The organism is Neobacillus sp. PS2-9 (genome assembly GCF_030915525.1).
Lineage (GTDB): Bacteria > Bacillota > Bacilli > Bacillales > Cytobacillaceae > Neobacillus.
This window is the reverse complement of record NZ_CP133269.1, coordinates 4755001-4870343: the sequence shown is the minus strand read 5'-3', so window position 1 is coordinate 4870343 and position 115343 is coordinate 4755001. Positions and strand designations below refer to the sequence as shown.

Sequence of the window (115343 nt, the reverse complement as noted above, 5' to 3'; positions counted from 1 at the left end):
ACATTCCAAATACGCACTTGCAACCTATTACTTGCTCTCATCTTCTGAAGCATCAGCGAACCTTGCTCGATTTGATGGTGTTCGTTATGGCTATCGTGCACAGGATGCGGAAAGCTTAATCGATTTATATAAAAAGACGCGGGCAGAGGGCTTTGGGGATGAAGTCAAACGCCGGATTATGCTAGGTACGTTTGCGTTAAGCTCTGGATATTATGATGCGTATTATAAAAAGGCACAGCAGGTTCGAACACTTATCAAGAAGGATTTTGAAGATGTGTTTGCAAACTATGATGTCATTATTGGACCAACTACACCAACGCCTGCTTTTAAAATTGGTGAAAACATCGACGACCCACTAACGATGTATGTGAACGACATTTTAACCATTCCGGTAAACCTTGCGGGTGTTCCAGGAATCTCCGTTCCATGTGGATTTGATGCGGGTCTGCCATTAGGCTTACAAATCATCGGTAAGCATTTTGATGAGACGACCATTTACCGTGTTGCCCATGCATTTGAACAGGCAACCAACTTTCATAAACAGAAGCCAGAATTGTAGGGGGTGAAATGATGGAATTTGAAACAGTCATTGGACTTGAGGTCCATGTAGAGTTAAAAACGGAATCAAAAATTTTCTCGGCGAGTCCAAACCATTTTGGTGCGGAGCCAAATTCAAATACAAGTGTCATTGACTTAGGATATCCTGGAGTTCTTCCTGTCTTAAATAAAAAGGCAGTTGAATTCGGTATGAAAGCAGCTATGGCTTTGAATTGTGAAGTAGCTACTCACACGAAGTTTGACCGAAAAAACTACTTTTATCCAGACAATCCGAAAGCCTACCAAATCTCCCAATTTGACAAACCGATTGGAGAGCATGGCTGGATTGAAATTGAGGTAAACGGCTATACGAAAAAGATTGGTATTACGAGAATCCATCTGGAAGAGGATGCAGGTAAGCTAAATCATGAAAAAGGCTATTCACTTTGCGATTATAATCGTCAGGGAACGCCGCTTGTAGAAATCGTTTCCGAGCCGGATATCCGCACTCCTGATGAAGCATATGCCTATCTGGAAAAATTAAAGTCAATTATTCAATATACAGGTGTTTCTGATTGTAAAATGGAAGAAGGCTCACTCCGTTGTGATGCGAATATCTCCATTCGTCCTGTGGGCCAAGAGGAATTTGGAACAAAGGCAGAGTTAAAGAACTTAAACTCATTCAATTTTGTCCGTAAAGGGCTTGAATTTGAAGAAAAGCGTCAGCGAGAAGTGGTTTCATCAGGTGGGACAATTGATCAGGAAACACGCCGCTTTGACGAGGCGACGGGTGCAACCCTTCTCATGCGTGTAAAAGAAGGCTCAGATGATTATCGTTACTTCCCAGAGCCGGACTTACTTGATTTATATATTGACGAGGATTGGAAGGCACGAATCCGTGCTGAAATCCCTGAACTGCCAGACCAACGTCAGAAACGATATATAGAAGAACTAGGTCTGCCTGTCTACGATGCTAAGGTATTGACCGTGACGAAAGAAATGGCTGATTTCTTTGAGGCAACTGTAGCAGGTGGGGCGGATGCCAAGCTTGCGTCGAACTGGATAATGGGAGACGTTTCAGCCTACCTGAATGCAGAAGGGAAAGAACTTGATCAAGTTGCGTTAACTCCAGAAGGCTTGGCAAGTATGATTAAGCTGATTGAAAATGGTACGATTTCTTCCAAAATCGCGAAAACTGTTTTTAAAGAGTTAATTGAAAACGGTGGCGATGCGGAGCAAATCGTAAAGGACAAAGGACTTGTGCAAATTTCCGATGAGGGCACTCTTCTAAAGATTATTGCAGAAATACTAGATGCCAACCCGAAATCAGTAGAGGATTTTAAGGATGGAAAAAGTAAAGCAGTGGGCTTCCTTGTTGGTCAGTTGATGAAAGCAACAAAGGGACAGGCCAACCCACAACTGGTCAATCAATTGTTGCAGCAGGAATTGCAAAAACGATAAAACGAAGGCTGGCAGAAACTACTCTGCCAGCCTTTTTTATGCGGTTGTTGTCGAATCAGATTTCGACATTACTCGCTTCATTTCCCGGGAAAAAAGTGAGTATTTAAACGGGTTTATTGCAGTTTTAACTAAACGTTTGGTTAATAAGGAAATATCGGGGAACTTGTCGGAAAGTGGATTTTATGACGTGAAAAGACAGTATTATAAAAAAGGCGCTAGGCTACTGCCTACCGCCTTTCCATAAATTAAAACGAAATCATTGCCCCACGTTCATCGAATACAGAGGTAGGATTCCAGGCCACTTCCCAAAGATTATTTTCTGGATCGGCAAAATAGGCAGTCCGACCGCCCCAAAAGGCATCACTTGGTTCTCTTACAATTCTTGCGCCAGCTTCGTGAATTTCCTCAATCACTGAGTCAACATGCCCTGGCTCGTCCACGTTAATAGCAAAAGTTACCCCACGAAAGGCATTTGTTGAATGAGTAATTTCAACATTCGCATCCTTTGCCAACTCCTCAATTGGAAACAAGGAAAGCAGCACACCGGCTGTTTTGAAGACAGCATAGTTATCTGAACTAATACTGGTTTCTTCCCAGCCTAATGATTGATAAAAAGACCGAAGTGCTGGTAAATTAAAAGCACCAATTGTAATTAAACTTACCCTTTGTGGAACCATTATTCATTCCTCCTATTAAATGCATGTTCCATACATTCTACAAATTAGTCACCATCTCCTTCACTCTAGTAGTTTAGTTTGCTGAGAAAATGGTAAGATTTAGAGAAGAGGAAGAGAGGGAACTCACTTGACAATATATATTGCACTATTAAGAGGGATTAATGTTGGCGGTCATAACATCATAAAAATGGCTGAATTAAGACAGCTGCTTGAAAGCATGGGTTTACATAAGGTGAAGACTTATATTCAAAGCGGGAATGTTTTATTTGAATCTGAGGAGGGGGCTACACAACTCACCCAACGATTAGAGGAAGAAATCAGAACTACGTTTGGTTTTCCTGTTCCCGTTATCTTAAGGACTGCTGAAACGTTGAATCAAATCATTCAGGATTGTCCTTACTCGCCGGATTCTTTAAACGAGGGGGAAAGTATTCAACTGGCTTTTTTGGCAGATGAACCCTCTCCGGAAAAAATCGACTATTTGCAAGGTTTTAAAAGTGAACTCGATGAATGCCAAATTGTTGGGAAGGATATTTATTTATTCTTTCGTCAAAGTATCCGTGATTCAAAGCTAGCGACTCAGTTGCCAAAGCTAGGCGTTCCTGCAACCGTACGGAACTGGAAGACCGTGCTTAAGCTGGCAGCATTAGCAAAAGAGTTGGCTGAATGAAAGAAAGCCCGGATTATAGATTCTCCGGGCTTTTTTCTATAGTCTATTCTTGTTTTAGTAAGCGAACACTTTCAGTGAACTCTTTTTCGATTTCATCATTTTTCTTATAAGTGAGTAAGCTGACAATGTAAGCCACAACCAGGTTAAGTACGAAGCCTGGAACGATTTCATAAAGCGATTCGCCGAAAATGACTTTACCAAGGTCCGCATTTTTCCAAACGATAACGGTAACAGCACCGACGATCATTCCGAACAGGGCTCCCCAGTTGGTTGTCTTTTTCCAGAATAAGCTTAATAGAATGATAGGACCAAATGATGCTCCGAAACCTGCCCACGCATAGGCGACAAGGTCTAAAATTGTGTTGTTTTGTTGGAAAGCAAGTGCAGCTGCAACAACAGCAACAAGGAGCACGGCCATTCTGCCTAAGAAAACTAACTGTTTATCCTTCGCGTTTTTGTTCATTACTACTTTATATAAATCTTCAACTAGTGCACTTGAGGTTACGATCAACTGAGAAGAGATCGTGCTCATGATGGCAGCCAGAATAGCAGCCAATGCAAATCCTGCAAATAAAGGATGGAAGAAGATTTGACTTAACGAAATAAAGACAGCTTCTGGATTCTTTAATGAAAAATCAGCATTATTATGGAAGAATGCCAGGCCGATAAATCCAGTAAGAATGGTACCAACTAAAGAAATAATCATCCAGCCCATTCCGATGCGACGGGCACTTTTTGTTTCTTTGATTGTTTTAATGGCCATAAACCGAACGATAATATGTGGCTGTCCAAAGTATCCAAGGCCCCAAGCCATTGCAGATAAAATCCCAATAAAGGTAGTTCCTTTAAATAAATCAAGTAAGGTAGGATCAATCGCGCGAATCGTATCAAACGTTTCTGCTGGACCACCAGTATGGAAGATACCAATCGCAGGAACTAAAAGTAACGCAATCAGCATCATTAACCCTTGAATGAAGTCTGTATAACTTACTGCCAGGAATCCACCAAATAAAGTGTAGGCAACAACAACGCCGCCAACGATATATAGACCTGTATGGTAGCCAGTTCCAAATGAACTTTCAAAAAATACTGCTCCCGAAACCATTCCTGAAGACACATAGAAAGTAAAGAAAATAAGTATAACGATACCTGATACAATGCGGAGTAGTTTCGTTTTGTCTTTAAAGCGATTTTCTAAATAGCTTGGAATTGTAATAGAGTCATTGGCTACCTGCGTATAGGAGCGCAGACGAGGTGCTACCAATAACCAGTTTAAGTAGGCTCCAATTGTTAAACCGACAGCGATCCAAGCATCCGCTAAACCGCTTACATAAATTCCGCCAGGTAAGCCCATTAATAGCCAACCACTCATATCAGCTGCGCCAGCACTCAAGGCGGTTACTGCTGGTCCTAAAGACCTTCCCCCGAGCATGTAGTCCGTCAGATTGCTAGTTTTTCGAAAAGAATACCAACCAATGAATAACATCATGGCGATGTAGATTCCAATCGAAACTAATTGTAGTGTCTCGTTTGACATACTTTTCCCCCTTTATTATATTGGAAATTATTTATAATAATATTTCCTATATATAAAATATTCTATCAACTTATTAAACTCATTTCTAGTACTAATTTATTGCTTTATGAAAATAGTATTAAGTGCTTGTAGAATACCATGGAAATATGTTTGAATGCAGTTCAATTGTAACGTCTGACTAAAACGACTATCATAGAAGAAAATCGGAAGGGGTGTTGTAGGGATGGGTTTAAACGTTTGGTTTCAAAAAGGGATGACAGCGGATGAATATATAAATGCAATGACTAGTAATAAAGCAGAGATGCTATCGATTTATGAGCATTTCACCCTATCTGCTGAAGACACCAAGAAGCTTGAGGAATTAAGGGAGAAGCAGTTACGAGTCATCGTTATATCAGAGGATTGGTGTGGAGATGCGCTCTTGAACAATCCGATTTTACTCAAAATTGCTGAAACCAGCGGGATGGAGGTTCGGTTTGTTCTCAGAGATCAGAATCTAGAGTTAATGGACCAATACTTAACAAATGGCACATCAAGGGCCATTCCCATTTTCATTTTTATTGACCATGAGGGAAATGAAGTGGCGGTTTGGGGTCCAAGAGCACCAGAAATGCAGGCACTTGTGGAAAAGGAACGTGCAGCCCTGCCTGAAAAGGATGCAGTTGATTTTCAGGAAAGACAAATGGAAATGTATAAGCGCTTGAGAACATCTTATCAGCAGGACGCAGCCATTTGGCAAACAGTAGCAAGCAGCATAATAGCTACATTATTAAAATAAAAATGAGGCTGATTCCTGGTATTGGAATCAGCCTCCTCTTTTTAGAGTTTAAAATTGCCGCCACCCTTTGGGGGGATGCGATCTTTGCTTAAATTTTTATCATTAATCTTTGGTTCGATCCCTAGGATAAAGTTACGAATATTAGAACGGTGTAGATAAATTAAAAAGAATGAAAAGAATAAAAAGATGAGGTCTAAATCTAATTCAGGTGAATAAAAGGAATAGGCAAGCATGCTTAATCCAACAGAAATCGATCCGAAAAATACATACTTGGTTAAAAAAATAATGGCAAAAAAGGAAAGATAGGCAACAATCAACAATGGGAGATTGGAAATTAATAATGCACCAGCGGTTGTGGCAATAGCTTTGCCACCTCTAAACCCTGCAAAAATGGGAAAGCAATGGCCAACCACAGCGAGTAATCCAAAGTAGATGGGGTCTACCTCCACTTGAAAATGGATAGGCAGATAAGTTGCTAAAGCACCCTTTGCAAGGTCGATCAGAAGGACGAAAATAGCAGACTTTTTTCCAAGAACCCGTAACGTATTTGTTGCTCCCGGATTTTTACTTCCAAGTTCCCGGATATCGACACCAAAGAGTAGTCTGCCCACAATCAAAGCGGTGGGAATACTTCCGATTAAATAAGAAGCAAGAAGCAATAACCAAACCATATGCATCAGTCCCTCACATATAATTTTTAATTCTAATAGCATTCTATCATACTTAGATGGTATTATTTTGTTAATATCTCAATATTCGGAAGTAAAGGGAGAAACTAACATGAGTGGAATTGATTTTGTCCAAGTTGCTAATAGCTATGCCCGATCAAGAGAAGATATTCCCGTGACTTTAATGGAAAGCCTGCAGCTGCGCAATATATTTTTTGATGGAAAAACGATCGCTGACCTTGGTTCAGGTACAGGTGTACTTGCAAGAAAAATGGCGATGAGAAAAGCAAATGTAGTTGGTATTGAACCATCACAGGAATTGTTAAATCAGGCTGTCTTATTGAATCAAATGAAGAATTTTAATATTCCCTATCTACTGGGAACAGCGGAAGCCACAGGTTTAGAAGATTCTCAGTTTGATATTGTGACGGTATTGAGGGCGTGGCACTGGTTCGATCGTCCAAAGGCTATTCAGGAAATCAAAAGGATATTAAAAGCAAAAGGGACATTAATTATCATTGATTCTGGATTTCTCTCAGGACCGGATGTGGTGGAAAAGACCTTAAAGGTTATTGAAAAATACGTAGTGAGCGGTTTAACACCGGCTGGTTCAAAAGCGGACTCTAAAATGCGAATTAATGGCTTTCCAGTTGAGTGGTTTGAAGAGTGGAAAAAGGAAGGTTTTGAAATTAGAGACTTCTACAAGCTGAATTACACTGTTAGCTTTTCGAAAGAGGAATGGGTGGAACGAGTAGAGTCGATCTCCTGGCTAGCGGGGTTAGACGAATCGGTTCGAAAGGGAGCATTAAAGGAATTAACGGACTCTTTACCGGAAGGGGGATCTTTTGAGATTCCTCATGACTGTAATGTTTGTATCTTGCGATTAGAATAAGCAATCTTTTTAGGCGTGCGATCCGTTTCGCACGTTTTTTTATGATGGTCTTCAAGAGAGCATGATAAGATAAAAAAATATTTATATAAAAGTGTAGGGGTTTTTGATATACGTTTCGTCTATTGATATGAAAGAACAGAGAGAAAGGGGGAGAGAATCATTAGCGACACTGTAATAATAGAAAAAGTGCGGGAAGGCAATGAACATGCCTTTCGACTTTTGGTTGAGAAGTACCGCAATGACGTGTTCCGGACTGTCTTTGCTGTTCTTCGTGACCAAAAGGAAGCAGAAGATGCCGCACAAGAAGTGTTCATGAAAATCTATACCTCTCTCTCCCAATATGAAAATCAAGGGTTTAAAACGTGGATGACACGAATTGCTGTCAATCATGCGATAGATGTAAAACGAAAACAGGCAAGAAGAAGAGAGGAAGTTGTGGATGCCCTCGAACAAAAGGCATTAGGGACACCGAGGGATAGTGTAGAAACAGAAATCATTGAAAATGATCAACGCAAGCTTGTTAGGAAAAGGCTTGATGAGTTGCCAGAGAATTACCGCGAAGTCATTTATGGGTTTTACATAGCGGAAAAAAGCTATCAACAAATGGCTGAGGAACAAAAAGTACAGGTGAAGACGATTGAAACGAAGCTGTACCGAGCCCGAAGCTGGATGAAAAAGAATTGGAAGGAGGACGATTTTTCATGAAGCATTACACCTACGATGAATGGCTGCAATATGTAAGAAATGAAATCACTGGTAAGACCCGTGAAGAGTTTGAAAATCATCTATATACATGTGACCAATGCCTTGAAGTCTACTTGCAAGCAGTAACAGCAAATGAATCATCTCTCCCAATTCTTTCAAATGAGACTAGTTTTACCGATGCCGTAATGGCGGAAGTTTCCAAGAAGAAAGGCATGGTGCCTGACACCAAACTGGAAGAAAAAAAATCAAACAAGAAGACGCCGTTGTATAAGCATGCTGCGTTTCATTATTTATTGGCAGCGGCTGCGACAATCTTGTTAACTTTTACTGGAGCTTTCCAATCTCTTGCAACTTATGCCAATTCATTAGAAACCAAACAGGTTCAGGAAAAAAGGCCATCTATGACGGAAGGGATGATGAATAAAACATTCGCATGGATGGATTCAATAGAAAAGAAGGAGGCAAATAAGAAATGAAAAATCCGACAAAGGCGTTAACATTAAATCTTATTCCCGGTCTTGGTCATATTTATAACGGTAAAGTTTTTCGTGGCTTATTTTATCTTATTGTAGTCGGTATTGCAGCGTTTGCGACACTGATTGGTGCAATGAATTATGCAGGAGGGGAAGCTTTCATAGCCTTTTTAGGAGGCACTGTCTTCTACATTATTAGCTTTATAGATATGGGACTTCAGATTTCAAAACATAAGGCGGCATTAAAGGCCACCAATCCGGATGATATTCAAAATCAAGACTCCGAACGTTTTTATACAATTGTTTTGTCGTTTATCCCAGGTCTCGGTCACTTGCAGATTGGCCTGATGAATAGAGGCTTGACCCTTTTAGCAGCGTTTTTGGGTCTTGCCATCATGGTTATTTTTGTAACAGCCATGTCTAATCGGGGCGAATTTATGGTGTTCTTAGCAGGCTTACCGGTTATCTGGGTGTATGGATTTTTCGATGCCGTTCAACAGGTGAATAAAAAGCAACGCGGCGAAGAGTTAATAGATCGGAGTATTTTGGAAGACTTTGAAATGCGAAGAGAAGACGGGAAGAAGAGCAAATCTATTGCGACTTTTCTTTCTATCTTCCCTGGGGCCGGCCACCTCTATTTAGGTTTACAGCGCCGAGGGATTCAGCTAATGGCGGCATTTCTATTTTCAATTTATATTTTAGATGTTTTACGATTAGGAATCTTCTTGTTTTTAATACCGATTATTTGGTTTTACAGCTTTTTTGATGGACTGCAAAAAGCATCTAGGTACGGTGAGGAAACGATTGAAGATGTGCCAATCATTGCTTATTTCCTTAATCACCAAAAATGGGTGGGTATTGGGCTTGTGATCATGGGAGTGTACTATTTAGTGATGAACGTCTTGCTTCCAGCCTTCTCACCCGTGTTCTCAAGACTATTGGATATTGATGTGATGTACTGGGTTCAAGGTTACTTCCAGCCGTATTTCCAGACAGGTCTTGTTTGTCTGTTATTAATCGGAGGGGGAATCAAGCTATTATCTGGTAGTAAAAAGAAGCGGGAGGTAGAAAGCCATGAGTAAGTGGGGAAAAACGATAACAGGGGTGGTCCTAATCGGAGCCGGAATTGGGTTCCTTTTTAGAAAAAGAAAGGAGGAAGAGGTATGAGAACCTGGCGTGTGGGTACATTTTCAATGGGAGGATCGCTCCTGTTTCTTGGACTTTTCCTCTTTTTTTCAAGATTTCTTGGGTTTAGTATGGTTCAGGTGATGAGTGCGTGGTGGCCGATTTTATTAATCGTGTTAGGTGTCGAAATTTTACTCTATTTGTTTTTGTCACGGCAAGAAAAGCCCATGTTAAAATATGATTTTCTTAGTATTTTCTTTGTGGGACTGATGGGGACGACGGGAATAGCGTTTGCCGTTATTAGCTCGACAGGTTTGATGGACAAGGTGGAGGAATTAATTGCGAGGGAAGAACTGTCGTTTGAGCTTCCTGCCTATTCCTATCAAATGGATGATAGTATCAAACGAGTGGTAGTCAGAACTGTAGGCTATGATATGACGATTGAGGCGACAGAAGAAAAAGAGGTTTCTATGTTTGGTACGTATCGGGTTCAAACAGCTAAGAAGGATAAGCTGTTAAAAACAGCTGAAGATTTGATTTCAGCAAACAAAAGAGGCGATACGTTATATCTGAATGTGAAGACCTTGCCAAATGAGGTGGGGCCGTTTGATTTACAAGGAAATGTTGCGGCAACGCTTCTTGTACCAAGTGATGTGAAGCTTGAGGTGATCGGTAACGGGAACGAGCTTACGTTAAAGCCTAGGACGCTGGCGAATGACTGGAATATTGAGAGTGCTTCATCGGTTATGGTCGATGTTGCAAAAAATAGTGATTTGAAGGTAGCGGCAGTTGGAGTCGAAGATGTTCGCGGAAAGGATGGCGAATGGAAGGTATCGGAGGATACGGCTTCTTCTGAAGGCATAGAGAATTCATCTGTGTTGAAAAATGCGGTGTATCAAGCAGGAGAAGGAAAACACCGTATCAATATAGTTAATGCGTATAATGTAAGTCTTAATAGCAATTAGTAGGAAACATCATCATATTTTTTGCAAAAAAAAATAAAAAGATTATGATAGAAGGTGGACTCTGGAGAGAGAATAGTACTTATGGCTTCGCGTTATGTTTGTAAGCGAGGATAATAATTGGTAGAATATAGAATTGACAGAGTCGTTGTTATTTATAAAAATTAGGATGATGATGATGAAAAGAGCAAGACTAATTTATAATCCAACTTCAGGACGTGAGTTGATTAAGCGTCAGTTGCCGGAGATACTTATGAAATTAGAGGCGGCTGGCTATGAGGCCTCATGTCATGCCACAACCGGAGCAGGCGATGCAACAAATGCGGCGCGCATAGCTGTCGAGCGCAAGTATGACATAGTCATTGCTGCAGGTGGAGATGGAACCATTCATGAAGTGGTTAACGGCTTAGCTGAGCAGGAGTATCGTCCGAAATTAGGTATTATTCCAGCTGGAACAACGAATGATTTTGCCCGTGCGCTTCAAATTCCAAGGGATATTGGAGCCGCTGTCGACATAATCACAAAAGGGGAATTAATTCCCGTCGATATTGGTCGTATTAATGAAAAGTATTTTATAAATATCGCAGGTGGCGGAAGGCTTACTGAGCTTACATATGAGGTCCCTAGCAAATTAAAAACAATGCTTGGTCAGCTTGCCTACTACCTAAAAGGAATGGAAATGATTCCTTCAATTAAATCCTCGCATTTAAAGCTTGAATATGATGGGAAGCTGTTCGAAGGAGAAGCTATGATGTTTCTTGTCGGCTTGACGAATTCCATTGGAGGATTTGAAAAGCTTGCGCCTGATGCCTCTATTAATGATGGACTGTTTTCATTATTAATTTTGAAAAAGGTCAATTTAGCAGAGTTTATTCGGATATCAACTTTAGCCGTCCGCGGGGAGCATGTGAATGACCCCAATGTCATTTACACACAGGCAAATCGCATTAAAGTGTATTCCGATGACAGGGTGCAGTTAAATTTAGACGGTGAATTTGGCGGACTGCTTCCAGCAGAGTTTGAAAACCTATACCGCCATTTAGAAGTGTTTGTGCCACTTGACCATATTCGCCCGCTAGACAGACCGACAGATTGGGAGTCGGGTAAAAGATATAGCTAACAAGAAGTTCGTTCCATATGGAGCGAGCTTTTTTTCGTAACGTGGAGGTTTATATAGGAGGAAAAACCGAATTAGCTCTAGAATTAAGGTATATAATGGCTTATAGACAACAGTCAAGACAAATAAGGGGTGTGGGATATGAAGGTATTGATCAACATTGACTATACAGTTGACTTTGTTGCAGATAGTGGGGCGCTAACGTGTGGAAAACCAGGTCAGGTCATCGAGGAGAAAATCATTCAACTAACGAAGGAGTTTATTGAGAATGGTGATTACGTGGTCTTTGCTATTGATGTCCATGACCAAGGGGATGAATACCATCCGGAAACCAAATTATTCCCACCGCATAATCTTCGCGGTACATCTGGAAGAGACTTATTTGGAGCATTAAAGGATGAATATGAGAAAAATAAGGTCCATGAAAATGTTGTTTTTATGGATAAAACACGGTACTCCGCCTTCGCTGGTACAGACTTGGAAATCAAACTAAGGGAGCGTGGCATTACCGAGGTTCATTTGGTGGGGGTTTGTACGGATATTTGTGTGCTGCACACGGCGGTAGATGCGTATAATAAAGGCTTCAAAATCGTTGTTTACAAGGACGCTGTTGCCTCATTTAATCAAGCTGGACATGAATGGGCCCTCGGACATTTTGAACAATCGCTAGGTGCTATGGTGAAATAGTCTATTTAATGATATTATTGTTTGTAATAGTGAGAATCTGTAATAGTATTTCGGAGGGCGATTATGAAACACATTTATCAAGATGATAGTTATACTCTTCATACCGATCTTTACCAGATTAATATGACAGAGACATATTGGAGAGATGGTATACATAATAAACGTGCGGTCTTCGAATTATTTTTCCGCAAGCTACCGTTTGGGAATGGCTATGCTGTTTTCGCTGGTCTTGAAAAGGTCATTCAGTACATTCGAAATTTCCACTTTACGGAAGACGACCTTGAGTACTTAAAAAATGAAGTAGGTTATCAGGAAGATTTTCTTGAATATCTAAAAAATATAAGGTTTACTGGAACCATTCGTGGCATGAAAGAGGGCGAACTCGTTTTTGGCAATGAGCCGATTTTACGAGTAGAAGCGCCTTTGGCTGAAGCACAGTTAATTGAAACAGCTTTGCTCAACATTGTGAATTACCAAACATTAATTGCGACGAAAGCTACAAGAATCAAACAAGTTGTGGGCAATGAGGTTGCAATGGAATTTGGGACAAGACGTGCCCAGGAGATGGACGCAGCTATTTGGGGAACGAGAGCGGCTTACCTTGCTGGTTTCGAAGCAACAAGTAACGTGAGAGCAGGGAAATTGTTTGGGATTCCAGTCGCTGGTACCCATGCCCATTCCATGGTTCAAGCATATAAAGATGAATATACAGCATTTCGTAAGTATGCGGAGTCACATAAAGATTGTGTGTTCTTAGTTGATACGTATGATACACTCCGTCTTGGCGTGCCGAATGCGATTAAAGTGGCAAAAGAGATGGGAGACCAGATTAACTTTATTGGAATTCGCTTAGATAGCGGAGACCTTGCGTATCTTTCTAAAGAGGCACGTAAGTTATTGGATGAAGCTGGATTTAAGAATGCAAAAATTTACGCTTCCAGCGATTTAGATGAGTATACGATTATTAACTTGAAGGCACAGGGTGCAAAAATTGATAGCTGGGGAATTGGTACAAAGCTAATTACTGCCTATGATCAAGCTGCACTTGGTGCTGTTTATAAAATCGTTTGTATTGAGAATGACAAGGGGGATCTGGAGGATACGATTAAAATTTCCTCTAATCCTGAGAAAGTAACAACTCCAGGCCTGAAAAAAATCTATCGCATTATTAATAATACGAATCACCATGCAGAGGGTGATTATATTGCGATGGAGGATGAGAAGCTCCCTGAAAAGCGCTTGAGAATGTTCCACCCAACGCATACATTCATTAATAAGGTGGTTACAAACTTTACGGCGAAACCACTTCATGAAGATATTTTCGTTGATGGCGAGCTTGTGTATGAGCTTCCGTGTTTGGAAGAATCCCGTGATTACTTGAAGGCGAATTTAGATTCGTTATGGGAAGAATACAAGCGGATTATGAACCCAGAAGAATACCCAGTCGACTTAAGCCAAAAGTGTTGGGATAACAAAATGAAGAATATTGAAGAAGTCAAAGAGAAAGTAGCAGCGATGAAAGAATAAATGATTGGCGTCCTGAGAAGGGCGTCTTTTTGGTGTTTGTTAAGAAGGAAAAGCCGATGAAGGACAAAATATAAGAGAAAATGAGAAAAAATGTCCTTCATGACGTCGATGAAGGACAAAATTTCAGAGAAAATGAAAAAAATGTCTTTCATAAAGCCGATGAAGGACAAAATATAAGGAAATACGAAAAAAATGTCCTTCATAAAGCCGATGAAGGACAAAACAGAAGAGAATACGCAAAGAACTGTCCTTCATAAGGCCGATGAAGGACAAAACAGAAGAGAATACGAAAAAAATGTCCTTCATAAAGCCGATGAAGGACAAAACAGAAGAGAATATGAAAAGAACTGGAGAACGTCTATAGTTTTGTGTAAATGGTTATACTTTCCAAATAAGGAGATGATCATTTATGCAAAATTATAGGGATATGACAATTAGAGAATTGGCAGGTCAATGTGAAACAGTGGACGATATTCATGCCATGATTAGGGACCTTTTCAAGGAGACTCTTCAACAGGTTTTCGAGGCTGAAATCGAGGAGCACCTTGGGTACTCCAAACATAATTCTAAAGGTATTAATACGGGAAATAGTCGGAATGGCTATAGTAAAAAGACCATTAAATCTAAGTTAGGTGAAACCAAGTTAAATATCCCTAGAGATCGTAAAGGTGAATATGAACCGCAGATTATAAAGAAATATGAGACATCTATTAATGGATTAGAGGATCAAATAATTGCCCTTTATTCTAAAGGTATGTCCACACGGGATATTGAGGACCACATGAAGGATATTTATGGTATTAACGTCTCTTCTAGTTTAGTAAGTAAGGTTACAGACAAAGTGTTGCCTCTTGTCTATGAATGGCAGTCCCGTCTACTAGACCCTGTGTATCCTATTGTGTTTTTGGATGCAATACACTTTAAAGTTAAGCATGAAAATAGGATTGTTAGTAAGGCAGCTTACACTGTTTTAGGCGTAAATACAGATGGTATTAAGGACATTCTTGGTATTTGGATCGGCGAAGATGAGAGTGCTAGTTTTTGGTTGAACGTTTGCCAAGATTTGAAGAGTCGTGGTGTACAAGATATCCTAATTGCCTGTAAAGACGGGCTTTCTGGCTTTTCAGAGGCAATTAATGCCACGTTTCCGAAAACAGATATTCAGTCTTGTATCATTCATCAATTACGAAATAATGTAAAGTGTGTTCCTCACAAATTCCGTAAGGAACTTATGGATGATTTAAAAAAGGTATATAAAGCATATACACTTGAACAAGCAGAATTGGCATTTGATGAGTTTAAAGAAAAATGGGGAAATAAATATCCTTCTGTTATTATATCATGGGAGACCAACTGGCTAGAACTCACGACTTTCTTTTCTTACCCAGTTGAGATTAGAAAGTTAATTTACACAACCAATACTATTGAAGCATTCCATAGACAACTAAGGAAAGTCACAAAAACAAAAACTGCTTATCCAACGGATAATGCATTAAGAAAAATTGTTTACCTTGCGACTGTTGGAGTTACAGATAAATGGTCTAATCCTATTCCTGGCTGGTTAGAATGTAGACAGCAGTTTGATATCATGTTTGAGGGCCGGCTTGGGAAATAATTGACGTAGTTAAGTTAGGGCTCTGCCCTAAGGGTTTATCGCTTTCGTTCTCCCAAAAGGAAAAAGAGAGGAAAAATCCTCTCTCCTTTTGTACAGAACCCTACTAGATGCTCGGGTTGCTCCCCAGCATTGCCCTATCCCCCTAGTAGGTAAGAACACTTTAGTTTCAATATAGTCAAATCATATAGGATTTAACCATTTACACAAAATAATTTACATTCCCAAGAACTGTCCTTCATAAGGCGGATGAAGGACAAAACGTAAGAGAATATGAAAAGAACTGTCCTTCATAAGGCTGATGAAGGACAAAACATAAGAGAATACGAAAAACTGTCCTTCATAAAGCCGATGAAGGACAAAACAGAAGAGAATACGAAAAACTGTCCTTCATAAAGCCGATGAAGGACAAAACAGAAGAGAATACGCAAAGAACTGTCCTTCATAAGGCTGATGAAGGACAAAACAGAAGAGAATAGGAAAAAACTGTCCTTCATAAAGCGGATGAAGGACAAAACGTAAGAGAATATGAAAAGAACTGTCCTTCATAAAGCCGATAAAGAACCACTCTTAGGATGAAATCTTCAAAAGCGCCAAAAACTCCGGCTCGGGCTTCATTGTTTTTGTCCCCTTATCTGACCAAAGAATAATTTCCGCATCTTTTTTATAAAGGAAGTAAACATCAAAGGTTCCAAAGTCTATCCTGCCTTCATCAACTTGAGCAGGTGCTTTTTCTTTTGAATCATAAGCATTGTTAATAAAATGAATAATTGCCTTTATTTCATCCGGGTCAGTAATCTTCTCACAGTGTGACCGTAACGCATCAGCATGAATGCATAGGCTTTCAGGTGTGTGCTCAATCCAAGTGGAAGAATGTAGAATAGGAGTTTGATCAAACATGACTTCTGTTTGCTTGTCCCCTTGATTGTAGCTGGCCGATATCCATAATACACCGTCGAACCCTTCCTTTGTCCACTCAGAATACGCTCCCGACCAATCGTTTTCAGGATCCTTATCATCAAGTGCGGAACCCTTTAAATTTAACTTCCAACCGTATTTGGGAAGATTTTTTTCATAAAACGAGAAAACCTCCTGCCAAGAATCGCCTTCCATCACATAATCGCTTCTTGTTGGTTCTAATCCGGGATATAAGGGGATATCTTTATGCTCTTCAGGAATAATGGACATGCCTTCATAGGTATCGTCAGTTGCAGTTTGATAACCATACCAGCCTGCTGTAAATAATAGAACAACCAAGCAAAGGTAAAGCCAATTTCTTTTTTTCATAATGCCTCCTCTCATTCAAAATAAAGGTATAGGAAAATTTTAGCATAAATTACATCCCGCATGTGACCCTGTTTCGTATTCTTCCTCAGAATGTGATACAATTCTTCTAGTCAAAAACGGAGCAAAGGACGAAGCAAATGAGCAGAACAGTACCGGTAAATAAGAACGATTATATAGATGTCATTTTTGAGGATATAACCCATGACGGAGCAGGAGTTGCAAAGGTTGAGGGTTATCCGTTATTCATCCCCAATGGTCTGCCTGGTGAAAAAGCAAAGGTTAAGGTAATTAAGACCGGTAAAGGATACGGAATCGGCCGGTTAATCGAGCTTTATGAAAAAAGCCCGTACCGTGTTGAAATTCCCAGTGAAGAAAAACATAAATACGGCGGCTGTCAGCTTGAGCACATTAGCTATGAAGGGCAGCTGAAATATAAAGAAAATCAAGTTCGGCAAGTGCTCACTCGGATCGGAAAGTTAGAGGATGTGGTCGTACATCCGATTCTAGGGATGGAAGAACCGTTCCATTACCGCAACAAAGCACAGGTACCAGTCGGAGAGAAAGATGGTAAACTGATTGCTGGATTTTTTAAGCCAAGAAGCCATGAAATTGTGGACACCAATGAAAGCTTGATTCAGTTGCCGGAGGTTAATGAAGCGGTACAAGTAGTAAAGGAAATTTGCAACGAGCTTGGTATTCCTGCCTACCAGGAGGAAAGCCATAAAGGTGTACTTAGGCATATTATGGCGCGCTATGGTAAGCAGACGGAGGAACTGATGGTTGTGATTATCACAAGAATCACGGACCTGCCACAGAAAAACAAGCTGATTGAGGAAATGGTCGCTCGATTGCCTAAGTTAAAATCAATCGTTCACAATGTAAATTCCAAACGAACCAATGTAATCATGGGGGAGAAAACCAATGTTTTATGGGGGAATGAGGTCATCTATGATTATATTGGTGATGTAAAGTTTGCGATATCAGCTCTATCGTTTTACCAGGTAAATCCTGTTCAGACAAAGGTCTTGTATGACAAAGCATTGGAATATGCGAATCTAAGTGGAGAAGAAAATGTCATTGATGCCTATTGTGGCATTGGAACGATTTCTTTGTTTTTAGCACAAAAGGCCAAAAAAGTATTTGGTGTAGAAGTTGTTCCTGAGGCGATTGAAGATGCAAAGCGAAATGCGGCATTGAATGAGATCAAGAACGCAGAATTTGCAGCTGGGGAAGCAGAGGTTGTCATTCCAAAGTGGTACAAGGAAGGAAATTCGGCGGATGTTTTAGTAGTGGACCCGCCGCGCAAAGGCTGCGATGAAGCATTACTGCAAACGATTATTGAGATGAAGCCGAAGAAGGTTGTCTACGTATCTTGCAACCCAGGAACGTTAGCAAGGGATCTGCGGATTTTAGAAGACGGAGGCTACAGGACAGTAGAAGTGCAACCGGTTGATATGTTCCCAATGACGACGCATGTCGAGTGCTGTGCATGGCTTGTGAGAAAGTAGAAGAAGTATGGAGGTTTCTATTCTAAATGGAAAATAATGATATATTAATACGATTAAGATATGCTTTGGATATAAAAAATACGGATATGGTTGAGATCTTTAAGCTTGGTGGCGTTGAAGTTACAAAAGAGGAAGTCCTTAAAATACTTACAAAATCAAATGATGATGTAGAGTATGAGGAAGACAATGAGGAAGACGTAATAAAATGCAATAATAAGATGTTTGAGTCATTTTTAAATGGCCTTATTACCTTTAAGCGCGGCAAGATAGAACCAAAACCAGGCCAACCTGATAGACCGCAATTCTCTAAGGAAAGTGTGAATAATATCCTTTTAAAGAAATTGAAAATAGCACTAACTCTAACTAGTGAGGATATGATTGATATATTTGATAGTGCAGGGATTACGATCACAAAAGGTGAATTAAGTGCTTTATTAAGAAAAGTAGGCCATAAAAATTATAAAGAGTGCGGTGACAAATACGCTAGAAACTTCTTAAAAGGACTAGCTATACAATACCGGGATTAAGTTTGGAGGGGGAACAAAATGCTTAAATTGGGTGTCATTGGTCTAGGGGATATTGCGCAAAAAGCATATCTGCCGGTCTATAGCGGCATGAAAGAAATTGAGTTTCATTTTTATACAAGAAATCAAGAGAAGCTAAGGTCCATTGGCAGCAAGTACCGGTTTGAACATCTTCATTCTGACATGGAGTCCTTAATGAACAGTGGCATTAGCGGGGCATTTGTTCACTCCTCTACCGCTTCCCATGAGGAAATTGTGGAGGCACTCTTAACACGTGGTATTCATGTGTTTGTTGATAAGCCTATTTCCGATAACTATGATGGAGCGAAAAGGCTTGTCGAGCTGGCGGAGGAAAAGGGACTCATTCTAATGACGGGGTTTAACCGGAGATATGCACCTTCCTATACAAAATTAAAAGAAGTGGCGGAGCCAAATATGGTCGTGGTTCAGAAGAACCGCAATAGTTTACCAGGAGAACCGCGGACGTTTATTTATGATGATTTTATTCATGTAGTAGATACAATGAGATATCTATTTCCGTACCCCATTAAAGATTTGATTGTCAACGGGAGAATGGTTGGGGAGACTCTTTATCATGTAGTGGTTCAATTCATTGCTGGTGACGGCAGGTCGGCCATTGGCATCATGAATCGGGATAATGGGACGAACGAGGAAATAGCCGAGGTCATGGGGCCGCTTGAAAAAAGAACGGTCCACAATGTGTCCAAACTGACTATTTTAAAAAATATGGAAACAATTGATGTCCGGAGCAGCGACTGGGAGTCCACCTTATTAAGACGTGGGTTTGAACAGATGGTAGCAGATTTTGTCCAATCGGTACAAACAAATTCAACCCCAGGGATTTCTGCACAAGATGCGCTTAAAACACATGAAATCTGTGAAAAAATCATCCATGAGTTATTGAAAAAATCATAGCGTTAAGAAAATGTTTGCGCTTACATATTGTAATCTTGCAGAAAAATGATATGATAAGGTTATTATTAATAATGATCACATGTTACTGATACGATCAGGCATGGTGGTAAAATGAAAGGCATTTTCATGTCCTTTTATTATACCTCCATGCCTTTTTTATTTTACTCAGAAAGCATAAAACTCGACTTCGAGAATTGTCCAGTTCCAGCGCCTAGCCAGTTTTCACCCTGAATAATCTACCTTGAGTATCTTGTAACAATCATGGCTTGATAAAGCGATGATTGTTACAGCTCGGGTCAAATGTTCTTCTGCAATAAAAGTCAAAGAGCGACTTTTCTTGCAGAAGAACATTTGCCTGTCGGGGCTGACCAAGGCGCTTCCGCTTTTTTTAGTACTAGGAGTTAATACAAGACCGTAAGATAATAATAGGGTTAGATGGACATTTAACCAAGAAAAAAGGAGTAAAGAAGATGAGATTTAACATATTTAAAAAGGAGAAAGCTTCTATATATGCACCAGTAAATGGAGAAATCCTACCGCTGAGCGAGGTTCCAGATCCGGTGTTTAGTCAAAAGATGATGGGTGAGGGAATCGCTATGATCCCTGAAGAGGGAAAAGTTTATTCACCTGTAAAGGGTAGCATCATTCTCATTGCAGAGACTAAGCATGCGATTGGTATTCGTGCGGTAGATGGAACCGAAATTCTCATTCATGTCGGTCTCGAAACCGTATCTTTAAACGGGGAAGGATTTACGATAGGGGTCAATGTGGGGGATAAAGTGACTACCGGGCAGCTGTTGATGGAATTTGAGTTGGATATGATAAAAAAACGCACAAAAAGTATCATAACACCTATTGTTATTACAAATAGTAATGAAAATGGCAAACAGTACATTTTTACACAAGAAAAAAAGAGCATTAAAGGGGAAACCGTTATTATTACTGAGGCTTAAAGGAGGTGATGGTGGGGGTAGTAGACTGACAAAACGGCGGCTATTGTGCATTTTTTTTAGGGAATTATTTTATTTTTAGTTGTTCGTATTTTGTATGATTAGTTGTTTTGTTAGTAGGTCGTCATTTTAAGAGGAGGTTAGAAAATGAAGAAATATTTACAGAGAATTGGTCGTTCCTTGATGCTGCCGGTAGCTGTATTACCAGCTGCTGCGATTTTAATGGGTATCGGTTACTGGATTGACCCTACTGGCTGGGGAGCAGACAGTGCGCTCGCCGCTTTCTTAATTAAAGCAGGGGCGTCGATTATTGATAATATCCCAATCCTATTTGCAGTTGGGGTAGCACTTGGGATGGCAAAGGAAAAAGATGGGTCGGCTGCGCTGAGTGGTTTGGTCGCCTATCTAGTTGTTACTACCTTGCTTTCAACCAATACAGTGGCTTTATTACAAGGCATTGATCCAGCAAAGGTAGACCCTGCGTTTGGAAAAATTGGAAATGCGTTTGTAGGGATTCTTTCAGGTATTGTCGCGTCAACGATGTTCAATCGTTTCAGTCATGTGAAATTACCGGATGCATTGGCATTCTTTAGCGGCAAGCGATTAGTGCCAATTATGACGGCGGTTTCGATGTTAGTGGTTTCAGCTGTATTATTTTTCGTATGGCCAGTCATTTTCACTGGATTAGTTTCTTTCGGTGAAGGAATTTCAAAATTAGGTGCGCTTGGTGCCGGTCTATATGGTTTCTTCAACCGTCTATTAATACCAACAGGGTTACACCATGCGTTAAACTCGGTGTTCTGGTTTGATGTGGCTGGTATCAATGACATTGGGAACTTCTGGGCAAGTAAAGGGGAAAAAGGCGTAACAGGCATGTATCAAGCAGGATTCTTCCCTGTAATGATGTTTGGCCTTCCAGCTGCCGCGTTAGCAATGGTTCATACGGCAAAAACAAAGAAGAAAAAACAAGTAGCTTCCTTGATGTTAGCTGCGGGCTTCGCGGCCTTCTTTACAGGTGTAACGGAACCAATTGAATTTGCTTTTATGTTTGTTGCACCAATGCTTTACCTTGTACATGCGATTTTGACAGGTCTGTCATTAGCCATTGCAGCAGCGTTCCATTGGACAGCTGGTTTCGGCTTTAGTGCGGGTCTAGTCGACTTTGTGCTAAGCTTAAGAATACCAATTGCCAATCAGCCATATATGTTACTAGTTCAAGGTCTCGTATTTGCGGTGATCTACTACTTCTTATTCCGATTCATTATCGTCAAGTTCAACTTAATGACTCCTGGTCGTGAGGAAGATGATGACGAGGCTGAAGCTGGCGAAGTGGGTGTTGCTACAGGTGAAAGTAAATTTGCAGTAATGGCAGCACAGATCTATGAAGGATTGGGCGGCGACGCCAATGTGGTTTCTGTCGATAACTGTGTAACACGCTTACGATTAGAAGTGAAAGACATGGATGTTGTGGACCAAAAGAAAATTAAGGCAACCGGTGTTCCAGGGATTAATATCGTTGGAAAACAAAGCATTCAAGTCATCGTAGGAACAAATGTCCAGTTCGTAGCGGATGAAATCATGAAGATTCGCAAGAAATAAAATACATGGATATGGAAAAACGCTTAGACGTACGAATAGTCTAAGCGTTTTTTTGTCATTATAGATTTCTTAATCTTTCAATATGGATGGTAATGTATCCAAGCTCATGTTCAGGAAGGTGGATGCTGTATTGTTCTGTGAGAAGCTTCGCGACGTTTTTGGCACATTGATAGGAGACTGCGAACTTCTTTTTGATCATAGTCAGCATTTCATCGTCCATTACTGGCTGCTCAGAATGGCTGCTTCTAGAAAGTGTAAAACGGAGATGGGTCAGTAATCGTTGATACGATAGGTCATCCTCCTCAATGGATACGTGAAGACACGCTTTAATCGCATGTATCATTTCGCCAATGATCGCCGTTTGCCGCAGTGTTTGCTTCATATCTCCACCATGCAGTTTAGCTGTATGAATGTGAAGTGCCAAATAGGCTGCCTCATCAACAGGCATTTTGATAGTGGTCCTATTCTCAATATGTTTGATGGCCCACATTCCGATATCAAACTCTTTTCTATAGAGCGTTTTTATTTCATGGAACAGCTTGTTTTTCAACTGGATGCCTTGAAGCACCCTTTCAATTGCAAAGGATAAGTGATCGGTAAGGGCAATGTGGACATGGTCATTTAATTTGGACCCAAGAGCTTCCTCTGCATATGTGATGATTTCCTCAGCGAGGGCAAAATGCTCCTCAGGAATTTTAAGTAAAAGCTGCTGAAATTTCTCGTTTTCTTTCATGATGAATAGCTTTTCAATTTTATTTGGATTAATTATGTCATTTCTTTTCTTTTGAAAAGCGATGCCTGCCCCGATCGCAATTTTCTCTTCATTGTTATCAGAAACCACAACGGCATTATTATTTAAGATTTTTTTTATTTTCAAAAGGGCGTCAGCTCCATAGTGATTCGATTTATTCTACATTTCTACATGGTTCTCCTTTTTCCTTCTTTGATATGGGATAATATGAAAAGAGGTTTGATTTTAATGAGTTTTTTAATAGGTAGGAGACAGCCATGAAGGAACATTATTATGATAAATTACTAAACATAAAAACAAAAGAGGTACAGCAGGGATTTCATAAATCTTTGCACTATCATCGGTATGAACCGACACCTTATAGTGCACTTGAGGTGTTATTTGAAAAATATAAGTTAAATAACCAAGATCATATTGTGGACTTTGGCTGTGGAAAAGGACGTCTTAATTTTTATATCCACTATTTCTTCGGCGCTTCGGTGGTAGGGGTGGAAATGGATAATGAGCTCTATCAGGCTGCAGTTCAAAATCAAAAAACATATTCGAAAAAGACTAATAGGGAAAAGGTTCACTTTCTTTGCTGTTTAGCAGAAGAGTACGAAGTGCAGCAAGAAGACAATCGATTTTACTTCTTTAACCCTTTTTCTGTTCAAGTATTTAGAAAGATTATTAATAATATTTTGTGTTCCTATGAACAATCACCACGGGAAATCGAGCTGGTTTTATATTATCCAGCGGAAGATTATATTTACTTTTTAGAAAAGGAAACAGCTTTTGAATTGATCGAGGAAGTGGTTCTGCCGTATGTTTATGAAAAGAATCCGAATGAACGATTTTTAATTTATCGATTAGGATAGTAAGTGAAAGGAGTGAGGCACTTTCATGTATCACCGTATCTGGACGGTAGCCAACATTTTATTAATTGTTCTATCGGTTGTGTATATATGGTTCTTCCGCCCGCATGATAGTACATTAGTTGTAACAGGCCAAACATTAGCACAGTTGGGTGTCATCCTGTTTTTGATTAATATCAACATGTATTTCATATTTCTAGTTATCAGAAATACATCCATCCGTAAGGTGAAAATACGCCTTGCAAAGTTTTCCCGATACTTAATGAAATGGCATATTAAAATTGCTTTGTTAGCAACAACGATCATCTTGGGACACGCATGGATCAACCTATTTGAGTTTGGTCGAGTACTTGGGTTCAATCATGTGAAATTGTTAAGCGGATACCTGGCGTTGGTATTCCTGGGTATTACTCTCGCTGCCGGGTATTTGCGTCATAAAAAGGCTTCAGGGTTCAGGAGGAAATTCCACCTTATATCGGCGATGATATTCCTTGCAGCCTTTGTGTTTCATATGTTTGTATTAGTTTAAGTGAGTATATTTTATACACGGAGAAAAAGTGGGGAGGAACGTTGACTATGAATGAAAAGAAAACATTATTAGATGCATTTAAAGAGACGGAATATCAATTACCTGGTCACGGAAATCGAGACATTCAGGTCCTAAAAGAGGCTTTTGCGAATGTGGATGGGGATTTGGAAAGTGATATGTATGGGAAAGGCAAGATCATCGAGGATTTTCAAACAAAAATGGCAGAATATTTAGGGAAAGAAGCGGCTGTATTTTTCCCGAGTGGAACAATGGCGCAGCAAATTGCCTTACGGATTTGGTGTGATCAAAAGGGTGTCAAAAAGGTTGTTTATCATCCATTGAGTCATTTAGAAATCCATGAAGAAGATGGATTAAAGGAATTGCATCATATCGAGCCTGTATTGCTGGCAGATAAAAGTAGAGTAATTAGTTTGGAAGATGTCCTTGGTATGGATGAGGATATTGCTTGTTTATTGCTAGAATTACCACAGCGTGAGATTGGTGGTCAATTGCCGGATTATCGAACACTTGAGGAGATATCAGCTTACTGTCGTGAAAAAGGCATCAAATTGCATCTAGATGGGGCAAGACTCTTTGAAATTATCCCTTACTATCAAAAGTCGGCTGAGGAAATATGTGCGCTTTTTGATAGTGTGTATGTATCCTTTTATAAGGGGCTTGGAGGCATTGCTGGAGCCATTCTTGCAGGTGAAAAGGCCTTTACAGAGGAATCAAAAGTGTGGAAAAGACGCCACGGTGGGGATTTAATTAGTCTTTACCCATACATAATCAGTGCCGATTATTATTTTGATCAAAGGATTCCTAAAATGGCCCAGTATTTTGAGGAAGCGAAGGAGCTGGCAGCACTTTATAATCAATGCCATGCAGTCGAAACCAAGCCGGCCATACCGGTTTCTAATATGTTCCATGTGCATGTACATGTTTCCAAACAAGAACTGGAGCCGATTCTTTTAGTTGTATATGAGGAAACAGGGCTAGGATTGACCAGCTATTTACGAGAAACCCACGCGGAGGAATGCTACTTCGAGGTGAATATAGGCGATCGATTTGCAGCTGTTCCCAAAGAGAAACTCAGAAAGACCTTTGAAGTTCTTGATGAAAAAATAAAAGCAATTAAAAAGTAGAGTTTGGGGGAAGGAATGGATGGCTCGAAGAATTTACGTAGTCAGGCATTGTGAGGCGGAGGGGCAGCCAAGAGAGGCTCGCTTAACTAATAAAGGCGTCCAGCAGGCAGCTGAGTTAGCGGAATTTTTTTCAAAAATAAAAATCAACCGAATTGTTTCCAGTCCATTTGTACGAGCGATTCATTCCGTGAATCCGCTGGCTGAATTGAAACAGATCGAAGTGGAAACAGATGAACGGTTATCTGAGCGAATCTTAAGTACAAAGGTATTAGAGGATTGGTTGGAAAAACTGCAAGCCACCTACAATAATTTGGATTTAAAGTTTGATGGTGGTGAGTCAACCCGTGTAGCAATGGCGAGGGTTGTAAGTGTGGTTGAAGAGGTATTAAAGGGTGAAGCTGAAAATACCCTCATCGTCACACATGGGAATTTGATGTCTTTACTACTGAAAAACTATCAGTCTGATTTTGGTTTTGAACAATGGAAGAACCTTAGTAATCCAGATGTATTCCTATTAGAGTTCGAGGAAAAGGAAGTTAGGCTAAAGCGTGTATGGCAAAAGTAAATACGGTGAATCGCAAATCATTGAAATATGAAGAAAGTAAACTTGAAGCATACAAGAGTAAGGATGAATTCTATGGGATTAGATAAGAGGTTGTATGTGCTCGATTATTTGCGGGGGTTTGCTTTATTAGGGATTATTTTAGTTAATATTATTCCGTTGTTGTCTGTTAAGCTCCCTGAACCTGGCACCATGGATGCTTCTTACTGGCGATTTCTTTATTTATTTGTTGAAGGTCGCTTTTATACCATATTTACTTTTTTATTCGGTGTTGGGTTTTATATATTTATTTCACGTGCCGAGGCGAAAGGGAAAAAGGGAACCATGCTGTTTTTACGACGCATGTTTGTACTTTTTCTTTTTGGGTTGATTCATGTAAAGTTTCATCCTGGAGAAGCGTTGACCATTTATGCCGTTAGCGGCTTCATTATTTTACCTTTTTACAGGGCACCTAAATGGGTCAATCTTCTATTTGGCCTAGCTATGCTGCTCGCTTTAAGTCTTTTTTCGGCTAAAGTTTTTATGGTAGTTCCACTAATGCTCTTAGGGATTGCAGCTGGACAGTATCAAGTGTTTGAGGAGACCTCGCAACAGTGGAAGAAGGTAGCTATTTTCACAGGTATTATGTTTTTATTAAGTATGGTTGGCCTCTTATATCAATATCAACTTAGCCCGACGGTGTTTGAACAACTTGGTTACAGTCATTCCTACAACATGAGGCAGTTTATTAATTTCGGTATTACCATCGGACCAATTGTGTCTGCATTCTATGTGGGACTGTTGGTGTTACTGCTACAAATTCCGCTCGTTCAGAAAGTACTATCACCACTAAAAAGCTATGGTAGGATGGCCCTGACAAATTATATTTTACAAACGGTTTTCATGTTATTGGCTGGAAAGGTACTAAACCTATACGGGCAGTTGTCATATACTAAATCATTTTACCTTTGTTTAATTATTGTAGTCATTCAGTTGATCTTCAGTAGCATGTGGCTCTGCTTTTTTCGGTTTGGACCGCTCGAATGGCTGTGGAGAATGGCGACGTATTTCGAGCGACTGCCGATTCGGAAACGTGATTCAGTCTAGACGAAACTGATGGAGACCAATCAGTTAAAGAATAAGGCCGGTACTCCTCTTGTAAAATCAGAGGGGGAATCGGCCTACCTTGTTTCATGAAATCATCTGCTGTTATTTCTTAATTTCTACATCATGTTCTTTTGCTAGTTTATCAAGCTTATTCTGATAATCGCGAATATGCTTTCTTGCATCTGCCAGCATGTCGTTCGCTTGTTGAATGAGGGCTGGGTCCTGTTCTTCTAAAGCCTGTTTAATAGTAGTAAAGGCTTTAAATTGGATATCCGCGCCTTCGATATAAATCTCGTGAATATTCTGTAATTCCTCCGTTTCGATGTTGACAGAATCTAGCTCCTTAATAAACTCGTTGTAATTAGGGATAACGTCTTTGGTTAATGCGTCATACATCGTTTGGTCATCGGTATAATTTGCCCCAGAAACGCCTTCATAAGCAGAAACGGCGGCACTTTCCAATTTGCCTGCTTCTTTCATTTCTTTATTCACATAATTAAGCAAATCATCATGTACAGGATCCCCGCCGCATCCTGATAATAAAAAAATAAATGGTAATAAAATCAATGCCAATAGACCTTTTTTCAATTAGCCACCCCCTTAATTCAAAATTTATGAGGGAAAGGAAGTCCAATATGATAGGGGGAAAAAATTAATTATTGTAGTTTAGAAGAAAATGTCAGTGTGGAATGGATAAATCGCAAAAAGTATCTTTCTTTGGTGCCTGACACTCACCAAAAAATACTTCTTTTCTTTGTCGCAAAGTTCTGTAAAATGGAAGGTAGAGATTAATGTGTTTGGAGAGATATTTGTGGCTAAGAGTTTCCCTATTTTTGGAAAAGAGAATGAGTCTGTTGTCTATAATCCTGATGAATTAATCGATCTTTTTCTTAATTGTACGGCTGATGGAATCTGTATTGTTGATATGGAGAATCGGTTTATTCGAGTGAATGGCATGTATACGAAGATTTTCGGCTATACAGAGGAAGAGATCCTTGGGCGGAAATTTGAGGAATTCCCAAACCCTGACGTAGTGAATGGAATAATAAGCGCGGTAAAACAAGGGGAGTTTTTCCATGACATTGTGACACAACGTTATCATAAAGATGGACGGCTTCTGGATATAGCTGTGTCTTATTCTCCTTTTCGAAACGTAGCGGGGGAAATTATTGCCGTAATAGCTATCTACCGGGATATAACGGAGCATATAAATACAGAGAGAGAATTAAAAAGAACGCGTGAATTGTATCGATTAATTACCGAGAACACTACAGATATGATAAAGCTTTATTCCAAAGATAAAGAGATCATCTATGCAAGCCCTTCTCATGAAAAAGGGGTTGGTTTTAAACCAGAACAACTAATTGGTCAAAATGTATATGATCTCATCCTTCCGGAGGAAAAAGAAAACTTTAAACGAGTATACCAAAGGTTAATTGAAACAGGTGAACCTCAACTACTTCAAGTGAAATTAAAGACGGGGGATAATAAAGTAATAGATTCCGAGACTACAATTACACCCATCTTTAATGAGCAGAATGAGGTAGAATGCTATGTTACAGTTGGACGAGATGTGACGGATAGGGTAAAAAATGATGATGCTTTACGGAATTTAGACCGCCTTTCAATCATTGGCCAATTAGCAGCGGGGGTCGCGCACGAGATACGTAATCCTTTGACTTCATTAAAAGGATTTTCCAAGCTATTAAAAAGTACGCTTGATAAAGAGAAGCAGGATAATTATTTGTCCATTATAATGAATGAGCTTGACCGGATTGATATGATCGTCAATGAGTTTATGTCACTAGCAAAACCACAGGCCATTCAATTTGAAAGGAAGGGCCTACATTCCATTTTAGATAGTACGGTGAATATTTTGCACCCGCAAGCATTATTGCATAATGTTCAAATCATCAACCATGATTATAATCAAGCAAATGATATTGAACTATTATGCAGCCCTAATCAACTGAAACAAGTCTTTGTTAATTTTCTTAAAAACGCCATCGAATCCATGCCGAGTGGAGGGAATGTCCATGTTTATGTAGAAAAATTAACGGGGAAAAGAGTTCAGATTAGTTTTGCTGATGAAGGCATTGGGATTGACTCGCACGTAATGGGCTATTTAGGAACGCCATTCTATACAACCAAGGACAAGGGGATTGGGCTTGGTCTAACCGTTAGTAACAAAATCATCCAAGAACACAACGGAACCATGAAAATTGAAAGTGAACCAGGCAAAGGAACGACAGTAAAAGTTCAACTCACCTATATTTAATTAAAATGTATTTAAAAGCCTGAGCAAATAAATAAGGGTGTCAGGCACCGCTCATGGACAAAGTGTCCTTGTGTAGTGCCAGGCACCCTTATTTTGTGTATCGGTTCGCATAGCTTGAGGCGACGAAGGCGTCCGGCTTGATTTTAGGCTCGACTCCCATGGATTCCATTCTAGTGACCATTTCCCTGACAAATTCACTCGTTTTATTCCGTTTTCCGGCCCCGATATCAATATGGCCTTCCATAGTAAAAGTAGCTCCATGGTATAAATGAGGAAGGACAATAGAGATTAATTCATTTTTTCTTTCTTCCGTGAACAGAGAGACGATCTCTTCTGTTAAAGACAACTCCAGTGATATACGTTCATGGAGATGTGTCATTTTTCGGGGAACAACCACTTTTCTAATACAAGCCCATACACCTTTACCCTCATTCTGAATCACAATTCCGGTAATAAAGACCGTATTCGATTTATGGACCTGTGAGTCTGTCCCTACCATCAGGCGGTAGTTTCCGTTTGGATCGAATCGCATAAATGTAATAATCCGTTCAAATACCTGGTCAAATGTCATTCCAGTCTCTTGAAGGTTCTGAAATGAAGGGGAATGAACTGGATAGTTTTTCATAAAAAAGCACCACATCTTTCCTCTCCGTTTGAAAAGTTTAGACTCAACTCTTATTGCTATCTTATGGGAAGAGGTGTGTTGTCGTGCCATTTTTAGTGAGGTTGTGTGGAAAGGGCGGGCAGGTATCCATCTATTCTGCAGCGAATTATTGATAGGTGGTTTTTTATCAATTGAGGAGGGGGAGGGATGGAAGTTTGGCCTATTCAGAGCTATTCATCGTAGCGGAAGCCAACCGGGGTCACGTAAGTAATGTAAAGCTATTTGAGTATTTAGATGAGGGACGCAAGTGGTGGTACCGATATTGTGTCTCCCTTGGGGTTGAGGCGGTGGTTGTACATATTGGGGTCGATTATAAAAAAGAAGTATTCAATCATGATCGATTATGGGTTCGAACGTCTCTAGAGCGGATAGGAAATACAAGTTTTACACTGAAGCAAACGATGACGAATGAGCAGCAAGAGCGAATGGTAGCTGCGGAAGTAGTTCTAACAACGATTAATCGTCAAACAAGGCGGAAGGTGCCAGTACCTGACGAGATTCGTAATCTGTTAAATAGCGATTCTAATTTGTCAGAGGAATATACTGCTGGGAGGAATGAGAAGGGATAGCGATTTTCCCAGTTCGTCCGAAAGTTTTTCTTAAAAACAATTATATGCCTATCAATCTTTGTGCCAGTCCAACATTAGATAAAGAAACAAGAGATTTCTAGATAAGGATGATGGAAAATGGCAAAAAGAAATAGGGGAAAAACGATTAGTTATCTGCCTTCAAATGGTCGTGGGACATGCCCATTGTGCAGTAGAACGGGAGTAAAGCTTCTTTACACACAGAAGACAGAAACAAACCAAACCATCAAAGTCTGTAAAAACTGCCGACCAAAAAAATATTGATCAGCATGGAAAAAGGATTGAGCGGTGGAACTGCTCAATCCTTTTGTGTGTTAAGCTTTTGACTTTTTTGATACTCTGACTACATTGAGGATGCTGGCTGTTAGTCCGCCCCATAAAATGACCATCCCAACAATCATCATAGTTATTGCGCTTCCTGACATATTAAGCAACCTCCCTTTTTTCTTCTATATTGGCAGATGCTTTCCAACCTTTAAGAGATAGTAGGATACCAATAAGGATTGTCACTGCCACTACCAACAGACCTGCATACATAATAAGCTCTGTAGGATAATTTTCGTAATTTTGTTTTAAGTTTTGACGAATGTTATCAAACATCATATAACCCAAAACAAGTGGTGTAACGACACCAAGGCATACTTTCCACCAAGTACCTACACGAAGGTCAGAAATTTCATTTGTATGTGTTTGTAAACCAGTTAACCCTTTGAAGAACCAAGCAACTAAGATTACTTCAATAAGACCTGCAAACACAATTCCAAAGTTATTGATGAAATAATCAACCACATCTAGTAAATACAATCCGCCGTGTGTGGCAAAAAGAAGAGAAATAACCGTTGCTGTTAGTCCTCCAGTTAAGACTGCTTTCGTACGTGAGACATTGAATTTATCCTGAACAGCAGCCACAAATGTTTCTACAATGGAAATAAGTGACGTCATTCCAGCAAAAACCAAAGATAGGAAGAACAATACACCGAATAATCCATTTAAGCCAGGGAACTCGTTGATGATGCTTGGGAATACAACAAAGGCTAGTCCAATTCCACTGCTAACCACTTCATCAATTGGTACTCCCTGTTGTTTTGCCATAAATCCAAGTGCTGCAAACACTCCAATACCAGCTAGTAATTCAAATCCAGAGTTGGCAAAAGCTGTGATGAAGGCATTATTATTAATGTCTGATTTTTTTGGTAGATAACTAGAGTACGTAATCATGATGGCAAATCCAATAGATAAGGAGAAGAAGATTTGTCCATAAGCGGCAATCCAAACTTTTCCGTCTAAAATCATATCCCAATTTGGTTTGAAAAAGGCATTTAATCCACTAGCTGCACCATCGAGAGTTAAAGCACGAACGACGATTACTAAAAACATTACTACAAGAGTAGGAAGGAAAATCTTATTAAGCCTTTCAATTCCTTTTGAAACTCCACGAAATAAGACAAAAAGAGTGACTGCCCATACAAAAAGTAATGGAGTGACAATTCCGGAAACAAGTCCGCCAATTTCACCTGGTTTATCAGATAACTGTAGAACTTTTCCAAATAAGAACTTGCTAGGATCTGATCCCCACTGAGTACCAAATGAATAAATCGTATATTTGATAGCCCATGCGATGATAACAGAGTAGTAAGTACAAATAACAAAGGCGATTAATACCTGCCACCAACCAAGCCATTCTGCTTTTTTGTTCAACCGGAACAATGATAGTGGTGAGGAACCTCTGTATTTTTGACCAATCGTGAATTCTAAAATTAAGATAGGAATTCCTGCTGTTAAAATGGCGAATAGATAAGGTAGGAAGAAGGCTCCTCCTCCATTTTCATAGGCAACGGCTGGGAATCTCCAAATATTCCCTAGACCAACTGCCGAACCAACTGCCGCCATGATAAATCCGTATCTTGACCCCCACTGCTGACGTTTTTCCATACTATGTTTCCCCCTATGTAAATATACTTTTATAAAATTCAGATAATAATTTCGTTATCTTAATATACCTTTAAAAAGATAGTTTGTCAAAATGTTTTTTGAAAATTTTATTTTATTAAAAAAATAAAAGCTACCTAATAGCGTTTTGGAAGAAGCCATAAAATGTAATAGTTAAATAAGAGTTTTCCTTTATTAATATAGAAGCGATAAATTTTTTGTCAACCAATTTTATTATTTGGTTGACAAAAGGTTGTCTTACCATTTATTTTAAATTTAAGACATTTATATTGTAGGGTGGGAGAGAACGTAAATGAAAAATTTAAGAGCACTTGATTTAACACTATCAGCCATGTTTGTGGCATTAATGGCCATTGGTGCGAATATTAGTACCATTGCTCCATTTTTACATGTTGGCGGAGTACCTATTACGCTTCAAACTTTTTTTGCTATTCTAGCAGGAGCTATTTTGGGAAGTCGATTAGGATCTATCGCTATGACAGTTTACATGTTAGTAGGTTTGGTAGGTGTTCCTGTTTTTGCTGACTTTTCTGGTGGGTTATCAATCTTGATTAAACCTACCTTTGGCTTTATTCTTTCTTATATTTTCACTGCCTTTGTTATTGGAAAAATAGTAGAGAAGAAAAAAGGGTTAGCAACTTTTATTATAGCTGCTTTAATCGGAATGGCTGTAAACTATGTTTTCGGAACCAATTGGATGTACTTTGCTTATAAACTTTGGGCAGCTGCTCCTGAGGGATTCACCTATAAAATGGCTTGGTTCTGGATGCTTGCTCCGCTGCCAAAGGACATCGTTCTATCTATTCTAGCAGCATTCATGGCCCACCGCCTTGAAACAACCGTTCTATCAAAAGGACAATTCAAACATCTAAAGCGTGTTTCATAATTAGATATAGCATTTAAATTTGGTGTCAGGCACCGCTTGTGGACAGATGTCCATGTTTGGTGCCTGACACTTTTTTTGATTGGTTGGATTAATGGAATGGAAGTTAATTTCCAACTTTTGTAGAATTCACCCTTGAATTTGTAGAATAAATTGAAGTTTTGTAGAATTCCTTCTGAGTTTTGTAGAATATCTCTATGAGCTAATGTTTTTGAGTTATATTTGGAAGTTAATTCCCATGTTTTGTAGAATACAACCACGAATTTGTAGAATTAATTAGAATTTTGTAGAATTCCTCTTCTTTTTTGTAGAATTCCTAGTTTTAGATATAAAATTCCTTCTAAAATTGCACAAAATAGATGTCTTAGGTGTACAAATGTCTTTTTATGGTGCCTGATACCCACGCCAAAATAAAAAAGAAGCGGCCCAAACCGCTTCTTTTTTTAATGGTATGAAATTAGTTACACGACTACTGCTTTTGCTAGACCGTTAACCATGGAAGCTCTGTTCTTTCCTAGATCCTTGGAACGGAACAACAGCTGGTCAGCCATAATATAGGCTTTTTCAATAGAAATTTGGTCGTTTACCTTGTAGTAATAAAGGCCAAACGAAGCAGTATAGGATATGGAGACGTGTTCACCCTGATACTCAACATTTACTGCGTTGTTTTCAATGCCCTTCAGAATCTCATTCACTAGATTCCGTGTTTGATCATAATCTCTCTTTCTGAGACAAAGAGTAAATTCTTCTCCACCACTACGGAACAAATAATCCTCTTCATCCAGATAGCTTTTTAGCGTAGAAGCAAAGTGCTGAATGACTTTATCACCTACTGCGTGATTAAAATTGTCATTGATTCGTTTAAACTTATCGATGTCACATACAACAATACCAATTTGTTCTCCAGATTGATTAAGCTCAGCCATTTTTTTATCCATAAATGTACGGTTGTGCACGCCAGTCAGGAAGTCTGTATAGGCCATTTGCTCGAACTTGTCCCTCTCCAGCTTATGCTGAGCGCTTTGAGCCTTCGAGAAAAAGGAACGGCTTACCACATAGTTTAAAATAAATAAACTAATTAACATATCCCATTTCCCATCTTTTAAAAACAAGAAAAGCAATCCGTTGGTGATGGCTACTTTCCCATAATCAAGCAAACTTCTACTTTTAAAAACAAAGTCTACACCTTCTTTAAGGGTTTTAAAATCACCCATTATGTAAAAAGCAGTAACTAAGAAGGTTGCGGAAAGAAGGGAGGCGATACATGTTAGTAAAAACATCGAAATCCAAAAACCATAGTGATAGTGATTAAAATCAATGATCGATCCTAATTGTAGATACAAGAAGTAGGCTATTGAGTTGGTAATAACAAAGGCACCAATATTATATAAAGTGTCTGTAAACTCACTTTGGTCAGCGGTCTTTGTCCACTTTCTATAAGCATACACGGTAAAGCGGTAGAGCGTTTCAAATATGAATAAGCCAAGAGGACCAGTAAACAAAACAAATGATAAACAGTAGCTAATACCATATTCAAAATTAGTGTTGCCGTTTTTTGAAAAAACTCTAAGGTGATAATACAGACTGGAGAAAACCCAAAACACAATTAATGCCTTAATAAAGTCAGATGTGGGTATTATTATATGTTTTGAGCTAATAGCTATGGCCAGAGCAGTAAGAAAGATGGATATGTCATACAGCCTAGCTTTTAGCATATTCGGATTGTTTCCTTCCTGAATAATTGCAATTACGTTCACCCTTAAATTAGTTTTTCTTTTTAAAATTGGTAGGACCATTTTAGCCCTACTTCTATTTTACATAATTTCATTAGATATAACGACCTATTTTTTTACAATATTACGATTATCCTAAACTTTTAAAAAAGTCCCTTGGAAAAAGAGGATTTCTATCGTGTCTAGTAAACTGGAAACTTCATACATTGTCAGAGTTCTTTGAATTTGATAAATTATATCAGTATATAAAAAAACAAGGGGTAGAAGGTGATGATTAGATGAAGATGATTGAAAATTTTGTAAATGAGTCCAATACCTTACTCTGGTCTTATATTCTTATCGTGTTATTAATTGGATCAGGTCTTTATTTCACTTTACGAACAAAGTTTGTCCAATTCCGTATGGTGGGAGAGATGTTTCTCCTAATGGGTGAAGGGACCAAAGGGGATAAAAAAGGAATCTCATCTTTCCAAGCCTTTTGTATCAGTACGGCATCAAGGGTAGGAACAGGAAACCTTGCAGGAGTGGCCATTGCCATCACTACCGGTGGACCAGGAGCTGTTTTCTGGATGTGGCTAATTGCATTGATCGGTTCAGCATCTGCTTTTATAGAAGCAACCCTTGCACAAATTTATAAAGTCAAAGACGGAGACACCTTCCGAGGTGGTCCCGCTTATTATATGGAAAAAGCATTGAAAGCCCGTTGGATGGGGGTTACTTTTGCTGTTCTCATTTCCATAACTTTTGGACTTGCCTTTAACTCTGTTCAGGCGAACACAATTACAAGCTCTCTGAACAATTCATTCGGAATTAATAAAATGGTTATTGCGGTTGTCTTATCGGTTATTACTGCCGTTATTATTTTTGGCGGACTAAAGCGCATTGCCAAAGTTGCCGAGTGGATGGTTCCCGTTATGGCCGGAGCGTATATTCTCATCGCCCTGTACATCATGGTAACGAATATAGCAGAAATTCCTGGCGTGTTTGCATTAATTTTTGAAAGTGCTTTTGGTATGAAAGAAGTAGCTGGAGGAGCAATTGGTGCTGCAATGATGAATGGGATCAAACGTGGGCTGTTCTCAAACGAAGCGGGCATGGGTAGTGCACCGAATGCAGCCGCCACTGCAAATGTCAGTCATCCTGTAAAACAAGGCCTAATTCAGGCGCTGGGTGTTTTTGTGGATACACTTGTTATTTGTAGCTCCACTGCGTTTATTATTCTATTATCAGGTCTATATACTTCAAAAGAGGGCAACGGAATTATCTTAACGCAAAACGCCCTTGAAGGCTCTTTAGGATCATGGGCGGGTATTTTCCTTGCTGTTATCGTATTCTTATTTGCCTTTAGTTCTGTAGTGGGGAATTACTACTACGGTGAATCGAATATTGGATTTATTAAAAATAACAAGCTGCTGCTAAACGCGTACCGGATTGCCGTTGTCGGCATGGTTGCGTTTGGATCATTAGCAGAACTGAGCTTTGTTTGGAGTCTTGCTGACTTATTCATGGGATTAATGGCTATTATAAACCTGATCGCTATTATTCTATTAGGAAAAATTGCTTTTGCGGCCCTTGCTGACTATAAGAAGCAAAAAGCAAACGGCCAAAACCCTGTCTTCTATACTTCAAACATCGAAGGCTTACAAAACCTAGAAGCATGGGAAAGTGCACCAACAAACGCAAACCAAAAGAAAAAAATAGGCTAATAAAAAAAGGGGTGTCAGGCACCATTTGTGGACAATCGTCCGTGAGTGGTGGACACCCCTTCTTCTATTCATGGAATGTAAAGTCGCCTGAGGTTGTTTTTACGGTGATGGAGTGCATGCCATCTCCCTTCTTCCCTAAAATCTTTTCTTCGTTTTTTTCTTCGTATAGGAAGCCTGGTACGTGGACTTCACCCTCTCCTGACGTTGCTGTGAAGTCCAAAGTGAACGATGTTTCGTTTGCATCAAGAGTTATATCACCACTCGTTGCTTCTAGAGCCAGGTTAGAAAACCCTGCTACTAGCCTTCCGTTAATGTCTCCTGAAGACGTTCTAACTGTAATCTGTTGGGCGTAAATCCCATTTACTTCAATATCGCCTGAAGAAGCTTGAACAGATACTTCACTTGAAGAGATATTTTGGGCCATAATGTCTCCTGAAGTGGCTTTAAGCATAACTTGATTCCCTGATAAATCATTTACACGTATGTCACCAGAGGTGGTTTCCACATGAACCTTCTCATATAATTGCTCCGGTATCGTAACGGTCAATTCCGTTTTCTTATTCATAGCAAAAACGGTAAAGGAAGGGCGAAATTTTCTTTTTAAATCAACAAGTAAGGTTTCTTTCGCCTCAGTGACAGTTAAATCAAAGGCATTCTTCATTTTTTCACTTACTTCACCATTTAGTTCAACAGTTATCTCCTTTTGGGAACCGTGGATCACCTTTACATCAACAGAATCTGAATGGACGAAAAGGTTCTTCACTTCCGTACCAGTTATTGTTTGTTCTTCGTGCAAGGGTACCGTTTTTGTAGAGAAAGCCTCTGCGCCTTCCGTGTAATAGATAAATGCAATGCTAGATAATAAAATAATTCCTAAAAACATACCAATATAACCTAATATTTTCATTTGATACTCCTCCTATAGATTCGCGCTAATAGTTTTTCTATCCTAATACTATCGAGAAAAAGTCATATGACCGTAGTGAAATGAGTCATGACTTTTTATGACAAGGGATACTATACCGAATGGGGTTCATCAAGTAATATAAAAGTAATAGAAGTGTAGAATGGTTGTGGTGGGTTTGGAAGGTAAACGTTGGATGTGGATTGATTGGTTACTCTTCTCATTAAGATGCGGATGGTATGCAACGGGATTAACGTATTATTATGTGTACAGCGAAAGGCTTGGTCATCTCTCCTATTTGGAATTTGCAGCTTTTGTTTCCTTAGGCTTCTTCGTTCCCTTAGTTTTTTGGCGACCGGGATACAGCAATCCTACTCTTTATGCCCTTACCGAGCTGATTCTGTCAGGCGGATTTTCAATCTATATAAATATTATTTTGGGGATTAATTTAAGCACTTCCATTATTCTCATGCCCATCCTGATGATTGGCTATTTAATGACAAAAAGAACGGCACCTTGGTCTATTCCTCTATTTGTAATTCTTCTCCCTGCCAATCGTTATTGGACGATTGATAACCTTTTTAGCTTTTACCTGCAATACATTGATGTCCTCTTATTCTTCGGAATTGGGTTGGGCTTTAATCTCATTACGAAATCGCAAAAGCGGTACAAACATCTTTTATCGGAAAATATGAAACAGGTTGAACTTATTCAGCAACAAAACAAGGCACTTGAGCAATATGCGGCAGAAGTAGAAAAATTAGCCCTGTTAGAGGAGCGTAATCGGATGGCCAGAGATCTCCATGATTCCATCGGCCACCATTTTACATCTGTGACGGTTGGATTGGACGCTATTTCTTATATGATTGAAAGTCACCCTAAGCTTGCGGCTGAAAAATTAACGAGTTTAGCTGAGGTAGCTAGAGAGGGACTATCAGAGGTTAGAAGGACAATTCATCAAATTGCTCCTACCGAAGACAACTTACCGTTAACAACCCAACTGGAAAAATTAATAACAGATTTCGGAACGCATACAAACACAAAGGTAGGATTTTTTATTTTAGGGGCTGAGCCCACCGTCTCTCCCCGGATAAAATTAACCTTTGTGCGCTGTTTACAGGAGTGTATGACAAATTCCAAGCGACATGGGGAGGCTTCGTCTATTTCCGCCACGATTCATTTTTCGGAAAAAATGATGGAACTGAAAGTGACTAACAATGGAAAAAGAATGGAGTCCGATATTTGGGGTTTTGGATTAACAGCTATGAAAAATCGACTAGAGGAACTTAATGGGACGTTACGGATTGAAAATATAGTAAATGAAGGGGTTACGGTAGTTTGTACCCTTCCATTAAGGGGGTAGGAAAATGAAGACAATTAAGCTACTGGTTGTCGATGACCAGGAATTAATACGAGAAAGCTTAGCGTTTGTATTAAATACAGATAACGACATCGAAGTGGTGGGGGTAGCTGCAAATGGGGCAGAGGCAGTAGAGCTTTGTGAAACACTACAGCCATCACTGGTGTTGATGGATATCCAAATGCCTGTATTAAATGGTATCGATGCAACGAGAATCATTAAGCAAAAGTGGCCGGGAATTAAAATTATGATTTTAACAACTTTTCAAGAGGTGGAGCAGGTGGTAGAAGCTCTCTCGATTGGGGCGGAAGGCTATCTTTTAAAAGCGATTCATCCGAGGGATTTAATTTCCGGTATCAAACATATTCATAAAGAAGGAACCTTATTATCGCAGGAATTAGCTAAGGCGTTAGTTTCACAGATTCAAACGACAAAGGAAGTTAATGAAAAACCGAGCAAGCCTAAGTACGGACTAACAGAGCGGGAAGAGCAAATCCTCCAAAATTTAGCTTATGGTCTCAGCAACAAACAAATCGCAGAAAAACTTTTCTTATCCGAAGGAACCGTCAAAAACTACATATCAAGCATCTATCACAAACTCGACGTAAAAGACCGCTTTCAGGCTGCGTTAAAAGCCAAAGAAGAGGACATCATTTAAAACTTTTGGGGTGTTAGGCACCATCCGTGGACAATTGTCCTACTGCCGTGGACATCTAAGAAGGCATCATCCACTATGTACTGGATGATGCCTTTTTTTGGTTTTGTTGGACCATTTGTATCCGCTTGTGCCTAGTGTAGAAAATGGTGGTCGTGATAATGGATATTGCACCGAATAGGACGCACATAAGCTGCAGGCCGATTAAATCTAGGAGAAAACCGCTGATCAGCAGGACAATCTGAAAGGAAATTCGGTCCAGCATATTACGGAAGGAAAAGAACCGTCCGTGATACTCCTTTGGCACTTTTGTTTGGAAAATGGTAGCGGCTGTTGGGAAAAAGCAGCCTACGGAAAAGCCAAATAAGGCAAAGGCCAATACACTTAACACAGGAACATTCGCTAAATAAAGGAACAACTCTGAGCCGCCGATTAAAAATGAACAAAAAAACAATATGATATAAGGTGATACCCTGTCAGTGATCAGCTTAATAATAAAGGCACCAAGCATGAAGGAAATCCCTTCAGCAGTGTAGATCCAACCTTTTATAGCTGAACTATGCTGGAGTTCACTGATATTAATGACTAACAGGTTGAATCCGCCGAGAAACAGCACCGGTACAAGTGTCATAATAAGTGTCATATAGACAATCGGTAGATTTTTAATGATGGGAAAAACATCTTTAAAACTATTCTTCTCTGAAGACTTGTTGTTCATCTTTTCTGGTTTATCTAGTTGTCTTTCACCAAAATTCAAGAACCAGGTAAGGATAAAGAGCCCCACATATCCTACAAGCGAACCTACATAGAGCATGGATAAGGGCAGAACCACCAGCAAGACTCCAGCCAGTGCGGTTCCAATAATCCGTGACAGGGTAGATACGTTCATATGAACCCCGTTTAACTGAAGCAAATCTTTATCAGCCACAATAAGTGGAAGTGCTGCCTGAAGTGCTGGAAAATAAAAAGCAGCTGAAATTTGCAGTAGAACCAAAAACACGGCCATCCACCAAATGGAACCGGTATGGATGGCAATAAGCATAAAAATCACACTAATAGCACGTACGAAACCGGCTATTAACATGACTCTTTTCTTACTAGCTTGATCGGTTAGCCTGCCAGCATATGGTCCGACAGCAATCCCGGCAAGTAACCCTCCTGCTAAAAGTAATGATTTTAAGAAATCCGAAGGAAGTTTCGCCTGCATAAACTCTAGGTTCCCAATAATGCCCAGCCACAACCCCAGGCCCGCAATAAACTCCCCAGACAGTAAAATCCAAACATTCCTGTTTCTCCACATACGATGTGCCTCACGTTTCTTATCTATATATTTCCTTCAAAGATACAATAATTTCTAATTTAGTAAAAGAAAAATATGAAATCATACAAACTATAAAACAATTGCTTGGAAAGATTTGATGTTTTGTCTAATGACTGTGGCTGGTAGTATTGTATAATAAACTTATTGACTGAATTTTTACATAATTACAAAGGTAACATAATCCTTTTCCATCGGCTCAACTAAACCATCCTAAGCTTTTCATCTCCATGAGATTCAATAAAACAGTAATGGAAACAGACGTAATCTCATTATTTAAAAAGGGGAGTGTTCAGTATGCAAAAACAAAAGCTATTGATTAATGGGGAAAGACTGATGAAGGAACTGGAACGATTTGCGGATTTTGGCCGGACAGAAAACAATGGGGTTACAAGATTGTCGTTATCAGAGGAAGACCGTCGCGTTAGAGATTACTTTCGTTCCTGCTGCGAAGAGTTAGGCATGTCGGTCAAAATCGATGATATGGGATGTATGTACGCCACACTTGAAGGGACCGAAAATAAACCGCCTATTTTAATAGGGTCCCATTTGGATACCGTGAAAAAAGGCGGGCGCTTCGACGGTGTACTAGGAGTAGTTACCGGCTTAGAAGTAGTTAGAACACTGGTAGAAAATAACATCAAACCCAAAATTCCAATTACTATTGTTAATTTTACTAATGAAGAAGGGGCAAGATTCGAGCCTTCTATGATGGCTTCCGGTGTCCTATCTGGGAAATTTGATAAATCGGTTATGCTGCAAAAGAAAGATGCAGAAGGTACTACCTTTGAAGAGGCCTTAAAGGCTATCGGTTATGAGGGTGAGGTAGACAATCGACTCAAAGAAGCGACTGCCCTTTTAGAGCTGCATATTGAACAAGGGCCTATTTTAGAAAAAGAGGCACTCACCATTGGTGTTGTCGAGTGTGTGGTAGGGATGTGCTGTTATGAAATAGAAGTAACAGGAGAATCCGACCATGCAGGTACTACACCAATGGATATGCGAAAAGATGCTCTTTTTGCAACGAACAACCTTATTAATGAAATCCGTCAACGTTTAGGCAGCCTGGATGAAGAGTTAGTATTTACAATCGGTCGAATGAACGTATATCCAAGCATTCATACCGTTATCCCAAATAAAGTAATTTTTACTCTTGAGGCAAGACATAAGGATATGGAAATCGTCAACACCGTCAAAGATTTCATTCATGGGCTTCCTCAGTTCGCAGAAAATGAAGGCTGTGAGATCAAGACTACTAAACTATGGGAACGGAATACGGTTTGGTTTGAGCCGGAAATCTGCGAGCTTTTAGAGCAATCTGCCCAGTCGCTTGGATACTCCAATAAACGAATGGTTAGCGGTGCAGGGCATGATGCTCAATTTATTGCCAGCTATGTTCCGACCGCCATGCTGTTTGTGCCAAGTATCAATGGAAAGAGCCATTGCGAGGTAGAACTGACGACGTGGGAAGACTGTGAAAAAGGTGTAAATGTTATTTTAGACACCGTGCTTGCTTTATTATCAAAATAGGTTCACTTATAAATATCTCATAGACTTTTTCGCAGCGGCGGAAAGGTCTTTTTCTTTTTTTGACCAATTATATTAATTGGACAAAAATACCAACCAAATATATATTTTCCTTATAGCAATAGTGGATATTCTAGTTTAATATAAGAGAAAATAGTAAGATTTTAACAAGGGATAGGTGGAATCAGTGATCCTTTTAGACTATATTATGAATCTCTCCATATTTTCACTCATGGTTAGTTTGCCACTGGTAATACGCTCGTTTATCAATCATAGACCCTTTAAGAAAGTTCAACTTTGGGTGGGATTATACGGGGGGATTGTTTCAATCATTCTTGTCTTATTATCCATTCACCAGGATGGTTATTCGTACGATATACGGTACGCTCCTGTTATCCTGGTTTTCGCCTATCTCGGACCGATTGCAGGGTTCATTACTGGGATTTTTTCATTGCTCATAAGATTGTATTCAAGTGGTCAATGGATGCCGGCTATTATTGGCTGGTCCATCATTATGATTAGTTTTTCGATTATCCATGTGTATATTTCGCGGTTGACCGCGATCAAAAGGAGTGCCATTTTCTTTGCCTCCTATGTGGTCATCTACATAGTAACGGTTCCATTTCTTTTCAATGTATTTAGAGACAAGCCATTCTTTCACATTCAATATATATTATTTGTCATGTTAGGAGTGGTCATTGGTGCTTTACTCATTGAGTCCTATGTAAAGCTCCACAGGTTGAATAATAGGCTGTCTGATATGTATAAAATGTTAGAAGAAAGTGAATCAAAATATCGCCTCATCGCTGAAAATACATCCGATCTTATTATAGTGATGAATAAGGATCATTCGATCAGTTACTTTTCACCTTCACATGAGGTCGTTTTAGGTTTTCAATGTTGTGAACTAGAAAAATTTAAATTATGTAAGTTCATTCATGTAGAAGACGTCGTTGATTTTAAACATACAATTAAGACAATAATTGAACAGAAGGAATCGCAAGCATTGGAATTCCGATTGAAGCACAAGGAAGGTCATTATATAGAATTTGAGTCCCGATGTATGCCTGTTAAAGGAGAAGGACAATCAGTTGAGCATATTGTTATTATCAGTCGAGATGTTTCTGAACGGAAAAAAGCAGAGGAAATCCTACTGCAATCAGAGAAGCTTTCTATTGTCGGGGAACTGGCTGCGGGAGTAGCACATGAAATCAGAAACCCTTTAACAACAATCAAAGGATTCCTACAACTCTATCGGGGAGAGAATACCGCAATTGACCGCTTGCTTCTTACGGAATTAGAGCGGATAGAGGGGATTACCAGCGAATTACTCTCTTTAGGCAAGCCGCAGGCAGTACAATTAAATCGGACCGATTTGCGAAATTTACTAAAAGATACATTAGAGTTACTTTCCCCAGAAGCGCTGATGAATGGTATTCAAATTAATTTAAAGGTGGAAGATACTGCTTTCTTTATTACTTGTGAAAGGAATCAATTGAAGCAGGTATTCCTCAATATTTTAAAAAATGCGATGGAGGCCATGAAGGATGGCGGAGAAATTAGCATTGGCCTTCGAAAGAGTGCTGAAGGTGAGTGCCTGATTTCTGTTCAAGACCAAGGTTGCGGGATTCCTGAAGAGCTTCTTCCGCGTCTAGGCGAGCCATTCTATAGCTTAAAAGAAAAGGGAACAGGCTTAGGAATCATGATTTGTCATAAAATACTTAAGCAACACCATGGCAGTATATCATATAAGAGTAAAATGAATGAAGGAACACTAGTGGAGATTATACTGCCGCTGGCTAGTTAAGAGTCACATGGCCTTCAATTTAATAGAGGTAGAAAAAAGACTTTTCCTCTGATAGTAAAGGGTTCCGTTTTGAGGTGCTTTTCTTAAAATATGTGCCAAAATGATAGTCGTATTGGTAAATAAAAAAGTAAATCCCCATAGTAATTTAACTGTTCCGTTGAGGGGAAGAAAACATTAAATAGCAATCGATTTAGCAGACCATTTCGCATAGCGTTTTGGTCTTTATTTTTTATTGTTAAACCAATGTTTGTTTCGATTTTACTATAAAAATAACTGTGGTATTAGCAACCTAATTATCAAGTGGACAATAGTTATTGTCCTCTGTAAAATTGACAAGTTAATTAAGTAACTAATGCAAGTTCTCATCTCCCACCTTTAAGAAAAACAGGATGATTTTTAATGTTATTTGGAATTTCATGCTAAGATATTATTAATGTTGTTTAAAAAAAGAGAAAGTTCAAAAAAGGAGTGGGAGAATTGTTTCCAACACTAGAAACAGAAAGACTTATATTGAGAGAAATTGTAAACAAGGATGTTCAAGGCATTTTTAATTGTTTTTCTAATACTGATGTTATTCGTTATTATGGACAAGACGCTTTAACAAGCATAGAACAAGCAGAACAGTTTGTTGAGTTTTTCTCTAAAAGTTACAAAGAAAAACGAGGAATTAGATGGGGAATTGAATTAAAAGAAAAAGAAGGAATTATCGGGACAATTGGGTTTAATGTTTGGTCTCCTAAACACAAAAGGGCTGAGATAGGTTATGAACTTCATCCCCTTTATTGGAGAAAAGGGTACGCAACTGAAGCTACATCAAAAGTAATATCATATGGCTTTAATGAACTTGGATTAACACGCATTGGAGCTGTTGTTTTCCTTGGAAACAAGACATCTAATGAATTATTAAAAAAGCTAGGCTTTGAAAAAGAAGGTGTTTTGAAAAGCTATATGTATCAAAATGGTGTTCCTTATGATACCAATGTTTACTCATTGTTAAAATCAAATTAATAAAAATTTATAATAAAACGCTCAGAATAGGCTCTGAGCGTTTTTTACAATTATTGTGTTAATTTAGATGCTAAATATGTTGTTATTCAGTGTATTATTTAAAAATTTCTCTCCCAAAACGGAACCCGTTAATAGTAATTGGGGAGTTTCTTTATTAGGAATACAAAACCTCACTTACTTGTGATACAGTTCACCGTAATGCATCAAAATGAGGTTCTCTTGGATTTTTGAGATATCCTCACTCCCTTTTAAATAAGATGTCTTGTTCTTAATCGAGTAACCAGCAAAAGTAAAATAAGCGGAGATTTTTCGGTTAGATCCAGAATGGAGCTCGTTTCGGGGTATATAAGGGGAGTTTTTCCGATTATGCAAAGCGAAATCTCCCATTTTCGAATTTTTCGAGTCAATAGGCGGAATCTCTCCGTCTATTTAAGCTTTTTTTAATAGTAATTACTAATTAAGCGAAATTTTTCCGTCTATTTATCAGATCGGGTGCTATGTCAAAGTTAATGAAATTTCGTAGAAATCTTGATAAATAAAGAAAAAGACGTAAACTAATTCATACCTCAATTCTTGTGTCTTTTAATTAAGAAACCCACCCGAAAACGGAACCCTTTGCTCTGATAGGAAGGGTCTTTTTTATGCCTTATTTAGAGCCTTAGCTTGATTTGCTACACCTGTTAATTGGAGCGGAAATCAACAGACATTTTTAAAGAGACTATCCTAAAAATTTTTTTCAAAAAAGCTAACTTCACCAAGTTTTCACCGTTCTCTAATAGACTTCAAGTATCAAGTTGACATGGATTAGGGCTTTCTATTGCAAAGTGGATTTTGGACACGCAAAAAGGATCCATTCATGTATCCAGTGAAATGGGCAAAGGGATCACCTTCACTGTTCGAATCCCTAATTAGTAAAAATAATTACTAAAAAAGTAAAACCGCTTTCATTGGGAATGTTGTATGATTAAGAAAAATTTTATTAAAAGAGAGGAAATCACTAACGATGACTATCAATCCAGAGATAAATTGGCTCTCAGATCTTCAAGTGTTTGCTGTCAACCGACTTCCCGCTCATTCAGACCATTATTATTACGAGACTCTGGAGGAGGCGAGAAGTGCTTCTCCAATGAAACTTCGTCATAGTTTAAATGGTCATTGGAAATTTGCCTATAGCATAAACCCTGAATCCCGTCCGAAAACCTTTTTCAAGCCTGACTTTCATACGGCAAGCTGGGGAGACATTACAGTACCTGGACACATTCAGCTTCAGGGCTATGGGAAACCACAATATGTGAACACCATGTACCCATGGGATGGTCACCACGATATCCGTCCTCCTGAAATTCCGATGGACGATAATCCAGTAGGAAGCTATGTGAAAATGTTTACTGTGCCTGCTCATATGGAAGACAAACCGCTGTACATATCCTTTCAGGGTGTAGAGTCAGCCTTTTATGTGTGGCTAAATGGAAAGTTTGTAGGGTACAGTGAAGATACCTTCACACCTGCCGAGTTTGAGCTTACTCCATTTTTAATAGAAGGAGAGAATAAATTAGCGGTTGAGGTTTACCAGCGCAGCACAGGTAGTTGGCTGGAGGACCAGGATTTCTGGCGTATGTCCGGCATTTTTCGCGATGTATATCTTTATACGGTACCGGAAATTCATGTGTACGATGCTTTTATAAAAACAGAATTAGAGGCTGATTTTAAAAAAGGTACGCTGCTAGCTGACCTCAAGCTGCAATCCTTTGGTACTAAGAGCATCTCAAAAATAACGGCCGAATTGTATGATAGAAATGGCAATTTAGTAGCTATGAATCATGTGGTGGAAAAGGACGGAGAGTGGACCCTGTCACTTGAACTCGATCATCCAAAACTATGGAGTGCAGAGAATCCTTACTTATACAAGCTTTATATCCAAGTGTTTAACGAAGAAGGTAGATTAGTAGAAGTAGTTCCGCAAAAAGTGGGCTTTAGAAGATTCGAGCTGGTGGATAAAATCATGCGCATAAATGGGGAAAGGATTGTGTTCAAGGGTGTCAACCGCCATGAATTTAACTGCCGGACAGGCCGTGCGATTACAAAGGAAGACATGCTGTGGGATATTCAAACCTTAAAGCGTAATAACATGAATGCCGTCCGTACCTCGCATTACCCGAATCAAAGCTATTGGTATGAACTTTGCGATGAATACGGGATCTATGTGATTGATGAAATGAATCTGGAAACGCATGGGTCGTGGCAAAAATTGATGGCGGTTGACCCTTCCTGGAACATTCCAGGGAATAAACCAGAGTGGGAAAACATTGTCATGGACCGGGCTGTATCCATGTATGAACGCGACAAGAATCACCCGTCGATTTTGATCTGGTCTTGTGGAAACGAATCCTACGCTGGTGAAGTTATTCTTAATGTTTCAAAATATTTTAAGAGAGTGGACCCGAGCCGACTCGTGCATTACGAAGGGGTTTTCCATAACAGAAAGTATAATGACACCAGCGATATGGAAAGCAGGATGTACGCAAAGCCAGTTGAAATTGAAAAATATTTGAGTGAAAACCCAGAGAAACCATATATTAGCTGTGAATATATGCATGCCATGGGAAATTCGCTTGGCGGCATGTACAAATATACGGATTTAGAGCAGAAATATCCAATGTATCAGGGTGGTTTTATTTGGGATTACATCGATCAGGCCCTGAGAAAAAAGAATAAGTATGGAGAAGAGTTTTTAGCGTACGGCGGCGATTTCGGTGACCGTCCGACGGATTACGGCTTCTGTACGAATGGAATTGTGTATGCCAATCGAGAACTGTCACCAAAAATGCAGGAAGTCAAATATTTGTATCAAAACTTTAAGCTTCTTCCTGATGAGAACGGTGTAACCATTAGAAACGAAAGTCTTTTCTCAGATACTTCCGATTATGTTTTGGAATGTATCGTGTACCTAGAGGGCAAAGAGCTGCATCGGGAGCAGCATTATGTGGTTGTAGCTCCTCAAAGTGAGGGGCGAGTTGAATTTGAGTGGTCTGCTGGAATGGTTGAAGAGGCCGGTGAGTATTGTATTCATACCTCTTTTAAACTGAAGGAAAGCATGCCATGGGCAGATGCTGGTTATGAGATGGCATTTGGACAATATGTATTTAAGGTGAATGGCGCTGAGGAACTCAAAGTTATGGGTGGTGATCTACGGGTTGTTAACGGGGATGTGAATATCGGTATTCACGGCCAGGATTTCAAGGTCATTTTTTCAAAAGCGGTAGGAAGCTTGGTATCGTTGAATTACGCAGGAAAAGAAATGATTGCCTTGCCACCTGCCCCACTGTTTTGGAGAGCCACAACGGATAATGACAGAGGCTTTGCTCAAGGCTTCAACTCAGGGCTTTGGTATGCAGCAAGCCTAGCACGAAAATGTGTGGCAGTTGACCTTGTAGAAGAGACAGACCAGGTATCGGTTGGTTTTACCTATAAACTATCGATACATAACGATGTAGAAGTATTTATTAGGTATACGGTTTTGGTAGATGGTAGTGTGATAGTAAAGTCTACCTATCAAGGAGCAGAAAATCTCCCGCAACTGCCGATTTTTGCCGTATCCTTTAAGGTTCCAGCGGATTACGATCAAATCGAATGGTACGCCATGGGACCGGAAGAGAACTATTCTGACCGTGCGATGGGGGCAAGGCTTGGTGTATTTAAGAATACGGCTTCGAGCAATGTTTCTGGGTACGTTGTTCCGCAAGAATCGGGGAATCGTACTGGAGTGCGCCGTCTAGATGTAATGAATGACCGTGGTCAGGGAATAAGAATATCATCTACATCTGAGCCGGTTGAATGCAATGTTTCACCATATACGGCATTTGAGCTGGAGAATGCCAATCATCCTTATGAGCTGCCGGAGGTCCACTATACGGTGGTATCTGTAGCAGGCCAGCAGATGGGTGTCGGCGGTGATGACAGCTGGGGTGCACCTGTACAAGAGGAACATTTAATTCCTGCCAATCAGGAGTTAGAATTCGAATTTAAAATTCAGAGATTATAAGAGTGAAAAGGACGAATGGATGTACATTCGCCCTTTTTACTTATTTTTAGTAAAATTTTTAGTAAAAACATTTGAAGATTTTAACTAGAGAGAGTAAAATTATCATAAAGATGAAAAGGGTTACAAAACGGAATTTGAAGACATAGTTGGAGGGACTTTTAAAATGAACGTCACAACGCTGAATAAAACATTCTTAGACTTATTTCATGGCTTACCTAGACAGGCATTTTTTGCCCCAGGCAGAATCAATTTAATTGGCGAACACACGGATTATAATGGCGGCCATGTTTTTCCATGTGCGATTACATACGGGACTTATGCGGTAGCAAGAAAGCGTGAAGACCAATTGGTACGCCTGTATTCGGTTAATTTTCCTGATAAAGGAATCATTGAATTTGATTTGAAACAACTAGATTACGATAAACAACATAACTGGGCGAACTATCCAAAAGGGATGATTCGCTACATCGTGGAAGCAGGGTACGAAATCCCATCAGGATTCGAGTGCGCGATTAATGGAAATATTCCTAATGGAGCAGGACTATCATCCTCCGCATCCATTGAATTGTTAACAGGCGTATTAGTGAATGGACTGTTCGGATTAGAAATCCCTCGTCTCGAATTAATTAAACTTGGCAAGCGGGTAGAGAACGAATTTATTGGTGTGAACAGCGGTATCATGGATCAATTTGCAATCGGAATGGGCAAGGTGGATGCCGGTATTTTGCTAGATTGCCAGACACTTCAATATGAGTATGCTCCTATTCAACTTAAAAATCAGAAAATTATAATCATGAATACAAACAAGCGCAGGGAGTTAGCAGACTCCAAATACAACGAGCGAAGGGGAGAATGTGAAGAGGCGTTGGCACAGCTTCAGGAAAGGCTCCCAATTGAGGCTCTTGGACAGCTTTCAGAAGCAGAGTTTGATGAAAATCAATTCTTAATTACGAATGAGGTTGTTCGCAAACGGGTGAAACATGCTGTATATGAGAATCGTAGAACTTTGAGGGCGCTGGAGGAGTTAAAGACCGGAAACCTGGAAGCATTCGGACAGTTGATGAACCAATCGCATGTGTCATTACGGGATGATTATGAAGTGACAGGTATGGAGCTTGACCGTTTAGTAGAAGCTGCATGGAATCAGCCGGGAGTCCTAGGCGCACGAATGACAGGGGCAGGCTTTGGTGGCTGTGCCATAGCGATTGTTGCTAATGAAGAGGTTGACAACTTTATTGCAAATGTTGGTGTAACCTATGCGGACAAAGTTGGCTATCAGGCAAATTTCTATGTAGCGAGTATCGGTGATGGGGCCAAGGAAATTGAAATGGAGGAATCGATTTAAGTGAGCATTTTTGCGTTAAGGGGACATTTTCGGTGACCCTAATGGATCAAAAATAGAGGTGAAAAAAATGATCAATCAACTAGTTCAACATTTAATCGACCAAGCGCTGGCAGTCCAATTAATCGAGCGGGAAGACGAAATCTATGCACGAAATCAAATTCTTTCATTGTTAAGTTTAACGGAATTTAAAATAGAGGATTTTGCAGAGAAAAACAGCTTGGAAATCCCGGATTTACTTGATGCTATCGTGGATTATGCCTGCGAACAAGAAATCATAGAAGATTTGTTTGATGCGAAGGAAATTTTCTCGAGTAAAATCATGAACTGCTTGATTGCCCGTCCATCAACCGTTAATCAGATCTTTATTGAAAAATATAAACAAGACCCAAAGGCAGCAACAGACTATTTTTATGAGCTTAGCAAGAATAGTAATTATATCCAGATGAAGCGGATAGGTAACAACATTGAGTATAAGGCAGCGACGGGATATGGCGATATAGATATTACGATCAATCTATCCAAGCCTGAAAAAGATCCACGCAGCATCGTGCTTGAGAGAATGGTGGAAAAAGTCGACTATCCTAAGTGCTTACTTTGTGTGGAAAACGAAGGGTATGCCGGCAGGATCGGCCACCCGGCACGCTCGAATCACCGCATGATTCGTTTAAAGCTTCTCGATAAGACCTGGTATTTACAGTATTCACCGTATGTGTATTACAACGAGCATTGTATCGTGCTGTCAGAAACACATACAGATATGAAAATCAGCCGGGAGACCTTTTTACGTTTATTAACCTTTGTCGATCAATTTCCACATTATTTTGTCGGCTCGAATGCAGATATTCCAATTGTAGGCGGTTCTATTCTGTCGCATGATCACTATCAGGGCGGTCAGTATGAGTTTGCGATGGCAAAGGCGGAAGATGATTGGACGTTCGAGATGGTTGGGTTTCCACAGGTGGCGGCCTCTATTGTGAAATGGCCAATGTCCGTCATCCGTCTGCGCTCTGCACAAATTAGCGAGCTTGTAGAGGCGGGAGCTTATGTTTTAGCCAAATGGAAAAATTACAGTGATGAACAGGTCGGAATTTTGGCATGGACGGGTGAGACACCGCACAATACCATTACGCCGATTGCTCGTAAAAAAGGCGATACCTATGAACTCGATTTGGTCCTGCGAAATAATCGGACGAATGACGAGCACCCAATGGGGATTTTCCATCCACATGCAGATGTTCATCATATTAAAAAAGAAAATATTGGTCTGATTGAAGTCATGGGACTCGCTGTTTTACCAGCCCGTTTAAAGGATGAGCTTGTAGAAGTCGAACAGTTTATTCTCGGTAAGGGTGAAACGGTTGCGGACTATCATGACAGCTGGGCGGAAGAATTGAAGACACGTTATTATGGAGTGGCAAGTGAAAATAATGTAGAATCCCTGGTTAGAAAAGAAATCGGGAAGAAGTTTCTAAAGGCATTAGAGGATGCAGGTGTCTTTAAGCGCGATGAAGCGGGTATGGAAGGATTCAAGCGATTTATCCAATCTTTATAGAGTGGTGCGTGAGGGAAAATGGAAATACTAGAAAGATGGGTTGGTCAGTATCAGGATGAAATGGTAAGGGAATATACCTTTGTGAACGATTCAGGCATGACGGTCTCCTGCTTGAATTTTGGGTGTGTAATTACGAAGATTATGGTTCCTGACCGTCAGGGGAAGTTTGAGAATGTGGTCCTCGGTTTTGAGGAATTCGAGGATTATTTGGACTTGTCTCCATACTTTGGAGCGGTTGTCGGCCGAGTTGCGGGGCGTATTCAAGGTGCTCGGTTTGAACTGGATGGACAGGAATACCGGCTGGCAGAAAATCAGCCGCCTAACCATTTACATGGGGGGAAGAAGGGCTTTAATTCTGTGATTTGGAAAACGGAAAAAATCGTGGAAGAACATGCAGTTGGTCTGAAACTTTTCTACTTAAGTCCAGATGGGGATGAGGGATATCCAGGTAACCTGGAAACAACGGTCACTTATCTTCTAAATAATAAAAATGAGCTGAGTATAACCTTCAAAGGGAAAACGGACCAAAAAACGTTAGTTAATTTAAACAATCATACCTATTTTAATTTAAGCGGAAATCTTAAAAGGGATTGTTCTGAGCATATTCTCCAGTTAGAAAGTGACCGCTTCTTGGAGTTAGGGGCTGATTTGATTCCGACCGGGAGAGTACTAGCTTCTCGAAATACACCATTTGACTTCCAGCATGGCCGGAGATTGAGTACGGGGATCCAATCCTCTTATCCACAAAATGTTCTTGTTGGAAAAGGCTACGACCATCCGCTTGTTTTTACAAAAGAGGGTGAGAATACGGTCATGTTAAGTGATGAGGAAAGTGGACGCTCATTGCTGGTGACGACCAATCAGCCATGTGTCGTTGTTTACACAGCAAACCATTTAGAGGCACCGTATTCCATATCAGGTGTCCGTGCTAGAAATTATTTAGGCGTTTGCTTGGAAACACAAGGATTTCCTGATGCTATTCATCATCCAGCATTTCCAACTGTTATCTTGGAGCCGCAAGATTTATACTATTCTACAACGACGTATCGTTTTTTTGCTAATACATTAGGAGTTTGATATATGGCAACTATTAAAGATATTGCACAATTGGCGGGGGTTTCGATTGCTACTGTGTCGCGGGTATTGAACTATGACAACTCGCTTTCCGTCAGTGATGAAACGAAGAAGCGAATTTTTGAAGTAGCAGAGGAGCTTTCCTATAAAAAGAAGTCTGTTCGGAAACAGGAGTCAGGGAAAATTGCGCTCCTGCAATGGTACACGGAAAAAGAGGAACTCGAAGACCTGTATTATATGTCCATTCGTCTCGGCGTTGAAAACCGATGCCGTTATCATGGAATTCAGGTAGAAAAGTACTTCCAGGACAATATTGAGGATTTAAAGGAAGCGGAGGACATTCAAGGGCTTATTGCAATTGGAAAGTTCAGTAGCAAGCAAGTGAGTGAATTGGAAAAACGAACAAAGAATCTCGTTTTTGTGGATACCTCTCCCGATGAGGAACGCTTTGATTCAGTTGTCATTGATTTTGAAAAGGCAACTAAGAAGGTGCTTGATCATTTAATTGATAAAGGGCATAGGGATATTGGCTATATTGGCGGAAGAGAAGTATTCAAGGATAAGACTTCTGCAATTGAAGATGCAAGGGAAAAGACGTTTAAGCAGTATTTAGCAGAGAAGGATTTACTGAACGAAGCGGTGATGTATAATGGAACCTTTTCCGTGGATGGTGGCCATTCGTTGATGAAGAGGGCAATCATGGAACATGGAGACCGACTGCCGACTGCCTTTTTCGCAGCGAATGATTCGATTGCTGTGGGTGCATTACGAGCGTTGCTAGAGGAAGGAATTGCTGTCCCTGGGCGAGTGAACATTATTGGAGTCAACGATATTAGCATATCGAAGTATGTGTTCCCATCTTTAAGCACGGTGAAAGTATACACTGAACTCATGGGTGAAACGGCTGTTGACACGCTGCTCGAAAGAATTGAAGGTAGAAAAATTGCTAAGAAAATTTACATTGGCACGAAGCTCATCCTACGCAATAGCAGCTTCTAAAGGAAACTCACCATACCAGTGGTGGGTTTTTTGTTATGTCGAATGCGGGGATTATTCAGACAAACTAAGCGTAAAAAAGCAAAGAGTTGTCCGAATGCGTGGATCATTCGGACAGACCAAGCGTGAACAAGCAGAGAGTTGTCCGAATACAGGGCTCATTTGGACAGAGTAGGCGGAAAAAGCAAAGAGTTGTCCGAATGCGAGGGTCATTCGGACAGAGTAGGCGGAAAAAGCAGAAACATAGTCAGAAGGCGCGGCAATTCGGACAGACCAAGCATCAAAAAGCAAAGAATGGTCCGAATCCGTAGAGTATCTTACTATGGTGCCTGACACCATATTCTTTTCATTGTCGATTTTTGGAATGTTCCGTATAATAGCGGTAGTTAGAGTGGCATCGAGAGTGGGGAGATAGATTGAGCAAGTTATCTTTGGTAGCGTATACATTTGGTGTTTTATTATTTATTGTGAGTTGCTCCTTGTCGGTTTTTTATGGCTATAAGGTGGTTACCCATCATTTGCCCGTTGAAAAGAAAGTACCTGACACCTATAAATATCATTTTGTCCTTGTTCCGGAAGAGCTAGATAACGAGTATTGGAGACTCGTTGAAAGCGGGGCAAAGGATGCCGCCAAAAAATATGGTGTGCTACTGGAATACTCGGGGCCGAAGCAGGCAAATATAGACGACCATTTAAAGACCATTGAAATGTCTGCTGCTTCTAAGGTAGATGGAATCTTGACACAGGGATTAAGTGATGAACAATTTACCCCTTTAATTAACCGTGTCATCGCTGGAGGAATTCCAGTCATCACAGTAGACACGGATGCTGCCAACAGCCTTCGTCTAGCCTATATAGGAACAGACAATTATTACTCAGGATATTTGGCTGGAAAAGCCTTAATTACCGATACAAACGGGAAAGCCAATGTTGCCATTATTACCGGGACCTTTTACGCGAACCATCAGCAACAGCGTGTGAAGGGATTTCAGGACGCAGTAAAAGAAGCGCCGGGAATACATATTATTGACATCCAGCAATCCGAAATCAGTACAGTAAAAGCAGCAGAAAAGGCCAATCAACTCCTAAAAGACCACCCCGAAATCAATGCCTTTTATGGAACCAGTGCCCTCGATGGGATCGGAATTGCGCAGGTTATTGAGAAATATAAAAAACAAAGAGAAGTGTACGTGATTGGATTTGATACGCTACCTGAAACCCTGGACTATATTCGAAGAGGAACAATCAAGGCAACCGTTGTTCAACAGCCCTATGAAATGGGGTACAGAGCAGTGAAAATGATGATTGACATAATTGAAGGAAAAACAGTCTCTCAGGTTGTCCATACAGAAACAAGAATTATGAGAATAGGAGACTTACCCGTAAGTGTGATGCATAACAAGGAGGACAACAACTGATGTTATTTAGAATTCGGTCCAAATTGCTTCTTTATTTCATCGTACTGGTCGTTTTGCTATCCTCAGTCGGCTTCTTTTTTTATAAAAGCAGTGAAAATCTCGTCGTTGAATATGATGATAGCTTTGAGCGTTTTCTCCTTCTCAATGATATCTCCAAAAGGACGAATTTAGTGGCGGAAAAACTGCATGCGTATGTTTTAGATAAGGAAGTTTCGTATCTAAGAGACTATCAAAGAGAAAAGACCAAGCTCCTCAAGGATCAAAGTAGCCTGTATGAGGAACTAGATACGAATGATATCAAACTTATTAATTATAAAAATATGATCGATAGTTTTTTGGAAGAAAGTGATGCAACTATTTTGGCCTTCCAAAAGGACGATATTAACCAATATTCCTATCATTTTAATGAAGTGATGAAAATTGCCTCCTTCTTGCAAGAAAGTACACTTGGTCTGTTGAACAATAAACTCACTGATTATCAAGAATTCTATAATCAGATGGAAAGACAAAACCATTATTATAAACTCATGTCGATTTCTCTTTTCGCAGCAGCTTTTTTCCTAAGCACCTTGTTGGCATTATGGATTTCGGGGGGGATTACTAAGCCGATTAGTTTGTTGTCACAAGCGGCTAAGCAAATCTCAAAAGGGAACTTATCAGGGGAAGATATAAAAATCACAACAAAGGATGAATTAAAGCCGTTAACCGAAACGTTCAACCAAATGCGGACAAACCTAAGACAACTAGTAACGGAAATCAAACAAAAGGGCGAATTAGATAAGCTGTTAAAAGAATTAGAGTTAAGGAGTCTTCAAAACCAGATTAATCCTCACTTCTTATTCAATACTTTGAATACGGTTTCAAAGATGGCCTATTTAGAGGAAGCAGAGCATACCTCGCGCTTGATAGAGGCAGTTGCTGCTATTCTTCGCTATAACTTAAGTGATTTCGATAAAGCTTCGACCCTTAGAGATGAAGTACGAATTGTAAAAGAGTATTTTTATATTCAACAGACTCGATTTGGTGAACGGATCCAGTTTGTCACAGAGATTGAGGAAGATTGTCTAGATATTGAAATTCCTAGTTTAATCCTTCAGCCATTAATCGAAAACGCCTTTATTCATGGCGTCGAAGCCTATGAAGCAAATGGCGAAATCCGTCTTCATATTTATCGTCATCAGGACCGAATCTACGTAGAAGTAATCGATAACGGAGATGGAATGAACGAGTCGGTCAAAAAAAGACTGCTTCAATATGTGGATGGGACTGTGGGAGCTGACGAACCACCTGAAAAGGCAAAAGATCATTCAAATGGAATTGGCGTCAAAAACGTCATAAGAAGACTGCAGCTTTTTTATCAGCGAAATGATGTGGTTGAAATCGAATCAGAGCTATCTAAGGGAACCAATTTTAGACTGACCATTCCTATTGCGGAAAAAGGGGGAAGCGGGCTTGTTAAGTATTCTTATAGTGGATGATGAAGTGATTGAGCGGAAAGCATTAACGAAAATTATTAACAGCTCCTTAAAGGACGTAAGGGTCATTGGGGAAGCTCCCAATGGCAGGAAAGCAATAGAAATGGCTGCAGAACACAGGCCTGATATTATTTTTATGGATATTAAAATGCCCGGTGTGGATGGAGTTCAAGCGGTTAAGGAAATTAGAAAAATGGACCCAGGGATCCGCTTTATTATGGTTTCTGCTTTTAATACATTTGAATACGCCAAAGAAGTGATGCAGCAGGGTGTCAAAGAATATATCCTCAAACCGAGCAGTAAACAAGATATCCTGGAGGCAGTTGCACGTGTTTCTAGTGATATCTTAGAGGAGCGGAAACTTAGAGAAGAACAGCAAAGCTTAAGAGAAAACCTCGAGCGTGCCGTATCTATCGCTCAAAAAGAGTGGGTATCTTCTCTATTAGTTAATTCGGTTCGAGATATTACGTTCGATGAGTGGGGCCAATTATTAGGGGTAGAAATTACCTCGGGATATATTATGCTTCTCTCTCTTCAGCCAAGGGCGAATGCCGAGCTTTCAATCAGCGATAGGCAGAATTGGTATATGTGGCTGAAGGAAGTCCAAAAATCAGTAGGGAAAAATGAAGAGATGATGATTGGGCAATTAACCGACTCACAAGTACCAGTTTTATTTTTATGTAAAAAGACTGAGGAAAAACCAAAATTTAAAACGAGTGTACAGGTGATCGTTGAGAGGCTGCACCACTTGTTTCAAAAAGAATCTTTCCAGGCTGAACTACGAATAGGGGTGGGACTCCCTTATAATCATGCCCATGAGTTAAATCAATCCTATCATGAAGCCGTATTGGCCCTAAAACAGCTATTAAAAACACCGAACCGTAAGTATATCATTGGGGTCAAACAAGGGTCATCCCAGGAAAACCCGGAAAATGGTGTACTTGAAGTAGAGAAAAAATTGTTAGAGGCGGTCCGTCAGGGGGACGTCAATCAAGTTTTATATATTTTTGATACGTTTGTTGCCAAGCATGCAGATGATAAAAACGTAAAAGCAGTACTAGTGAAAAAGTCATTCGACGAATTGTTTATTCTGCTGTCGCGTATGCTTCATGATTTAGGTATCAGCTATGAACAAACACCGACTATTGATGTATTCGAGGATAGAAATGTGATTTTTGAAAAAGGAAAATCTCATTTATTATCAGTTGTCCATCATGTGCAGGTGTGGAGAAATAATCATGCTAAGGGTATGCTGCATAAAGCCAAGGAATATATTGAAAAGCATTTTGCTGATTCGATTACGTTAGAATCAGTGGCGGAATTTGTGGAATTGAGTCCGTTTTATTTAAGCAAATTATTTAAAGACCGATTTGGGATGACATTTATTGATTATCTGACGGAGATCAGGATCCAGCACGCCAAAGCAGAAATGGTGGATCCAGGGAAGAGCTTAAAGGAAATATGCTATTCCGTTGGCTACAAAGACCCTAATTATTTCAGCCGCGTCTTTAAAAAACAAACCGGCTTATCACCGTCAGAATTCCGCAAGGCAACCGTTAGTCAATAATAAGATTTCAATGTGAGGCTGATTTCAAGCAAAGGAGTCGCCTCACATTTTTTTATAAAAATAGGATTTAACTATCAGAAAATTGTAATCGTTTGCAAAAATGTCTAGGTATTCACAAAAATGTGCTATAGTTTGGAACTATTGCAGTGGTTCTCCTGATGCTAACATATGTGTAAGGGCTTACACGCAGGCTAGTTAAGCACCGTTAGTCTTTATCAAAAGGAAAAAGGAGAATGATCACATGCTTAAGAAGAAAAAAGGGTTGGTTCTATCTTTAACAGTTGCATCTAGTATTCTATTAGCCGCAGGCTGCAGCAGCTCAACAAGCGGTTCTGATTCTGGCAAAGGTAAGGACGGCGGTCTACCAGCTGTTGGTGCAACCATCTACAAATTTGATGACAACTTCATGTCCTATGTACGTCGTGCAATGGAAGATTCAGCAAAGGGTAAAGTAAACCTTATGCTAAATGACTCACAAAACGACCAGGCAAAACAAATTGAGCAAGTAGATACATTGATTGCAAAGGGTGCAAAATCCCTAGCTATCAACCTAGTAGATCCAAAAGCAGCTCAAACAATTATTGATAAAGCAAAACCAAAGAATATTCCAGTTATTTTCTTTAACAAAGAGCCAGATGCAAGTGTACTAGCAGGCTATGATAAAGCTTACTATGTAGGAACAACATCTTCTGAATCAGGCGTGATTCAGGGTGAATTGATTGCGAAGGCTTGGGAAGCGAACAAAGATAAGTGGGATAAGAATAAAGACGGCAAAATCCAATACGTACTATTAAAAGGTGAACCAGGACACCCAGATGCAGAAGCGCGTACAAAGTTTGCAGTTGATACTGTAAAAGAAAAAGGCATCCAAGTTGAAGAATTAGCGATGGATACAGCTATGTGGGATGCAACAAAAGCAACTGAAAAAATGGATGCTTGGTTAGCAAAATACAATGACAAAATCGAATTCGTGATCGCTAACAACGACGGTATGGCATTAGGTGCGATTGCATCTCTTGAAAAGGGTGGATACTTCTCTGGCGACAAGTATATGCCAGTTGTAGGTGTTGACGCGATTCCTGAAGCATTAGAAATGATTGAAAAAGGGAAAATGGTTGGTACTGTGTTAAATGACGCGAAAAACCAAGGTAAAGCAACCATTGAACTTGCTACAAATGCAGCAAACGGTAAGGACGTTTTAGATGGAACAGAGTGGAAGCTTGACGACAAGAAAGCGGTTCGTGTTCCTTACGTTGAAGTAACAAAAGACAACATCCAAGTTGGTAAAGACGCGTATAAATAAGAAAAGTAGAAGCGCCTGTCCAGGGCTGATGAAGGTCAGCCCCTGGCGCTCTTCGAACGAAGGAAAGGAATCTTCTTTTCTTTCGTTCGGGGTATTGCTGCAAAGATTTGGAGCGGGACACCGTAGGATCTGAAATTTTTATCAAAAATGGGACGCACAACGCTGGTGCTTCTCTTATTTTTTAAATAGTTAGTAAGGAGGTTCGCTCATGTCAGAATCCAGTACTACCAATCTACTAGAAATGCTTAATATTACCAAAAGATTCCCTGGAGTACTTGCATTGGACAACGTTTCCCTGAAAGTGAAGCCTGGTTCCGTACATGCCTTGATGGGCGAAAATGGTGCAGGAAAATCCACATTAATGAAATGCCTATTTGGCATTTACTCGATGGATGAAGGCAAAATTCTGTTTGATGGAAAAGAGGTTTCCTTTGCTAATTCAAAGCAGGCACTTGAAAACGGCGTTTCCATGGTGCACCAAGAACTAAACCAGGTACGTCAGCAAAATGTTATGGATAATTTATGGCTAGGGCGATATCCGAAAAAAGGCATTTTCGTTGATGAGAAGAAAATGTACGAGGATACAACAGCTATTTTTAAGAGTTTGGATATCAACATCGACCCTCGCAGCAAGGTGAGCACATTATCCGTTTCGGAAATGCAAATGGTGGAAATTGCTAAAGCCGTTTCTTATCATTCAAAAATCATCGTAATGGACGAACCGACCTCGTCCCTAACCGAAACAGAGGTAAATCATCTGTTTAGAATCATCCGGAAGCTCCAAAGTGAGCATGTGGCGATCATCTATATTTCTCACAAAATGGAGGAAATTCTGAAGATCTCCGATGAAGTGACGATCATGCGTGACGGTCAATATATTGCGACAAGAAGCGCGAAGGAATTAACAACAGATGAGATTATCAAGCTGATGGTTGGCCGTGACCTATCTCAGCGATTCCCAGCTAAAGTAAACGAACCGGGAGAAAAGATCTTAAAGGTTTCAGATTTTACAGCGGAAACACAGCCTTCTTTTTCAAATATTAACTTTGAACTTCGTAAAGGTGAAATCTTAGGGATTGCTGGATTAGTAGGTTCAAAGCGAACAGAGGTGGTTGAGGCGCTGTTTGGCATTCGCGGAATCTCATCTGGAACAATTGAATTACACGGAAAGGTGATTCAAAATCATTCTCCACAGCACGCGATCAAAAACGGCTTTGCACTCGTAACAGAAGAAAGAAGATCAACAGGAATTTTCCCTGAATTAAGCATTAGCTTTAACTCGATTATTTCTAACATGAAACAATATAAAACAAAAAGCGGGTTTCTGTCAGATAAGAAAGTAGAACACGATACACAATGGGTCATTGATTCAATGAAGGTAAAAACTCCTTCACAAAAAACAGCCATTGGCAGTCTTTCAGGCGGTAACCAGCAGAAGGTGATTATTGGGCGCTGGCTTTTAACCAAACCGGATATTTTATTGCTGGATGAACCGACACGAGGAATCGATGTAGGAGCCAAGTTTGAAATCTACCAGTTAATTAATGAGTTAGCGGCAGAAGGAAAGGGAATTATTATGATTTCTTCTGAAATGCCAGAGCTTTTAGGGGTAACCGACCGAATTTTGGTCATGAGTAATGGTAAAGCAGCGGGAATCGTTGAAACAGCAAAAACATCGCAAGAAGAAATCATGCGATTAGCAGCTTTGTATTAGGAGGAGATGCAAATGAAAAATTCAGCTACACAAAAAGGCAGTATAACCAAACTGCTCTTTGATAATGTGATTTATGTCTTTTTAATCCTACTCGTTATTGGAATCGTAATCGCTTCTCCTGACTTTCTTTCAGTTACAAACTTAATCAATATTTTAAGTCAATCCTCGTCCCGTATCATCATTGCACTAGGGATGGCAGGAATCCTGATTACAGCCGGCACGGACTTATCTGCTGGACGGATGGTCGGACTCGCAGCCGTTATCTCAGCATCTATGCTGCAAGCGGGCGATTACGCGTATAAAATGTATCCGAATTTACCGGAATTACCGTTGATTGTTCCGATTATTATTGCAATGATTGCAACTGGTCTTATTGCAACAGTGAATGGTGTCATTGTATCAAAATTACACGTTCCACCGTTCATTGCTACCTTAGGTATGATGATTGGTGTGTATGGTTTAACTTCCATTTATTTTGACCGCCCGCCATATGGCGCACAGCCGATTGGTGGATTAAGCGAAAAGTTTACAACTTTTGCCCAACGTGGGATTCCAATTGGTTCCTATGAAATTCCTTATCTTGTTATTTATGCTATTATAGCTACTATTGTTATTTGGGTAATTTGGAATAAAACGCAATTGGGGAAAAACATGTACGCCATCGGCGGAAATCCTGAAGCTGCAAAGGTTTCCGGTGTTAACGTAGCAAGAAATATTATTATTATCTATATGATCGCAGGTCTATTATATGGCTTCTCTGGTACGCTTGAAGCAGGCCGTGTAGGTAGTGCGACAAATAATACAGGTAATATGTACGAATTAGATGCCATCGCAGCCTGCGTGGTCGGTGGGGTATCTTTATCAGGTGGTATTGGAACGGTACCAGGCGTTGTCACTGGTGTTCTTATATTCCAAATCATCAACTACGGTCTAGCCTTCCTTGGGGTAAGTCCATACATCCAATTCATTGTTAAAGGCTTAATTATCGTCGTAGCGGTTGCCTTTGACATGAGAAAACATGCGAAGAAGAAATAAGAGAGTTTTTTAGGGCAGTCCTATTTAGGGGCTGCTCTTTTTGTGGGGGCATCTTTTGGTGTCAGGCACCACTCGTGGATAAATGTCCACGGGCGGTGCCTGACACCTTTTTGTTTGGGAGGGCAGCGACTAGTGTCCGTTTACGGGGGAAAAGAGGTGGAAGGGTAACTAGTCAAGGTGACTAGTGCCCGTTCAGGAAGAAAAAAGGCTGAAAAGGTAACTAGTCCAAGTGACTAACGCCTGTTCAGTTTAATGAAAAAGTTGATTCGCTGATAAATACCTCAGATTCGCTGATAAACATCCAAAATAAGCTGATAAAGAAAGATAACTTGTTAGAAATCTAAACTCAATAACTAAAAATCAAATTCTTAAAAGAAAGGTTCTGTTATCATTCATTGTTGATTTTCGTGTAGGTATGAGAATTAATAAGCGGAGAATTTCCGGCTATTGTATATAGAGGACGCTTATGAAGCGGAAATAAGCGGAGATATTCCGGTTAACTGCTCTAAATAAGTCAAAATTTAACGATTTGGAACAAATAAACGGAAAAAATACCCTTATTTTTAAGGGAATAAGGGTATTTCCCAATTTAAGCGGAATTATTCCGTTTATTTTTCAAACACTATGAAATCAACATTCAGTAATAACAGAGCCAAAAGAAAAGAACTGAAAGCACAGAATAACATTCCGGAGAAACGGAAAATTCCGCATTAACGGAAACTCTTTCTAGTGAAAATTCCGTAATTCCGGAAGAATAGTAAGAGAGATTAAGAGTGTTAATCTTATAAATAACATGTGAAAGTGTTAAACTAGGAGAACTGAGTAATTTATCTAAAAATTTATAATTTTGGCACAAAACTTGCAAATATATAAGCGAGCTTCATGATGTAAACGCTTTCCAACAAGAGATAGAAGCTTATCCAAATTATCCAAAGGGGGATTTTCATGCAATTATTTATTATTCTTTTGTCGCTTGGGCTATTAATGTTCGTAGCGTACCGTGGTTTCTCTGTTATTTTATTTGCACCACTCTGCGCACTTTTAGCCGTACTACTCGTTGACCCAAGCCATGTTTTACCGTTTTTCTCCGGTGTATTTATGGAAAAAATGGTCGGATTCATTAAATCTTATTTTCCTGTCTTTTTACTAGGAGCGATTTTTGGAAAAGTAGTTGAAATGTCAGGCATCGCAGAATCAATTGCAAAAACAATTGTCCGTTGGGTCGGTGCGAAACGTGCGATGCTCACCATCATTTTACTAGGTGCTATCTTAACCTATAGCGGCGTAAGCTTATTCGTAGCTGTATTCGCCATTTATCCATTTGCCGCTCAAATGTTTAGAGAAGCAAACATTCCAAAACGGTTGATTCCTGGAACCATCGCTCTCGGTGCTTTTACCTTCACGATGGATGCATTACCAGGAACACCGCAAATCCAGAACGTTATACCAATTAACTTCTTTAAAACAGATATCTACGCAGCACCAACACTGGGAATTATCGGTGCTATCTTTGTCTTAGGACTCGGTCTTCTCTATCTAGAAACAAGAAGGAAAAAAGCAGAAAAAGCAGGGGAAGGCTACTATGGCTTTGGCACAGAAAATGCTTCGGCTTTGGAGCTGGCCAAATCAGAGGAAAATGAAATGGTACCGGATTTAAAGTCACAACAATCTGTTTTACGCCAAATCATGGCGTTTGTGCCTCTAGTGCTTGTAGGAGTAACAAATAAACTATTCATTACCTACATTCCAGAATGGTATCCGAATGGGTTTGATTTTTCTGCTATCGGCTTAAATGCATACACGGTAGATGTAAAAGCAGTTGCTTCTATTTGGGCAGTTGAACTGGCGCTAGTAGTCGGGATCGTCACATCCCTTGCGTTTGATTGGAAACGAGTAACCGTAAACTTTAAAGAAGGTTTAAACCTAAGTATTGCTGGGGCATTGCTTGCGACCATGAATACAGGTGCGGAATACGGTTTTGGAGGGGTTATTTCTTCTCTTCCAGGGTTTACGAAAATCAGTGATGCGATTTCTAGTACGTTTACCAATCCGCTTGTTAACGGTGCTGTAACTACCAGTTCCCTTGCCGGTATTACAGGTTCTGCATCTGGGGGAATGGGGATTGCGCTAGGCGCGATGGCGGAAAAATACAATCAAGCGATTGCTGCAGCACATATCCCTCCTGAAGTTATGCACCGTGTGGTAGCGATGGCATCCGGGGGGATGGATACTCTGCCGCATAATGGAGCGGTTATTACCCTGCTTGCAGTAACAGGATTGACTCACAAGCAGTCTTACCGTGACATCTTCGCTGTAACAGTGATTAAAACAGTAGCTGTATTCTTTGTCATTGCGATTTACTCTATGTTTAACATCATTTAATGATTCATAATGTACTAGATTTAAAGGAGGATCTCGTATGAAACAGTCATTAGAAGGGAAAACAGCATTTATTACTGGATCTGCAAGTGGAATTGGATTAGAACTCGCAAAGACCTTTGCACAGGAAGGCGCAAAGGTAGTTATTTCGGATTTAAACGCGGTCAAGAGCGAAGAAGTGGCCGCTGAGTTAAGGGAGCAAGGATTTGAAGCGCTAGCTGCCCCTTGTGATGTAACAAATGAGGAAGCTTTTAAAAATAGCCTAGAGCTAGCCTACCAGACATTTGGAAGCCTTGATATTTTAGTCAATAATGCCGGAATGCAGTATGTGTCTCCAATTGAGGAGTTCCCAACTGAAAAATTTGAGTTACTTGTCAAAATCATGTTAACTGCACCGTTTGTTGGTATCAAACATGTTTTTCCACTTATGAAAAAACAAGGATTTGGAAGAGTCATCAATATGGCTTCCATTAACGGTGTCATCGGCTTTGCTGGGAAAGCTGCTTACAATAGTGCCAAACATGGAGTCATTGGTTTAACGAAAGTGGCAGCACTAGAAGGCGCAGCTGACGGAATCACTGTAAATGCATTATGTCCTGGCTATGTTGATACCCCGCTTGTGAGAAACCAACTAGGGGATTTGGCGAAAACTAGGAATGTCAGCTTAGATCGTGTACTTGAAGAAGTGATTTTCCCGCTTGTTCCTCAAAGAAGGCTATTATCTGTTACGGAAATTGCCGATTATGCCGTCTTTTTAGCAAGTGATAAAGGAAGAGGAATAACCGGTCAGGCAGTCATCCTGGATGGTGGCTATACAGCCCAATAATGTAAAAAGGGGTCAGGAACCACATAATTGTGGGGTCTGACCCCTTTGTCAGTATATTTGGTATAATTAATATATCTAGTGTGGTAAGGGTGGGAAAAGAATGTACCAAGGATTTGAGAATATCCCCTATAATTGGCATGAGCAAATTATTAATCTATTAGCGGAACGAATTGTAGTGGTGGATCGAGAGGGTATTATTCTTTATATTAATGAGGCTTATTGCGAGTTTTTGGGGACGACAGTGGAGGATGCCATTAACCGGCCTGTGGAAGAGGTAATTGAAAATACCCGCATGCATATCGTTGCCAATACAGGACAAAAAGAGCTTGCTTCGTTGCACCCCATCAATGGTAGTGAAATGATTGCTAACCGCTATCCTCTCATCGTGGATGGAGAAAGGGTCGGAGCCTTGGGAACCGTCATGTTCCGTACACCAGAGGAATGGCGGATGTATAAAACGAAAATACAAAGACTTGTAGAAGAACTGAAATATTATAAAACAAAAGTTGAAAAGGAATTGAAAAGTAAGTATCAATTCTCCGACTTAATTGGGAATAGCCAGTCTTTTTTAGCAGCGAAAAAACTAGCAGAAAGAATATCTGAGAGTAACTCATCAGTCTTATTAATCGGTGAATCTGGGACGGGTAAAGAGTTATTTGCCCACGCCATACATAATAATAGTATGCGAGAATCATTGCCTTTTGTGGCCATCAACTGCGCATCGATTCCTGAACATTTACTAGAATCGGAGTTGTTTGGGTATGAAGAAGGTGCCTTTACAGGAGCAAAAAAAGGGGGGAAGAAGGGACAGTTTGAAATTGCCAATAATGGGACCCTTTTTCTGGATGAAATTGGGGACATGCCCCTCTCGATGCAAAGCAAGCTTTTGCGAGTCTTACAGGAAAAAGAGGTGCAGCGGGTCGGAGCTCCAAAGTCCATTCCTGTTGATGTTCGAATCATCGCGGCAACCCATCGGGATTTAGAGAAGCTGGTGGAGGAAGGGAAGTTTCGTCAGGACTTATATTACCGATTGAATGTCATAAAAATTGAAATTCCTCCTCTTAGAAAAAGAAAAGAGGATATCCCACAAATCTCTATCAGTTTATTGAAAAAACTGGAGAGGAGATTTTATCGTAAAGGGATAGAGTTGTCAGCTGGGGTAAAAGAAAGATTAATGCAGCATGCCTGGCCGGGAAACATTCGTGAGCTTGAGAATGTGTTGGAGCGAACGATCAATGTTCTAGATGGGAAAACCATTGAATTGGTTCACCTGCCATTATATTTACGTGAATTGGAACCGGAGAGCCCCTCTGAGATCGAGAGCCGTACGGAAAGCAATCAGCCTTTGGAGGAAATTTCCTTACCGGTGGTTCCTTTAAAAGAAACACTGGCTCATGCAGAAAAAAAGGCCATACTAAATGCGCTCAATGTAACCAACGGAAATAAGCAAGAAGCCGCCAAACTCCTGGAAATAGGAAAAACCAGCTTCTACGAAAAATGCAAAATATATGAGATAAAATAGCAGGGTGTCAGGCACCGCTCGTGGACAAATGTCCAAGGCCGGTGCCTGACACCTTTTTTCTTCGATGGTATTTAATGTCCCGACAGTACATATGTATGTAATATCAAACGTTTGATGGTTTTAATGGTTGGTGGATTGTTCATTTGTAATTCCGACTTGACTCATTGGAATGTAAGTGATGGAAAAATTTACAATTACAGAGGAGGAGTAAAATGAACGCCCTTCTTATCATTGTTAATATCCTTGTTTTGTTTGCGCTCATGTTTGGTCTTTTCATGATGCAAAAAAAACATGTCTCTTTTTCTAAACGTGTTTTTACAGCATTAGGCTTAGGTATTATTTTTGGTTTTATCATCCATCTGATCTATGGCACCACACATGAGGTGACAACAGGGTCCATCGATTGGTTTAACATTGTAGGAAATGGTTATGTTAAGCTACTGCAAATGGTAGTTATGCCGCTGGTTTTCATTAGTATCGTTGCCGCTTTTACTAAATTAAAATTAACCAAAAATATCGGGAAGATTAGCTTTCTTGTGATTGGAATTTTGCTTGGTACGACAGCTATTTCTGCAGCCGTTGGAATTGGATCTGCATTAGGGTTTGGTCTTGACGGGATTCAGTTAAACGCGGGAGATGCCGAGAAAGCTAGAAATGCTCAACTTGAGGAAAGAGTGGCCGGTGTGGAAAGTATGACATTGCCACAGCAGATTATTGAGTTAATTCCGAGTAATCCATTTCAGGATTTAACAGGAGCACGGCCAACTTCTACGATTGCCGTTGTTATCTTCGCTGTCTTTATTGGGGTTGCCTATCTTGGAGTCAAACGAAAGGAATCTGAACACGGCGAGTTTTTCGCGCGGATCATAGATACGGCGTATTCGATTGTCATGAGGGTAGTAACATTGATTCTTCGCCTCACACCGTATGGCATTTTAGCAATTATTACAAGGGTCACCGCCACAAGTGATTATGAAGCTATTGCTAAATTAGGAAAGTTTGTCATTGCTTCCTATGTGGCGCTTATCGTTATGTTTATTGTCCATCTATTACTGTTATCGTTTGTTAAACTAAACCCAAGAAATTATGTGAAAAAGGGCCTTCCTACCTTAACCTTTGCCTTTACTTCACGTACAAGTGCGGGAACGTTACCAATGACGATTAAAACACAGACAAAAGACTTGGGCGTTTCTGAAGGGATAGCAAACTTTGCAGGCTCATTTGGACTTTCCATTGGTCAAAATGGCTGTGCGGGGATTTACCCAGCCATGCTTGCCGTTATGGTTGCTCCAGCAGCAGGGGTCGACCCAACCAGTCTCTCCTTTATTCTTACGCTCATCTTGGTCGTAGCGATTAGCTCCTTTGGTGTTGCAGGTGTTGGCGGTGGTGCTACCTTTGCAGCCCTGATCGTACTTTCTATTATGAACCTGCCAATTGCCATAGTCGGTTTACTTATCTCAGTAGAGCCACTCATTGACATGGGCCGTACAGCACTAAACGTCAGCGGAGCCATGACTGCAGGCGTCCTAACAAGCAAAGCAACAGGCGAATTCGACCAAGAGACCTACCAACAACCAAACATTGTAGAAGCATAAAAATAAAAAGGTGTCAGGCACCACAAATGTACGTTGTATGAGGACAAATGTCTTTTCGTGGTGCCTGACACCATACATTGTATTTTTTAGATACATAAAATGCAAAAGGTGATAACTCCAGTTAGTGTTCCGAGGAAGGCACCTGCTAGGACGTCTGATGGGTAGTGTAAGCCGAGGTAAATTCTTGATATGCCCTCAAGGACTGCAATAGGGATTAAGATAAAGGATAGGTTGGGTACAAATAAGATGTAGGGTGTTACAACGGATAAAATAGCTGTTGTATGCCCCGAAGGAAAAGAAGGGTCTTGTAATGGATTTTCATGAGTTTTTGTTTTTTCAATCTTTACATATGGTCTTCTCCGCGGGAGTACCTCTTTCAAAATATGGACAGGTATATGACTCGCTGATAATGCCAGTGCGCTGCTGATAGCCGTTAATTTGGCCTCTCCTGATGATAAAAGAATGAGAATCAATGTTGAAGCGATTGTAAGATCTGCTCCTCCTAAACGTGTGACCAAACGAAAAAAGAGATTTAATAGCTTTTTATCAAAATGGTGATTTACCTTCTGCAGCACTCGACAATCAAAGCCATAAAACAATTCAAGTAGTTCTCTAGTCATTTTTCCGCCCCCCTTTACTTTAATTGTATTAAAAATAAAGAGGGGATTTCTTAACCTTATGTTAAGAGCGTGTAAAGATTATATATAGTTAAAGCTAGGTTATACAGCAATGCTATAAACGGTCCGTAAGAAGGTTCTACGTGCCCGAACCAGAAAAAAGAAGAGGCGATGGGTAACATAGAAAGAGTCTACGTGCCCCAAACAGAAAAAGAAGAGGTAGACGGTAACGTAGAAAGGGTCTACGTGCCCCAAACAGAAAAAGAAGAGGCAGAGGGTAACGTAGGAAGGTTTTACGTGCCCCAAACAGAAAAAAGAAGAGGCAGAGGGTAACGTAGGAAGGTTTTACGTGCCCCAAACAGAAAAAAGAAGAGGCAGAGGGTAACGTAGGAAGGTTTTACGTTACTCAAACAGTAATAGAACCGAATAAAGGGTCACGAAGGAAAAGGCCATACGTGACCAATGTGATGAAAGAATGTAAAGAGCTAAATCAGGTATTCCTAAAACAACACCAACCGTTAACAAAGAAACAGTAAAAAGGTTAGAAAGGACACAATCCTATTGTCCAAAAAATCCTAAAGCATATTTAATACCTTCTTCAATCTCACTTGTTTCATATCCTTGTAAATCCTCATGGGTAATTTCTAATTTGGTTCTTGTTAATGAATACCCACTATCTAAGTTAATATCAAGCAGTACATCATAGCCAGTTGCAGTTGATGTAATATCGATGATGTCATAATCACGGATCGCGGTGCCTGTTTCGTATTCCAAAGGCTCTAGTTCTGACATTACAAATACCCCCTAAGTTGGTTATATCGTTCATTAGCATTTCCAATACGGTAAGTATTCATCAAAGGATTCAAATGAGAATTACTGGCACGTACTGATCACAACGACTACCAACTAAAAAGGTTAAGACAACTATTTATCGGAAGTTTGATCAGCATTTTTTGCATCCGCTGCTCTTTTAGTCCCTTTGCTGACATAAGGCTTGGCGTTTTTTGCTTTATTAGCGCTAGTTTGCCAACGGTTCCAGCCTTTCTTACCTGTACCCCTACCTATTCCACTTTTCGCTTTTGCTTTTGCTTTACTCATCTAACCACTCCATTTTTTAAATAAAATTTATATATGTCGTTGGTTAGTTTAACACGATTTAGCGTGAATACATAATTACACCGTAATTAAAGGTTTTTCTTCAAAAAAGTCGAATAGTAGTATTGCATTATTTTCCCAATTGGAGGGGTAGGATTGAATTTTGATAATAAAACTTTATATGTAATCGACAAAAAAGACGGCTTAGGTTTGGAATTTAGTAAATTGGTATCCATGATGAACTATACCAGGCAAACAACCTTAGATGCAGTAAAAAACTTAACCGTAGAAGAGCTAGACTTTCTCTTTGATGAAGAAGCTAATTCCATTGGAATGCTATTAGCACACCTGGCTTCGGTTGAAAGAACGTACCAGATTGTAACGTTTGAAAACCGGGACCTAACAGATGAAGAGGAAAGTGCTCTTAATCCTGCATTAGATTTAGGAAAAAATGCTAGAGATCAGATTAAAGGAAACCCGCTTGAATACTACCTTAAAAAATTAGAACAGGTGAGAAACGAGACGATTGCAACATTTAAAACGCTGCCAGACGAATGGCTATTTGAACAAGCGCCGTTTTGGTGGGATCGTCCTGCTAATAATTACTTTAAGTGGTTTCATGTGTTTGAGGATGAACTGAGTCACAGAGGGCAAATACGCCTGATTACAAAGATGTTTCGGAAGCGTAAGGAATCAATTAAATAGAAGTACAAAGTAATTTATTTTTCAAAAAGGGCAGTGATCGTCCATGTGTTTAATATTATTTGCTTACAAGATTCATCCACAATGTCCATTGATTGTCGCCGCTAACCGTGATGAATTTTATCGGCGTCCTACTGCACCCATTCACTACTGGGAGGACGATCCTACCATCCTTGCAGGCCGGGATTTAGAGAAGATGGGTACGTGGATGGGAGTTACCACTTCTGGAAGATTTGCAGCGTTAACTAATTATCGCAATCCAAAGGAAGTAACCACAGGTAAGCAATCCCGCGGGGAATTAGTGGCAAATGCTTTAAAATATAATGGCGATTTGAAGGAGTACATGCAGGGGTTAGATAATCGTAAACAGCAGTATCCAGGTTATAACTTATTAGCGGGTGATGCGAAAGAGCTCTATTATTATTCAAATAATGGGCAGGAGCTTCAAAAGCTGGAGCCTGGCATCTATGGTGTCAGTAACCATTTGTTAAATACGGAATGGCCGAAGGTGGAAAGAGGAAAGGAAGGTCTGTCCCAAATCATCACAGGGGCTCGAGAAAACCTGGTTGAGGAGTTAATGTTGCTTCTTCAACATGCAGATCCTGCCCTAGATGAATCTCTTCCAAACACAGGCGTATCGTTAGAGTGGGAAAGGTTACTTTCTCCATTGTTTATTCAAAGCGAACACTATGGGACACGGAGTTCAACCGTTTTATTATTATCGGTAAAAGAAATGGAATATGTGGAGCGGGTATTTTCTGATGGAGAGGTAAGTGAACGGAGCTATAAGGTGGACCTTTAAAAAACTAATCAAACGTTTGATTAAAAGTTGTCTATACAAGAAGGCGGGATTCGAAAAACTAATCAAACGTTTGATTAAAAGTTGTCTATACAAGAAGGCGGGATTCGAAAAACTAATCAAACGTTTGATTAAAAGTTGTCTATACAAGAAGGCGGGATTCGAAAAACTAATCAAACGTTTGATTAAATATTGCCTATACAAAATGGTGGGTTTAGAAAAACTAATCAAACGTTTGATTAAAAGTTGCCTATACAAGATGGTGAGTTTAGAAAAACTAATCAAACGTTTGATTATTATTTAGCTCAAAACTCTTTTCTTCCTCCGAAAGGTAAAAAATAAAATACATCCAAGAAGGAAAAGGAAGAATAAATAGAAACTATATTTAGAAAAATAGGCGCCGACATGAATCCAATTTTCGCCTAACACTCTTCCAAGAGTAATAAACGTAAAGCACCAGGTCATGGCACCTAAATAAGCAAATATGGCAAACTTTTTATAAGAGTAATTATTAATCCCCGCAAGATAGGCCGTCACATGCCTTACACCAGGAATAAAGTAGCCGATGATCAGCAGAAAGGGCCCGAACTTCATAAATAATTTCCTAGTTTTATTCACTCTTTCTTCCGTTATATGAAGCTTTGGTCCAAACCTGTGTAAGAATGGGAGACCTAATTTAATCCCTAAAAGATAACTTAGCGTAATACCGCCGAATGCACCGATAAAAGCACATAAAAGGGAGGGGAAATATGACATTTTCTCCTGAAAAACATTATAGCCAACAAAAGTAAGCAAAACCTCATCCGGTATGGGGAGTCCTACAATCCCACCAATTAAAGCAATAATGATACCAAAATATCCATAATGTCCAATGAGATGATTCAAAGATTGCACTATTACACATCCCTACTAATTGTCTGCCACAACATATTTACATACTTATTAAAATACACTTTCCTATATTATTTTTCACCAATTATAAAAAATAATGTAAGAAAAGCTTATATGTTAACAATAACTCAATGAAGGAGAAGTAAGAAAAATATGCTAGAAAAATTTCATAGCAAACATTTTACTCTCGAAAAAGTCCGGAACGGAATATATGCGGCCATCGCAAAAGAAGGCGGTGGTGCAGTCGGAAACGCCGGGTTTGTGGATTTAGGGGGTCAGACCCTTGTGTTTGATACCTTTAACACCCAACAAGCAGCGGAAGACTTAAAGAAAATGGCTATACAAGTAACGAAGCGGCCTGTCACATGGGTGATTAATAGTCATTGGCATGGAGACCACATCCGAGGGAACCAGGTTTTCAAGGAAAGTACCATTATTTCGAGTCAATCCACCTATGGAAAAATGAAGGACCTTCATCCTGCGAGAATTGATAAACAGAAAAGTGATATCCAAGGTCTTAAAAATTATATCCAGTCACTAAAGCTTAAATTAGGAGAGGCACACGATGAAAAATTACAGCAGCAGATTCATTTTTTACGCGAAATGGAAGTGTCTTTACCCACATTGGAATTAGTGTTACCTCATCAGACATTTACAGATGAAATCACTTTTACAGGAAGCGAAAGAAGCGCTCGTCTATTTACATTGGGTGGCGGTCATTCCCACTGTGATTCCGTCCTTTATATTCCAGAGGAAAAAGTAGCATTCATGGGTGATTTGTTATTTGTGAATTCACAGCCATCCCTGTTTGAGGAGTCAAATCCCGAGAACTGGATTCAGATTTTGAGGAAGTTAGAAGAAATGGATATTGAAACAGCCATTCCTGGACATGGAACAGTTGGAACAAAAGGGGATTTTCAAAAGATTATCGAATATATAGAGAATCGATAGTTTTTAAGTTGAAGAAAGTGGAGATGTGAGAGCATGTTGGAATGGCTTAATACGAATCTAAGTATAGAAACGGTCATTTGGTTATTTCCGCTTACATTTTTACTACATGATTTTGAAGAAATCATTTTTGTAGAAGCTTGGTTTCAGAAAAACTATGCTAAGGTAATCAAACGGGTACCATTAAGGGCAAGAGGCTTATTTGAGGGAATGTCACACACAACGGCAGCCAGATTTTCCATCCCTGTTGTATTGCAACTTGTCATGTATATAATCGCAGCTTATTTGGCAGTGGAGCAGCAATTATATGGGTTAGTGGTCGGATTTAATGTTCTCTTGTTTCTTCATGTATTCACGCATATTGGGCAGTCTCTCTTTTTTCGAACATATGCATTAGGTGTGGGGACGGCCATTTTGATCACCGTACCTTACTCACTATATCTATTTTACCGGCTTCTTCAGGATGAGATTATTAATTTTAGGGATATCGTTTTAAATGCTCCTTACGGTTTAGTCACGATTTTTATCGTATTCATCGGGCATAGAATAGCCCCTAAATTACTTCCTTCTGTAAAAAGATGAATTTAATAGTTTATTAGGTAGTAGTATTTTATAGGGACAAATTGTTAAGGGGTGGAGAGAGTTGAATTTATACGTAATCCGGCATGGGGAGTCTGAACATAATATTGATCGAACAGTGATGGCGCATACCCATGATTCACAGCATTCGTTGACGGATCTAGGGTTTCATCAAGTTCGAAAAACGGCTGAATTTATGAAATCCCTACTAAATGAAAAGACAGTGGTATACAGTTCTCCTTACTTACGGACGATTCAAACAGCGCAAGCAGTTCATACTCACTTGCCAGAACAGGTTCCTTTTTTCGAGAATCCTTTAATAAGAGAGTGGGAATTAGGGAATCTTTATGACTTTAGCAATCGCCCACCAGAGAAAAAGAAGGAATTCAAAGCAGCAGGCCAATTTTATTTTCGCTATGAAAATGGGGAGTCACTGGCCGATGTGTACTTACGCGCAACGATGTTCATGCACACCGTCATAGAGCGTGTAAAGCGGCAGCAACGGTATGAAAATGTTGTCATCGTCACGCACGCAGCTTTTATTCAGATGCTCCTAACCTTCCTGATGAATTGGCCAATAGAGGAATTAACTGGCTTTAAGCCCGTAGAAAATGCGTCGGTTATCAAAATAAACGAAAACAAAGGCGACTACGAGTATGAAAAGATTTTTGTTCCTTCAGTAAATTAATGGAAAATGGTGCCTGACACCACAAAAGGGCTCCTTCAGACAGAAGGGGCACTTGAATTTTACATTATAAGAAGTATAAAAATCGACTTCGAGAATTGTCCAGCTCCAGCGCCTAGCCCCTCGGGTCAAATAACCTTCGGCAATAAAAGTCAAAAGGCGGACTTTTCTTGCCGAAGAACATTTGTCTGTCGGGGCTGACCAAGGCGCTTGCGCTTTTCTAATTGACCGCAAGCTCTTCCTCTAAAAGTCCAAGCTGAATCAATCCATGGAGGATGCCATCATTACAATTAGAGGTTGTCACTAAATTCGCAATTGCTTTTGCCTCAGGAACGGCATTCCCCATAGCAACTCCGGTTCCCACAGTAGAAAGCATCTCCAAGTCGTTCAATCCATCTCCAAAGGCATAGCTATGCTCCATTTTCATCTCTAATGCCTCAAGCATCTTCTGAATACCAACGGCCTTGGAAGCTCCTTTTGGAAGGATGTCGTACGCATAATCATGCCATTTCACGAAACTAAATTCCGGGAAACGTTCCGCATACATTTGTTCATATTGGGCTTCACAGTATAGATGTCCTTGATAAATAGACCACCGCTTAAAATACTTTGGATCCACTTCAGGGTATGCCATCATCAAAGAATCAAAGCTAGATTCTATAAACGGATGGTTTGGTTCACTTACCTTGTAGTCCAGGTGGCTGCAATACGCTAAGGCATGACCGTTGCTTGAAGTCATGGCCGATAAAGATTGCAGAATATCTGAATCAATAGGATTCGAGTAAATCTCCTGTCCCTCAAACACAACATACTGTCCATTCATCGCTACATAGGAATCAATATTTAATTCCTTCAGAATCCAATAAAACATTTTGGGAACCCGCCCAGTAGCAATCGCCGTATGAATTCCTTTTTCCTGAAGCAGACGAATGGCAGTCTTCGTGGACTCTGGAATCACTTTATCTTCATTTAAAATCGTTCCATCAATATCGAAAAATACAATGGTTTTTTGCATGGTAACACCTCCGAGAGTACTACAGCACCAGCCCTAACGCTCGGTTGCCCGATCACGCGGACCAGGTGCTGAAGGCTTTGCAAAAACAGAATATTGTATGAAACGCGTTTCAGGTCAAGAGATTTTAGAAAAATAATTAAACCGTCTTACGTTCAATTAAGGTAACAGGTATTTCTTGATAGGAAACTTGGTCATTGTGGTCTATACCTTGAAGAAATAGTTTTCTGCCAATATCCACAAGCGGTATTTCCATTGTCGTGATCTTCATCATTTTCGCAATCGGCTGGTTGTTGAAGCCGATAAGGGCCAGGTCCCCAGGTATAGATATTTCACGAGTCTGAGCACAGGTAACAATACCTGCTGCGACCTCATCACTGGTCACCAACAGAGCGGACGGCGGGTCCGGCATCTCAGTCATCTTCTCTATGACTCGTTCCCCATCCTCAAAATGCAAACAGTGGTCAAAAATATAGGCTGGATTATAAGGTAACTTGTGATTAGCTACAAAATCTTTAAATGCGTTTTCTCTGTGTCTACTGTTTGTACCCGATTTACGACCAATACAATACCCGATTTTGTGATGCCCTTTTTCAAACAAATAGTTTAGTGCAGTCGTGAAGCTTTTATAGTGGTCCACAAAGGTGGATGAAATTTGCTTTCCCCTCGTATCTTCACATAAAATAATGGGTCCATAGGGAAGGTGCTCTGAGATAGTTGTCCAGTTGGATTTTCGAGAACAAATGATTAGTGCATCAATTTGTTTTTGTTTCAACATTTGTAAGGCCTCTAATTCCTTCGCCTCCACGTAGTTCGTTTGAAAGAGAACAAGTTTGTAGTTATTCTCCAAGGCCTCACTTGCCATTCCCTTCACCAGCAAAGAGAAATAGGGATGGTCAATATAAGGAACAACGACACCTACAAGAAAGGTCTTCCCCATGCTTAAATGGACCGCATTGATATTTTGCTGATAATTCGTTTGTTCGATGGCTTCTAACACCGCTTTTCGCTTTTCTTCACTTACATATGGGTGCTGATTTAACACGCGTGACACAGTAGTCACAGAAACGCCAGCCATTTTGGCGAGATCCCTAATGTTTGTCATAAGCAACCAACTCCTATTCCTGGTGCTTTTCATCATTTTTGTTATTATAGCTAAGTTTACAGGAAAAGGGGAGACAGGAGGCCAAGGTGAGTAGTGATGAATAAAAAAGAGGTGCCATTTCAAGGTCAGGCACCTCTTAACACATTATTTATTTGCCTCTTTCATCACTTCCACATAAAACTTAATGGCGTTCATGTAGTTTTCGATGCTGACATGCTCGTTAGTGCCATGCATCCGGTTGAGATCCTCAGAAGTAATTTGTACAGGCAAGAAACGATAGGTGTTTTTTGAGATTGAGTCATATTGCCGTGCATCTGATCCCGCAAACATTAAGTAAGGCGCAACCACTGCATCTTGATAAACATTTCTCGCTGCCTGCTGTATCGACTTAAATTGCCAGCCGTCCACTGATGATACCTTGGAGGCTTCAGTGCCAGTGATCGTCACTTTAATATCTTCATCATCAATCGTATCTTCAATGAATTTTTTCACTGCGGCTAAAGAATCACCAGGCATCACCCGAAGGTTAATAATGGCGGAAGCCTTTTCTGGCAAGGCATTGTATTGTTCACCCGCTTGAAAAATGGTGGGGGCAATGGTGGTTCGAATTAAGGCAGCGGATGCTGGCTGCTGCAATAAGATTTTTTCAATCACCGGTTCAAAAATTCCTTTGTTGGCAAATACATATTTCATTCCAAAGCTCATTTCGGGTGCTACAAACTCAAACATGTCTTCTCCAGGACCCCTCAGGTCACCTTTAAACTGGGTATCTTCTAATTTGCTGATGGCACTGGAGATTCGTCCGATATTGGTATGATCCTTCGGCTGCGACGAGTGTCCACCACTGCCTTCAATGGTTAATTCTGCAGTGGCAGAGCCTTTTTCTGAGATGCCGACAACGCCGACTGGCTGCTTAACACCAGGCACCATGTTTTCGACAATCGCCCCACCTTCGTCTAACACATAGTCAAACGTAATTCCTCTCTCTTTTAAGGTGTTTACAATAGCACTCGCTCCTTCATCCCCGCCGATCTCCTCATCAAACCCAAACATGAAATACATGTCGCGGTCCGGCTTGAAGCCCTCTGCTAATAGATAATCGACTGCTTGTAAAATACCAATGACGCCAATCTTGTCATCCAATGTCCCCCGGCCCCAAATCTTTTCGTCGACCACCTTACCGCTAAAAGGGTCCTGCTCCCAATTGGCTTCGGTTCCTGTTAACACGGGGACCACATCATAATGGCTTGTTAATCCGATGGGAAGTTTGCTAGAATCACTGCCTTTCCATTTATAGACCAGGGCATAATCATTCACTTTTTCAAATTCTAAGTTTTTGTAAACGGCAGGAAAGGTTTCCTGTAAAAAATCAATAAACTTAGTAAACTCACTGAAATCAAATTTACTGCGGTCTTGGTAGGAAACGGTTTTGAACGTGATGGCTTTTGATAGATGCGCGACTGCTTCATCCTGGTTAATCACTGTTTTGACTGGCATAGGAGAGGGTTGCTTTGATTTTAAAGTTAGTGCATTGAAACCGGTTACAATAAAAAATAAAAGTAATAAACCAACGATTATAAGTGAAGCCAGCTTTCTCTTTTTCATAGAAACATCCCCCATCAACTCTATTTATAATTTCATATTACAGCATTTGCTAGAATAGTATAAATAATTAGAAAAAATTAAGGGTAAATAGGGACGTTTAATCTCCCGAAACCGTTAGAAAAACAGTTAACCGGTCGATAAGAGAGGTTTATAACTCCCAAAGCCGATGGAAAAAGAGCTAGCCAGTCTGATTTAGAAGGGTTAATAAGCCCATGCTCTATGAATAAATCCATGACTTTTGCCGTATTCAAATATTTAGTTTTAAGATTTAAGATATGTGGATGTATTGTTTTAAAAAAGCTCTGTTAAAGAATAATGTTGATTTTTATACCCTGTTGATTGGAGCGGAAGGTGCGAAGACTCCTGTGGGAGTACGGTTCAGGGGAGACCCCGCAGGCGCAAGCGCCGAGGAGGCTCGCCGAAACGCCCACGAACCGCTCGCACCTGGAGCGGAAATCAACAGACAAGTTTAACAGATCCTTTAAAAATGTAATAAAAGAGAGGTATCTTTAGAATGTCTATGGATTCATTTGTACTGGCTTTTTCAATGTCGGCATTAGACTATGATATGTTAAAAGATTTGGGGATTTCTATCGGGATTTTGCTGGTGTTTATCCTATTTAGAAACCTATTTACTAAGTATGTGTTTCAGTTGATTCTAAAGCTGTCTAGAAAAACACCAACTGACTTCTTTACACAAATCTTTTTAAGTTTTGAACGTCCTTTAGGATGGGCTTTTATCATCGTAGGTTTGTATGTGGCAATGGATTACTTCCCGTTTGTCGAACAACATAATGCGTTGTTTTTAAAATTTTTACGATCAATGGTTATTGTGTTGATTACTTGGGGATTGTTTAATTTGTCCTCACCTACTTCGGGGATCTTAATCAGTGTGAATCAGAAAATCAACAATAAAATAGATTTAATTCTGCTCCCGTTTATTTCAAGAACCATCCGTGTCATCCTGATTGCGATTAGTATCACGATTATTGGTCAGGAATTTAATTATGATGTAAATGGATTGGTAGCAGGTCTTGGTTTAGGGGGGCTGGCTTTTGCTTTAGCTGCAAAAGAAGCGGTAGGAAACCTAATTGGTGGAATCGTCATTGTCACAGAGAAACCTTTTTCAATTGGAGAATGGATTTTAACCCCTAGCGTGGAGGGGACAGTAGAAGATATAAATTTCCGAAGTACGAAAGTGAGAACATTTAGTCAAGCACTCGTTACCGTTCCCAATTCAACCCTTGCAAACGAACCGATTACCAACTGGAGTCGAATGGGAAAACGGCGGATCAATTTCCACCTAGGCATTAACTATAAAACGACGAAAGACCAAATTGTCAGAGTGGTTCAGAGGATCGAAGACATGTTAAAGGAGCATGAAGACATTCATCCGGATACGATCATGGTTGCATTTGATCATTATAATGATAGCAGTCTCGATATTCTTATCTATTTCTTCACCAATACGATTGTTTGGGCCGAACACGTGAGAATCAAACATGATATCAATTTAGAGATTATGGGAATTTTAGAGGAAGAGGGCGTAGAAGTTGCCTTCCCAAGCCGAACAATTTACGTCAAGCCAGAAGCAAATGAAGTATTTCAAACCGTGGGTTCTCTAGATTAGGGTGTCAGGCACCATGTGAAATTTTCACAATGGTGCCTGACACCTTTTTATATTTCAATGATGATAGGTAATATCATTGGTTTTCTTTTGGTTTGAGCGAATAGGTATTGGCCAACGGATTTCTTAATGTTTTGTTTGATGATATTCCATTGGCGGACATTTTCATCTTGTAGATCATTGACTGTTTTTCGAACGAGCTGGTTCACTTCCTTGATTAGATCCTCGGAATTTTTTACAAATACGAACCCACGAGTTATCGTATCAGGCCCAGAAATGATTTTTCGCTCGGCCTTACTTAATGTTAAAACAACGACCAGCATTCCATCCTCAGATAGCTGCTTTCGGTCGCGTAATACAATCGCACCAACATCGCCGACGCTTATGCCATCTACATACGTATCTCCTGATGGCACCTTTCGAGTCTGGCGTGCCGCTCCGTTTTCGATATCGACCACATCGCCATTTTTAATAATAAAGGTATTGTTTTTCTCTACTCCAATCGATTCGGCTAACATGCGATGATGATGCAGCATGCGATATTCACCGTGGATCGGAATGAAATACGTAGGCTGCATTAAGGTGAGCATCAGCTTCAAGTCTTCCTGATAGCCATGGCCGGACACATGCATACCTGTGGTGCTGCCAGAGCCATAAATGACTTTAGCCCCAAGTTGAAACAGGTTGTCGATAATTCGTGATACATCCTTTTCATTACCCGGTATCGGAGAGGCAGCTAAAACGACCGTATCCCCAGGGTAAATGGCGACATCCCGGTAGTTGCCGCTAGAAAGTCGTGAAAGTGCAGCCAGTGGTTCTCCTTGACTCCCTGTACAAAGGATCGCTACTTTTTCTGGAGCTAATCGGTCGACCTCACGCGGCTCAATCAGCATTCCCTCTGGAACATTTAAATACCCTCGTTCGATCGCCACATCTACGACATTTACCATGCTCCGGCCAAGTAAGGCAAGCTTGCGGTTCGTCTTGATGGCCGAATCAACAACCTGCTGTACCCGATTCACATTCGAAGCAAACGTAGAAACTATAATTTTCCCTTCTGCCTTCATAAAAGCTTCGTCCATATGACTGCCTACCATTCGTTCAGAAGGGGTGAGTCCAGTTCGCTCGGCATTGGTACTTTCTGATATCAAGGCCAACACACCCTTTCGACCAATCTCAGCCATTTTATGAATATCCGCATATTGGTTATTAGCAGGTGTCAGGTCAAATTTGAAGTCGCCTGTATGAACGACATTTCCTTCAGGTGTGTGAAGCACAATCCCAAGACAGTCAGGGATGCTGTGGCTTACTTTAAAAAATGAAACCTGAACTTGCCCGAACTCAAGTTTTGAATCAGCGTTAACAGGGATGAGCTTCGTATCCCTCATCAGCCGGTGCTCCTCTAACTTTAATTCGATTAGCCCTAAGGTGAAATTGGTGGCATAGATCGGTACATTTAATTTTTTTAAAAAGTAAGGAACGCCGCCGATATGATCCTCGTGTCCATGAGTGACCACTAAAGCGCGTATCTTTTCTCTATTTTCTTCTAAATAGGTTATATCGGGGATAATCAAGTCAATCCCTAATAGACTCTCATCGGGAAACTTACCACCGCAGTCGATAATGATAATATCATCTGCATATTGAACTACATACATGTTTTTTCCGATTTCATTGATTCCGCCTAAAGCGAAAATGGATAGGGTATTTTGATTAGTCAATTGAAAATCCTCCCACTTTTTAACTAAATAGGAGTAGTATTCCCTACAAAAATGACTTTATTTATGTTAAGAAGACTAAACTTAGCTAAAGAAAAACGGTTATGGTATGCATTTCATTTTCAAGATGTTCTACTGCTGTCTCATCGGAGAACACTCCCTTCTTAAACCTTGAAGTAACAATTAAAGCATCCTTATTCATGATATATTTATTTTCTTTTGCCGGCTGCTACTGTTTAACGACTATTGCGATTATTGTTGCTGAAGGAATATTACTATTGTATAGTTAACTAAAAATAGTAAATAATCTTCCATTTTGTGTGGACTAAATTTATTTATTCCATTAAGGTATTATGAAATAGAAATGTGCAGGAGGGATAACGTGAAAGTTGCCAAAAATACAAATATTATTGTTAGAACTGTTGGCCTTATTTTGATTTTATTATCTATTTTTTTTCTTAAAGGAAATCATTCTCCATTTATTTTAACAATTGGTATTTTTGGGTTAATAATTTTAATTATCTCGAACTTTGTTTTGAAAGAAAAATAATTATAAAAAAAACCAAAGCTGTTATTCACAACTTTGGTTTTCTTTTATCTTAAAATGAATAATAGGTAATATATGTGCTGGGTGTTACACCTTTGTTATAAGACTCTTTTGAACTCCATACTTCGGTTTTAGTATATAAATTAAAGTTATTATACCAGTTCGTTATTCTATAATATTGCCCCTCTACTGGATGCGGAAAGTTTGAAGAATATGTTGTTCGAGTAGAAAAGTTATCCCAAAGACTCCAACCTAAGTATGATGTTCCTATAATTTTAACCCATCTACCTCCTGGAGCAAAATTAAAGTAAACACCTGGAACAGCATAATAAACAAAAAAGTCACCAAATACTTCAGCTTTGGTTACAGTATGGTATGTTACTTTTTGACCTGTTGGAGCATGAAAAACAGATCCGAAAGTTTTGCTTTCTGAGTATCTTCCACCTCCGGCTCCATACTTAACTTTTAGTGTCAACCTTCCAACATAGGTAGAAGGTTTTGATATTTTAATTGTGTATGTTCCGGTCGAACGGGATACTGATACATATTTATTAGGAATAGCTCCCCTATATTGTGCAGGCCAATCATATCCAATTTGTATATATTCATTCGTACTATAATTCTTCTTAATTTTATAAGAAACAGAAATTTCTCCACTACTGTTTCTACTATAGGAAGTAATTGAGATATATTCATTTATCTTAGGCGTTCCAGAATAAGTAACTGTACTAGTAGTATAACCGTTAGGACACACTGCATCCGGATCTATAGTATCCATACTTTTAGAATCGGATTGTGTTGTAGATATAGATGCCGCAAGAGCAGCACCCCCGCCGCCGCCGCTACAAGACCTAATTATTTCCGTAGTTAATAAATCCTCCTCAACAATATCATATGTTGGTGTTTCTCCATCAGGCGGAGCTGCTGATTCATCATAAGGTGGCTGGTTGAGATCATCATAATCTGTTTCTGCATTTCCTGAAATAGGCAATACAGTTAAACTTAAAGCTACCAAAATCATTAAAAGATTAAATAACTTTTTTATCATTTTATTTCCTCCTCTCGTTTGAGTTATTAAATTCTACAAATAATGATATACCCCTTTATATTTTTTCCTTTTTTTCAAAAAAAAGGAAAAAATATAATAGCAATAACCTAATTATTAGGTACTCAGGCAATTAATAAAATGTGCTGTAATGCAATCCCTAGTGCATGAGGAAATCGATAATTCTGATGGAGTGGGAGTTGTGTCTATACATAAATTGCGGACTTTACCCATATTTTTGCGTGTGTGATAGATTCATCCTCGATTATAATGAGGATAAATAGGATGATATTGGAAAGTGTGCTGCGTTGAAAGGGGAAGTGGCGATGGAAAGAGGTCTGAATTACAGTTGTGATGATGTTCTAAGTGAGGGTGTAAAGTACAAAATTATCGCCGATAACATGACAGATGCAATCGTCATGGTTGATAATAAATCAATTGTCCGTTATGTTTCACCATCCATCGAACCGTTAATAGGTTACACCATTGATCAATACGAAGGGATGGATGCATTTGATATCATTCATCCAGAAGACAGAGACTATGTTCGCTCCAAACATCTTCAGGTGGTTGAAACAAAGAGGCAAGTCAGTTTGGAATACCGCGTGATCCATTCACAGGGATCCACGCTATATGCTGAAACAAAAGTAAAACCGGTGCTGGATAGCTTTGGGAATGTAAAGTATGTGGTAGCTGTCGTAAGAGATATTACGGAGCGCAAAATGACAGAGCAGTTACTGGAAAATATCCTGGAAAGCGTGAATGCAGCGGTTTGGTCAACAGATAAGGATTTTAGCTTTTTAACCTTTTGTTCGGAAAGTATTGAAAAAATCTCAGGTATTCCAAGGCATGAACTCATGCATAAACCGATTCGCATGCATGACCATATCCACCCTGACGATAATCTTATGCTCATGGGGTCAGTTAAGGAAACGTTAGATAAGGGATTACCAGTGAACAAACTCATTCGTTTTATCCATAATGAAAATGAAACTAAATGGGGCCAGCTGATTATCCAACCGTACTTGGATAAGACAGGAGCAGTGGAACGACTTGATAGCATGATGTTAGATATCACGGAGAAAAAACGTTCTGAGCTGGTGGTTGAGGAGAGCGAACAAAGGTATAAGTCTTTATTTGAAAACAACTTAGATGGTGTATTTTCAATTGACTTACATGCCAACTTTGTCAATGCGAATCATGCCTTTGAGAAAATAACAGGTATTAAAATGGAGCAGTTACCGGACCGTTGTTTTATCGGTTTAATTCATGATGAAGACCACCTTCCTGTATTCCAAGTTCTTTCTGAAGTCATCGAGAGGAAAGAATCAAGAGATGTGGAGTGTCGTATCGTTCGTTCTAGCATAGGTGAGCGAATTGTTCATATTACCTTCGTACCGATTTTTCTATTTGGAAAATTAAATGGTGTACATGGAATCGTGAAGGATATTACGGATCGGAAACGGGAGGAGCGGGAACTCATCTTAAGTGAAGAAAGGTACAAAACGCTCCAACAAAGTATTAATCGTTTTTCTAATGACCTTGCGAATGTCATGAAAGTATCTGAGTTAGAAACTAGGCTAATCGATGAGGTGAAGAGTGTGTTATCCGTGACGGATGCTTCCATTGAAGAAATACCACGGGGTCAGGAACCGAATGACGGGGTTCGGAAGGATAAGTGGATCAAAATTGGTGAGAGGGATCAGCTCATATACTTACGGATTCATTTCAAAGATGCCCTGCTTAAAATCGAAGAGGAGTGGCTGGAGACTGCTGTCCATTATGTCACCATTCTTTATGATAACCTTCAATTCATTGAAGACCTGATGAGGCGCATGGAGGACATGGCAGTTTACAATGAAACGCCGAAATGGATGTTACGCCTTTTATTCAGATTGTCAGAAAAAGAAAGAGCCGCTCTATCAAGCGACCTTCATGATACCGTTTTACAGGATCTCATTATTTGGTATCGCAAGCTGGAATCACTTCGTTCCACCACTTTATTTAATAAGGAGATAAAAGAAGAATTGATGGAAATTGAGGAAGGATTACTCGATGCTATCCACCAAATCCGGATTACCTGTAATGAATTGCGGCCGCCATTTCTTTTAAAAATGGGATTAGTAGAATCGTTGAAAAGCCTCTTTTCCTATGCCAGAATGTTCTCTAATTACGAGATAGAATTTGATGCAGAAAACATGCAAATCCCTCTCAATGAAGATCAAATTTTAGGAATGTATCGAATCGTACAGGAACTACTAAATAATGCCTCAAAACATTCTAAGGCAACTAAAGTAACGATGAAGCTGGCAAGCAATCAAGAACAGGTTTACTTTTCTTATGATGATAATGGAGTTGGGGTAGAATTATCTGGTATGGAAGGTTCATATAAACATATGGGTATTGCTGGTATTGAAAATAGAGTTCTAAGTTTAGAAGGAGAAGTAAAGGTACATTCCGCTGCGGGGAAAGGTTTTCAGATGAACATTACCCTGCCAACTACAACAAAGCAAAAAGGTGATTACTATGGAAATATTGTTGGTTGATGATCATCGATCAGTCGTCGAAGGAACAAAAATGTTGATAGAAGCAGAGCCGGAAATGAATGTCACGATTGAAACGGACGTATATTGTGTCCCTGACTTAGTTCGTCTGAAGACATTTGATGTGATTCTATTTGACCTATATATGCCCAATATCAATGGGGCCGATTTGGCACGGAAGGTGCTCGAGGATGTTCCTGATGCCGTAATTTTAATTTATTCCGGATTTGATATTGCCCCGCATTTTAATTTGCTGATGGATTCAGGGGTTTCGGGCTTTGTAGCGAAAACGTCAACCCGCGAGCAATTGGTTCAGGCGATTCGAAGTGCTGCGAGGAAAGAAGCCATCGTTCCTATGCATCTGTTAAAGCAGCTTAGACGTCAGGAAATCGTGGTCCAAGGGGATAAGGCAAATGAAAAGACTACGATTGGAAAAAAAGAAGAAACACTTCTTCGGGAATTAGCAAAAGGGCACAGTAACAAAGAAATTTCTAAGACACTATTAATCAGTCAACGTTCATTAGAATACAGTCTAACGGAACTGTTTCAAAAACTAAATGTGAACTCCAGGGTGGAAGCCATCAAAAAATCTAAAAGCCTAGGTATTTTACCAAATGAAGATTTATATTAACTTGAAGATAACCGGTAACCACCGGTTATTTTTTTGCGCAAAAATGAAGTGGAGTGTTCGGTGTTCCCACAATTTTTTGCGTGTTTAACATCATTGTTTGCGCGAAGCGATGGCTTCTCCTGGAATATAATTTTATTAAAATCGTCAGAAACGAAAGGATGATACAAGATGAATGTTGTGATACTACAATGGGGGTTATTTTCCTTTATGATTGGGTTGGTATTGTCGCTGCCTTTAGCAGCTGTTCACTATCAAAAGAATCCATTAATGAGGCAAACGTTTACCAACCCTAAAAAACTAAAATCTGCGCACATTGATTACTTTATGCAAGCCTTGAGTTCGGGTTTAGTCTATCTCATTGGCATTTGTATGGATATGGAGTTTCCGAAGTATATCGCGCTGCCGCTTATTTATGGAATCATTATGAACCCGACCATTTTATTATTAGAAGCCACACCTTTTATTCGATCTGGATGGTCGAGATTTACTTATATGTTTCTTAGAGCAACCAGTCCGCTTTTGCTTTTGTTTGGTTGGTTTGCCATAGCGGTATTGTTTTTACCAACCTATTTAATCATCGTGTTAATTATCGTAATAATTGTTGGTGGCGCAGTGTTATGGTCTCAACAAGTTCAGAAGAAAAATACAGTCCATATGTAGGAACCTTAACTTGTCGAGTTAAGGTTTTTTTACGCTTGCGAGAGGAATACCAATTTTTGCAAAAGACATGTGGTGGTACCACAAAATTCTGCGGGGGCTCTCCTAAAGTCTGCGGTTTTGAGCCAATAGAAACTCCGTACAATGAAATCATCCAATACAATAGAAAAAACCTAGTCAGAATAACATTTTTCAAAATAAAAATAGCGGAGGGAATTAAGATGAATACAAAGCAAAAAAAGAAGAGTAAGAAGAAGATCGTGATTTGGTCGATTGTAGGGCTAATCGTTGCCTCGCTGATTTCAGCGGTGTTATTGACGCCGAAGGGATTAGGAAACGTTGAGAAAGAAAAAGCACAAACCGGGGACATTACTACCTATTACAGCTTTTCGGGTGCAGTAGAAGCGAAAAACAGGAAGACAATTACGAGTGAAGAGGCCATGCAAATAAAAGAAATTAAGGTTAAAGTTGGAGACCAAGTGAAAAACGGAGATGTCTTGATGGTAACGAAACAGGGAGACAAAATAAAGTCTACATTAGACGGGGAGATTTCGAAAATCCATGTAGAGAAAAACGCGGAGCTAATGTCTGGGGAGCAGCTCATCGATATCGTTAACTATTCCGTGTTACAAACCACCGTAAAGGTCGACGAATATGACCTGAAATATTTAAAGGTAGGTCAAGAGGTCAATGTAACAATCAATGCACTTGAAAAAGAAATAAAAGGAACGGTTACTGAGATTTCTAAGGAAGCAACTAATGAAAACGGAGTGTCTTATTTTACTGCAACTATTGATCTGGTTAAAGATGAAGGAATCAAAGTGGGAATGAGTACAGAAGCTAAAATATTGAAACAACAGGCAAAGGGTGTAGTGACTTTATCCATGAAAGCCATTCAATTTGATAGCAATAATAAACCTTATGTTTTGATTCCAACAGAAAAAGGGATGACAACCAAAAACTATATTCAACCAGGCATTAACGATGGAACGACGATTGAAATTAAAGACGGTGTGAGTGCTGGTGAAGAGGTCATCATTTCATCTGATAATAAAGAGGTTTCTCATGCAGATATGATGCAGGGAGGAACCAATAATGAGTGAGCAAATTCTCAACATGAATCAAATAACCAAAACATATGTAATGGGCGAGGAAGAACAAGTCGTCTTAAATCATATCAATTTAACAGTGAATAGAGGAGACTTTGTTGCGATATTAGGACCTTCTGGTTCAGGCAAATCTACACTGATGAACCTGATTGGTTGTCTCGATTCACCGACAAACGGAGATTATTTTTTATCGAATCAAAAGGTTGATGAGCTTGATGAATCTGAGCTGGCAGCGATTCGAAACAAAGAGGTTGGATTTGTGTTTCAACAATTCCAACTCCTGCCTAGACTGAGTGCCATTCAAAATGTGGAACTGCCTCTTGTATATGCGGGGGTGGCTGAAAAGGAACGCAGACGGAGAGCTAGGGAAATGCTCATTAGAGTGGGGCTCGGTGAAAAATTACAAAACCGGCCGAATCAGCTTTCTGGAGGACAACAGCAGAGGGTGGCCATTGCGAGAGCGATGGTAACGGAGCCCACAATATTACTAGCAGATGAACCCACTGGAGCACTAGATCAAAAAACAGGTCAGCAAATAATGGAGCTTTTTCATGAGCTTCATCAAGAAGGAAAAACCATCATTATGATAACTCATGATATGGAGATTGCCAAAAATGCCAGCAGGATTGTTCACATTTTAGACGGCAAACTGAGAGAGGAGCCTGTATATGTTTAAGGAAAATCTGAAGATGTCCTGGATGAACCTCATCCATAACAAAATGCGCTCCTTCCTAACCATGCTCGGAATTGTGATTGGGGTCGCATCCATAATTGCATTGATTACCATAGTTAAAGGTGCAATGAATGGAATGACAAGTGAGTTTTCCTCCTTTGGTGCAGATAAAATATCCGTTCAAGCTATGGGAACACCACTGAAGCAGGGGTTAATTGATAGTGACATTCAAAAGCTTGCCGAAATCGAGGATGTTGCTGGCGTTTCACCTACCCTTTCTGGAAACACAACGGTGGTTTATAAGGGTAACGAGAAAACAGATGTGTCCGTTCAAGGGAAAAATGATGTGTATTTTTCTAAAAATAAGGACTTGGTTGAAACCGGTAGAGGCCTGACGATTCTTGATATCGAGAATAAAAATAACGTTTGCCTTATTGGCGCAAATATAGCAAACGAATTGTTTTGGGGAGAAGATCCTGTTGGCAAGAAGCTTCTTATCTCTGGGGTAACTTATACGGTGGTTGGTACCTTAGAGAAATCTAACAGTTTTTCTGATTCCTCTAATAACGATGCAGTTATCATTCCTTATACCACTTCAATGAGCATTCTTAGTACTGGTTATATTTCTAGTGTGGATGTGTATATGGGTGACTCCAATCATTCTGAAAAAATAACAGCTGATATTGAAGCGGTTTTAAAACAGGCGTTCAACTACAAAGGTAATAGTTTTACAGTGATGAATATGCAGGATATGCTCGCATCGTTTAATAGGATGACTACAATGCTATCTCTTATGCTGGGAGGTATTGCATCCATTTCACTTATTGTGGGTGGAATTGGGATTATGAACATGATGCTGGTGTCAGTAACGGAAAGAACCACAGAAATTGGGCTAAGGAAGGCTCTCGGGGCAGAACCAAAGCGGATTCAGCAGCAGTTTTTACTAGAAGCCGTATTCTTGTCACTCTTTGGTGGAGCAATCGGCTTCTTACTTGGCGCGTTAATTGCATGGGGGGTATGTGCGTTAATTGGAGCAAACTTCGCCCTTTCAACAGCAACGGTATTATTGGCGCTGGGATTCTCTGCTGCAATAGGGATTATCTTCGGCATTGCACCAGCACGGAAAGCGTCAAGGCTGAACCCGATTGACGCATTAAGAAGTGTATAAAAACTTGGGGACAGTCCCCAAAAATAGGAGTGGATGGCATGATCAAGTGGGCATTAGCTGGGATTCTATATGTGACGGTGGTTATCCTTGGATTTGAGGCTTATGATAAATGGTTTGCAGAGGATAAAAATACCGCGGCTCAAACAGAGGACCACAGCAATCAAGAAATGAAAATGGATAATGGTCATGATGAAACTGGAGAAAGTGGTGAAAGCGGTGGCCATGCCCATGAATCCGCTTCTGGAACCACCCATGATGACAGTGAAGTGAATGCATTTGTACAAAATGATGATAAGAACATAAAGATTTTCTTGAAAGATAAAGCGGGCAACCCGGTTGACGAGCTAGAAGTCAATCATGAGAAAGAGTTCCATCTCATCATTGTGGATGAACAGCTGCAGAAATATTACCATGTGCACCCAGAGAGAACTGGTAAAGGCGAATTTACGATTGAGAATACCCTCCCAGAAGGTTTTTATAAAGCGTTTATTGATATAAAACCGAAGAATTTCGCATATAAAGTAGAGCCTGTTTCCTTTATCGTGGGGAATCCAAGCTCTTCGACACACGGCCATGAACTGATCCCAGACACGACCTTTAGCAAAAAGGTAGATGGAGAAACGGTCACATTAAAGGTTAGTACATTTAAGGTCGGAGACCCTGTAACGTTATCCTTCGAATTGGACCAGACTAATTTAACTCCCTATTTAGGGGCAATGGGGCATGTTGTGATTCTTGACGAATATGGGAAAGAGTTTCTTCATGTTCATCCGTCAAATGAGAAAGAGCCAATCTTTGAAACCACCTTTGAAAAGCCGGGTATCTATAAGATTTGGGCCGAGTTTAAACAAAATGGAACCGTAAGAGCGTTCCCGTTCGTAATTGAGATAAAAGAATGAGCATAACCAATCACACCCTAAGAGGAGCAGATGCTAACAATATGGATGAAAGATAGTTTTGATAGAAATCAGGGTAGAACTGTCCTTCATAAAGTGGATGAAAGACAGTTTTGATGGAAATCAAGGTAGAACTGTCCTTCATAAGGTGGATGAAAGACAGTTTTGATGGAAATTAAGGTAGAACTGTCCTTCATAAAGTGGATGAAAGACAGTTTTGATGGAAATTGAGGTAGAACTGTCCTTCATAAAGCGGATGAAAGTCATTATAGCTAAAAACCAATGAAAAACCATTATAACCCCGTTGAAAGCGGCTTTGATGATTTTAATAATTAACAATGGGAGTGGATAATATGCAAAAACAATGGAATGTAGGAATCTTATTATTTGATAACGTGGATGTTTTAGACTATTCAGGACCGTTTGAGGTATATTCGTTAACTACTAATTCAGCTAACGAAGTACCACAATTGTTAACGAAAGGTATACCTGTTGAAAGAAAGCCATTTAAGGTCTGGACGATATCCAAAAATGCCAGCATTGTTAAATCGAATAATGGGCTTAAGATTACTCCGGACTTTAGTCTTGAGAATATCAGCCAACACCTAGACATTCTTATCGTTCCAGGCGGGCCATTTCATGCCATTGACACCTGTATTCAGGACCGAGAATTAATAAATTGGATATCCACATTCAGTCAATCTGGTAGAACCATCGCTTCCGTTTGTTCAGGGTCCCTATTGCTGGCTGAGGCCGGTATTCTCGCTGATAAAAAAGCGACCACTCATCCTTTTGCCTATGATTATATGGAAAAAACCTATCGAAATATTAAAGTAGTGCGGGACGTACGGTTCGTAGATAATGGGCAGGTAATTACCTCTGGGGGAGTATCAGCCGGAATCGATATGTCGATCCATCTCGTAGGGAAGCTATTGGGAGAAGAAGCAGCAAGAACAACCGCTGCTACATTGGTATATCCATACTTTACAAGTGAGTTGGATTTGAAATCAGTGTAAGAGTGTAAAGAACATGTAAACTTTTATAGAAAACTACTGGGAACTCCCAGTAGTTTTTATGGCTTATAAATGGAAAAAACTAGTATAATTAAATAGTTCTACAAAGGAGTGAGATAGATGATTTACGATGTAGTCATAATCGGTGCTGGCCAAGCCGGATTATCGATGGGGTATTTTTTAAAACAAACCTCTTTATCTTTTATTATATTGGATAACAATAAAACGGTGGGTGATGTTTGGCGGAAACGTTATGATTCACTTGTATTGTTTACACCGAGGTCTTACAGTGCATTGCCCGGCTTGGTAGTAAATGGTGATCCAACCGGTTTTCCAACCAAGGATGAAATTGCTGATTACCTAGAGCGGTATGCACAAACATTTGATTTGCCTATTCAATTTTTATGTCAAGTTCACAGGATTCTTAAAGAGAACGATACATATATCATATCAACAACAAACTCCATTATAAAAACAAAGAAAATCGTCATAGCTACAGGGCCCTTTCACACCCCTAGAATTCCATCATTTGCACAAGAGCTTCCACAACAAGTGGTTCAAGTCCATTCTTCTGAATATAAAAACCCTGCACAGCTAACCGAGGGTTCCGTGTTAGTGGTCGGTGGAGGCAATTCCGGCGCACAAATAGCAATAGAACTATCAAACTATCACGAAACTTATTTATCGGTCGGGCAAAGAATACGTTTCCTCCCTTTAAGCATAGCTGGTAAAAGTATCTTTTGGTGGTTTGACAAACTTGGTATTTTACAGGCGAATCGGGATTCCTTTATTGGAAAAAAAGTTCAAAGCCAACCAGATCCGATATTCGGTTTTGAGCTAAAAGAAAAATTAAGAGAAAAGAAAATAACGCTTAAAGCACGAACCAAGAGCATCCAGCAAAATGAGATTCAATTTGAGGACCTTTCAACGATTAACGTGCAGAATGTTATTTGGGCAACTGGTTTCGTTGCGGATTACTCTTGGATAGATATACCAAACCTTTTAGATAATAGCGGCAAACTCAAACATAAGCGAGGCGTAACAGAAATTGAAGGACTTTACTTCCTCGGATTGCCATGGCAGCACCATAGAGGATCAGCTCTTCTTTTAGGGGTAGGACAGGATGCGGAATTTTTGTATCGACAGATCGTCTTGTAAAAGGATAAGAGGCTGACTCATTATGAGTCAGCCTCTTATCTATTGTGGAAATCCAATCAATGATGCTGCATATTGGCTACTTTCATTTGCTTAGTCTGTTTCATTCGAAGCATTGGAAGCATGGCTAATGCTCCTATTAGGAATAAGCCTGATGCGATTAAATAGAGACTCGTTAAAGGAAATTGCACCTTAAGAATGCCGACTAAACTCATATTCAACACCATTCCTCCCATGAAAAGAGGATTTAAGATACCGTTCACCCTACCCACGAAGGATTCCTCAGCATTGGTGAGAATGAGAGTATTACAGGAAATATGAATAAGGGGAGCCATTAGTCCAGCAATAAACTGGGTTAAAAGCGCAACCCATATGATGTTTACCGACCCCATAATCGCAACAGAAGTGGCACTTGTGACAAAGCCGATTAATAGCATGGTTTGTGGCGTAATTTTCTTTGCGAGAGCCATTGCGCCAACGCCCCCTAAAATCATCCCCACCCCATTCACTGCTGTAAACCATTGCAGATTCTGAGCCGTTAAGCCAAGATGTTCCGTCACCAAAAAGATACCAAGTGGGTTGATAAGACCCATTCCCATTCCAGCTGCTAAGAAGAAACTACCCATGTAAAGAAAAAGCTTATTAGACATTACATAACGAAAGCCCATTTTCATTTCCTTAGACACATTTGTGGCTGCGATCACCTCAACCTTTTTATCAGCAGGTAAGAAGGTAAGAACAAGAGCAGAGAGCAGGAAACATGTACCCATGACTGCAATGGCAACGTTGATGCCAAATCGGAAGTAAATCAACGTACCAATCATAGGACCTAGGATCATAAAGATAGCCTGAATCGTCTGGTTCATAGACATCCCCATCTGAATAAGTGATTCAGGAACGTGGAGCTTAAATAATTTCATACTTGAAGGCTGCGAAAACTGAGACAAAATGGACGAAACAAGGGTTGCGAAGAAGATCGCTTTCCACCCTCCAAATACAAGAGCTAGTAAAACGGCAAACACCGATAAGGCACTCAGTAGGTCGCAAAGAACCATCGTGAGTTTGGGTCTCCATCTATCTGCAAATGTTCCTCCTATAAAGGAGAAAAGGAAAATCGGAGCAAATTCTGCCACAGAAATCATGGAAATGGCAAATGGATCTTTGTTGGTTTGTTCTGTTACAAATAGTAAAATTGCAAAATTACGTACCCAGATTCCCAGTTGTAGGAACAGTCCGGATAGTAAAATAGCTTGAACGAAGCGGTTAGAAAATAAAGAACTCATGGATGGAGCCTGTGCTTGTGTATGGTTATTCATGAAAAACAACATCCTTTCATTTGGTATGAAATCATCTTACGACAGTGGAAGGATTCAAAAACCGCAAAGATGCAGCACTGATTCCGCCAAAATCATGCGGTAAAACTCGTAAATCATGCGGGGTTGATACCAAAGTTATGCGGTTTGTAAGGTAACATCCAACCGTACAATGAAATCATAAAGCTAGTTAACTGTCGGATAGCATTGGTTAACTGTCGGATAGCGTTATTTAACTGTCGCATAGAGCTAGTTAACTGTCAGATAACCACTGCTTACTGTCGTATGGCGAATTGCCAGCTAAATTTGGCTGATGAAAGGAGTTTTATCGCATGAAAGATTTCAAGTTATTCTTACCCTATGTAAAACAAGTAAGCCGCTTTTATCTCATTGGATTTGTTGGGAGTTTATTTCGTTTCCTGATTCCGCTGTTTGTTCCCTTGATTTTAAAATATATCTTCGATCAACTGCTTCAAAATGAATCCTTGTCGCGAGCGGAAATGCTAGAACAACTTTTGTACATTGCTGCAAGTATGATTCTGGTATTCCTTCTCATCCGAACACCTATGGAATATGTTAGGCAGTTTTGTATTCAAAAAGCCAACAATAACATTATCAAACAGCTGCGCAAGGACGCTTTTCAAAAGGTCCATTCTTTGGATGCCAAATATTTTGTAGAGAACAAAAGTGGAGAAATTGGAACTCGCTTTTTCGATGATATTGAGAAGGTCCGTGGCTTTCTAACCGCAGTTTTCGGAAACATTTGGATTGAAATGATCGTGTTGCTGTGTGTCATCGTAGTAATGCTTACCCTAAATGTGAAGTTAGCGATTCTGTCGGTGGTGTTGGTGGGAGTCCAATTTATTCTGGCCCACTTTCTATCAAAAAGGTTTAAACAGTCCACCAGAAACATGATGAAGTACCGATCGGTGATGAGCGGATTTATTTTTGAAAAAATTCAAGGGGCTTTTCTCTCCAAACTATTTGCCGCAGAAAAACGAGACAAAGAAGAGCTAAATCAGCATTTACACCATTTTGATAGACTGACAGATAAACATGCGAAGATAAATGCGGTCATGTTAGCTCTCGTCAATGTGCTCAGTGATATGACTCCGTTTATCGTGGCGATTGTGGCGAGTTTTTTTGTCATCGATGGAAGTATAACTATTGGCAGTTTAATTGCCTTTTTTGCTTATGTTGATAAAATGAGAAGCCCGGTGGCAGCTTTAGTCAATGCCTACCCGGCCATTACAGAGGGAAGCGTTGCACTGGGGCGGATCTTTGATTTCTTCCACACACCATCCACGATTATAGAAAAAGCAAACCCAGTTGAACTAAACCAGTTCACACAATCTATTAAGTTTAATAACGTATCTTTCTCGTATGACGGTAAAAACAACATCATTAAAAATGTGTCATTGACGCTTGAAAAAGGGAAGACATATGCGTTTGTCGGTGAGAGCGGAGGTGGTAAGAGTACCATCCTTCAGCTGCTTTTGAGAATGTATGATGCTACAAAGGGTGAGGTATTAATTGATGGTTTCAACATTAAGGATTATTCCATCGCAAGTTTGAGGGAGCAGATGGGGATTGTCACTCAGGATAACTTTCTTTATAGCACCTCGATTAAAGATAATATAAAAATGGCAAAGCTGGATGCGTCCGATGAAGAGATTTTTGCCGCTGCCAAGAAGGCCTTCGCTCATGAGTTTATTTCCGCACTGCCGAATGGCTACGATACAGAAATAGGTGAAAGAGGAGTAAAGCTTTCCGGCGGGCAAAAACAAAGAGTAGCACTAGCGCGTGTATTCCTGAAAAATCCGTCCCTTATTATTTTAGACGAAGCCACAAGTGCTCTAGATAATGAAAGTGAAAAACTGGTCCAAGAATCCATTAACCAATTCGATCACGACAAAACCATTATTATGATTGCTCATAGACTTTCTACGATTCTAAATGCAGATATGATTTTTGTGATAAAAAATGGGGAAATCATAGAAAGTGGGAACCACCAAAGTCTATTGAAAAAGAGCGGCTACTACAATGAACTCTATTCCAAGCAGAACGTAAAAGAATGGCAATTGGCCACAGGGTAATGTGAGGAATAGTCTTGACAACCAAAACAATCTCTATTAATCTTGACTCAATGAAATAAGCAAAGTTCGTATAACTCCAAAGATATGGTTTGGGGGTCTCTACCAGGAACCAATAATTCCTGATTACGAAGAATGTACATGTATGTGTATTTTCTTCGTAATCAGGAATTTTTTTTTATAAAAAAATGACGGGGGTCACATCTTATGAATTTTACTACCTTACCTAAAATTGAATTACACTGCCATCTTGATGGAAGCCTTAGAGCGGAAACAATTATTGATATAGCAAAAAGAGAGGACATTAGTTTGCCTACGTTGGATAGGGACGAGATCCAACAAGAGCTCATTGCTCCACTAGATTGTGAATCTCTTGATGAGTATTTGAAGCGTTTTGCTCTTCCGAATTTAGTAATGCAGTCACAGGAGAATTTAAAGAGAATTACCTTTGAACTGTTTGAAGATGCTGCAAAAGAGAATGTGAAATACATGGAGGTTCGATTTGCTCCATTGCTTCACACGGCTCAGGGGTTATCTGTCGAAGAAATCATCCAAAGCGTCATTGATGGAATGAGAGAAGCTGAAAAACAATTCGATATTAATGGCAATATCATTCTCTCCTGCATGCGAACGATGTCAGCTGAAAGTGCTTTTGAGGTTGTGGAAAAAGGAAAGCCATTCCTTGGCAAAGGAGTTGTGGCCATCGACTTATGTGCATCGGAAGAGGAAGGGTTCTGTGGGGACTTCGTTGAGCCGATTGCATTAGCAAGAGAGTACGGCTATAGAGTAACGATTCACGCCGGCGAAACAGGTGTAGGAAAAAATGTCCTTGAAGCCGTTGAGATGTTAGGGGCAGAAAGAATTGGGCATGGTGTCTTTATTAAAGACTGTGCAGAGGCCTATGATGTAGTAAAGGAAAAACAGGTAGTCCTCGAAATGTGCCCAACCAGTAATGTCCAAACAAAAGCAGTGAACCAATATAGTGATCACCCTATCTATGATTTTCATAAGGATGGTATCAAAGTAACGGTTAATACCGATAACAGAACGGTGTCCGATACAACGATGGCGAAGGAATGTACGATTGTCTTTGATGAATTCGACATGAATGAAGAGGATTATAAGAAGATTTATCTCGATAGTGTGGAAGCGTGCTTTGCGGATGAAAAAACCAAGTTGAAGTTGAGGAAATATATCTAAATATAATAGCGAACAGTGTCAGCAGCACTGTTCGCTATTATAAATTGCATTATTTAACCGCTTTACTCACTCTCAGCTTCTTGCCTTTAACAGGTGTGTTCTCCATCGCCTGAATGACGAGTGAACCTTTTCCGTTAAGAATGTCCACATAAGACATCTGGTCATGGATCGTGATGATGATGATGCCGATATCATCAGCTGTCACTCCAGGAATTTTGGCAATGGTTCCAACGAAATCGACAGCGCGAAGCTTCTTCTTTTTGCCGCCATTGAAGTGGAGCTTCGTGATTCCTTGGTTGATTCGAGCGGTTTTATTATTTCTTACCACGCGACGGCCACTGATTTTTTCCTCAAAAGCTGCTTTTCCTTTAGCAACCTCGCCTTGGCTAGGTGCGTCCATTCGAGGTATTTCAAAACCAACATACCGTTCAATGGCTCGAAGGAATTTCTCCTCATACGGAGTCACAAATGTAATGGCTTTTCCTTGCTTGCCAGCACGACCCGTTCTTCCTGTGCGATGGACATAGCTCTCTTTTTCCATAGGAACATCGTAGTTAAACACTAGTGAAACATTATCAACATCAATCCCTCGTGCCGCTACATCGGTGGCAACAAGATAACGGAAATTGCCCAGTTTAAATCCATCCATTACGGCAAACCGATCTTGTTGTTCTAGTCCTCCATGGAGTCTTTCACATGAATAATTTGCTTCTTCCAATTCGCTATATACGGTATCGACATGTTCTTTCGTTCTGCAAAAAATAAGACAGCTGTCTGGGTTTTCAACAACAGTTACGTCCTTAAGTAGCGAAAGCTTATCTTCATTCTTCACTTCGATTACACGATGTTCAATTGTATCCGTTGTGATTCCTGTAGACTCAATCTCAATATTAACAGGATCCTTCATATACTTATGGCAAAGAGCTTCAACATCTTTTGGCAAAGTAGCGGAAAATACCATTGTTACTCTATCCCGTGGTAGTTCCTTAATAATCGCCTCTACCTCATCAATAAAGCCCATATTTAGCATTTCATCTGCTTCATCAATAATAAGATACTTTATTTCATCAAGTACCAAGGTTTCCCTGTCGATATGGTCCATGACACGGCCAGGTGTACCAACAACAACATGTGTTTTCTGCTTCAATTCTTCTCTTTGTTTGGAAAAAGGCTCTTTTCCATAAACAGCGAGCGCCTTAATTCGTTTAAACCGTCCTATATTTGTAATATCTTCGCGAACCTGAACAGCTAGCTCTCTAGTTGGCGTAAGAATCAAGGCCTGAGGCTTTCTTTCTTCCCAGTCAATCCGTTCACAAATAGGGATAGCAAAGGAGGCTGTCTTGCCACTGCCAGTCTGTGATTTGACGACAAGGTCCTGGTTTTTCAAAGCCAGCGGGATCACTTCACCCTGCACCTCTGTAGGCTCTTCGTATTTTAAAACAGCTAGTGCTCTTTTTATTTCTTCACTTAAATTATATTCCTCAAAACTTCTCTCACTCATGTAGTAACCTCTTTTTTTGTATTATCCGACTTATATATAAGATTTCTCTCAAAGATCTATCATATGCAAAAGCTGAATACGGTTATTATACTTGAAAGACAGAGAAAAACGAACAGTGACTCGCACTGTTCGCCCATTTGAAGCCCTATTATTTTGCAGTAAAAGCAACCATTCCAACATTTACACTGTTGTTTTTCTTTTTTAATAGATAAAGTGCATAAACAAGAAAGAGCAGGTTTAACAGAACAAATATGGATAACCATCCAAGTGAAAAGTTGGTACTATGAACGCCGTATTCACCAGTGGCTGCATACTCAACAGCATCTAAAATAAAATGAAATCCGATGGCAGGTAGTAAGCTCTTACTTTGTAAACGCATAGCGGTTAGCGCCATGCCAGCGATGAAAGTCCAGGCAAACTGGAAGAGACTAAAGATTACATCCCCTCCGACAAGAATATTACCAAGGTGTGCTACTCCAAAAAGAAGTGAAGGAACGATTATGGCGACAGCTTTTCCGAATGGCAACATGGCACGTAAAAGTATACCTCTAAATAGAATTTCTTCGTTTACAGCTACCCCAATGGCGGCGATCATTAATAAAGGAACATGGCTCCATGTAGAGTGAAAACCTAAATGAAGTGCCAAAGTGAACGGAATCGCAAGAGCTGGTAACCATACAAAATAATCCTTGACGGTTGCTTTAATTAATCCGATTTCCTTATCAACCTTTACCCATTTTACCGCTAAAAACGCACAGACCGCATATAATAGCATAACTAACCAACCTAAATCCTTCTGAATAGTAAGTGCAGGATTGAATACTTGAAGACCCTTAACTGTTAGCATCCCAAGAATTCCTCTTCCAAACATAACCACTAAAAATAATACTAATCCATGACGATATAGAAAATTTCTCATTACTAGCTCCCCTTTGTTCTCATTTGTATCTTTATTATGAAATAGAAGAGGTCAGATTCAATAGTGTGCTTTGTCATAACATCATCATGTGCAGTCATATGACTTATGTGACTTTTGAAAAAAGGTAAAAAGGAAGTACGTGTTGAATTAGTAAAACGATTCCTATTCGAAAGCATGAGGGAGAGTTGAATGGTACCATTCCAAAATGAAACCCACTGGGTTTATAAAATTGCGCAACTCACCAGAATTGGTTGGTTTATTTTACATTTATTGATTTTAGTTTTGTTTCTAAACCCTATCCCCCTAGCTTGGCTCAACATGACATTGCTTTTTGCAGCATTTCTAATTCCTCAATGGACGAATAGCTCAGGGAGAAAAAACTATCCGCTGCTTGAATTATTCTTTAGCGGTTTGTTTCTAATTGTAGGTTGTTACTTATTAGGCAAATATTCCTCCTTTTTAGCCATTCCATCGTTATGTGCAGGAATTTATAGTCGTCCTGGTAAAGAGAGATGGCTCCTATGGGCGGGTTTTACGATTGTTCCTTTTCTAGCGATTCTGGCTGTAGGCTTAGATCAGCTGGGGATGGGGGTCATTGATGGACTCTTTTTTTTCGGTGTCGGCATGGCCATTTCAAAGGTTCTTGAAGCAGAGAAAAAGACTAAAGTTCTACTAGAAGAAAATCGTAGGCAAAATCAACTTTTACAGGAATACGCCAAACAGATTGAAAGCATTACGTTATTGGAAGAACGGAATCGGCTTGCAAGAGATTTGCATGATACAGTAGGGCACACATTTACATCCGTCATTATGGGGCTTGATGCAGTATCTTTCCTGATGGATGCATCTCCACAAAAAGCAAAGGAACAAGTGGGAAGGCTTAGAGACGTGATGAGGAGATCGCTAGAGGAAACAAGAACGTATATTCATCAAATTTCCCCTAATGACGATAAAGAGGAATTGTCTTCCCAATTGAGGAAGGTAGCCAATGAATTTGCTACACACACAAAAACGGAAATAATTTTTAAAAGTAACGGTGCACCAGTAGCTATTTCTTTCCAAGGAGCGATTGCACTAACCCGTTGCCTTCAAGAAGCTTTAACGAATGCTGTCCGCCATGGTCAAGCAAACGAAATCGTTGTCACTCTAAACCAGGAAGTATCACAAGTTATTTTAGTGATTATGGATAATGGGATTGGGATAAAAGAGGAGAAATTTGGTTTTGGCCTTATCGGAATGAAAGAACGTCTGGAATCCCTCCAAGGCAGTTTGACCATAAAGTCGGGTAATCAGGTGGGAACCGTTGTTACTTGCTTTTTTCCTGTAAGAGTTGAGCGAATGAGGGGAGAAAACCTACAAGATGATAAAAGTATTGATTGTGGATGACCAAGAACTCATCCGTGAAAGCCTTTCAATTGTATTAGATGGAGAAGAGGATTTTGACATAGTGGGAGTAGCGGAACATGGACAGATGGCGATAGAGCTTACAAAAAGGCTTTCACCTGATCTTATTCTAATGGACATTCATATGCCTCTAATGGACGGAGTGGAAGCAACACGGCAAATTAAAAGTCAGTTTCCATCAGTAAAGGTGATTATTTTAACCACATTTCAGGAATTAGAATACGTTAGAGAAGCGTTAGCCACAGGAGCCGAAGGTTATTTACTTAAAGCCATCCATCCAAGAGACCTTGCGGCAGGGATTAGACTTGTTCATCACGGTGGAACTCTCATTACTCAGGAGATTGCCAAACAGCTAATTGCAGACTGGATTACGCCGTCGGAACGATTGAAAACGGAAAAAAGTAAAAAAGCTAGCTATGGCCTTACAGAAAGAGAAATAGAGGTGCTTGAGGAGCTGTCAAAAGGAGCAACTAATCGTGAAATCGCTCGAAAACTATTCTTAACAGAAGGAACAGTAAAAAACTATATCTCAAACATTTATTCGAAATTAGAAGTCACAGGACGACATAAAGCCGTCTTTAAGGCGAAAGAAGCAGGAATTATTCACCCAAAGTAAAAAATAAAAAAAGGTGCCTGACCCCCAGTGCGTTAAAGTGCTGGTGTCAGGCACTTTTTTCATTATTTTCACCTTGTATATGACATTTATCATGGTCTACACATGACACCTGATACTAACATGACTAACAATATTGCACTATACTTTGAAATAACAACACAATTAAAGGAAGGGAATTCAAAAAAATGACCTTACAATCTACAAAAACTTTGCGAAACCAAGTGGCTCCATTTGAAAAATCAACAACTAAAGAGAGTATTTGGCAAATCATTAACACGGTCGTTCCGTTTGTGATTTTATGGTTTTTAGCGTATATCAGCCTTTCTGTTTCTTATTGGCTTGCATTAGTTCCTATTGTTATAGCCGGTGGGTTTCTAACAAGGATTTTCATCATTTTCCATGATTGTACCCATCATTCTTTCTTTAAAAGCCGTCGTGCTAACCGTATTGTTGGGACATGTATGGGTGTTTTAACTATTTTCCCTTTTGATCAGTGGGGACATGAGCATTCTGTGCATCACGCGACAAGTGGTAACTTAGATAAACGTGGTACAGGCGATATATGGACACTTACGGTAGATGAATATTTGGCAGCACCGTTAAGCCTTCGATTAGCCTACCGTTTTTATCGTAATCCATTGGTAATGCTTGGTTTAGGTCCGATTTACGTTTTCCTTTTAAAAAATAGATTTAACCGAAAAGGTGCGAAAAAGAAGGAACGCAACAATACGTATTTAACGAATGTTTTAATCGTTGCATTGTATGCATTACTTTGCTGGGCCATCGGCTGGCAGTCGTTCCTTTTAGTACAGGGTTCCATTTTCATGATTTCAGGTGCAGCGGGTATTTGGTTGTTTTACGTACAGCACACTTTTGAGGATTCTTATTTTGAAGAAGATAAAGAGTGGGAGTATGTAAAAGCAGCAGTCGAGGGTAGTTCTTTTTATAAGCTTCCGAAAATCATGCAATTTCTGACTGGTAATATTGGTTATCACCATGTCCACCATTTAAGCCCAAGGGTTCCTAACTATAAGCTTGAAGAGGCACATAATAATACAGCTCCACTACAAAACGTACCAACAATCACCCTTGCTACAAGCTTAAAGTCACTCCGATTCCGCTTATGGGATGAGAAAAACAAGAATTTTGTCAGCTTTAAAGAAGTGAAAGCAGTAGCGAAAAAACGTATTTCTGTTCATGCCAAACCCGAAGTATAACAAAAAGCCCCCTCATTGGGGGTTTTCGCATAAATGTAATGAGCCCCAGATAAGGAGAGGACCGAATGATTCGAATTGTCATCGCAGAGGATCAGGAAATGCTGCTAGCAGCCATGGGTTCCCTGCTTAATTTGGAAGAGGATATGGAAGTGGTTGGGCAAGCCCGCAATGGGGAAGAGGCACTTACACTTGTTCGCCAATGGCAGCCTGATGTTTGTTTGATGGATATAGAGATGCCAAAAATGAGCGGTCTGGATGCAGCCGAGGCTATGAAGTCGCTTGGATGCAAGGTCATTATTTTAACTACCTTTGCAAGGAATGGGTATCAGGCACGAGCATTAATGGCTGATGTCAGAGGATATTTATTGAAGGACAGCCCGAGCGAAGAGTTAGCGTGTTCGATTCGTTGCATAATGAGCGGGAAGAGAGTGTATTCTTCAGAACTTATGGACCCCGATTCGAAACTAGATGTTTTACAGCGGTGGGAGGATGGTCCATTAACAAGTCCACCGAGTGACAAAACAGGGCTGGTGAGAAAATACTTTTCCTCCATTTTGGATAAAATGAAACAGCCAACTGGATAAAAGATTGAAAGGCATGAACATTTGGTTCATGTCTTTTTCTATTTGTGCAGTCAAAGGGCTGAAAGAACGAGGTCAGCCCGACAGCCAATTACCTCTAGGTTATACATTTTAAAGCTTTAATCCAGTCCTACTCTTAAATCTTCGTAATAAGATATGGCTCGCCACTCTTGTTATTCCTTCTAAACTATATAATTCCTCATTAATGAACTTCTCTAATCGTAAAAAGTCCTCAACAAGGACGTGCATATGTAAGGTACTCGGGCCAGTCATTTGGTAGCAGCTTGCAACGCTAGGGTTATTAGCTAATGTTTCCGCGACGCTGACAAGTGATGCTGGCTCACAGTCCACCTCGAAGAAAGCAGAAACGGATTTCCCCACTTTATCAGAATTGATAACAACAGTGAATTTCTCTATTATGCCGTTCTCTTGTAATTGGTTTACCCGCTCACGAATCGATACCCTAGATAAATTTAACTCTTTCCCAATATCTACATAGGACATTCTGCCGTTTTCGGCAAGCAATTCGAGTATCCTGCGATCGATTTCATCAATTTTCATACGTCGTCCTCCTACATTCCCTAAGCATTTGTAAATTTATATTAACGTACAATCCTAGTTTTAATCAAATGGATATTGAAAGTTATTGGAAAAATTATACTAGAAAAAAATTTTAATATTTTCCGAATATTATATAGATTTTTAAAAATCACTGTATTATAATAAAGCAAAATTACAAAAAGTAATAAAAAATAACGAAACGCTTTCAAAAAGTAGTCAATAAGTAAACTTTTTATACTTAAAGATAGATGTTTCGTTATGCGAAAGGGGAAAAGAGAAAGATGGCTAACAAGACAAAAGTTTTCGCAGCATTATTTATGAGTCTCTTGTTGCTTTTAACTGGATGTGGCAATAATAATTCATCCAGTTCAGGGGCGAAGGATTCACAAAAGGCAAGTGCACCAGTAAAGGATAGTGGGGATAAGACCACATTAACTGTCGGTCTTGATGATGACCCACCACAATTAGACCCGCATTTTTCAACGGCAGCAGTTGATAGACAAGTATTTCATAGTATCTATGACAAGCTGATTGACGTGGATGAAAAGCTAAACTTCGTTCCACAACTAGCGAAGAAATGGGACATTTCTGAAGATGGAAAAACCTATACGTTCTACCTACAAGAAAATGTAAAGTTTCACGATGGAACACCATTTAACGCAGAAGCAGTTAAATTCAACTTTGAACGCATGTTAGATCCAAATGCTGGGTCACCACGTGCATCTGAATTATCTTCTATTCAAACAATTGAAGTGGTTGATGAAAATACACTTAAAGTACAGCTTAAAGAACCATACAGCCCGTTCTTGGCAGCTTTATCTGACCGTGCTGGGATGATGGTTTCTCCTACAGCAGTAAAAGAAAAAGGAGCGGACTTCGCTAATTCTCCTGTAGGAACAGGGCCATTCAAATTTGTTTCAAGAGTAAAGCAGGACAAGATTGAAGTGGAAAAAAATGCGGATTACTGGGGCGGAGCGCCAAAGTTTGAAAAAATCGTTTATCGTCCATATTCAGATGAAAACGTACGTTTAACCAACTTAACTTCAGGTGAACTGGATATCATTAGCAAGGTGCCGCCAAAAGATGTTGAAAAACTAAAAACGGACTCTAACATCAAGCTTTCAGAAGTCGGGGCACTTGGATTCCAAGGATTATATTTGAATCACAAAAAAGCACCATTTAATAACAAAGCACTTCGTCAGGCATTAGATCTAGTTATCGATCGTGATGCGATTATCAAGGTTGCGCTTCGTAATACAGGCGTACCTTCTGCAGGGGCTATTCCTCCAGATTCATGGGCGTTTGATAAGAGCATCAAACCAACAAAGAAAAATGTGGAAAAAGCAAAGAAAATCATGGCTGATGCCGGTTTCCCTAACGGATTTGAATTTACGCTTCAGCTTTCTCCTAAACCAGTGGAAGAACAAATGTCACAAATGATTCAATCGATGGCAGCAGAAGCAGGAATCAAGGTGAAACTTGAAATCGTCGAGTTTGGAACCATGCTAGATAACATGGATAATTTCAAATTTGATGCGGTTCGTCTAGGATGGAGCGGAAGAACAGATCCAGATGGAAATATCTTCGCACTCTATCATTCTACTGGCTCTATTAACTACGGATATTCTAATCCGAAAATGGACGAGCTTTTACAGAAAGCCCGTGTAGAAACAGACCAAGCTAAGCGTAAAGAGATTTATTCGGAAGCTACTAAACTAGGACAAGAAGAAGTACCATACATCTTCCTTTATCACGAACTAGATTACAAAGCATATAAAAACAATTTACAAGGCTTTAAGCACATCCCGGATCAAATGATGCGCTTCCATGACGTTTCGTTTAAATAAGCAATAAGCTTTGAATCGGCTTGGGGAAAATACTCCAAGCCGATCATATTTCATCACAGCTGAACGCCTTAGAAAGGGAGGGGCATACGTGGCAAAGTTTTTAATTCGAAGATTAGGTCTTATGGTGGTCATTCTTTTTTTAGTAAGTATTATCGTTTTTTCATTAGTCCATGTGACACCAGGTGACCCGGCAAGGATGATTTTAGGGCAAGAAGCAACCCAGGAAGCTCTTCAGGCTTTACGTGAGAAAATGGGATTGAATGATCCTCTTTATATGCAATATATCCATTGGGTATCAAACGTACTTCAAGGAGATCTTGGAAATTCATTGAAGGATAATACACCGGTGCTTAGTGTATTACTACAAAAATTGCCGGTAACCATTCAGCTTTCTGTTATGTCCTTTTTAATTGCCATGATCATTGCGATCCCGGCTGGTATAATCTCAGCAACGAGAAAGGGAAGCTTCTGGGATTACTTTGGAACGACTTTTGCATTGTCTGGTGTATCTATTCCGCCATTTTTCTTAGGTATTTTACTGATCTTTATTTTTTCAATCTCACTAGGCTGGTTCGCACCTTCTGGATATGTGGAACCATGGGTTGATTTTAAAAAGAGTTTGATGTTAATGATTTTACCAGCGCTGGCGGTAGGTGTTCGCTTAAGTGCTGAAATTACAAGGATGCTTCGTTCAAGTATGCTTGAAGTTTTGCAGGCTGATTATATTCGTACGGCCTATGCAAAAGGGGTATTAGAAAAAGGGGTTGTCCTTGGACATGCCTTGAAAAATGCGTTAATTCCTGTTGTAACGGTAAGTGGATTACAATTGGCCACCTTCTTAGGTGGAGCAGTTATAACGGAAACCATCTTTGCCGTTCCAGGACTAGGGCGTCTAGTAATTGATGCGATTTTAACAAGAGATTTCCCTGTAGTACAAGGAGCCGTCCTATTTATGGCTATTGCTGTTGTAGTGGTAAACTTCTTGATCGACATCCTTTATTCCGTACTAGATCCAAGAATAAAGCTGACAGGAGGACAATGACGATGGAAGCTAAGTTGGAACAACTAGTAAAAGTGGAAAGTCCAAGAAAACGTAGATGGAAAGAAATGAGTTCTCGTTTTTTTCAAAATAAATTAGCAGTTATTGGTGGAGTGTTTACTCTTCTTCTCATCTTGATGGCTGTGTTTGCTCCAATTGTTGCACCGCATAGCCCAAGCGAGCAGGATTATGCGAAATTCCTTCAAAGTCCAAGTGCAGCCAATATCATGGGTACGGATGAACTGGGCCGCGATATTTTCAGCCGGATTATTTATGGAGCACGAGTTTCCATCCAAGCTGGTATTATCTCTGTTGGTATAGCTCTTGTAATCGGAATTCCTATTGGATTATTTTCAGGATATTACAGAGGAGTCCTTGATGAATATGTAGTCATGCGTTTCACAGACGCGTTGCTTTCATTCCCACCACTAGTATTAGCCCTTTCCCTTGCAGCTGTACTTGGTGCGGGATTACAAAACGCGATGATTGCAATTGGAATTATTTTTACACCTAACTTTATTCGTCTAGTAAGGGGAGAAGTATTGAGTCAAAGGGAAAGAGAATATGTCACGGCGGCTAAAGCATCAGGTATTAGCGATATAAAAATTATGTTCCGTCACATTTTTCCAAACTGCTTACCACCAATTCTTGTTCAAGCGACTTTATCCATTGCTGCAGCTATCATTTCTGAAGCATCACTTAGCTACTTAGGATTAGGTACTCAACCGCCAACACCGAGCTGGGGTGCGATGTTATCGATGGGACAAGGATATCTGAAAGATGCTCCGTGGATTTCATTGTTCCCAGGATTATTTATCTTTTTAACGGTTCTATCAATCAACTTATTTGGTGATGGATTACGTGATGCACTCGATCCTAAGCTGAAGTGAGGGGAATAATATGTCAAATTCATTATTAGAGGTTAAGGATTTAAAAGTCAGCTTTGTTGGCAAGAAGAGGACAACGAATATTGTTGCCGGGTTATCGTTTACGGTTGAAAAGGGAAAAACCCTGTGCATTGTAGGTGAATCGGGTTGTGGAAAAAGTATGACCTCCCTTTCTGTAATGGGTTTATTGCCTGAGACAGGACAAATCGAAGGAGAAATCCTGTTAAAGGGAGAAAATTTAGCTGGTAAATCAATGAAACAAATGAGTAAAATTCGCGGCAACCAGGTCTCAATGATTTTCCAAGAACCAATGACCTCGCTTAATCCTGTTCAGACGGTCGGTAAACAAATAGCTGAAACGATCATTATTCATCAGAATTTAAATAAAAAAGAAGCAAAGCTTAAGGCGATTGAAATGTTAAAACTGGTGGGCATTCCATCACCTGAAAAAAGGATCGATGCCTATCCGCATGAATTGAGCGGAGGAATGAGACAGCGTGTGATGATTGCGATCGCGCTAAGCTGTAATCCAGAACTTCTTATTGCGGATGAACCAACCACTGCATTGGATGTTACGATTCAAGCGCAAATATTGGATTTAATGAAGAATTTGCAAAAAGACTTGGATATGGGAATTATTATGATTACCCATGATTTAGCTGTTGTCTCTGAAATGGCTGACACGGTTCTGGTGATGTACGCAGGAAAAGCTGTTGAATACGGAAGTAGGAAAACCGTCTTTAACAATCCGCTTCACCCATACACGCAAGGTTTATTGAGGTGCATCCCGGATGTCGATGCAGAAGATAATGTGGAAGAGCTTTTTGTCATAAAAGGGTCTGTCCCATCACCGGATGCCATGCCAAAAGGATGCCGATTTGTTGATCGATGTCCATACGCACAAGAGATTTGTAGAAGTCATGCTCCGGATATTACATCGATAGAGGAACAGCATACTGTAAGCTGTTGGAAATATACAGATAAATGGAATGAAAAGGAAGGTGAGCTTAATGAGTCTTCAATTAGAGAAATCGCAGCAACAAAATCTTCTTGAGGTTCAAAATTTAACCAAACACTTTCCTGTTGGTGACCAAGGGTTCTTTTCTAAAGAAAAACAGGTTGTCAAAGCATTGGATGGAATCAGCTTTTCTTTAAAAAAAGGAGAAACGTTGGGGATCGTTGGAGAATCAGGCTGTGGCAAATCCACTATGGGACGTGCGATCCTCAGACTCCATGAGCCAAGCTCTGGAACTATTATATATGAAGGAAAAGATATTACTCGTGTAAAAAAGAAGGAAATGAGAGATAACCGTAAGGATCTGCAAATCGTTTTCCAGGATCCATATGGCTCGCTGAATCCACGGATGACAGTAGGAACCATGCTGTCTGAAATTGTGGAGACACATAAGATTGTTCCTAAAAAAGATGTGTACGATTATGTTTGCAATTTATTAGTAGAAGTCGGGTTAAACGAGCAATATTATCATCGTTTCCCACATGAATTCTCTGGTGGTCAGCGTCAACGGGTCAGCATTGCCCGTGCGTTATGTACGAATCCAAAATTAATCGTTTGTGATGAAGCGGTATCTGCGCTTGATGTATCGGTACAATCACAAATTCTAAATTTATTACAGCGATTAAAAAAGGAACATCAATTAACCTATTTATTTATTTCTCATGACTTAAGTGTTGTCAAGCACGTCAGCGACCGGGTAGCAGTGATGTACTTGGGGAAAATGGTGGAGCTTGCTGATAAAAAGGAACTGTATGACAATCCGCTTCATCCGTATACAAGAGCCTTGCTATCTGCAATCCCTTCTACAAATGAAGAGAAGAAAAGGGAAAGAGTTATATTAACTGGGGATGTGCCAAGTCCAATTAATGTTCCAAGCGGCTGTCGGTTTCATACAAGATGTCCATTAGCAACGGATAAATGTAGGGCTGAAGAGCCAGCATTTACTGAAGTAAGCGGGAATCATTTTGTTGCATGTCATTACGCCTAAATTTGCAAGAGGCTGATCCCTTCACTTTGAGGGCGCCTCTTTTTTGTTAAAATCAAGGCTGTGTTAAAGAGCATTGTTGATTTTTACACCCTGTTGATTGGAGCGGAAATCAACAGGCAAGTTTAACATAGCTAAAATCAAAAATCGTACAATTCTTTTTGTTATTTTTTTCGAAATGAATATTCCGTTTGTAAGTTTAATAGTATAAAATGATTAACAAAGGAAAGTTAAAGAGCAACAATCATGAAATGTATGTATAAGGGGAGAACGATTCATGAACTTTGATTACTTGAACTATCCATATCCATCACAAAGAATGACGACAATCGCTAAAAATGGCATGGTGGCAACATCTCAGCCCTTAGCGGCACAAGCAGGTCTAGATATATTAAAAAAGGGCGGGAATGCCATTGATGCGGCGATTGCAACTGCTGCTTGTTTAACGGTAGTCGAACCAACCTCCAATGGGATCGGTGGAGATGCCTTTGCGCTTGTATGGACAAAAGGCGAACTGCATGGTCTAAACTCAAGCGGCCCTTCTCCAAAAAGCATCTCGATTGATGCGGTTAAGGAAATGGGGCATGAAAAGATGCCAACCTTTGGCCTTGTACCCGTTACGGTTCCCGGTGTACCTGCGGCATGGGCGGAGTTGTCCCGTCGTTTCGGTAAGCTTCCATTAACGGAAGTATTACAGCCGGCCATAGAGTATGCGGAAAATGGCTACCCGTTAAGCCCAATTTTAGGGAAGTACTGGAATATCGCTTTTAATAGATTCAAAGATTTATTTACTGGCGATGAATATAAAGGTTGGTTTGAAACCTTTGCTCCAAATGGAAAGGCTCCTCAAACAGGGGAAATCTGGAGCTCCAAAGGTCATGCCAACACATTACGCAAGATTGCGGAAAGCAATGCGGAAAGCTTTTATCGCGGAGAATTGGCCGATCAAATCGACGAGTTCTCAAAGCAGCACGGTGGATTCCTTTCAAAAGAGGATTTAGCTGCATACAAGCCTGAGTGGGTACAGCCGATTAAGGTTAATTACAAAGGCTATGATGTGTGGGAGATTCCGCCGAATGGCCAGGGAATCGTTGCCTTAATGGCCCTTAACATGCTCAAGGGCTTTGACTTGAAAGAAAAGGAATCAGTGGATACGTATCATAAGCAGATTGAAGCGATGAAGCTAGCTTTTGCTGATGCCAAAAAATATGTAACAGACCCAGAAAAAATGTCCGTTACAGCTGAACAGTTATTGTCGGAAGAATTTGCAGAAGCGAGAAGAAGCTTAATTGGGGATGTTGCTCTTACTCCAGAGCCGGGCACACCGCCTAAAGGCGGTACTGTTTACTTGGCAACGGCAGATGGCGAGGGCAATATGGTTTCCTTCATTCAAAGTAACTATATGGGCTTTGGTTCTGGAATCGTTATCCCTGGAACAGGAATCGCCTTGCAAAACCGAGGTGCTGATTTCTCGTTAGATCCATCCCATGAGAATCGTTTGGAGCCTGGAAAAAGAACGTACCATACGATTATCCCTGGATTTTTAACAAAAGATAATGAAGCCGTTGGACCGTTTGGAGTGATGGGTGGGTATATGCAGCCTCAAGGCCATGCTCAAGTCATCATGAACACAGTTGACTTCCACCTAAATCCGCAAGCAGCTCTAGACTCGCCAAGATGGCAATGGATGGAGGGAAAGAAAGTTCAAGTTGAACATTCATTCCCAGCACATATTGCCGCGGCCTTAGCAAGGAAAGGTCATGAGATTGAAGTAGCCTTAGATGGTGGAGGATTCGGAAGAGGACAAATCATTTGGAGAGACCCAAGTACCGGTGTGCTTTCAGGCGGAACAGAATCAAGAACGGATGGAACCATTGCGGCATGGTAAATTAATAAAAGGTGTTGAATAAATAATGAAACAGAGGGATATATCTATCGCTTTTTTCCGTTCCGGAATATTAGGGTACGGAGGGGGACCATCATCGATTCCGCTCGTTCATAAAGAGGTAGTTGGAACCTACAAATGGATGACCGATGATGAATTTGCAGATGTTTTGGCGTTAGCAAATACCCTTCCCGGCCCTATTAACACAAAAATGGCAGGGTATATCGGCTATCGAGTGGGCGGATATGTAGGTATGCTAAATGCCATTTTTTCCTCCATCGTTCCTACTATTATATTAATGATTATCCTGCTAACCTCATTGGCATCGTTCAAGGATCTGCCATGGGTAGCAGGCATGACTAAAGCAGTCGTACCAGTTGTAGGTGTAATGATGGCCACATTAACCTGGGATTTTTATAAGAAGTCGTATCAAACGCTAGGCCATATTAGTGCAGGTGTAACGGTTGTTGGGAGTTTACTATTATTAGAGGTCTTGCATGTGCATCCTGCCATTTTAATCGTGGCCATATTATTATTTGCCTTAGTGAAGCGTGATAAGGCTGCTAAGGTTGAAAAAAATAGTGAAAGAGAGGTGGGATAATGCTTTATTGGCATATCTTTCTTGCTTTTTTCATTCCAGGAATTGTTGGTTATGGCGGAGGACCTGCTTCGATTCCGCTTGTTGAAAACGAAGTTGTCGATCATTACGGGTGGATGACGGTACCCGAATTTAGTGAGGTATTAGCCTTAGGAAATTCACTGCCCGGTCCCATTGCGACAAAAATGGCCGGCTACATTGGATATGAGCAGGGTGGAGTTCTAGGCTCAATCGTTGGGATTTTTGCGACTGTTGCTCCTTCGCTTCTATTAATGATTGTTCTTTTAGGTCTTCTATACAAATATAAAGATTCTCCTAAGGTGAAGCGGATGACCAATTATATCCGACCGACTATCGCGGTAATGCTAGGTGTGATGGCATTTAGCTTCTTTTCTACTTCTTACTCGGATTCAGGTGTGCTTCAAACGGTGATTCTGGTAGGGGTAAGCTTTTTCCTGCTTGAAAAATTAAAGGTACACCCAGCTTACGTTATCATGGGGTCGTTAATATATGGTGGGATATTCTTATAGAAGAAAAAAACTCAAGCTGAATGGGGCTTGAGTTTTTTGTTGTAGTGAAATTCTTGTTGTAAAAGGAAGCAGGGGAGATTCAAAGTGACCGTTAGAGTGAAAAAGAGGTGAGGGTGGGAATTATAAAGAGGTCACAATGCCTGTTAGAGGGAAAAAGAGGTGATGGTGGGAATTGTGAAGGGGTTACAGTGCCCGTTAGAGAGTAAAAGAGGTGTACATGGGAATTGTGAAGAGGTTACAGTGCCAGTTCGAGGGTAAAAGAGGTGATGGTGGGAATTGTGAAGGGTTCACAGTGCCCGATATAGAGAAAAAGAGTTAAGTATGGGAACTGTGAAGATTTCACAGTTCCCATAGTAGGAAGTAAGAGGATTGTATGGTCACTGTGAGAGGTTCAAAGTCCCATAAAGAAGTTACCTTGGAATTCGATATTATTCTGTTGGTAACAGCGATGGGTTTGCGAATAAGTCAATTTAGTCGTTTCGAAACAAATATAAACCAAAACCAAGTGTGTCACGGCCCCAACTTAAATAAGTTCTCCGCCATTTTCTAATTCTCTCAAGCATGGCTGCCTTATCTGGATCATCAGGATTTTCATGACAATAGTTTTCAATGGTAGAGGAATAAAGCCACTCATAGTCATCCCATTCATCTTCGTTTGCGACGTAAGACCAAAGAGGAATGAGTCCAAGTTCTTCCGCGGTCATTACATTCCGTGCATGACTTTTCAATTCAGATTCTTCTGCGCCTCCCAATGCCTCTAAGTATTCCTTGCTAGGTGTCTTCTTCCAATAGCCCTCTCCGATTAAAATGTAACCATCTTTTTTAATGAGGCGTTTCATCGTTTTAAGAGTAGGTTCAAACCCACCTAAAGCGTGAGTGGATCCAATACAAATTCCTAAATCAAATTCATCTGCTTCGTATCTCTTCACAGCTACACTAGCATCATCTAC

At 40.0% G+C, this 115343-nt stretch carries 105 protein-coding genes, 1 pseudogene and 1 riboswitch (2 of these 107 only partly in view); of the genes and pseudogenes, 80 read left to right on the top strand and 26 right to left on the bottom strand.

The annotated features are described in order from the left end of the window. Positions 1-559 carry the end of an Asp-tRNA(Asn)/Glu-tRNA(Gln) amidotransferase subunit GatA gene (gatA, locus tag RCG25_RS24330; RefSeq protein ID WP_308081377.1) on the top strand. It extends 899 nt beyond the left edge of the window, so the window shows 559 of its 1458 coding nt (coding positions 900-1458); its start codon lies beyond the left edge, outside the window; it ends in the stop codon at positions 557-559. Between the two features lie 11 nt (positions 560-570). Continuing rightward, the gene (gene gatB, locus RCG25_RS24325; protein ID WP_308084269.1) at positions 571-1998 is read left to right on the top strand and encodes an Asp-tRNA(Asn)/Glu-tRNA(Gln) amidotransferase subunit GatB; all 1428 of its coding nucleotides are present in this window, start codon (positions 571-573) and stop codon (positions 1996-1998) included. 245 nt (positions 1999-2243) lie between these two features. On the opposite strand, the gene RCG25_RS24320 is transcribed toward gatB, so the two are convergent. Further along, positions 2244-2675, bottom strand: coding sequence for a VOC family protein (locus RCG25_RS24320; RefSeq protein ID WP_308081376.1), 432 nt, complete (start codon positions 2673-2675; stop codon positions 2244-2246). Between the two features lie 127 nt (positions 2676-2802). On the opposite strand from RCG25_RS24320, the gene RCG25_RS24315 reads away from it, so the two are divergent. Next, positions 2803-3345, top strand: a complete 543-nt coding sequence (locus tag RCG25_RS24315) for a DUF1697 domain-containing protein (RefSeq protein WP_308081375.1) — start codon at positions 2803-2805, stop codon at positions 3343-3345. Positions 3346-3388: 43 nt separating this feature from the next. Here the strand turns inward: RCG25_RS24315 and putP are convergent, their stop codons facing one another. Continuing rightward, positions 3389-4882 carry a sodium/proline symporter PutP gene (gene putP / locus RCG25_RS24310; protein WP_308081374.1) on the bottom strand — a complete coding sequence of 498 codons (1494 nt, stop codon included), beginning with the start codon at positions 4880-4882 and terminating at the stop codon, positions 3389-3391. Between the two features lie 223 nt (positions 4883-5105). Between putP and RCG25_RS24305 the strand changes: the two genes are divergently transcribed. Then, on the top strand, positions 5106-5660 hold the full coding sequence (locus tag RCG25_RS24305; protein ID WP_308081373.1) for a thioredoxin family protein: 555 nt from the start codon (positions 5106-5108) through the stop codon (positions 5658-5660). Between the two features lie 41 nt (positions 5661-5701). Here the strand turns inward: RCG25_RS24305 and plsY are convergent, their stop codons facing one another. Next, the gene (gene plsY, locus RCG25_RS24300; protein ID WP_308081372.1) at positions 5702-6337 is read right to left on the bottom strand and encodes a glycerol-3-phosphate 1-O-acyltransferase PlsY; all 636 of its coding nucleotides are present in this window, start codon (positions 6335-6337) and stop codon (positions 5702-5704) included. Positions 6338-6440: 103 nt separating this feature from the next. On the opposite strand from plsY, the gene RCG25_RS24295 reads away from it, so the two are divergent. The 11 genes from RCG25_RS24295 (at position 6441) to RCG25_RS24245 (ending at position 15431) form a co-directional block, all read left to right on the top strand. Further along, complete coding sequence (locus tag RCG25_RS24295; protein ID WP_308081371.1) at positions 6441-7220, top strand: class I SAM-dependent methyltransferase; 780 nt, start codon at positions 6441-6443, stop codon at positions 7218-7220. Positions 7221-7379: 159 nt separating this feature from the next. Beyond that, positions 7380-7925 (top strand): RNA polymerase sigma factor, encoded by a 546-nt coding sequence (locus tag RCG25_RS24290; protein WP_308084268.1) that lies wholly within the window; start codon positions 7380-7382, stop codon positions 7923-7925. Beyond that, entirely contained in the window at positions 7922-8401 is a 480-nt protein-coding gene (locus RCG25_RS24285; protein ID WP_308081370.1) for an anti-sigma factor family protein, read from the top strand. The genes RCG25_RS24290 and RCG25_RS24285 overlap by 4 nt, the downstream gene beginning before the upstream one ends. After that, the gene (locus RCG25_RS24280; RefSeq protein ID WP_308081369.1) at positions 8398-9480 is read left to right on the top strand and encodes a hypothetical protein; all 1083 of its coding nucleotides are present in this window, start codon (positions 8398-8400) and stop codon (positions 9478-9480) included. The genes RCG25_RS24285 and RCG25_RS24280 overlap by 4 nt, the downstream gene beginning before the upstream one ends. Then, positions 9473-9565, top strand: coding sequence for an LPXTG cell wall anchor domain-containing protein (locus RCG25_RS24275; protein ID WP_308081368.1), 93 nt, complete (start codon positions 9473-9475; stop codon positions 9563-9565). Before RCG25_RS24280 ends, RCG25_RS24275 begins: the two co-directional genes overlap by 8 nt. After that, positions 9562-10488, top strand: a complete 927-nt coding sequence (locus tag RCG25_RS24270; RefSeq protein WP_308081367.1) for a hypothetical protein — start codon at positions 9562-9564, stop codon at positions 10486-10488. Before RCG25_RS24275 ends, RCG25_RS24270 begins: the two co-directional genes overlap by 4 nt. Positions 10489-10663: 175 nt before the next feature. Continuing rightward, positions 10664-11605: a diacylglycerol kinase gene (locus RCG25_RS24265; protein WP_308084267.1), complete on the top strand. Its 942-nt coding sequence runs from the start codon at positions 10664-10666 to the stop codon at positions 11603-11605. Positions 11606-11743: 138 nt separating this feature from the next. Beyond that, the gene (locus RCG25_RS24260; protein WP_308081366.1) at positions 11744-12289 is read left to right on the top strand and encodes a cysteine hydrolase family protein; all 546 of its coding nucleotides are present in this window, start codon (positions 11744-11746) and stop codon (positions 12287-12289) included. 63 nt (positions 12290-12352) lie between these two features. Then, on the top strand, positions 12353-13816 hold the full coding sequence (locus RCG25_RS24255) for a nicotinate phosphoribosyltransferase (protein WP_308081365.1): 1464 nt from the start codon (positions 12353-12355) through the stop codon (positions 13814-13816). Positions 13817-14008: 192 nt separating this feature from the next. After that, positions 14009-14239, top strand: a complete 231-nt coding sequence (locus tag RCG25_RS24250; RefSeq protein ID WP_308081364.1) for a hypothetical protein — start codon at positions 14009-14011, stop codon at positions 14237-14239. Continuing rightward, on the top strand, positions 14226-15431 hold the full coding sequence (locus RCG25_RS24245) for an IS256 family transposase (protein WP_308081363.1): 1206 nt from the start codon (positions 14226-14228) through the stop codon (positions 15429-15431). The genes RCG25_RS24250 and RCG25_RS24245 overlap by 14 nt, the downstream gene beginning before the upstream one ends. A gap of 567 nt (positions 15432-15998) precedes the next feature. Here the strand turns inward: RCG25_RS24245 and RCG25_RS24240 are convergent. Next, positions 15999-16715 (bottom strand): hypothetical protein, encoded by a 717-nt coding sequence (locus tag RCG25_RS24240; RefSeq protein WP_308081362.1) that lies wholly within the window; start codon positions 16713-16715, stop codon positions 15999-16001. Positions 16716-16852: 137 nt separating this feature from the next. On the opposite strand from RCG25_RS24240, the gene rlmD reads away from it, so the two are divergent. From rlmD to nagE, 5 genes are all read left to right on the top strand, one after another. Then, on the top strand, positions 16853-18223 hold the full coding sequence (gene rlmD, locus RCG25_RS24235) for a 23S rRNA (uracil(1939)-C(5))-methyltransferase RlmD (protein WP_308081361.1): 1371 nt from the start codon (positions 16853-16855) through the stop codon (positions 18221-18223). A 26-nt stretch (positions 18224-18249) separates the two neighbouring features. Then, complete coding sequence (locus RCG25_RS24230) at positions 18250-18750, top strand: YehS family protein (RefSeq protein WP_308081360.1); 501 nt, start codon at positions 18250-18252, stop codon at positions 18748-18750. A gap of 18 nt (positions 18751-18768) precedes the next feature. Continuing rightward, entirely contained in the window at positions 18769-19683 is a 915-nt protein-coding gene (locus RCG25_RS24225; RefSeq protein ID WP_308081359.1) for a Gfo/Idh/MocA family protein, read from the top strand. 470 nt (positions 19684-20153) lie between these two features. Beyond that, positions 20154-20636, top strand: a complete 483-nt coding sequence (locus RCG25_RS24220; RefSeq protein WP_308081358.1) for a PTS sugar transporter subunit IIA — start codon at positions 20154-20156, stop codon at positions 20634-20636. Positions 20637-20780: 144 nt separating this feature from the next. Continuing rightward, positions 20781-22232, top strand: a complete 1452-nt coding sequence (gene nagE, locus RCG25_RS24215) for an N-acetylglucosamine-specific PTS transporter subunit IIBC (RefSeq protein WP_308081357.1) — start codon at positions 20781-20783, stop codon at positions 22230-22232. Between the two features lie 58 nt (positions 22233-22290). Here the strand turns inward: nagE and RCG25_RS24210 are convergent, their stop codons facing one another. Beyond that, entirely contained in the window at positions 22291-23109 is an 819-nt protein-coding gene (locus RCG25_RS24210) for a PRD domain-containing protein (RefSeq protein WP_308081356.1), read from the bottom strand. A 131-nt stretch (positions 23110-23240) separates the two neighbouring features. On the opposite strand from RCG25_RS24210, the gene RCG25_RS24205 reads away from it, so the two are divergent. The 5 genes from RCG25_RS24205 to RCG25_RS24185 all read left to right on the top strand — a co-directional run bounded on the left by RCG25_RS24205 (position 23241) and on the right by RCG25_RS24185 (position 27159). After that, positions 23241-23840 carry a class I SAM-dependent methyltransferase gene (locus tag RCG25_RS24205; RefSeq protein ID WP_308081355.1) on the top strand — a complete coding sequence of 200 codons (600 nt, stop codon included), beginning with the start codon at positions 23241-23243 and terminating at the stop codon, positions 23838-23840. Positions 23841-23865: 25 nt separating this feature from the next. Beyond that, the gene (locus RCG25_RS24200; protein ID WP_308081354.1) at positions 23866-24366 is read left to right on the top strand and encodes a hypothetical protein; all 501 of its coding nucleotides are present in this window, start codon (positions 23866-23868) and stop codon (positions 24364-24366) included. A 47-nt stretch (positions 24367-24413) separates the two neighbouring features. Then, on the top strand, positions 24414-25511 hold the full coding sequence (locus tag RCG25_RS24195) for a threonine aldolase family protein (RefSeq protein ID WP_308081353.1): 1098 nt from the start codon (positions 24414-24416) through the stop codon (positions 25509-25511). A 19-nt stretch (positions 25512-25530) separates the two neighbouring features. Beyond that, positions 25531-26076, top strand: coding sequence for a histidine phosphatase family protein (locus tag RCG25_RS24190; RefSeq protein WP_308081352.1), 546 nt, complete (start codon positions 25531-25533; stop codon positions 26074-26076). Between the two features lie 63 nt (positions 26077-26139). Next, the gene (locus tag RCG25_RS24185; protein ID WP_308084266.1) at positions 26140-27159 is read left to right on the top strand and encodes a DUF418 domain-containing protein; all 1020 of its coding nucleotides are present in this window, start codon (positions 26140-26142) and stop codon (positions 27157-27159) included. 102 nt (positions 27160-27261) lie between these two features. On the opposite strand, the gene RCG25_RS24180 is transcribed toward RCG25_RS24185, so the two are convergent. Continuing rightward, positions 27262-27747: a hypothetical protein gene (locus RCG25_RS24180; protein WP_308081351.1), complete on the bottom strand. Its 486-nt coding sequence runs from the start codon at positions 27745-27747 to the stop codon at positions 27262-27264. Between the two features lie 223 nt (positions 27748-27970). Between RCG25_RS24180 and RCG25_RS24175 the strand changes: the two genes are divergently transcribed. After that, on the top strand, positions 27971-29437 hold the full coding sequence (locus RCG25_RS24175) for a PAS domain-containing sensor histidine kinase (RefSeq protein WP_308081350.1): 1467 nt from the start codon (positions 27971-27973) through the stop codon (positions 29435-29437). An 88-nt stretch (positions 29438-29525) separates the two neighbouring features. Here the strand turns inward: RCG25_RS24175 and RCG25_RS24170 are convergent, their stop codons facing one another. Next, positions 29526-30062 carry a ribonuclease H-like YkuK family protein gene (locus RCG25_RS24170; protein WP_308081349.1) on the bottom strand — a complete coding sequence of 179 codons (537 nt, stop codon included), beginning with the start codon at positions 30060-30062 and terminating at the stop codon, positions 29526-29528. Positions 30063-30256: 194 nt separating this feature from the next. Between RCG25_RS24170 and RCG25_RS24165 the strand changes: the two genes are divergently transcribed. Next, positions 30257-30670 (top strand): acyl-CoA thioesterase, encoded by a 414-nt coding sequence (locus RCG25_RS24165; protein ID WP_308081348.1) that lies wholly within the window; start codon positions 30257-30259, stop codon positions 30668-30670. A gap of 332 nt (positions 30671-31002) precedes the next feature. On the opposite strand, the gene RCG25_RS24160 is transcribed toward RCG25_RS24165, so the two are convergent. Both RCG25_RS24160 and RCG25_RS24155 read right to left on the bottom strand, forming a co-directional pair. Continuing rightward, on the bottom strand, positions 31003-31113 hold the full coding sequence (locus tag RCG25_RS24160) for a methionine/alanine import family NSS transporter small subunit (RefSeq protein ID WP_308081347.1): 111 nt from the start codon (positions 31111-31113) through the stop codon (positions 31003-31005). 1 nt (position 31114) lies between these two features. Next, positions 31115-32620, bottom strand: a complete 1506-nt coding sequence (locus RCG25_RS24155; protein WP_308081346.1) for a sodium-dependent transporter — start codon at positions 32618-32620, stop codon at positions 31115-31117. Positions 32621-32930: 310 nt separating this feature from the next. On the opposite strand from RCG25_RS24155, the gene RCG25_RS24150 reads away from it, so the two are divergent. Continuing rightward, positions 32931-33524, top strand: coding sequence for a biotin transporter BioY (locus RCG25_RS24150; protein WP_308081345.1), 594 nt, complete (start codon positions 32931-32933; stop codon positions 33522-33524). 458 nt (positions 33525-33982) lie between these two features. On the opposite strand, the gene RCG25_RS24145 is transcribed toward RCG25_RS24150, so the two are convergent. Then, on the bottom strand, positions 33983-35317 hold the full coding sequence (locus RCG25_RS24145; RefSeq protein ID WP_308081344.1) for a GGDEF domain-containing protein: 1335 nt from the start codon (positions 35315-35317) through the stop codon (positions 33983-33985). Positions 35318-35532: 215 nt separating this feature from the next. On the opposite strand from RCG25_RS24145, the gene RCG25_RS24140 reads away from it, so the two are divergent. Continuing rightward, a complete protein-coding gene (locus RCG25_RS24140; RefSeq protein WP_308081343.1) occupies positions 35533-36960 on the top strand; it encodes an alanine/glycine:cation symporter family protein in 1428 nt (475 codons plus the stop codon). 64 nt (positions 36961-37024) lie between these two features. Here RCG25_RS24140 and RCG25_RS24135 read toward each other — a convergent pair whose 3' ends face one another. Next, positions 37025-37867 (bottom strand): DUF4097 family beta strand repeat-containing protein, encoded by an 843-nt coding sequence (locus tag RCG25_RS24135; protein WP_308081342.1) that lies wholly within the window; start codon positions 37865-37867, stop codon positions 37025-37027. Between the two features lie 160 nt (positions 37868-38027). Between RCG25_RS24135 and RCG25_RS24130 the strand changes: the two genes are divergently transcribed. Together RCG25_RS24130 and RCG25_RS24125 are read left to right on the top strand one after the other, a co-directional pair. Further along, positions 38028-39227 carry a sensor histidine kinase gene (locus RCG25_RS24130; protein ID WP_308081341.1) on the top strand — a complete coding sequence of 400 codons (1200 nt, stop codon included), beginning with the start codon at positions 38028-38030 and terminating at the stop codon, positions 39225-39227. Between the two features lie 4 nt (positions 39228-39231). Next, positions 39232-39882: a response regulator transcription factor gene (locus RCG25_RS24125; RefSeq protein WP_308081340.1), complete on the top strand. Its 651-nt coding sequence runs from the start codon at positions 39232-39234 to the stop codon at positions 39880-39882. A 73-nt stretch (positions 39883-39955) separates the two neighbouring features. Here the strand turns inward: RCG25_RS24125 and RCG25_RS24120 are convergent, their stop codons facing one another. Beyond that, positions 39956-41179: an MFS transporter gene (locus RCG25_RS24120; RefSeq protein ID WP_308081339.1), complete on the bottom strand. Its 1224-nt coding sequence runs from the start codon at positions 41177-41179 to the stop codon at positions 39956-39958. A gap of 315 nt (positions 41180-41494) precedes the next feature. On the opposite strand from RCG25_RS24120, the gene RCG25_RS24115 reads away from it, so the two are divergent. The 19 genes and pseudogenes from RCG25_RS24115 (at position 41495) to RCG25_RS24025 (ending at position 69382) form a co-directional block, all read left to right on the top strand. Next, on the top strand, positions 41495-42727 hold the full coding sequence (locus tag RCG25_RS24115) for a Zn-dependent hydrolase (protein ID WP_308081338.1): 1233 nt from the start codon (positions 41495-41497) through the stop codon (positions 42725-42727). A gap of 184 nt (positions 42728-42911) precedes the next feature. Continuing rightward, positions 42912-44531 carry an ATP-binding protein gene (locus tag RCG25_RS24110; protein ID WP_308081337.1) on the top strand — a complete coding sequence of 540 codons (1620 nt, stop codon included), beginning with the start codon at positions 42912-42914 and terminating at the stop codon, positions 44529-44531. Positions 44532-45008: 477 nt separating this feature from the next. Next, complete coding sequence (locus RCG25_RS24105) at positions 45009-45539, top strand: GNAT family N-acetyltransferase (protein WP_308081335.1); 531 nt, start codon at positions 45009-45011, stop codon at positions 45537-45539. Positions 45540-46337: 798 nt separating this feature from the next. Beyond that, a pseudogene (locus tag RCG25_RS24100) lies at positions 46338-46451 on the top strand (sensor histidine kinase); the annotation flags it as partial. 91 nt (positions 46452-46542) lie between these two features. Continuing rightward, complete coding sequence (locus RCG25_RS24095) at positions 46543-49581, top strand: beta-galactosidase, LacZ type (RefSeq protein WP_308081334.1); 3039 nt, start codon at positions 46543-46545, stop codon at positions 49579-49581. Positions 49582-49744: 163 nt separating this feature from the next. Then, positions 49745-50926 carry a galactokinase gene (locus tag RCG25_RS24090; protein WP_308081333.1) on the top strand — a complete coding sequence of 394 codons (1182 nt, stop codon included), beginning with the start codon at positions 49745-49747 and terminating at the stop codon, positions 50924-50926. Positions 50927-50993: 67 nt separating this feature from the next. Next, positions 50994-52478 carry a UDP-glucose--hexose-1-phosphate uridylyltransferase gene (galT, locus tag RCG25_RS24085; protein WP_308081332.1) on the top strand — a complete coding sequence of 495 codons (1485 nt, stop codon included), beginning with the start codon at positions 50994-50996 and terminating at the stop codon, positions 52476-52478. Positions 52479-52496: 18 nt separating this feature from the next. Continuing rightward, positions 52497-53555, top strand: coding sequence for an aldose epimerase family protein (locus RCG25_RS24080; protein ID WP_308081331.1), 1059 nt, complete (start codon positions 52497-52499; stop codon positions 53553-53555). 3 nt (positions 53556-53558) lie between these two features. Then, a complete protein-coding gene (locus tag RCG25_RS24075; protein ID WP_308081330.1) occupies positions 53559-54551 on the top strand; it encodes a LacI family DNA-binding transcriptional regulator in 993 nt (330 codons plus the stop codon). Positions 54552-54964: 413 nt separating this feature from the next. Beyond that, entirely contained in the window at positions 54965-55966 is a 1002-nt protein-coding gene (locus tag RCG25_RS24070; RefSeq protein ID WP_308081329.1) for a sugar-binding protein, read from the top strand. After that, the gene (locus RCG25_RS24065) at positions 55966-57444 is read left to right on the top strand and encodes a sensor histidine kinase (RefSeq protein ID WP_308081328.1); all 1479 of its coding nucleotides are present in this window, start codon (positions 55966-55968) and stop codon (positions 57442-57444) included. Before RCG25_RS24070 ends, RCG25_RS24065 begins: the two co-directional genes overlap by 1 nt. Beyond that, the gene (locus tag RCG25_RS24060; RefSeq protein WP_308081327.1) at positions 57419-59008 is read left to right on the top strand and encodes a response regulator; all 1590 of its coding nucleotides are present in this window, start codon (positions 57419-57421) and stop codon (positions 59006-59008) included. Before RCG25_RS24065 ends, RCG25_RS24060 begins: the two co-directional genes overlap by 26 nt. A 241-nt stretch (positions 59009-59249) precedes the next feature. Further along, the gene (gene mglB / locus RCG25_RS24055) at positions 59250-60311 is read left to right on the top strand and encodes a galactose/glucose ABC transporter substrate-binding protein MglB (RefSeq protein WP_308081326.1); all 1062 of its coding nucleotides are present in this window, start codon (positions 59250-59252) and stop codon (positions 60309-60311) included. A gap of 208 nt (positions 60312-60519) precedes the next feature. Then, a complete protein-coding gene (mglA, locus tag RCG25_RS24050) occupies positions 60520-62025 on the top strand; it encodes a galactose/methyl galactoside ABC transporter ATP-binding protein MglA (protein ID WP_308081325.1) in 1506 nt (501 codons plus the stop codon). A gap of 12 nt (positions 62026-62037) precedes the next feature. Then, complete coding sequence (mglC, locus tag RCG25_RS24045; protein WP_308081324.1) at positions 62038-63060, top strand: galactose/methyl galactoside ABC transporter permease MglC; 1023 nt, start codon at positions 62038-62040, stop codon at positions 63058-63060. Positions 63061-64005: 945 nt separating this feature from the next. Further along, entirely contained in the window at positions 64006-65442 is a 1437-nt protein-coding gene (locus RCG25_RS24040; protein ID WP_308081323.1) for a GntP family permease, read from the top strand. A gap of 37 nt (positions 65443-65479) precedes the next feature. After that, positions 65480-66265 carry a 3-hydroxybutyrate dehydrogenase gene (locus RCG25_RS24035; protein ID WP_308081322.1) on the top strand — a complete coding sequence of 262 codons (786 nt, stop codon included), beginning with the start codon at positions 65480-65482 and terminating at the stop codon, positions 66263-66265. A gap of 100 nt (positions 66266-66365) precedes the next feature. Next, positions 66366-67787, top strand: coding sequence for a sigma-54 interaction domain-containing protein (locus RCG25_RS24030; RefSeq protein WP_308081320.1), 1422 nt, complete (start codon positions 66366-66368; stop codon positions 67785-67787). Positions 67788-67999: 212 nt separating this feature from the next. Beyond that, positions 68000-69382 carry an L-cystine transporter gene (locus RCG25_RS24025; protein ID WP_308081319.1) on the top strand — a complete coding sequence of 461 codons (1383 nt, stop codon included), beginning with the start codon at positions 68000-68002 and terminating at the stop codon, positions 69380-69382. An 86-nt stretch (positions 69383-69468) separates the two neighbouring features. Here RCG25_RS24025 and RCG25_RS24020 read toward each other — a convergent pair whose 3' ends face one another. The 3 genes from RCG25_RS24020 to RCG25_RS24010 form a co-directional block, all read right to left on the bottom strand. Then, on the bottom strand, positions 69469-70002 hold the full coding sequence (locus RCG25_RS24020; RefSeq protein WP_308081318.1) for a phosphatase PAP2 family protein: 534 nt from the start codon (positions 70000-70002) through the stop codon (positions 69469-69471). A 555-nt stretch (positions 70003-70557) separates the two neighbouring features. Beyond that, entirely contained in the window at positions 70558-70791 is a 234-nt protein-coding gene (locus RCG25_RS24015; RefSeq protein ID WP_308081317.1) for a hypothetical protein, read from the bottom strand. Between the two features lie 132 nt (positions 70792-70923). Then, positions 70924-71097: a DUF3934 domain-containing protein gene (locus tag RCG25_RS24010; RefSeq protein ID WP_308081316.1), complete on the bottom strand. Its 174-nt coding sequence runs from the start codon at positions 71095-71097 to the stop codon at positions 70924-70926. 231 nt (positions 71098-71328) lie between these two features. Between RCG25_RS24010 and RCG25_RS24005 the strand changes: the two genes are divergently transcribed. Then, positions 71329-71799, top strand: coding sequence for a DinB family protein (locus RCG25_RS24005; RefSeq protein WP_308084265.1), 471 nt, complete (start codon positions 71329-71331; stop codon positions 71797-71799). Between the two features lie 43 nt (positions 71800-71842). Continuing rightward, positions 71843-72598 (top strand): NRDE family protein, encoded by a 756-nt coding sequence (locus RCG25_RS24000; protein ID WP_308081315.1) that lies wholly within the window; start codon positions 71843-71845, stop codon positions 72596-72598. A 297-nt stretch (positions 72599-72895) separates the two neighbouring features. Here RCG25_RS24000 and RCG25_RS23995 read toward each other — a convergent pair whose 3' ends face one another. Next, positions 72896-73492 (bottom strand): DedA family protein, encoded by a 597-nt coding sequence (locus RCG25_RS23995; protein ID WP_374121096.1) that lies wholly within the window; start codon positions 73490-73492, stop codon positions 72896-72898. Positions 73493-73639: 147 nt separating this feature from the next. Between RCG25_RS23995 and RCG25_RS23990 the strand changes: the two genes are divergently transcribed. From RCG25_RS23990 to RCG25_RS23980, 3 genes are all read left to right on the top strand, one after another. Then, a complete protein-coding gene (locus RCG25_RS23990) occupies positions 73640-74437 on the top strand; it encodes an MBL fold metallo-hydrolase (protein ID WP_308081313.1) in 798 nt (265 codons plus the stop codon). Positions 74438-74470: 33 nt separating this feature from the next. Continuing rightward, positions 74471-75016, top strand: a complete 546-nt coding sequence (locus tag RCG25_RS23985; RefSeq protein WP_308081312.1) for an HXXEE domain-containing protein — start codon at positions 74471-74473, stop codon at positions 75014-75016. A gap of 61 nt (positions 75017-75077) precedes the next feature. Beyond that, a complete protein-coding gene (locus RCG25_RS23980; RefSeq protein WP_308081311.1) occupies positions 75078-75701 on the top strand; it encodes a histidine phosphatase family protein in 624 nt (207 codons plus the stop codon). A 217-nt stretch (positions 75702-75918) separates the two neighbouring features. Here the strand turns inward: RCG25_RS23980 and RCG25_RS23975 are convergent, their stop codons facing one another. The 3 genes from RCG25_RS23975 to RCG25_RS23965 all read right to left on the bottom strand — a co-directional run bounded on the left by RCG25_RS23975 (position 75919) and on the right by RCG25_RS23965 (position 79420). Beyond that, the gene (locus RCG25_RS23975) at positions 75919-76713 is read right to left on the bottom strand and encodes a Cof-type HAD-IIB family hydrolase (protein ID WP_308081310.1); all 795 of its coding nucleotides are present in this window, start codon (positions 76711-76713) and stop codon (positions 75919-75921) included. 136 nt (positions 76714-76849) lie between these two features. Then, positions 76850-77815, bottom strand: coding sequence for a LacI family DNA-binding transcriptional regulator (locus tag RCG25_RS23970; RefSeq protein WP_308081309.1), 966 nt, complete (start codon positions 77813-77815; stop codon positions 76850-76852). 144 nt (positions 77816-77959) lie between these two features. Then, positions 77960-79420, bottom strand: coding sequence for a M20 family peptidase (locus RCG25_RS23965; protein ID WP_308081308.1), 1461 nt, complete (start codon positions 79418-79420; stop codon positions 77960-77962). A gap of 514 nt (positions 79421-79934) precedes the next feature. On the opposite strand from RCG25_RS23965, the gene RCG25_RS23960 reads away from it, so the two are divergent. Then, positions 79935-81050, top strand: a complete 1116-nt coding sequence (locus RCG25_RS23960) for a mechanosensitive ion channel family protein (protein ID WP_308081307.1) — start codon at positions 79935-79937, stop codon at positions 81048-81050. A gap of 47 nt (positions 81051-81097) precedes the next feature. On the opposite strand, the gene RCG25_RS23955 is transcribed toward RCG25_RS23960, so the two are convergent. Next, positions 81098-82768, bottom strand: a complete 1671-nt coding sequence (locus RCG25_RS23955) for a ribonuclease J (RefSeq protein ID WP_308081306.1) — start codon at positions 82766-82768, stop codon at positions 81098-81100. A 379-nt stretch (positions 82769-83147) separates the two neighbouring features. On the opposite strand from RCG25_RS23955, the gene RCG25_RS23950 reads away from it, so the two are divergent. Beyond that, positions 83148-83315, top strand: coding sequence for a hypothetical protein (locus RCG25_RS23950; protein WP_308081305.1), 168 nt, complete (start codon positions 83148-83150; stop codon positions 83313-83315). Positions 83316-83364: 49 nt separating this feature from the next. On the opposite strand, the gene RCG25_RS23945 is transcribed toward RCG25_RS23950, so the two are convergent. Continuing rightward, complete coding sequence (locus RCG25_RS23945) at positions 83365-84360, bottom strand: hypothetical protein (RefSeq protein ID WP_308081304.1); 996 nt, start codon at positions 84358-84360, stop codon at positions 83365-83367. A 323-nt stretch (positions 84361-84683) separates the two neighbouring features. Here RCG25_RS23945 and RCG25_RS23940 point away from each other — a divergent pair, with 323 nt between their 5' ends. From RCG25_RS23940 to RCG25_RS23900, 9 genes are all read left to right on the top strand, one after another. Then, entirely contained in the window at positions 84684-86903 is a 2220-nt protein-coding gene (locus tag RCG25_RS23940) for a sensor histidine kinase (RefSeq protein ID WP_308081303.1), read from the top strand. Continuing rightward, on the top strand, positions 86884-87531 hold the full coding sequence (locus tag RCG25_RS23935) for a response regulator transcription factor (RefSeq protein ID WP_308081302.1): 648 nt from the start codon (positions 86884-86886) through the stop codon (positions 87529-87531). The genes RCG25_RS23940 and RCG25_RS23935 overlap by 20 nt, the downstream gene beginning before the upstream one ends. Positions 87532-87699: 168 nt before the next feature. Next, positions 87700-88191 carry a hypothetical protein gene (locus tag RCG25_RS23930; RefSeq protein WP_308081301.1) on the top strand — a complete coding sequence of 164 codons (492 nt, stop codon included), beginning with the start codon at positions 87700-87702 and terminating at the stop codon, positions 88189-88191. 218 nt (positions 88192-88409) lie between these two features. After that, a complete protein-coding gene (locus RCG25_RS23925; RefSeq protein ID WP_308081300.1) occupies positions 88410-89291 on the top strand; it encodes an efflux RND transporter periplasmic adaptor subunit in 882 nt (293 codons plus the stop codon). Further along, a complete protein-coding gene (locus RCG25_RS23920; RefSeq protein WP_308081299.1) occupies positions 89284-89973 on the top strand; it encodes an ABC transporter ATP-binding protein in 690 nt (229 codons plus the stop codon). The genes RCG25_RS23925 and RCG25_RS23920 overlap by 8 nt, the downstream gene beginning before the upstream one ends. Continuing rightward, positions 89966-91138, top strand: coding sequence for an ABC transporter permease (locus RCG25_RS23915; RefSeq protein WP_308081298.1), 1173 nt, complete (start codon positions 89966-89968; stop codon positions 91136-91138). The genes RCG25_RS23920 and RCG25_RS23915 overlap by 8 nt, the downstream gene beginning before the upstream one ends. A gap of 38 nt (positions 91139-91176) precedes the next feature. Beyond that, positions 91177-92037 carry a DUF8832 domain-containing protein gene (locus tag RCG25_RS23910; RefSeq protein ID WP_308081297.1) on the top strand — a complete coding sequence of 287 codons (861 nt, stop codon included), beginning with the start codon at positions 91177-91179 and terminating at the stop codon, positions 92035-92037. 350 nt (positions 92038-92387) lie between these two features. Continuing rightward, positions 92388-93050 (top strand): DJ-1/PfpI family protein, encoded by a 663-nt coding sequence (locus tag RCG25_RS23905; protein WP_308081296.1) that lies wholly within the window; start codon positions 92388-92390, stop codon positions 93048-93050. 117 nt (positions 93051-93167) lie between these two features. After that, positions 93168-94205, top strand: a complete 1038-nt coding sequence (locus RCG25_RS23900) for a flavin-containing monooxygenase (RefSeq protein WP_308081295.1) — start codon at positions 93168-93170, stop codon at positions 94203-94205. A 56-nt stretch (positions 94206-94261) separates the two neighbouring features. Here the strand turns inward: RCG25_RS23900 and RCG25_RS23895 are convergent, their stop codons facing one another. Then, positions 94262-95518, bottom strand: coding sequence for an MFS transporter (locus RCG25_RS23895; protein ID WP_308081294.1), 1257 nt, complete (start codon positions 95516-95518; stop codon positions 94262-94264). 329 nt (positions 95519-95847) lie between these two features. On the opposite strand from RCG25_RS23895, the gene RCG25_RS23890 reads away from it, so the two are divergent. After that, positions 95848-97611 (top strand): ABC transporter ATP-binding protein, encoded by a 1764-nt coding sequence (locus tag RCG25_RS23890; RefSeq protein ID WP_308081293.1) that lies wholly within the window; start codon positions 95848-95850, stop codon positions 97609-97611. Between the two features lie 46 nt (positions 97612-97657). Then, a riboswitch (purine riboswitch) is annotated at positions 97658-97757 on the top strand. Between the two features lie 58 nt (positions 97758-97815). Continuing rightward, on the top strand, positions 97816-98808 hold the full coding sequence (add, locus tag RCG25_RS23885; RefSeq protein WP_308081292.1) for an adenosine deaminase: 993 nt from the start codon (positions 97816-97818) through the stop codon (positions 98806-98808). Between the two features lie 49 nt (positions 98809-98857). Here add and RCG25_RS23880 read toward each other — a convergent pair whose 3' ends face one another. Next, complete coding sequence (locus tag RCG25_RS23880) at positions 98858-100309, bottom strand: DEAD/DEAH box helicase (RefSeq protein ID WP_308081291.1); 1452 nt, start codon at positions 100307-100309, stop codon at positions 98858-98860. Positions 100310-100457: 148 nt separating this feature from the next. Beyond that, positions 100458-101228 (bottom strand): CPBP family intramembrane glutamic endopeptidase, encoded by a 771-nt coding sequence (locus RCG25_RS23875; RefSeq protein WP_308081290.1) that lies wholly within the window; start codon positions 101226-101228, stop codon positions 100458-100460. A 189-nt stretch (positions 101229-101417) separates the two neighbouring features. Here RCG25_RS23875 and RCG25_RS23870 point away from each other — a divergent pair, with 189 nt between their 5' ends. The 4 genes from RCG25_RS23870 (at position 101418) to RCG25_RS23855 (ending at position 105049) form a co-directional block, all read left to right on the top strand. Continuing rightward, positions 101418-102614 carry a sensor histidine kinase gene (locus tag RCG25_RS23870; protein WP_308081289.1) on the top strand — a complete coding sequence of 399 codons (1197 nt, stop codon included), beginning with the start codon at positions 101418-101420 and terminating at the stop codon, positions 102612-102614. Then, a complete protein-coding gene (locus RCG25_RS23865) occupies positions 102589-103248 on the top strand; it encodes a response regulator transcription factor (RefSeq protein WP_308081288.1) in 660 nt (219 codons plus the stop codon). Before RCG25_RS23870 ends, RCG25_RS23865 begins: the two co-directional genes overlap by 26 nt. 185 nt (positions 103249-103433) lie before the next feature. Continuing rightward, positions 103434-104465 carry a Delta(5) desaturase DesA gene (locus tag RCG25_RS23860; RefSeq protein ID WP_308081287.1) on the top strand — a complete coding sequence of 344 codons (1032 nt, stop codon included), beginning with the start codon at positions 103434-103436 and terminating at the stop codon, positions 104463-104465. Positions 104466-104530: 65 nt separating this feature from the next. Beyond that, a complete protein-coding gene (locus RCG25_RS23855; RefSeq protein WP_308081286.1) occupies positions 104531-105049 on the top strand; it encodes a response regulator in 519 nt (172 codons plus the stop codon). A gap of 108 nt (positions 105050-105157) precedes the next feature. On the opposite strand, the gene RCG25_RS23850 is transcribed toward RCG25_RS23855, so the two are convergent. Further along, a complete protein-coding gene (locus tag RCG25_RS23850) occupies positions 105158-105607 on the bottom strand; it encodes an Lrp/AsnC family transcriptional regulator (protein WP_308081285.1) in 450 nt (149 codons plus the stop codon). A 281-nt stretch (positions 105608-105888) separates the two neighbouring features. Between RCG25_RS23850 and RCG25_RS23845 the strand changes: the two genes are divergently transcribed. The 8 genes from RCG25_RS23845 (at position 105889) to RCG25_RS23810 (ending at position 114393) form a co-directional block, all read left to right on the top strand. After that, positions 105889-107454, top strand: a complete 1566-nt coding sequence (locus RCG25_RS23845) for an ABC transporter substrate-binding protein (protein WP_308081284.1) — start codon at positions 105889-105891, stop codon at positions 107452-107454. A gap of 88 nt (positions 107455-107542) precedes the next feature. Then, complete coding sequence (gene nikB, locus RCG25_RS23840) at positions 107543-108496, top strand: nickel ABC transporter permease (protein ID WP_308081283.1); 954 nt, start codon at positions 107543-107545, stop codon at positions 108494-108496. A 2-nt stretch (positions 108497-108498) separates the two neighbouring features. After that, complete coding sequence (locus RCG25_RS23835) at positions 108499-109383, top strand: ABC transporter permease (protein WP_308081282.1); 885 nt, start codon at positions 108499-108501, stop codon at positions 109381-109383. Positions 109384-109393: 10 nt separating this feature from the next. Next, positions 109394-110434, top strand: a complete 1041-nt coding sequence (locus RCG25_RS23830) for an ABC transporter ATP-binding protein (RefSeq protein ID WP_308081281.1) — start codon at positions 109394-109396, stop codon at positions 110432-110434. Further along, positions 110391-111383 carry an ABC transporter ATP-binding protein gene (locus tag RCG25_RS23825; protein ID WP_308081280.1) on the top strand — a complete coding sequence of 331 codons (993 nt, stop codon included), beginning with the start codon at positions 110391-110393 and terminating at the stop codon, positions 111381-111383. The genes RCG25_RS23830 and RCG25_RS23825 overlap by 44 nt, the downstream gene beginning before the upstream one ends. 274 nt (positions 111384-111657) lie before the next feature. After that, entirely contained in the window at positions 111658-113268 is a 1611-nt protein-coding gene (gene ggt, locus RCG25_RS23820; protein ID WP_308081279.1) for a gamma-glutamyltransferase, read from the top strand. Between the two features lie 25 nt (positions 113269-113293). Further along, positions 113294-113866 (top strand): chromate transporter, encoded by a 573-nt coding sequence (locus RCG25_RS23815; RefSeq protein WP_308081278.1) that lies wholly within the window; start codon positions 113294-113296, stop codon positions 113864-113866. Beyond that, positions 113866-114393 (top strand): chromate transporter, encoded by a 528-nt coding sequence (locus RCG25_RS23810; protein ID WP_308081277.1) that lies wholly within the window; start codon positions 113866-113868, stop codon positions 114391-114393. The genes RCG25_RS23815 and RCG25_RS23810 overlap by 1 nt, the downstream gene beginning before the upstream one ends. A gap of 470 nt (positions 114394-114863) precedes the next feature. On the opposite strand, the gene RCG25_RS23805 is transcribed toward RCG25_RS23810, so the two are convergent. Further along, positions 114864-115343: the 3' portion of an SAM-dependent methyltransferase gene (locus tag RCG25_RS23805; RefSeq protein WP_308081276.1), read on the bottom strand. It continues 273 nt past the right edge of the window; 480 of the gene's 753 nt are visible here — the last part of the coding sequence; its start codon lies off the right edge, out of view — the gene reads right to left on this strand; the stop codon is at positions 114864-114866.

Bases quoted from the DNA above. Each gene is read 5' to 3' on its own strand.
- RCG25_RS24040 (WP_308081323.1), top strand. From the start codon at position 64,006: ATGCAATTATTTATTATTCTTTTGTCGCTTGGGCTATTAATGTTCGTA.
- RCG25_RS24080 (WP_308081331.1), top strand. From the start codon at position 52,497: ATGGAAATACTAGAAAGATGGGTTGGTCAGTATCAGGATGAAATGGTA.
- RCG25_RS23905 (WP_308081296.1), top strand. From the start codon at position 92,388: ATGCAAAAACAATGGAATGTAGGAATCTTATTATTTGATAACGTGGAT.
- galT (WP_308081332.1), top strand. From the start codon at position 50,994: ATGATCAATCAACTAGTTCAACATTTAATCGACCAAGCGCTGGCAGTC.
- RCG25_RS23925 (WP_308081300.1), top strand. From the start codon at position 88,410: ATGAATACAAAGCAAAAAAAGAAGAGTAAGAAGAAGATCGTGATTTGG.
- RCG25_RS23940 (WP_308081303.1), top strand. From the start codon at position 84,684: ATGGAAAGAGGTCTGAATTACAGTTGTGATGATGTTCTAAGTGAGGGT.
- RCG25_RS24030 (WP_308081320.1), top strand. From the start codon at position 66,366: ATGTACCAAGGATTTGAGAATATCCCCTATAATTGGCATGAGCAAATT.
- RCG25_RS24205 (WP_308081355.1), top strand. From the start codon at position 23,241: ATGAAGGAACATTATTATGATAAATTACTAAACATAAAAACAAAAGAG.
- nagE (WP_308081357.1), top strand. From the start codon at position 20,781: ATGAAGAAATATTTACAGAGAATTGGTCGTTCCTTGATGCTGCCGGTA.
- RCG25_RS24265 (WP_308084267.1), top strand. From the start codon at position 10,664: ATGAAAAGAGCAAGACTAATTTATAATCCAACTTCAGGACGTGAGTTG.
- RCG25_RS24120 (WP_308081339.1), bottom strand. From the start codon at position 41,179: ATGTGGAGAAACAGGAATGTTTGGATTTTACTGTCTGGGGAGTTTATT.
- RCG25_RS23930 (WP_308081301.1), top strand. From the start codon at position 87,700: ATGAATGTTGTGATACTACAATGGGGGTTATTTTCCTTTATGATTGGG.
- RCG25_RS24125 (WP_308081340.1), top strand. From the start codon at position 39,232: ATGAAGACAATTAAGCTACTGGTTGTCGATGACCAGGAATTAATACGA.
- add (WP_308081292.1), top strand. From the start codon at position 97,816: ATGAATTTTACTACCTTACCTAAAATTGAATTACACTGCCATCTTGAT.
- RCG25_RS24250 (WP_308081364.1), top strand. From the start codon at position 14,009: ATGTCCTTCATAAAGCCGATGAAGGACAAAACAGAAGAGAATACGCAA.
- RCG25_RS24320 (WP_308081376.1), bottom strand. From the start codon at position 2,675: ATGGTTCCACAAAGGGTAAGTTTAATTACAATTGGTGCTTTTAATTTA.
- RCG25_RS24220 (WP_308081358.1), top strand. From the start codon at position 20,154: ATGAGATTTAACATATTTAAAAAGGAGAAAGCTTCTATATATGCACCA.
- RCG25_RS24020 (WP_308081318.1), bottom strand. From the start codon at position 70,002: ATGACTAGAGAACTACTTGAATTGTTTTATGGCTTTGATTGTCGAGTG.
- RCG25_RS23975 (WP_308081310.1), bottom strand. From the start codon at position 76,713: ATGCAAAAAACCATTGTATTTTTCGATATTGATGGAACGATTTTAAAT.
- putP (WP_308081374.1), bottom strand. From the start codon at position 4,882: ATGTCAAACGAGACACTACAATTAGTTTCGATTGGAATCTACATCGCC.
- RCG25_RS24260 (WP_308081366.1), top strand. From the start codon at position 11,744: ATGAAGGTATTGATCAACATTGACTATACAGTTGACTTTGTTGCAGAT.
- RCG25_RS24285 (WP_308081370.1), top strand. From the start codon at position 7,922: ATGAAGCATTACACCTACGATGAATGGCTGCAATATGTAAGAAATGAA.
- RCG25_RS24200 (WP_308081354.1), top strand. From the start codon at position 23,866: ATGTATCACCGTATCTGGACGGTAGCCAACATTTTATTAATTGTTCTA.
- RCG25_RS24015 (WP_308081317.1), bottom strand. From the start codon at position 70,791: ATGTCAGAACTAGAGCCTTTGGAATACGAAACAGGCACCGCGATCCGT.
- RCG25_RS24190 (WP_308081352.1), top strand. From the start codon at position 25,531: ATGGCTCGAAGAATTTACGTAGTCAGGCATTGTGAGGCGGAGGGGCAG.
- RCG25_RS24280 (WP_308081369.1), top strand. From the start codon at position 8,398: ATGAAAAATCCGACAAAGGCGTTAACATTAAATCTTATTCCCGGTCTT.
- RCG25_RS24185 (WP_308084266.1), top strand. From the start codon at position 26,140: ATGAATTCTATGGGATTAGATAAGAGGTTGTATGTGCTCGATTATTTG.
- rlmD (WP_308081361.1), top strand. From the start codon at position 16,853: ATGAGCAGAACAGTACCGGTAAATAAGAACGATTATATAGATGTCATT.
- RCG25_RS24075 (WP_308081330.1), top strand. From the start codon at position 53,559: ATGGCAACTATTAAAGATATTGCACAATTGGCGGGGGTTTCGATTGCT.
- plsY (WP_308081372.1), bottom strand. From the start codon at position 6,337: ATGCATATGGTTTGGTTATTGCTTCTTGCTTCTTATTTAATCGGAAGT.
- RCG25_RS24010 (WP_308081316.1), bottom strand. From the start codon at position 71,097: ATGAGTAAAGCAAAAGCAAAAGCGAAAAGTGGAATAGGTAGGGGTACA.
- RCG25_RS23815 (WP_308081278.1), top strand. From the start codon at position 113,294: ATGAAACAGAGGGATATATCTATCGCTTTTTTCCGTTCCGGAATATTA.
- RCG25_RS23865 (WP_308081288.1), top strand. From the start codon at position 102,589: ATGATAAAAGTATTGATTGTGGATGACCAAGAACTCATCCGTGAAAGC.
- mglC (WP_308081324.1), top strand. From the start codon at position 62,038: ATGAAAAATTCAGCTACACAAAAAGGCAGTATAACCAAACTGCTCTTT.
- RCG25_RS23990 (WP_308081313.1), top strand. From the start codon at position 73,640: ATGCTAGAAAAATTTCATAGCAAACATTTTACTCTCGAAAAAGTCCGG.
- RCG25_RS24130 (WP_308081341.1), top strand. From the start codon at position 38,028: ATGGTTGTGGTGGGTTTGGAAGGTAAACGTTGGATGTGGATTGATTGG.
- RCG25_RS24195 (WP_308081353.1), top strand. From the start codon at position 24,414: ATGAATGAAAAGAAAACATTATTAGATGCATTTAAAGAGACGGAATAT.
- RCG25_RS23965 (WP_308081308.1), bottom strand. From the start codon at position 79,420: ATGAAAAAGAGAAAGCTGGCTTCACTTATAATCGTTGGTTTATTACTT.
- RCG25_RS24090 (WP_308081333.1), top strand. From the start codon at position 49,745: ATGAACGTCACAACGCTGAATAAAACATTCTTAGACTTATTTCATGGC.
- RCG25_RS23870 (WP_308081289.1), top strand. From the start codon at position 101,418: ATGGTACCATTCCAAAATGAAACCCACTGGGTTTATAAAATTGCGCAA.
- RCG25_RS24035 (WP_308081322.1), top strand. From the start codon at position 65,480: ATGAAACAGTCATTAGAAGGGAAAACAGCATTTATTACTGGATCTGCA.
- mglA (WP_308081325.1), top strand. From the start codon at position 60,520: ATGTCAGAATCCAGTACTACCAATCTACTAGAAATGCTTAATATTACC.
- RCG25_RS24005 (WP_308084265.1), top strand. From the start codon at position 71,329: ATGATGAACTATACCAGGCAAACAACCTTAGATGCAGTAAAAAACTTA.
- RCG25_RS24255 (WP_308081365.1), top strand. From the start codon at position 12,353: ATGAAACACATTTATCAAGATGATAGTTATACTCTTCATACCGATCTT.
- RCG25_RS24170 (WP_308081349.1), bottom strand. From the start codon at position 30,062: ATGAAAAACTATCCAGTTCATTCCCCTTCATTTCAGAACCTTCAAGAG.
- RCG25_RS24295 (WP_308081371.1), top strand. From the start codon at position 6,441: ATGAGTGGAATTGATTTTGTCCAAGTTGCTAATAGCTATGCCCGATCA.
- RCG25_RS23920 (WP_308081299.1), top strand. From the start codon at position 89,284: ATGAGTGAGCAAATTCTCAACATGAATCAAATAACCAAAACATATGTA.
- RCG25_RS23895 (WP_308081294.1), bottom strand. From the start codon at position 95,518: ATGAATAACCATACACAAGCACAGGCTCCATCCATGAGTTCTTTATTT.
- RCG25_RS24135 (WP_308081342.1), bottom strand. From the start codon at position 37,867: ATGAAAATATTAGGTTATATTGGTATGTTTTTAGGAATTATTTTATTA.
- RCG25_RS24305 (WP_308081373.1), top strand. From the start codon at position 5,106: ATGGGTTTAAACGTTTGGTTTCAAAAAGGGATGACAGCGGATGAATAT.
- RCG25_RS23850 (WP_308081285.1), bottom strand. From the start codon at position 105,607: ATGAAAATTGATGAAATCGATCGCAGGATACTCGAATTGCTTGCCGAA.
- RCG25_RS24230 (WP_308081360.1), top strand. From the start codon at position 18,250: ATGGAAAATAATGATATATTAATACGATTAAGATATGCTTTGGATATA.
- RCG25_RS24025 (WP_308081319.1), top strand. From the start codon at position 68,000: ATGAACGCCCTTCTTATCATTGTTAATATCCTTGTTTTGTTTGCGCTC.
- ggt (WP_308081279.1), top strand. From the start codon at position 111,658: ATGAACTTTGATTACTTGAACTATCCATATCCATCACAAAGAATGACG.
- RCG25_RS24155 (WP_308081346.1), bottom strand. From the start codon at position 32,620: ATGGAAAAACGTCAGCAGTGGGGGTCAAGATACGGATTTATCATGGCG.
- RCG25_RS23900 (WP_308081295.1), top strand. From the start codon at position 93,168: ATGATTTACGATGTAGTCATAATCGGTGCTGGCCAAGCCGGATTATCG.
- RCG25_RS23935 (WP_308081302.1), top strand. From the start codon at position 86,884: ATGGAAATATTGTTGGTTGATGATCATCGATCAGTCGTCGAAGGAACA.
- RCG25_RS23970 (WP_308081309.1), bottom strand. From the start codon at position 77,815: ATGACAAACATTAGGGATCTCGCCAAAATGGCTGGCGTTTCTGTGACT.
- RCG25_RS23810 (WP_308081277.1), top strand. From the start codon at position 113,866: ATGCTTTATTGGCATATCTTTCTTGCTTTTTTCATTCCAGGAATTGTT.
- RCG25_RS24245 (WP_308081363.1), top strand. From the start codon at position 14,226: ATGCAAAATTATAGGGATATGACAATTAGAGAATTGGCAGGTCAATGT.
- RCG25_RS23890 (WP_308081293.1), top strand. From the start codon at position 95,848: ATGAAAGATTTCAAGTTATTCTTACCCTATGTAAAACAAGTAAGCCGC.
- gatB (WP_308084269.1), top strand. From the start codon at position 571: ATGGAATTTGAAACAGTCATTGGACTTGAGGTCCATGTAGAGTTAAAA.
- RCG25_RS24275 (WP_308081368.1), top strand. From the start codon at position 9,473: ATGAGTAAGTGGGGAAAAACGATAACAGGGGTGGTCCTAATCGGAGCC.
- RCG25_RS24145 (WP_308081344.1), bottom strand. From the start codon at position 35,317: ATGGTCCTACCAATTTTAAAAAGAAAAACTAATTTAAGGGTGAACGTA.
- RCG25_RS24095 (WP_308081334.1), top strand. From the start codon at position 46,543: ATGACTATCAATCCAGAGATAAATTGGCTCTCAGATCTTCAAGTGTTT.
- RCG25_RS23825 (WP_308081280.1), top strand. From the start codon at position 110,391: ATGAGTCTTCAATTAGAGAAATCGCAGCAACAAAATCTTCTTGAGGTT.
- RCG25_RS24150 (WP_308081345.1), top strand. From the start codon at position 32,931: ATGAAAAATTTAAGAGCACTTGATTTAACACTATCAGCCATGTTTGTG.
- RCG25_RS23835 (WP_308081282.1), top strand. From the start codon at position 108,499: ATGGAAGCTAAGTTGGAACAACTAGTAAAAGTGGAAAGTCCAAGAAAA.
- RCG25_RS23830 (WP_308081281.1), top strand. From the start codon at position 109,394: ATGTCAAATTCATTATTAGAGGTTAAGGATTTAAAAGTCAGCTTTGTT.
- RCG25_RS24225 (WP_308081359.1), top strand. From the start codon at position 18,769: ATGCTTAAATTGGGTGTCATTGGTCTAGGGGATATTGCGCAAAAAGCA.
- RCG25_RS23845 (WP_308081284.1), top strand. From the start codon at position 105,889: ATGGCTAACAAGACAAAAGTTTTCGCAGCATTATTTATGAGTCTCTTG.
- RCG25_RS23875 (WP_308081290.1), bottom strand. From the start codon at position 101,228: ATGAGAAATTTTCTATATCGTCATGGATTAGTATTATTTTTAGTGGTT.
- RCG25_RS24065 (WP_308081328.1), top strand. From the start codon at position 55,966: ATGTTATTTAGAATTCGGTCCAAATTGCTTCTTTATTTCATCGTACTG.
- RCG25_RS23910 (WP_308081297.1), top strand. From the start codon at position 91,177: ATGATCAAGTGGGCATTAGCTGGGATTCTATATGTGACGGTGGTTATC.
- mglB (WP_308081326.1), top strand. From the start codon at position 59,250: ATGCTTAAGAAGAAAAAAGGGTTGGTTCTATCTTTAACAGTTGCATCT.
- RCG25_RS23960 (WP_308081307.1), top strand. From the start codon at position 79,935: ATGTCTATGGATTCATTTGTACTGGCTTTTTCAATGTCGGCATTAGAC.
- RCG25_RS24140 (WP_308081343.1), top strand. From the start codon at position 35,533: ATGAAGATGATTGAAAATTTTGTAAATGAGTCCAATACCTTACTCTGG.
- RCG25_RS23860 (WP_308081287.1), top strand. From the start codon at position 103,434: ATGACCTTACAATCTACAAAAACTTTGCGAAACCAAGTGGCTCCATTT.
- RCG25_RS24115 (WP_308081338.1), top strand. From the start codon at position 41,495: ATGCAAAAACAAAAGCTATTGATTAATGGGGAAAGACTGATGAAGGAA.
- RCG25_RS23985 (WP_308081312.1), top strand. From the start codon at position 74,471: ATGTTGGAATGGCTTAATACGAATCTAAGTATAGAAACGGTCATTTGG.
- RCG25_RS23945 (WP_308081304.1), bottom strand. From the start codon at position 84,360: ATGATAAAAAAGTTATTTAATCTTTTAATGATTTTGGTAGCTTTAAGT.
- RCG25_RS24000 (WP_308081315.1), top strand. From the start codon at position 71,843: ATGTGTTTAATATTATTTGCTTACAAGATTCATCCACAATGTCCATTG.
- RCG25_RS23855 (WP_308081286.1), top strand. From the start codon at position 104,531: ATGATTCGAATTGTCATCGCAGAGGATCAGGAAATGCTGCTAGCAGCC.
- RCG25_RS24160 (WP_308081347.1), bottom strand. From the start codon at position 31,113: ATGTCAGGAAGCGCAATAACTATGATGATTGTTGGGATGGTCATTTTA.
- RCG25_RS23915 (WP_308081298.1), top strand. From the start codon at position 89,966: ATGTTTAAGGAAAATCTGAAGATGTCCTGGATGAACCTCATCCATAAC.
- RCG25_RS23880 (WP_308081291.1), bottom strand. From the start codon at position 100,309: ATGAGTGAGAGAAGTTTTGAGGAATATAATTTAAGTGAAGAAATAAAA.
- RCG25_RS24240 (WP_308081362.1), bottom strand. From the start codon at position 16,715: ATGAAAAAAAGAAATTGGCTTTACCTTTGCTTGGTTGTTCTATTATTT.
- RCG25_RS24270 (WP_308081367.1), top strand. From the start codon at position 9,562: ATGAGAACCTGGCGTGTGGGTACATTTTCAATGGGAGGATCGCTCCTG.